This is a genomic window from Janthinobacterium sp. HH104 (assembly GCF_001758715.1).
In the GTDB taxonomy this organism is placed as follows: domain Bacteria; phylum Pseudomonadota; class Gammaproteobacteria; order Burkholderiales; family Burkholderiaceae_D; genus Janthinobacterium; species Janthinobacterium aestuarii.
In genome coordinates this window covers 1-111330 of record NZ_LRIB01000043.1, presented here as the reverse complement: position 1 = coordinate 111330, position 111330 = coordinate 1, and the positions used below count along the sequence as shown (strand labels likewise).

119 protein-coding genes, 1 tRNA gene and 1 pseudogene (1 of these 121 only partly in view) are annotated in these 111330 nt (G+C 62.1%); 43 read left to right on the top strand and 78 right to left on the bottom strand.

The window, feature by feature from the left end:
- The 6 genes from malE to JAB6_RS20295 all read left to right on the top strand — a co-directional run.
- Nucleotides 1-874, top strand: partial view of a maltose/maltodextrin ABC transporter substrate-binding protein MalE gene (gene malE / locus JAB6_RS20320; protein WP_051991836.1) — the 3' portion only. Its footprint begins 347 nt before the window's first position; only the last 874 of its 1221 coding nucleotides appear in the window; its start codon lies beyond the left edge, outside the window; it ends in the stop codon at nt 872-874.
- Nucleotides 875-1036: 162 nt separating this feature from the next.
- A complete protein-coding gene (gene malF, locus JAB6_RS29090) occupies nt 1037-2548 on the top strand; it encodes a maltose ABC transporter permease MalF (RefSeq protein WP_139143462.1) in 1512 nt (503 codons plus the stop codon).
- 9 nt (nt 2549-2557) lie between these two features.
- Nucleotides 2558-3448: a maltose ABC transporter permease MalG gene (gene malG / locus JAB6_RS29085; RefSeq protein WP_034757081.1), complete on the top strand. Its 891-nt coding sequence runs from the start codon at nt 2558-2560 to the stop codon at nt 3446-3448.
- Between the two features lie 2 nt (nt 3449-3450).
- Nucleotides 3451-5085, top strand: a complete 1635-nt coding sequence (locus JAB6_RS20305; RefSeq protein WP_070304283.1) for an alpha-amylase family glycosyl hydrolase — start codon at nt 3451-3453, stop codon at nt 5083-5085.
- Nucleotides 5082-5993, top strand: coding sequence for a carbohydrate kinase family protein (locus tag JAB6_RS20300; RefSeq protein ID WP_070304282.1), 912 nt, complete (start codon nt 5082-5084; stop codon nt 5991-5993). The genes JAB6_RS20305 and JAB6_RS20300 overlap by 4 nt, the downstream gene beginning before the upstream one ends.
- 93 nt (nt 5994-6086) lie before the next feature.
- On the top strand, nt 6087-7373 hold the full coding sequence (locus JAB6_RS20295; RefSeq protein WP_070218279.1) for an O-acetylhomoserine aminocarboxypropyltransferase/cysteine synthase family protein: 1287 nt from the start codon (nt 6087-6089) through the stop codon (nt 7371-7373).
- On the opposite strand, the gene JAB6_RS20290 is transcribed toward JAB6_RS20295, so the two are convergent.
- On the bottom strand, nt 7370-8179 hold the full coding sequence (locus JAB6_RS20290) for an SDR family oxidoreductase (protein WP_070304406.1): 810 nt from the start codon (nt 8177-8179) through the stop codon (nt 7370-7372). The genes JAB6_RS20295 and JAB6_RS20290 overlap by 4 nt on opposite strands.
- Nucleotides 8180-8344: 165 nt before the next feature.
- Here JAB6_RS20290 and JAB6_RS20285 point away from each other — a divergent pair, with 165 nt between their 5' ends.
- On the top strand, nt 8345-8902 hold the full coding sequence (locus JAB6_RS20285) for a TetR/AcrR family transcriptional regulator (protein ID WP_070304405.1): 558 nt from the start codon (nt 8345-8347) through the stop codon (nt 8900-8902).
- A 77-nt stretch (nt 8903-8979) separates the two neighbouring features.
- On the opposite strand, the gene JAB6_RS20280 is transcribed toward JAB6_RS20285, so the two are convergent.
- The 9 genes from JAB6_RS20280 to JAB6_RS20240 all read right to left on the bottom strand — a co-directional run bounded on the left by JAB6_RS20280 (nt 8980) and on the right by JAB6_RS20240 (nt 18395).
- Entirely contained in the window at nt 8980-10020 is a 1041-nt protein-coding gene (locus JAB6_RS20280) for an AAA family ATPase (protein WP_070304281.1), read from the bottom strand.
- The gene (locus tag JAB6_RS20275; protein ID WP_070304280.1) at nt 10017-11396 is read right to left on the bottom strand and encodes an AMP-binding protein; all 1380 of its coding nucleotides are present in this window, start codon (nt 11394-11396) and stop codon (nt 10017-10019) included. Before JAB6_RS20275 ends, JAB6_RS20280 begins: the two co-directional genes overlap by 4 nt.
- Nucleotides 11393-11986, bottom strand: coding sequence for a hypothetical protein (locus tag JAB6_RS20270; RefSeq protein ID WP_070304279.1), 594 nt, complete (start codon nt 11984-11986; stop codon nt 11393-11395). The genes JAB6_RS20275 and JAB6_RS20270 overlap by 4 nt, the downstream gene beginning before the upstream one ends.
- A gap of 83 nt (nt 11987-12069) precedes the next feature.
- The gene (locus JAB6_RS20265; protein ID WP_070304278.1) at nt 12070-13839 is read right to left on the bottom strand and encodes a VWA domain-containing protein; all 1770 of its coding nucleotides are present in this window, start codon (nt 13837-13839) and stop codon (nt 12070-12072) included.
- Nucleotides 13836-14807 carry a hypothetical protein gene (locus tag JAB6_RS20260; protein WP_070304277.1) on the bottom strand — a complete coding sequence of 324 codons (972 nt, stop codon included), beginning with the start codon at nt 14805-14807 and terminating at the stop codon, nt 13836-13838. Before JAB6_RS20260 ends, JAB6_RS20265 begins: the two co-directional genes overlap by 4 nt.
- Nucleotides 14808-14816: 9 nt before the next feature.
- Nucleotides 14817-15284: a hypothetical protein gene (locus tag JAB6_RS20255; RefSeq protein ID WP_070304276.1), complete on the bottom strand. Its 468-nt coding sequence runs from the start codon at nt 15282-15284 to the stop codon at nt 14817-14819.
- Complete coding sequence (locus JAB6_RS20250; RefSeq protein WP_070304275.1) at nt 15281-16861, bottom strand: AAA family ATPase; 1581 nt, start codon at nt 16859-16861, stop codon at nt 15281-15283. Before JAB6_RS20250 ends, JAB6_RS20255 begins: the two co-directional genes overlap by 4 nt.
- Nucleotides 16862-16935: 74 nt before the next feature.
- Nucleotides 16936-17541, bottom strand: coding sequence for a glutathione S-transferase (locus tag JAB6_RS20245; protein ID WP_070304274.1), 606 nt, complete (start codon nt 17539-17541; stop codon nt 16936-16938).
- A complete protein-coding gene (locus tag JAB6_RS20240; protein WP_070304273.1) occupies nt 17538-18395 on the bottom strand; it encodes an alpha/beta fold hydrolase in 858 nt (285 codons plus the stop codon). Before JAB6_RS20240 ends, JAB6_RS20245 begins: the two co-directional genes overlap by 4 nt.
- Nucleotides 18396-18494: 99 nt before the next feature.
- Here JAB6_RS20240 and JAB6_RS20235 point away from each other — a divergent pair, with 99 nt between their 5' ends.
- Complete coding sequence (locus JAB6_RS20235) at nt 18495-19358, top strand: LysR family transcriptional regulator (protein WP_083292853.1); 864 nt, start codon at nt 18495-18497, stop codon at nt 19356-19358.
- Nucleotides 19359-19417: 59 nt separating this feature from the next.
- Here the strand turns inward: JAB6_RS20235 and JAB6_RS20230 are convergent, their stop codons facing one another.
- From JAB6_RS20230 to JAB6_RS20195, 8 genes are all read right to left on the bottom strand, one after another.
- Nucleotides 19418-20566: an ABC transporter permease gene (locus tag JAB6_RS20230; RefSeq protein ID WP_070304271.1), complete on the bottom strand. Its 1149-nt coding sequence runs from the start codon at nt 20564-20566 to the stop codon at nt 19418-19420.
- Nucleotides 20563-21744, bottom strand: a complete 1182-nt coding sequence (locus JAB6_RS20225; protein ID WP_070304270.1) for an ABC transporter permease — start codon at nt 21742-21744, stop codon at nt 20563-20565. Before JAB6_RS20225 ends, JAB6_RS20230 begins: the two co-directional genes overlap by 4 nt.
- Before the next feature lie 6 nt (nt 21745-21750).
- Nucleotides 21751-22725 carry an HlyD family secretion protein gene (locus JAB6_RS20220; RefSeq protein WP_070304269.1) on the bottom strand — a complete coding sequence of 325 codons (975 nt, stop codon included), beginning with the start codon at nt 22723-22725 and terminating at the stop codon, nt 21751-21753.
- Nucleotides 22726-22727: 2 nt separating this feature from the next.
- Nucleotides 22728-24137 carry a TolC family protein gene (locus JAB6_RS20215; protein ID WP_254671714.1) on the bottom strand — a complete coding sequence of 470 codons (1410 nt, stop codon included), beginning with the start codon at nt 24135-24137 and terminating at the stop codon, nt 22728-22730.
- A gap of 177 nt (nt 24138-24314) precedes the next feature.
- Nucleotides 24315-25925, bottom strand: a complete 1611-nt coding sequence (locus tag JAB6_RS20210) for a bifunctional aspartate transaminase/aspartate 4-decarboxylase (RefSeq protein WP_070304267.1) — start codon at nt 25923-25925, stop codon at nt 24315-24317.
- 45 nt (nt 25926-25970) lie between these two features.
- Entirely contained in the window at nt 25971-27659 is a 1689-nt protein-coding gene (gene aspT, locus JAB6_RS20205) for an aspartate-alanine antiporter (protein ID WP_034757016.1), read from the bottom strand.
- Between the two features lie 56 nt (nt 27660-27715).
- Entirely contained in the window at nt 27716-29398 is a 1683-nt protein-coding gene (aspT, locus tag JAB6_RS20200; RefSeq protein ID WP_070304266.1) for an aspartate-alanine antiporter, read from the bottom strand.
- Nucleotides 29399-29671: 273 nt separating this feature from the next.
- Nucleotides 29672-30541 (bottom strand): ABC transporter substrate-binding protein, encoded by an 870-nt coding sequence (locus JAB6_RS20195; protein WP_070304265.1) that lies wholly within the window; start codon nt 30539-30541, stop codon nt 29672-29674.
- A 249-nt stretch (nt 30542-30790) separates the two neighbouring features.
- On the opposite strand from JAB6_RS20195, the gene JAB6_RS20190 reads away from it, so the two are divergent.
- On the top strand, nt 30791-31054 hold the full coding sequence (locus JAB6_RS20190) for a heavy-metal-associated domain-containing protein (RefSeq protein ID WP_070304264.1): 264 nt from the start codon (nt 30791-30793) through the stop codon (nt 31052-31054).
- A 31-nt stretch (nt 31055-31085) separates the two neighbouring features.
- Here the strand turns inward: JAB6_RS20190 and JAB6_RS20185 are convergent, their stop codons facing one another.
- Genes JAB6_RS20185 through JAB6_RS20175 form a run of 3 tightly spaced genes read right to left on the bottom strand, consistent with a single transcriptional unit; the run spans nt 31086 to nt 33580 of the window.
- On the bottom strand, nt 31086-31613 hold the full coding sequence (locus JAB6_RS20185; protein ID WP_083292851.1) for an SCP2 domain-containing protein: 528 nt from the start codon (nt 31611-31613) through the stop codon (nt 31086-31088).
- A 20-nt stretch (nt 31614-31633) separates the two neighbouring features.
- A complete protein-coding gene (locus JAB6_RS20180; protein WP_070304404.1) occupies nt 31634-32536 on the bottom strand; it encodes a U32 family peptidase in 903 nt (300 codons plus the stop codon).
- Nucleotides 32537-32545: 9 nt separating this feature from the next.
- The gene (locus tag JAB6_RS20175; RefSeq protein WP_034757933.1) at nt 32546-33580 is read right to left on the bottom strand and encodes a peptidase U32 family protein; all 1035 of its coding nucleotides are present in this window, start codon (nt 33578-33580) and stop codon (nt 32546-32548) included.
- 165 nt (nt 33581-33745) lie between these two features.
- Here JAB6_RS20175 and JAB6_RS20170 point away from each other — a divergent pair, with 165 nt between their 5' ends.
- The 7 genes from JAB6_RS20170 to JAB6_RS20140 all read left to right on the top strand — a co-directional run bounded on the left by JAB6_RS20170 (nt 33746) and on the right by JAB6_RS20140 (nt 42760).
- Nucleotides 33746-34162, top strand: a complete 417-nt coding sequence (locus JAB6_RS20170; protein ID WP_070304262.1) for a hypothetical protein — start codon at nt 33746-33748, stop codon at nt 34160-34162.
- A 118-nt stretch (nt 34163-34280) separates the two neighbouring features.
- Nucleotides 34281-36029 (top strand): ribonucleoside triphosphate reductase, encoded by a 1749-nt coding sequence (locus JAB6_RS20165; protein WP_070304261.1) that lies wholly within the window; start codon nt 34281-34283, stop codon nt 36027-36029.
- Nucleotides 36026-36226: an anaerobic ribonucleoside-triphosphate reductase gene (nrdD, locus tag JAB6_RS20160; RefSeq protein ID WP_034757000.1), complete on the top strand. Its 201-nt coding sequence runs from the start codon at nt 36026-36028 to the stop codon at nt 36224-36226. Before JAB6_RS20165 ends, nrdD begins: the two co-directional genes overlap by 4 nt.
- Nucleotides 36216-36923 carry an anaerobic ribonucleoside-triphosphate reductase activating protein gene (locus tag JAB6_RS20155; RefSeq protein WP_070304260.1) on the top strand — a complete coding sequence of 236 codons (708 nt, stop codon included), beginning with the start codon at nt 36216-36218 and terminating at the stop codon, nt 36921-36923. Before nrdD ends, JAB6_RS20155 begins: the two co-directional genes overlap by 11 nt.
- Before the next feature lie 149 nt (nt 36924-37072).
- The gene (locus tag JAB6_RS20150; protein WP_070304259.1) at nt 37073-41128 is read left to right on the top strand and encodes a Pls/PosA family non-ribosomal peptide synthetase; all 4056 of its coding nucleotides are present in this window, start codon (nt 37073-37075) and stop codon (nt 41126-41128) included.
- Between the two features lie 42 nt (nt 41129-41170).
- On the top strand, nt 41171-41665 hold the full coding sequence (locus JAB6_RS20145) for a 4'-phosphopantetheinyl transferase superfamily protein (protein ID WP_175444581.1): 495 nt from the start codon (nt 41171-41173) through the stop codon (nt 41663-41665).
- A gap of 198 nt (nt 41666-41863) precedes the next feature.
- Nucleotides 41864-42760, top strand: coding sequence for a LysR family transcriptional regulator (locus JAB6_RS20140; RefSeq protein WP_070304257.1), 897 nt, complete (start codon nt 41864-41866; stop codon nt 42758-42760).
- Here the strand turns inward: JAB6_RS20140 and JAB6_RS20135 are convergent.
- A complete protein-coding gene (locus tag JAB6_RS20135; protein ID WP_072454729.1) occupies nt 42757-43434 on the bottom strand; it encodes a phosphoribosylanthranilate isomerase in 678 nt (225 codons plus the stop codon). The two genes, JAB6_RS20140 and JAB6_RS20135, sit on opposite strands and share 4 nt — an antisense overlap.
- 222 nt (nt 43435-43656) lie before the next feature.
- Here JAB6_RS20135 and JAB6_RS20130 point away from each other — a divergent pair, with 222 nt between their 5' ends.
- Nucleotides 43657-44061, top strand: coding sequence for a hypothetical protein (locus JAB6_RS20130; RefSeq protein ID WP_034756981.1), 405 nt, complete (start codon nt 43657-43659; stop codon nt 44059-44061).
- Between the two features lie 258 nt (nt 44062-44319).
- Here JAB6_RS20130 and JAB6_RS20125 read toward each other — a convergent pair whose 3' ends face one another.
- The 3 genes from JAB6_RS20125 to JAB6_RS20115 form a co-directional block, all read right to left on the bottom strand.
- The gene (locus JAB6_RS20125) at nt 44320-45354 is read right to left on the bottom strand and encodes an RNA methyltransferase (RefSeq protein ID WP_070304256.1); all 1035 of its coding nucleotides are present in this window, start codon (nt 45352-45354) and stop codon (nt 44320-44322) included.
- A gap of 64 nt (nt 45355-45418) precedes the next feature.
- Complete coding sequence (locus JAB6_RS20120; RefSeq protein WP_034756972.1) at nt 45419-45760, bottom strand: zinc ribbon domain-containing protein YjdM; 342 nt, start codon at nt 45758-45760, stop codon at nt 45419-45421.
- A 98-nt stretch (nt 45761-45858) separates the two neighbouring features.
- Nucleotides 45859-46737, bottom strand: coding sequence for an alpha/beta fold hydrolase (locus JAB6_RS20115; RefSeq protein WP_235194331.1), 879 nt, complete (start codon nt 46735-46737; stop codon nt 45859-45861).
- Nucleotides 46738-46906: 169 nt separating this feature from the next.
- Here JAB6_RS20115 and JAB6_RS20110 point away from each other — a divergent pair, with 169 nt between their 5' ends.
- Together JAB6_RS20110 and JAB6_RS20105 are read left to right on the top strand one after the other, a co-directional pair.
- On the top strand, nt 46907-47482 hold the full coding sequence (locus JAB6_RS20110) for an ABATE domain-containing protein (protein ID WP_034756968.1): 576 nt from the start codon (nt 46907-46909) through the stop codon (nt 47480-47482).
- 46 nt (nt 47483-47528) lie between these two features.
- A complete protein-coding gene (locus JAB6_RS20105; protein WP_034756966.1) occupies nt 47529-48974 on the top strand; it encodes an NAD-dependent succinate-semialdehyde dehydrogenase in 1446 nt (481 codons plus the stop codon).
- A 23-nt stretch (nt 48975-48997) separates the two neighbouring features.
- On the opposite strand, the gene dmeF is transcribed toward JAB6_RS20105, so the two are convergent.
- From dmeF to JAB6_RS20090, 3 genes are read right to left on the bottom strand one after another with little or no spacing between them, the layout of a single operon-like run.
- Nucleotides 48998-49969, bottom strand: coding sequence for a CDF family Co(II)/Ni(II) efflux transporter DmeF (gene dmeF / locus JAB6_RS20100; protein WP_034756963.1), 972 nt, complete (start codon nt 49967-49969; stop codon nt 48998-49000).
- Between the two features lie 10 nt (nt 49970-49979).
- Nucleotides 49980-50255, bottom strand: coding sequence for a metal/formaldehyde-sensitive transcriptional repressor (locus JAB6_RS20095; RefSeq protein ID WP_034784058.1), 276 nt, complete (start codon nt 50253-50255; stop codon nt 49980-49982).
- Between the two features lie 58 nt (nt 50256-50313).
- Nucleotides 50314-51138 carry a TlpA disulfide reductase family protein gene (locus tag JAB6_RS20090; RefSeq protein ID WP_070304255.1) on the bottom strand — a complete coding sequence of 275 codons (825 nt, stop codon included), beginning with the start codon at nt 51136-51138 and terminating at the stop codon, nt 50314-50316.
- A 174-nt stretch (nt 51139-51312) separates the two neighbouring features.
- Here JAB6_RS20090 and JAB6_RS20085 point away from each other — a divergent pair, with 174 nt between their 5' ends.
- Nucleotides 51313-52323 (top strand): alpha/beta fold hydrolase, encoded by a 1011-nt coding sequence (locus JAB6_RS20085; protein WP_083292849.1) that lies wholly within the window; start codon nt 51313-51315, stop codon nt 52321-52323.
- On the opposite strand, the gene JAB6_RS20080 is transcribed toward JAB6_RS20085, so the two are convergent.
- Nucleotides 52316-52852 carry a DUF2325 domain-containing protein gene (locus JAB6_RS20080; protein ID WP_254671723.1) on the bottom strand — a complete coding sequence of 179 codons (537 nt, stop codon included), beginning with the start codon at nt 52850-52852 and terminating at the stop codon, nt 52316-52318. The genes JAB6_RS20085 and JAB6_RS20080 overlap by 8 nt on opposite strands.
- A 727-nt stretch (nt 52853-53579) precedes the next feature.
- Between JAB6_RS20080 and JAB6_RS20075 the strand changes: the two genes are divergently transcribed.
- Nucleotides 53580-54815 carry a site-specific integrase gene (locus tag JAB6_RS20075; RefSeq protein WP_070304254.1) on the top strand — a complete coding sequence of 412 codons (1236 nt, stop codon included), beginning with the start codon at nt 53580-53582 and terminating at the stop codon, nt 54813-54815.
- Nucleotides 54816-54904: 89 nt separating this feature from the next.
- On the top strand, nt 54905-55168 hold the full coding sequence (locus JAB6_RS20070; RefSeq protein ID WP_139143461.1) for a hypothetical protein: 264 nt from the start codon (nt 54905-54907) through the stop codon (nt 55166-55168).
- A 12-nt stretch (nt 55169-55180) separates the two neighbouring features.
- On the opposite strand, the gene JAB6_RS20065 is transcribed toward JAB6_RS20070, so the two are convergent.
- From JAB6_RS20065 to JAB6_RS20055, 3 genes are all read right to left on the bottom strand, one after another.
- Nucleotides 55181-55423, bottom strand: a complete 243-nt coding sequence (locus JAB6_RS20065) for a hypothetical protein (RefSeq protein ID WP_070304252.1) — start codon at nt 55421-55423, stop codon at nt 55181-55183.
- 33 nt (nt 55424-55456) lie between these two features.
- Entirely contained in the window at nt 55457-55819 is a 363-nt protein-coding gene (locus JAB6_RS20060; RefSeq protein WP_139143460.1) for a hypothetical protein, read from the bottom strand.
- 75 nt (nt 55820-55894) lie between these two features.
- Nucleotides 55895-56578 carry an SOS response-associated peptidase gene (locus JAB6_RS20055; protein WP_070304250.1) on the bottom strand — a complete coding sequence of 228 codons (684 nt, stop codon included), beginning with the start codon at nt 56576-56578 and terminating at the stop codon, nt 55895-55897.
- Between the two features lie 150 nt (nt 56579-56728).
- Between JAB6_RS20055 and JAB6_RS29075 the strand changes: the two genes are divergently transcribed.
- Together JAB6_RS29075 and JAB6_RS29070 are read left to right on the top strand one after the other, a co-directional pair.
- Nucleotides 56729-57658, top strand: a complete 930-nt coding sequence (locus JAB6_RS29075) for a hypothetical protein (RefSeq protein ID WP_139143459.1) — start codon at nt 56729-56731, stop codon at nt 57656-57658.
- 36 nt (nt 57659-57694) lie between these two features.
- Entirely contained in the window at nt 57695-58354 is a 660-nt protein-coding gene (locus JAB6_RS29070; RefSeq protein WP_139143458.1) for a hypothetical protein, read from the top strand.
- Here JAB6_RS29070 and JAB6_RS20050 read toward each other — a convergent pair.
- From JAB6_RS20050 to JAB6_RS19880, 38 genes are all read right to left on the bottom strand, one after another.
- Nucleotides 58351-58623: a hypothetical protein gene (locus JAB6_RS20050; protein ID WP_070304249.1), complete on the bottom strand. Its 273-nt coding sequence runs from the start codon at nt 58621-58623 to the stop codon at nt 58351-58353. The genes JAB6_RS29070 and JAB6_RS20050 overlap by 4 nt on opposite strands.
- Nucleotides 58620-59015 (bottom strand): hypothetical protein, encoded by a 396-nt coding sequence (locus JAB6_RS20045; RefSeq protein WP_070304248.1) that lies wholly within the window; start codon nt 59013-59015, stop codon nt 58620-58622. The genes JAB6_RS20050 and JAB6_RS20045 overlap by 4 nt, the downstream gene beginning before the upstream one ends.
- Nucleotides 59012-59449, bottom strand: a complete 438-nt coding sequence (locus JAB6_RS20040; protein WP_070304247.1) for a D-Ala-D-Ala carboxypeptidase family metallohydrolase — start codon at nt 59447-59449, stop codon at nt 59012-59014. Before JAB6_RS20040 ends, JAB6_RS20045 begins: the two co-directional genes overlap by 4 nt.
- Nucleotides 59446-59775: a hypothetical protein gene (locus JAB6_RS20035; protein ID WP_254671711.1), complete on the bottom strand. Its 330-nt coding sequence runs from the start codon at nt 59773-59775 to the stop codon at nt 59446-59448. Before JAB6_RS20035 ends, JAB6_RS20040 begins: the two co-directional genes overlap by 4 nt.
- Nucleotides 59776-59942: 167 nt before the next feature.
- Entirely contained in the window at nt 59943-61181 is a 1239-nt protein-coding gene (locus JAB6_RS20030) for a tail fiber domain-containing protein (protein ID WP_070304245.1), read from the bottom strand.
- On the bottom strand, nt 61182-62036 hold the full coding sequence (locus JAB6_RS20025; protein WP_070304244.1) for a hypothetical protein: 855 nt from the start codon (nt 62034-62036) through the stop codon (nt 61182-61184).
- A 6-nt stretch (nt 62037-62042) separates the two neighbouring features.
- Complete coding sequence (locus tag JAB6_RS20020; protein ID WP_070304243.1) at nt 62043-62750, bottom strand: hypothetical protein; 708 nt, start codon at nt 62748-62750, stop codon at nt 62043-62045.
- Entirely contained in the window at nt 62750-63034 is a 285-nt protein-coding gene (locus tag JAB6_RS20015; RefSeq protein WP_070304242.1) for a hypothetical protein, read from the bottom strand. Before JAB6_RS20015 ends, JAB6_RS20020 begins: the two co-directional genes overlap by 1 nt.
- Nucleotides 63031-64611, bottom strand: a complete 1581-nt coding sequence (locus tag JAB6_RS20010; RefSeq protein WP_070304241.1) for a hypothetical protein — start codon at nt 64609-64611, stop codon at nt 63031-63033. The genes JAB6_RS20015 and JAB6_RS20010 overlap by 4 nt, the downstream gene beginning before the upstream one ends.
- Nucleotides 64608-66077 carry a hypothetical protein gene (locus JAB6_RS20005; protein WP_070304240.1) on the bottom strand — a complete coding sequence of 490 codons (1470 nt, stop codon included), beginning with the start codon at nt 66075-66077 and terminating at the stop codon, nt 64608-64610. The genes JAB6_RS20010 and JAB6_RS20005 overlap by 4 nt, the downstream gene beginning before the upstream one ends.
- Nucleotides 66074-71233: a tape measure protein gene (locus JAB6_RS20000; protein WP_070304239.1), complete on the bottom strand. Its 5160-nt coding sequence runs from the start codon at nt 71231-71233 to the stop codon at nt 66074-66076. Before JAB6_RS20000 ends, JAB6_RS20005 begins: the two co-directional genes overlap by 4 nt.
- 100 nt (nt 71234-71333) lie before the next feature.
- On the bottom strand, nt 71334-71639 hold the full coding sequence (locus JAB6_RS28560; RefSeq protein ID WP_254671710.1) for a hypothetical protein: 306 nt from the start codon (nt 71637-71639) through the stop codon (nt 71334-71336).
- Between the two features lie 143 nt (nt 71640-71782).
- The gene (locus JAB6_RS19995; RefSeq protein WP_083292845.1) at nt 71783-72172 is read right to left on the bottom strand and encodes a hypothetical protein; all 390 of its coding nucleotides are present in this window, start codon (nt 72170-72172) and stop codon (nt 71783-71785) included.
- A 35-nt stretch (nt 72173-72207) separates the two neighbouring features.
- Nucleotides 72208-72708, bottom strand: a complete 501-nt coding sequence (locus tag JAB6_RS19990) for a hypothetical protein (RefSeq protein WP_139143457.1) — start codon at nt 72706-72708, stop codon at nt 72208-72210.
- Nucleotides 72709-72749: 41 nt separating this feature from the next.
- On the bottom strand, nt 72750-73202 hold the full coding sequence (locus JAB6_RS19985; RefSeq protein ID WP_070304236.1) for a hypothetical protein: 453 nt from the start codon (nt 73200-73202) through the stop codon (nt 72750-72752).
- Between the two features lie 72 nt (nt 73203-73274).
- On the bottom strand, nt 73275-73682 hold the full coding sequence (locus JAB6_RS19980; protein ID WP_070304235.1) for a DUF3168 domain-containing protein: 408 nt from the start codon (nt 73680-73682) through the stop codon (nt 73275-73277).
- The gene (locus tag JAB6_RS19975) at nt 73679-73900 is read right to left on the bottom strand and encodes a hypothetical protein (RefSeq protein ID WP_139143456.1); all 222 of its coding nucleotides are present in this window, start codon (nt 73898-73900) and stop codon (nt 73679-73681) included. Before JAB6_RS19975 ends, JAB6_RS19980 begins: the two co-directional genes overlap by 4 nt.
- 7 nt (nt 73901-73907) lie before the next feature.
- Nucleotides 73908-74393: an HK97-gp10 family putative phage morphogenesis protein gene (locus JAB6_RS19970; protein ID WP_070304233.1), complete on the bottom strand. Its 486-nt coding sequence runs from the start codon at nt 74391-74393 to the stop codon at nt 73908-73910.
- Complete coding sequence (locus JAB6_RS19965; RefSeq protein ID WP_070304232.1) at nt 74393-74740, bottom strand: head-tail adaptor protein; 348 nt, start codon at nt 74738-74740, stop codon at nt 74393-74395. Before JAB6_RS19965 ends, JAB6_RS19970 begins: the two co-directional genes overlap by 1 nt.
- A complete protein-coding gene (locus JAB6_RS19960) occupies nt 74740-75081 on the bottom strand; it encodes a head-tail connector protein (protein WP_070304231.1) in 342 nt (113 codons plus the stop codon). Before JAB6_RS19960 ends, JAB6_RS19965 begins: the two co-directional genes overlap by 1 nt.
- A 3-nt stretch (nt 75082-75084) precedes the next feature.
- On the bottom strand, nt 75085-75246 hold the full coding sequence (locus JAB6_RS29405; protein ID WP_175444580.1) for a hypothetical protein: 162 nt from the start codon (nt 75244-75246) through the stop codon (nt 75085-75087).
- 52 nt (nt 75247-75298) lie between these two features.
- On the bottom strand, nt 75299-76549 hold the full coding sequence (locus JAB6_RS19955; RefSeq protein WP_254671722.1) for a phage major capsid protein: 1251 nt from the start codon (nt 76547-76549) through the stop codon (nt 75299-75301).
- Between the two features lie 35 nt (nt 76550-76584).
- Complete coding sequence (locus JAB6_RS19950; RefSeq protein ID WP_070304229.1) at nt 76585-77433, bottom strand: head maturation protease, ClpP-related; 849 nt, start codon at nt 77431-77433, stop codon at nt 76585-76587.
- The gene (locus JAB6_RS19945; protein WP_070304228.1) at nt 77411-78724 is read right to left on the bottom strand and encodes a phage portal protein; all 1314 of its coding nucleotides are present in this window, start codon (nt 78722-78724) and stop codon (nt 77411-77413) included. The genes JAB6_RS19950 and JAB6_RS19945 overlap by 23 nt, the downstream gene beginning before the upstream one ends.
- Before the next feature lie 3 nt (nt 78725-78727).
- Nucleotides 78728-80278 (bottom strand): terminase large subunit, encoded by a 1551-nt coding sequence (locus JAB6_RS19940; RefSeq protein ID WP_368072928.1) that lies wholly within the window; start codon nt 80276-80278, stop codon nt 78728-78730.
- A 134-nt stretch (nt 80279-80412) separates the two neighbouring features.
- The gene (locus JAB6_RS19935) at nt 80413-80886 is read right to left on the bottom strand and encodes a terminase small subunit (RefSeq protein ID WP_254671708.1); all 474 of its coding nucleotides are present in this window, start codon (nt 80884-80886) and stop codon (nt 80413-80415) included.
- A 188-nt stretch (nt 80887-81074) separates the two neighbouring features.
- Nucleotides 81075-81488, bottom strand: a complete 414-nt coding sequence (locus JAB6_RS19930; protein WP_217494646.1) for an HNH endonuclease — start codon at nt 81486-81488, stop codon at nt 81075-81077.
- The gene (locus JAB6_RS19925; RefSeq protein WP_139143455.1) at nt 81485-81886 is read right to left on the bottom strand and encodes a hypothetical protein; all 402 of its coding nucleotides are present in this window, start codon (nt 81884-81886) and stop codon (nt 81485-81487) included. Before JAB6_RS19925 ends, JAB6_RS19930 begins: the two co-directional genes overlap by 4 nt.
- A gap of 101 nt (nt 81887-81987) precedes the next feature.
- Nucleotides 81988-82455, bottom strand: a complete 468-nt coding sequence (locus JAB6_RS19920) for a hypothetical protein (protein WP_070304224.1) — start codon at nt 82453-82455, stop codon at nt 81988-81990.
- A gap of 83 nt (nt 82456-82538) precedes the next feature.
- Nucleotides 82539-83030 carry a hypothetical protein gene (locus JAB6_RS29065; RefSeq protein WP_139143454.1) on the bottom strand — a complete coding sequence of 164 codons (492 nt, stop codon included), beginning with the start codon at nt 83028-83030 and terminating at the stop codon, nt 82539-82541.
- 125 nt (nt 83031-83155) lie between these two features.
- Nucleotides 83156-83446 carry a DUF4406 domain-containing protein gene (locus JAB6_RS19915; protein WP_070304223.1) on the bottom strand — a complete coding sequence of 97 codons (291 nt, stop codon included), beginning with the start codon at nt 83444-83446 and terminating at the stop codon, nt 83156-83158.
- Nucleotides 83443-84093, bottom strand: a complete 651-nt coding sequence (locus tag JAB6_RS19910) for a hypothetical protein (protein WP_070304222.1) — start codon at nt 84091-84093, stop codon at nt 83443-83445. The genes JAB6_RS19915 and JAB6_RS19910 overlap by 4 nt, the downstream gene beginning before the upstream one ends.
- Nucleotides 84090-84332: a hypothetical protein gene (locus tag JAB6_RS19905; protein WP_070304221.1), complete on the bottom strand. Its 243-nt coding sequence runs from the start codon at nt 84330-84332 to the stop codon at nt 84090-84092. Before JAB6_RS19905 ends, JAB6_RS19910 begins: the two co-directional genes overlap by 4 nt.
- Complete coding sequence (locus JAB6_RS19900) at nt 84329-84775, bottom strand: hypothetical protein (protein ID WP_217494645.1); 447 nt, start codon at nt 84773-84775, stop codon at nt 84329-84331. The genes JAB6_RS19905 and JAB6_RS19900 overlap by 4 nt, the downstream gene beginning before the upstream one ends.
- On the bottom strand, nt 84759-85934 hold the full coding sequence (locus tag JAB6_RS19895; protein WP_070304220.1) for a site-specific integrase: 1176 nt from the start codon (nt 85932-85934) through the stop codon (nt 84759-84761). Before JAB6_RS19895 ends, JAB6_RS19900 begins: the two co-directional genes overlap by 17 nt.
- Complete coding sequence (locus JAB6_RS19890; protein WP_070304219.1) at nt 85931-86719, bottom strand: ATP-binding protein; 789 nt, start codon at nt 86717-86719, stop codon at nt 85931-85933. The genes JAB6_RS19895 and JAB6_RS19890 overlap by 4 nt, the downstream gene beginning before the upstream one ends.
- A complete protein-coding gene (locus JAB6_RS19885) occupies nt 86703-87473 on the bottom strand; it encodes a hypothetical protein (RefSeq protein WP_139143453.1) in 771 nt (256 codons plus the stop codon). The genes JAB6_RS19890 and JAB6_RS19885 overlap by 17 nt, the downstream gene beginning before the upstream one ends.
- Nucleotides 87474-87645: 172 nt before the next feature.
- Nucleotides 87646-88266 carry a hypothetical protein gene (locus JAB6_RS19880; RefSeq protein ID WP_070304217.1) on the bottom strand — a complete coding sequence of 207 codons (621 nt, stop codon included), beginning with the start codon at nt 88264-88266 and terminating at the stop codon, nt 87646-87648.
- 311 nt (nt 88267-88577) lie between these two features.
- On the opposite strand from JAB6_RS19880, the gene JAB6_RS19875 reads away from it, so the two are divergent.
- From JAB6_RS19875 to JAB6_RS19850, 7 genes are all read left to right on the top strand, one after another.
- Complete coding sequence (locus tag JAB6_RS19875; protein WP_070304398.1) at nt 88578-89282, top strand: XRE family transcriptional regulator; 705 nt, start codon at nt 88578-88580, stop codon at nt 89280-89282.
- Between the two features lie 14 nt (nt 89283-89296).
- Complete coding sequence (locus JAB6_RS29060) at nt 89297-89833, top strand: hypothetical protein (protein WP_139143452.1); 537 nt, start codon at nt 89297-89299, stop codon at nt 89831-89833.
- 139 nt (nt 89834-89972) lie between these two features.
- Nucleotides 89973-90239, top strand: a complete 267-nt coding sequence (locus JAB6_RS19870) for a hypothetical protein (RefSeq protein ID WP_070304216.1) — start codon at nt 89973-89975, stop codon at nt 90237-90239.
- Complete coding sequence (locus tag JAB6_RS19865; protein ID WP_070304215.1) at nt 90236-90532, top strand: hypothetical protein; 297 nt, start codon at nt 90236-90238, stop codon at nt 90530-90532. The genes JAB6_RS19870 and JAB6_RS19865 overlap by 4 nt, the downstream gene beginning before the upstream one ends.
- Nucleotides 90529-91266, top strand: coding sequence for a hypothetical protein (locus tag JAB6_RS19860; protein ID WP_070304214.1), 738 nt, complete (start codon nt 90529-90531; stop codon nt 91264-91266). The genes JAB6_RS19865 and JAB6_RS19860 overlap by 4 nt, the downstream gene beginning before the upstream one ends.
- Nucleotides 91263-91604 (top strand): hypothetical protein, encoded by a 342-nt coding sequence (locus JAB6_RS19855; RefSeq protein ID WP_070304213.1) that lies wholly within the window; start codon nt 91263-91265, stop codon nt 91602-91604. Before JAB6_RS19860 ends, JAB6_RS19855 begins: the two co-directional genes overlap by 4 nt.
- Nucleotides 91601-93610, top strand: coding sequence for a DNA cytosine methyltransferase (locus JAB6_RS19850; RefSeq protein WP_070304212.1), 2010 nt, complete (start codon nt 91601-91603; stop codon nt 93608-93610). The genes JAB6_RS19855 and JAB6_RS19850 overlap by 4 nt, the downstream gene beginning before the upstream one ends.
- Nucleotides 93611-93614: 4 nt before the next feature.
- On the opposite strand, the gene JAB6_RS19845 is transcribed toward JAB6_RS19850, so the two are convergent.
- Nucleotides 93615-93998 carry a hypothetical protein gene (locus JAB6_RS19845; protein WP_070304211.1) on the bottom strand — a complete coding sequence of 128 codons (384 nt, stop codon included), beginning with the start codon at nt 93996-93998 and terminating at the stop codon, nt 93615-93617.
- Nucleotides 93999-94029: 31 nt separating this feature from the next.
- Between JAB6_RS19845 and JAB6_RS29400 the strand changes: the two genes are divergently transcribed.
- From JAB6_RS29400 to JAB6_RS19830, 4 genes are read left to right on the top strand one after another with little or no spacing between them, the layout of a single operon-like run.
- On the top strand, nt 94030-94191 hold the full coding sequence (locus JAB6_RS29400; protein ID WP_175444579.1) for a hypothetical protein: 162 nt from the start codon (nt 94030-94032) through the stop codon (nt 94189-94191).
- Entirely contained in the window at nt 94188-95051 is an 864-nt protein-coding gene (locus JAB6_RS19840) for a DNA adenine methylase (protein WP_070304210.1), read from the top strand. The genes JAB6_RS29400 and JAB6_RS19840 overlap by 4 nt, the downstream gene beginning before the upstream one ends.
- On the top strand, nt 95048-95341 hold the full coding sequence (locus JAB6_RS19835) for a hypothetical protein (protein ID WP_070304209.1): 294 nt from the start codon (nt 95048-95050) through the stop codon (nt 95339-95341). The genes JAB6_RS19840 and JAB6_RS19835 overlap by 4 nt, the downstream gene beginning before the upstream one ends.
- Nucleotides 95338-95556, top strand: a complete 219-nt coding sequence (locus tag JAB6_RS19830) for an AlpA family transcriptional regulator (protein WP_083292841.1) — start codon at nt 95338-95340, stop codon at nt 95554-95556. Before JAB6_RS19835 ends, JAB6_RS19830 begins: the two co-directional genes overlap by 4 nt.
- 64 nt (nt 95557-95620) lie before the next feature.
- Here the strand turns inward: JAB6_RS19830 and JAB6_RS19825 are convergent.
- The 6 genes from JAB6_RS19825 to cysS all read right to left on the bottom strand — a co-directional run bounded on the left by JAB6_RS19825 (nt 95621) and on the right by cysS (nt 101955).
- Nucleotides 95621-95713 (bottom strand) — tRNA-Ser (locus tag JAB6_RS19825).
- 110 nt (nt 95714-95823) lie between these two features.
- Nucleotides 95824-97071: an aspartate kinase gene (locus tag JAB6_RS19820; protein ID WP_035817435.1), complete on the bottom strand. Its 1248-nt coding sequence runs from the start codon at nt 97069-97071 to the stop codon at nt 95824-95826.
- A 196-nt stretch (nt 97072-97267) separates the two neighbouring features.
- On the bottom strand, nt 97268-98686 hold the full coding sequence (gene tilS / locus JAB6_RS19815) for a tRNA lysidine(34) synthetase TilS (protein ID WP_070304207.1): 1419 nt from the start codon (nt 98684-98686) through the stop codon (nt 97268-97270).
- A 129-nt stretch (nt 98687-98815) separates the two neighbouring features.
- Complete coding sequence (locus tag JAB6_RS19810; RefSeq protein ID WP_034756951.1) at nt 98816-99790, bottom strand: acetyl-CoA carboxylase carboxyltransferase subunit alpha; 975 nt, start codon at nt 99788-99790, stop codon at nt 98816-98818.
- A gap of 54 nt (nt 99791-99844) precedes the next feature.
- Entirely contained in the window at nt 99845-100558 is a 714-nt protein-coding gene (locus tag JAB6_RS19805; RefSeq protein ID WP_051991907.1) for a DNA-3-methyladenine glycosylase, read from the bottom strand.
- Complete coding sequence (cysS, locus tag JAB6_RS19800) at nt 100558-101955, bottom strand: cysteine--tRNA ligase (protein ID WP_070304206.1); 1398 nt, start codon at nt 101953-101955, stop codon at nt 100558-100560. Before cysS ends, JAB6_RS19805 begins: the two co-directional genes overlap by 1 nt.
- A 278-nt stretch (nt 101956-102233) precedes the next feature.
- On the opposite strand from cysS, the gene JAB6_RS19795 reads away from it, so the two are divergent.
- From JAB6_RS19795 to JAB6_RS19780, 4 genes are all read left to right on the top strand, one after another.
- Nucleotides 102234-102863 (top strand): peptidylprolyl isomerase, encoded by a 630-nt coding sequence (locus JAB6_RS19795; protein WP_175444578.1) that lies wholly within the window; start codon nt 102234-102236, stop codon nt 102861-102863.
- Nucleotides 102864-102936: 73 nt separating this feature from the next.
- Nucleotides 102937-103428, top strand: coding sequence for a peptidylprolyl isomerase (locus tag JAB6_RS19790; RefSeq protein WP_034756945.1), 492 nt, complete (start codon nt 102937-102939; stop codon nt 103426-103428).
- Nucleotides 103429-103514: 86 nt separating this feature from the next.
- Nucleotides 103515-104261, top strand: a complete 747-nt coding sequence (locus tag JAB6_RS19785; protein WP_083292839.1) for a UDP-2,3-diacylglucosamine diphosphatase — start codon at nt 103515-103517, stop codon at nt 104259-104261.
- A 69-nt stretch (nt 104262-104330) separates the two neighbouring features.
- Nucleotides 104331-105059 carry a DUF72 domain-containing protein gene (locus tag JAB6_RS19780; RefSeq protein WP_070304204.1) on the top strand — a complete coding sequence of 243 codons (729 nt, stop codon included), beginning with the start codon at nt 104331-104333 and terminating at the stop codon, nt 105057-105059.
- On the opposite strand, the gene JAB6_RS19775 is transcribed toward JAB6_RS19780, so the two are convergent.
- Nucleotides 105056-107290, bottom strand: coding sequence for a hypothetical protein (locus JAB6_RS19775; protein ID WP_139143451.1), 2235 nt, complete (start codon nt 107288-107290; stop codon nt 105056-105058). The two genes, JAB6_RS19780 and JAB6_RS19775, sit on opposite strands and share 4 nt — an antisense overlap.
- A 245-nt stretch (nt 107291-107535) precedes the next feature.
- Here JAB6_RS19775 and JAB6_RS19770 point away from each other — a divergent pair, with 245 nt between their 5' ends.
- The 4 genes and pseudogenes from JAB6_RS19770 to JAB6_RS19755 all read left to right on the top strand — a co-directional run.
- Nucleotides 107536-107916 carry a GntR family transcriptional regulator gene (locus JAB6_RS19770; RefSeq protein WP_070304202.1) on the top strand — a complete coding sequence of 127 codons (381 nt, stop codon included), beginning with the start codon at nt 107536-107538 and terminating at the stop codon, nt 107914-107916.
- Entirely contained in the window at nt 107913-108785 is an 873-nt protein-coding gene (locus JAB6_RS19765) for an ABC transporter ATP-binding protein (RefSeq protein ID WP_034756930.1), read from the top strand. Before JAB6_RS19770 ends, JAB6_RS19765 begins: the two co-directional genes overlap by 4 nt.
- Entirely contained in the window at nt 108782-109783 is a 1002-nt protein-coding gene (locus tag JAB6_RS19760) for a hypothetical protein (RefSeq protein ID WP_070304201.1), read from the top strand. Before JAB6_RS19765 ends, JAB6_RS19760 begins: the two co-directional genes overlap by 4 nt.
- Nucleotides 109784-110541: 758 nt before the next feature.
- Nucleotides 110542-111330: pseudogene (locus JAB6_RS19755) on the top strand (hypothetical protein); the annotation flags it as partial.

The following is a 111330-nucleotide window of genomic DNA, read 5'->3' as shown; positions in this document are numbered from 1 at the left end:
AGAAGCGCGCGCCGCCATCCTGCCGCTGGCCTGGAACGCCTTTACGGTGAGCGGCAAGACCTGGGGCTATCCGATCTCCATCGAAGCCGTCGCCCTCGTCTACAACAAGGACCTGGTGCCAACGCCGCCAAAAACCTTCGAGGAAATCGCCGCACTGGACAAGAAATTGTCCGCGCAAGGCAAGAAAGCCATCTTGTGGGATTACACGAATACCTATTTCACGTGGCCATTGCTGGGCGCGGGCGGCGGCTTCCCGTTTGAAGTCAAGTCCGACGGCCGCTACGATGCAGCCAAGACGGGCGTGAACAATGCCGGCTCGCAGGCGGGCGTGAATGCACTGATGACCCTGATCAACAGCGGCGCCATGCCGAAGGGTGCCGGCTACGCCGAGATGGAAGCGGGCTTCAACCAGGGCAAGATCGCCATGATGATCAACGGCCCATGGTCGTGGGACAATGCGCGCAAGTCGAAGATCAATTTCGGCGTGGCAACGATCCCTACCGTCGCAGGCAAGACGGCCACGCCATTCGTGGGCGTGCTGGGCGCGATGATTTCCAAGGCCAGCCCGAACAAAGATTTGGCGACAGAATTCCTGGAAAACCAGATGCTGCAGCTCAATGGCCTGAAAACCATCAACGCCGACGTCCCGCTGGGCACGCCAGCCAACAAGGTGCTGTTCGCGGAACTGAAAGCCAATCCGAACATCCAGGCAACGATGGAAAGCGCGCAAGCTGGCCGCCCGATGCCGAACAACCCGGAAATGGGCCGCTTCTGGTCGTCGATGCAATCGGCGCTGGAAAACATCACGCAAGGCCGCCAGACGACCAAGGATGGCCTGGATGCGGCGGCGAAGCGGATTACGACGGCGAATTAATCAATGTCGCGCTGCATCACGTAACTTCGCGTAGGTCGGATTAGCGCTTGCGCGTAATCCGACATGTGCAGCCAACAATGTTGTCGGATTACGGCCCTTTGGGCCTAATCCGACCTACACCACAACGCCTTCATCCAGCATCCATCTTCACAGGTATCCATCGTGCGCAAGTTTATCGGCCCTACGGTATTGACCATCAGCATGGCGCTGGGTCTGTATCTGCTCTTCATGTTGTACATTTCCGGCCAGACCATGCTGGCCGCCGTTTTCCTCGGCTTGCTGACCCTGACGACGTTTGTCTTCACGTCGCCGCGTGCCTATGCCTACCGTTACCTGTTTCCCGGCATCACGGCGGTCATCGTCTTCGTGCTGCTGCCGATGGTGTACACGGTGTCGATCGGCTTTACCAATTTCAGTTCGCGCAACCTGCTCACCTATGAACGGGCCACGCAATATTTGCTCGACGAAACGCAGCGGGTGGAAAGCGCCGGCTATGCGATGACCGTGCATGCCGACAACAAGGAATACCGCTTGCGCCTGGAAAGCCCGGACACGGGCGAAGTGCTCTTGACGCAGCCGCTGGCCCTGAAGCGCGCCGTGCCCCTGAACGTGGAAGTGGCGCCGATCGATCCCGTGCAGGCGCCCGTGCTGGCCGCGCCTCTGGGCATCAAGGACATCATCGCCCTGCAAAAGGATTTGAAGCTGCTCACCCTCGTGCTGCCGAACAAGATCGAGCTGCGCATGGTGGGCTTGCGCGAATTCGGTCCCGTCGCGCACGTCTACAAGCAACTGCCCGACAAGACCCTGAAGAAGATCGCCACGGGCGAACTGGTGACGTCAAATTTCAAGACGGGCTTTTATGAAATGCCGGACGGCACGAAACTGGAACCGGGCTTCAAGGTGAACGTGGGCTTCGCCAACTTCGTCAAGATTTTCTCCGATGAAGCGTTCCGCGGCCCCTTCCTGCGCATTTTTGTGTGGACCATCGTTTTCGCCCTGATCAGCGTGGCCACGACGACGGGCCTGGGCATGGTGCTGGCAGTGCTCCTGAACTGGGATGCGCTGCGCTTCCGCGGCCTGTACCGCACCCTGCTGTTCCTGCCGTACGCCGTGCCGGGTTTCATTTCCATCCTCGTCTTCAAGGGCTTGTTCAATAACAACTTTGGCGAGATCAACCTCGTGCTCGACGCCCTGTTCGGCATCAAGCCCGCCTGGTTCTCGGACACCACCCTGGCCAAGGCCATGATTTTGATCGTCAACACCTGGCTCGGCTACCCCTACATGATGGTGGTGTGCATGGGCCTGATCAAGGCGATTCCATCGGATCTGTATGAAGCCTCGGCCCTGGCCGGCGCGGGACCGCTGACGAATTTCTTCAAGATCACGTTACCGCTGATCATCAAGCCGCTCACGCCGCTGATGGTGGCCAGCCTCGGTTTCAACTTCAATAATTTCGTGCTGATCAGCTTGCTGACGGGCGGGCGCCCCGATTTCCTCGACACCACCTTGCCAGCCGGCACGACGGACTTGCTCGTGTCCTACACCTACCGCATCGCGTTCGAGGATTCCGGCCAGAACTTTGGCCTGGCTGCCGCCATCTCGACCCTGATCTTCTTCCTCGTGGCCGCGATTTCGCTGGTCAACATGCGCCTGACGCGCATGAACAAAGCATAAAGGACAGCCATGGCTATCGTTGTCGACCGTTCCAACCGCTGGCGCATCCTGGCGGCCCACGTCGCCGTGATCGCGCTGATCGCGCTGGTGATGTTCCCCTTCCTGATGATCTTGTCGATCTCCCTGCGGCCCGGCAATTTCGCCTCGGGCAGCTTGATCCCGCCCGAGATCAGCTTCGAGCACTGGCGTTTGGCGCTGGGCATGTCCTACCAGGCGCCCAACGGTGCCCTCGTCGAACCGGATTTCCCTGTGCTGCTATGGCTGTGGAATTCCATCAAGGTGGCCAGCATGAGCGCCACCGTCACCGTGCTGCTGTCGACCACTTGCGCGTATGCGTTCGCGCGCATGCAGTTCCGCTTCAAGTCGCAGACGCTGTCCGCGCTGATGCTGCTGCAGATGTTCCCCGCCGTGCTGGCCCTGGTGGCCATCTACGCCATCTTCGACGTGCTGGGCAGCTACGTGCCATGGCTGGGCATCGACCACCATGGCAGCCTGGTGCTGGCCTACACGGGCGGCATCGCCCTGCATATCTGGACCATCAAGGGCTACTATCAAACCATCCCCATCGAGATCGAGGAAGCGGCCAAGGTCGACGGCGCCACGCAATGGCAAGCGTTCGTCTACGTGCTGCTGCCGATGACGGTGCCCATCCTGATGGTGGTGTTCCTGCTGTCGTTCATCGGCGCCATCATCGAGTACCCGATCGCTTCCGTGCTGCTGCATGAACAGAACAACCTGACCCTGGCCGTCGGCTCCAAGCTGTTCCTGTACGAGCAAAAATACCTGTGGGGCGACTTCGCCGCGGCAGCCATCTTGTCCGGCCTGCCCATCACGGCCGTGTTCCTGCTGGCGCAAAAATGGATGATCTCCGGCCTCACGGCTGGCGGCGTGAAGGGCTGACCATGCGGCGCACCCTGACTACGCTGGCCGCCCTGCTGTTGTGCGCTTCGGCGCAGGCAGGGAGCTTTGCCGAGAATCCGATTGTCTACTTCGCCGTGACAGACCGTTTCGCCAACGGCAATCCCGGCAACGACCACAGTTATGGCCGCGCCGCCGACCCGCAAGGCGGCGACGTCGGCAGCTTCCACGGCGGCGACATCGCCGGCATCACGCAGCAGCTGAAGGCCGGCTATTTCAGGGAACTGGGCGTCAACGCGCTGTGGATCACGGCGCCGTACGAGCAGATACACGGCTGGGTGGTGGGCGGCAAGCAGCAATTCCAGCATTACGCCTACCACGGCTACTGGGCGCTCGACTACACGACGATGGACGCCAACATGGGCACGCGCGAGGAATTGCGCGAAATGATCAATACGGCCCATGCGCAAGGCATCCGCGTGCTGTTCGACGTGGTGCTGAACCATCCCGGCTATGCGGACCTGCGCACCCTGGCGCAGTACAAGGTGCCCGTGCTGTGGCCCGGTCATGAGAAAGCCGTGCTGCGCGACTATCACAGCTTCATCGACTACAACAACTTCGAATTCAAGCAATGGTGGGGTCCGGACTGGGTGCGCGCGGGCTTGCCCGGCTACCCGGACGGCGGCAAAGATGATTTCACGATGCAGCTGGCCTACCTGCCCGACTTCCGCACGGAAAGCGGCAAGGCCGTGGGCTTGCCTCCCATCCTGCAACGTAAAAGCGACACACGCGCCGTGGCCCTGCCCGACACCACCGTGCGCGGCTACCTTGTCCACTGGCTGGCCGACTGGGTGCGCGAATTCGGCGTCGACGGTTTCAGGGCCGACACCGTCAAGCACGTGGAGCCGGCCAGCTGGCTGGCCCTGCGCGCGGCGGCCACCGATGCCCTGGCCGACTGGAAGGCGCGCCACCCGCAGCAGAAAATCGACGACGCACCATTCTGGATGACGGGCGAAGCGTGGGGCCATGGCCCCGAGCGCAGCAGCTGGCATGACGCGGGATTCGACTCGATGATCAATTTCGATTTCCAGAATCGCGCGGGCGGCGACTGGAAAAGCATCGATGGCGTGTACCGCCAGTACGCGGGCTTGCTGAACAAAGCCTCGGGTCCCCGCTACGACATCCTGTCGTATATCTCGTCGCACGACACCAGCCTGTTCCCACGCGACCGGCTGAAACATGGCTTGTCCGTCCTGCTGCTGGCGCCGGGCGGCGTGCAGCTGTTCTACGGCGATGAAAGCGCGCGCCAGCCTGGCACGGCGCCTGTCGGCGACGAACAGCAGGCGACACGCTCCGACATGAACTGGAAGACGCTCGATGCGGCCACCCTGGCCCATGCACGCAAGCTGGGCCAGTTCCGGCTGCGCCACCCTGCCCTGGCACGCGGCGAACACCGGTTCATCAACGACAAGCCGTATGCGTTCGCCCGCGTGATGCAGGATGACGCCATCATCGCCGTGCCCGAGGCGCAAGGCGCGCTCGAACTCAAAGTACACGGCGTGTTCGCCGATGGCGCCCATCTGCGCGACGCCTACACGAATCAAACCTATTTGGTAAAAAATGGCACCGTCGCCGTGAACGCGGCCGGCACCGTCCTGTTAGAAAAGGCAGCACCATGAGCAGCTATGACATCTTAGTGGTCGGCGGCGCCGGCATCGATACCATCGTGCGCGTCCCCGACCTGCAATTGCCCGTGGCCGACTCGCTGCACGTGCCGCCCATCCGCGACTACGTGGCGCACACGGGCAATGGCGTGGCGCTCGGTTGCCACGCGCTGGGCTTGCGCTGCAAGTTCATCGACTTCATCGGCGACGATGCGCAAGGCGCGGCCATCCTCCGGCGCTACAAGGAAGCCAAACTCGATTTCTCGCACATCGTCGAACCTTCGGGCACGCGGCGCAGCGTCAACCTGGTCGATCCGCAAGGACGCCGGCTGTCGCTGTATGACGGGCGCCATCCGGAAGACGTGCGCATGCCTGCCGCCTTCTATCTGCCCTATCTGGGACCGGCGCGCCACGCGCACTTTTCCATCATGGGCTGGGTGGCCGAGCTGTTTGACGATGCGCAGGTATGCGGCACGACGGTATCGACCGACCTGCACGACTGGGATGGCGTCAACCCGCACCACAAAGTCTTTGCGCTGCGCGCCGACCTGGTCTTTCTCAGCACGGCGGCGCTGGGCGAGCGCCGGGACGACGTCATGCACGCGATTATTTCGGAAGGCCGCGCGCAAGCCGTCATCGCCATGGCGGGCGCGGATGGGGCCTACCTGCTGGAACGGAACGGCGCGTCCGTGCGCCACTATCCGACGGCGGGCTTGACGCTGCCCGTGGTGGACACGAATGGCGCCGGCGACTCGTTTGTCGCCGCCTTTTTGCATGCCTGGCTCGATGGTGCAGGCATCGACGCCGCCATGCGCCGCGGCGCCATCGGCGGCGCGTTTGCCTGCGCCCAGCATGGCACGCATGAACGTTTCATCGGACCGGCGGAGCTGCATGACTTATATCAAGACCGCACTAGCTTATGACTTAATATTCTATCAAGCGTAGCAACGCGCTAATGGTCGCATGGCACAATGGCTGCGGATTTCACCACACAGATTATTGAAACCGGAGACCACATGAGAATCGAAACCCTGGCCGTGCACGCTGGCTACACCCCCGACCCGACCACCAAGGCGGCCGCCGTCCCCATTTACCAGACGGTGGCCTACGCCTTCGACAATGCCCAGCATGGCGCCGACCTGTTCGACCTCAAGGTGGCAGGCAATATCTATACGCGCATCATGAACCCCACGCAGGACGTGCTGGAAAAACGGGTCGCCGCGCTGGAAGGCGGCGTGGCCGCGCTGGCCGTGGCGTCGGGCATGGCGGCCATCACCTATGCGATCCAGACGATTGCCGAAGCGGGCGACAATTTCATCTCCGCCAGCCAGCTGTATGGCGGCACCTACAACCTGTTTGCCCACACCCTGCCGCAGATCGGCATCGAAGTGCGCTTCGCCGACGCGCGCCAGCCGGAGACCTTCGCCGCCCTGATCGATGCGCGCACCAAGGCCATCTTCTGCGAATCGATCGGCAACCCGCTGGGCAATGTCACCGATGTAGCGAAACTGGCCGAAATCGCGCACGCGCACGGCATCCCGCTGATCGTCGATAACACGGTGCCCAGCCCCTATCTGTTCCGCCCCATCGAGCATGGCGCCGACATCGTCGTCCATTCGCTGACAAAATACCTGGGCGGCCACGGCACCACCGTGGGCGGCGCCATCGTCGACAGCGGCAAATTCCCGTGGGCCGAGCACAAGGAACGCTTCAAGCGCCTGAACGAGCCGGACGTGTCGTATCACGGCGTCGTCTACACGGAAGCGTTCGGCCCCGCCGCCTTCATCGGCCGCGCGCGCGTCGTCCCGCTGCGCAACATGGGTGCCGCGATTTCGCCCTTGAGCGCGTTCCAGCTGATCCAGGGCATCGAGACCTTGGCCCTGCGCATGGACCGCATCTGCGACAACACCTTGGCCCTGGCCAAACACCTGAAACAGCATCCGAAGGTCGCGTGGGTCAATTACGCGGGCCTGGAAGACCACCCGGACCACGCGCTGGTGAAAAAATACATGCACGGCCGCGCCTCGGGCATCTTGTCCTTCGGCCTGAAACTGGCGGCTGGCGAGGATCCGCGCGCGGCAGGCGCCCGCGTGCTCGACGCCCTGCAGCTGTTCACGCGCCTGGTCAATATCGGCGACGCCAAGTCGCTGGCCACGCATCCGGCGTCCACCACGCACCGCCAGCTCAACCCCGAGGAACTGGCCAAGGCGGGCGTGTCCGAAGACATGCTGCGCCTGTCCGTGGGCATCGAGCATATCGACGACTTGCGCGAAGACCTGGAGCAGGCGCTCAACGCCGCTTAATCGCTGGCTTTGACGCCATAGCGCGATGCCGGCTTGCCGCGCATCGCGCCCGCGAACAGGGCCAGGCGGGCCGCGTCAAAACGCTCCCACAAGACCTGGTCTTCCACCGAAGGCAAGGTCACCAGCTCGCCCTGGTCCAGCCCCGCCAGCGCCGCATCGACGCAATCTTCCGCGCGCATGATGGTCGCCTGGTCCAGCTGTGCCAGCGGCACGCCGCTCAATTCCCAGATTTCCGTCGCCGTCGACGCGGGCAGCACCAGCTGCACCGTGATGCCCGTGCCGGCCAGTTCCTGCTGCAAGCCCCGCGTGAAATTCATCACATAGCCCTTGGTGGCGCTGTAGATCGTGCTGACGGGCAGGATGTGGAAGGACAGCACGGAGCCGATGTTGATGACGGTGCCCCGGTTGCGCTGCTTGAATTGCGGCAGCACGGCGTACGTCAGTTGCGCCAGCGCCGCCACGTTGACCTGGTCCATCGCTGCAATGCCCTCGCGTGGCGAGTCCACCACGGCGCCCAGGGTCGAGACACCCGCATTATTCACCAGCATGGTGATGGCAGGGTTGCCGGCCAGTTCTTCGGCCACGCGCTGCAGGTCGGCCGGTGCGGCCAGATCGGCCGCCATGGCGCGCACGGCCACGCCATATTTTTCCGCCAGCGAGGCAGCCAGGGTGCCCAGGCGCTCGACCCGGCGCGCCACGAGGATCAAATCGAAGCCGCGCGCGGCCAGACGGTCCGCATACACGGCGCCCAGGCCGGACGAGGCGCCGGTGATGAGGGCCGTGCCTTGGGTAGTAACTGCATTCATGATCATTCCTTCTTCAGTATGGGGTGGGTTGAGGCCATCAAACATGATAGCCATCATGCTTCAACACATTAAATATGACGGTCATCATGTTTAATGTGTTGAAGCATGACGAACATCATGTATGATGTCAACCATTATTTTTTGAATTGCGATCAGGAGCTTGCCATGCGTTATCCCGCCGAAGAAACCGCCGAAAAGCACCAGCGCATCCTGACGCAGGCGGCGCGGCTATTCCGTGAAAAGGGTTACGACGGCGTCAGCGTGGGGCAGATCATGCAGGCGACGGGACTCACGCACGGCCCCTTCTACAACCATTTCGCCTCGAAGGAAGCGCTGATGGCGGAAAGCACCCTGCACGGTTCGGAACACTCGCGCGTGACGCTCGATGCGGCGACCATCAGCCCGGAAACGATGCGCCAGTACGTGCGCGATTACGTGAGCGCGGCCCACCGCGACGCACCGGGCGAAGGCTGTCTGCTGGCGGCGCTGGCCGGCGACGCGCGCAAGCAGCCTGCCGTGCGCCCTGCCTTCACCTTCCACCTGAAAGCCATCATCGGTAAGCTGGCCACGCATTTCCCGTGGCAGAAAAAGCGCAACGCGCGCCAGGACGCCATCGTCATGCTGTCGGCCATGGTGGGCGCCGTGGCGCTGGCGCGCGCCGTCGACGATGAAGCATTTTCCGATGAAATCCTGAAAGCCGTGAACACAGCTTTTACGACGTAGGTCGGATTAGCGCGCGAGCGCGTAATCCGACAACATTGTTGACGCATGTGGTGATGTCGGATTACAGCCCTTCGGGCCTAATCCGACCTACGTGCGAGCAACTGGGCGACTTGTCCGACCCTGTCTGCGACCGTGCCTGACACATTGACATAGACAATGCCCCGCCGCGCCAGCTCGTCCTGGTACCACGCGTGCTGGCGCGCGCGGAAATCCTCGTCGCGGCGCGTGCCGTCCTGGATGAAGGGAAAGTCGGGCGCGCACAGCAGCACCAGGTCGTAGCCGTGTTCGGCCAGCTGCGCCAGTTCCTGTTCGGCCTTGCCGAACATCTCGACGCAGTAGAAATACGTCGTCATGGGCGAGGTATCGCAAAACAGCCAGCGCCGCGCGGCCAACACCGCCTGCGCTTCGCGGCGCAGCTGCTCGCGGCCGATCTTGAGCAAATCATCATACGCCAACACGCCATCCTGGCTTTCCCACAATTCGCGGCCATACTCGGCCACCCAGGCCGTCTCGAAATGCGCCGCCAGCGCTTGCGCCAAGGTCGTCTTGCCGCTCGATTCGCCACCGAGCACGCACACGCGCGTGACAAAATCGGCGCGCACGATGGGCGACAGGAAGGCGCTGTGCGCATGCGGGTCTTGCCGTGCCACGGTGCCGGACACGGGCACCAACGTTCTCGCCTGGTCCACGCTCACGTGCGCCACCGGCCCGCTCGCACAGTGCCGTTCCAGTACCTGTGCAAAACCGGGGCCATAGTCTTCGCTGGTAAACACGGCATCGACGGGCCGCTCCAGCACCGTCCAGCACAGCCAGCCCATGAAGTGGCGATGCGCGTCGCCATCGTCGTCGTTGTGCGGCAATATCCGCGCAGGCACGCCGCGCGCGGCGCACAGGGCAGCCAGGCGCGCATCATCCAGCACAACGATGTGCGCCTGGGGGAACTGCGCCCGCAGCCACCGTTCCCGGCGCGTCGGCTCGCAGCCGGGAAATTCAGGTTTCGTGTAGCTGACCACCAGCAGTTCTTCGCTGGCGTCTTGCGCATGATGAATCAACAGTTCGTGGCCCTGGTGCAGCGGGCAGAATTTGCCGACCACGAGGCCGCGCTTGTAAAGGTTCATGCTGCCGCTTCCTGCAAATCCGAGGTGTATTGAATGATCTTGTCTTCCGCCAGCAAAGTCTCGACCGTGATGGCGCCGAAAAAAGGCGCGAGCAAGGCGCGCGCCCGGTCAGCCTGCGGCATGGCGCCCGGCGCCAGGCGCAGTGCGATGGCGCCGTCGCCATGCTGGTGCACGCCGAACAGGGCGATGGCCAGCGGTTTCAGGGCGTGGGTGATGTCGATATTGTTGATCCATTCGCCGTTGACCGTGCGATAGCGCAAAGGGCTGCGGCCCGCCAGCCCCACCAGCACGGGGCCGTGCGGGCCATGCGCCAGCGAAGCGTAGTCGCCCGTGCGGTAGCGCACGAGGGGCAGGCAGAAATTGAAGCCGCCCGTCACCGTGATTTCGCCGCGCGCGCCCTCCGGCACGGGCTGGCCCGCAGCATCGAGGATTTCCACGTACAGCCGGTGCTGCAGCAGTACGTGGCCGCCCGCCTGTTCGTCGTGGACGGCGACGGGCCCCACTTCATTGAGCGAATAGATATCGAGCACGGGACAACCAAAACGCGCTTCCAGGCGCGCGCGCATGCCGGGCAACAGCATCATCGACACGGACATCAGCGCGGCCGGCTTGTGCGTCATGGACAGGGTCAGCAGTTCGGCAAACGAGATGGGGTCGCCCGCGATCAACTCCGGCGCCATGGCGTCCAGGTAGCGCGCGCGGTCGTCCGGGTCGCGCCAGTCGTCCACGTGCAGGTTGATCTTCGCCAGGCCCGATTCGTTCATCGTGGGCGTGACGGAGACATAGGTGAAGCAGCGGCGCTGGTGCCCCAGCAGCATCACGCCCACCTGTCCCGCCCCATGGCGCAGGGTCACGCCGAAGCGGCGCAGCGCGCGCTTGTGGAAGGCCAGGTAGCGGCCCGCCACCAGCGGGTGCGAAGCGATCAGCAGCGGGTGGCCCGTGGTGCCCGTCGTCTGGAAGTTGATCATGCGCGCCAGGTCCGCATCGTCGGGCACGAAGGCGGCGATGTCGTGCGCCAGTTCGGCGCGGCTGATGGGCGCCACGTCCGCGAGACGCGCGGGTGGCGAGCCGCAGGCGCGGTAATGCGGCACTGTGGCGTAGACCGTCCTGAGAAAATCGGCCAGCCAGGGCGGCGGCGCATCGGCGCCCCAAGCGACTACCGCGTCCATGACTTCCTGCTCGTAGGTGCGCAGTGATTCGACCTCCGCTGCCAGCAGCTTGTTGCCGCTGCGGTTGCGGTAGACAGGGGCGCTAGGATGATTGCGCAAGTGCGCCAGCATGCGCGCGCCCGCGGGCGTCAGGGTGGGACAGTAGTCGCGGTCCGATTCCCAGGCGCCGCCAGGCAGGTTGACGTCAGGTTTGCCAGCGAGCGTCATTCGCGCGACCACTTGTCGGCCGATTCCTCGGCCGCCTTTTTCGCCAGCGCTTCGCGGATTTCGCGCGCGCGCTGCTCGGCCAGCCGGCTCGCTTCGAGCAGACGGCGGCGTTCCGTGCCGCTGATGGCGGACAATCTGTCCGTCGCCTGCGCCACGCTTTCGTCGCGGGGTCGAAAACCGAGGCGCGCCAGCACGATGCGCGCCAGTTCCTCGCGCCGCTCGGGGTCTTGCGTGAACTGGTGGGCCGGCGTGGCGGCGGCCAATTCGCGCGCCGCCTCGCCCAGCACTTGCAGCAAGGCTGGCTGCGGCAACTGCTGGCCGGTGAACCAGTCGTCGGCCAGCAGCCAGCACACGATCATGGCCAGCGCCAGCCGGTTGCGGTCCGCCTTCACCTGCGCGCCGATAAACCCCTGCAAGGACGCGGCCGGCGCACGCGCGCCATGCAGCAGCAAAATGTCGTTGACCAGCGCGGCCACGGCCACGGCTTGCGCATTGGCGACGCCGGCAATGCGGGGCTCGGCGAGGAATTCGACGGGCGTGTCGGCCAAGCGGTGGGTCAGGGTTTCGAGGTGGGGACCAGAGATATTCATGGGCCTTTTCTTAATACAGTGATGCGCAAATTTAGCCCCAAAAGCAAAGGCTGGGGTCAGACCCGGCGGGTCTGACCCCGGATTTAAACATAGTGGCGCCGGCTGAACGCCCGTGCAAAGTCCAGCAAGTCCTCGTAGCGCTCGACGGCGTGGATATCCCAGCCCTGCTCGCGGCGCGCGCGCTTTAAATCGTCATAGGTTTTCTGCAGCCACTTGTTGGCCGCCGCGCCCTCCCAGGCGCGCTCCAGGTTCAGGGCCATGGTGCCGCCCGCGCCGCCCTGCGCCAGCGCTTTCGCCGAGATATCCCAGCCGCTGTTGCCCAGTTCATCGTTGTCGAACATGGTGGTGATGCCATCGTCGGAAATCATCAAAATGTGCACGGGGCGTTCGCGTTTGGCTGCATAGGTCTGGCGCAGGCAGTGGATGGGGAAACAGGTGCCGCCGCCAAAAAACTCCGTCAGCACGCCCAGGATCATGTCTTCATCGCGCACGAAACCCGGCGTTTGCATCACTTCGTTCTTGCCGCTCCACAGGGTCACCTGCACTTTCGCGCCGGCGCGCAAGGCCGATAGCGCGATGACGGCGCCAGCCAGTGTCAAAAACGAGGTGTGTGCCTGCGGGTTCGGCATGGAACCGGAGCTGTCCACGTACATGTCGAGGTCGACGGGCACGGCGTCCATGGCGCGCGCCGGTTCGCGGCCATACACGCGGCGCACGGTGGTCACGCCGGGCACGGGGCGCGGCGACTGCATCACCGATTGCAGCCAGTCGATGTCTTCCAGAGGGTCGCCGATTTCCCACGGCTCCAGCCCTTCCATCTGCGGTTCCTGCGATTCGGGCGCGGGGCGGCTGGGGAATGAGACCAGGTGCGGCAAGGCCCGCTCGCGGTAGTAGCGGATGGCGATTTCATGGTCGCTCAGGTCTACACCCGACGCCTTTAGAATGTCGCCCAGCTCGAACGGTTCGCGCAGCTGGCCACCGCCCTGCCTGGCCGCCGGCTCGGCAGGCGACTCATCCCCATCGAGGCCCGAGATGCGCTTGTCGTGCACGGGATGGATGGCACCGTCCGCCTCGTCATCCTCGATCTGCTGCGCGCCATACGTCTGGCAGCCACGGGCCGCGTCGCGTGTGTCGAGCAGATAGCGGCTCGGACTCAAGGCATCCGTGTCTTCCACCAGGTAAGGCAGCAGTAAGGTGGCGAAGCGGCCCGCCGCCAGCATCCAGTCGTTCGCGTAGACGCGTATCAGGCGCGCGCCGAGCCAGGCGTCCGTGTCCTGCCGTTCGTCAGCCTCGCCGCCACCGAGCTCACCCTTTTCCAGCTGCCACAGGTTTTCATAGATGCGCATGTACAGGGTCCATACGCCGCCGCTGGCCTTGTCCTTGGCGTCAGCTTGCGCCGTGCGTCCCTGCTCCAGCTTGCGGTAGATATCGGCCATGCGCAGGTTCGCCTGGCGTTGCAAACGGTCGTTGATGAACAGGTCCGTGTACAGGTTGGCCACCATGGGCGCGTGCTGCTCCAAGGTGGGCAAGGCGCGGCGCATGCGCGCCAGCAGGCGGAACTGGTCGCTTGCGCTGCCCGGCGCGAGGATATGGTGGCCGATTTCATGGGCAAGCACTTCCAGCGCATAGTCGTCCAGTCCCAGCTCCGTCACCAGCGGCAAGTCCACCACGACGCTCTGATCGAGCAGCCGGATCATGGCGAAACTGCCGGACAAGCCCTGCTTGCTGGCTTCGACGCGGCTGGCGCACAGGTTCGGGTCGCGCAAGCGCGTAAATTTGCTCCACACGGCCAGGGCCTCGGGCCAGGCGGCGCGCCAGCTGTCGATCAGTACCGTGTCGGCGGTCGTCTTCATGCGAGCGGCAGCAGGCGGATCGCGTGCGTCCACGGCGACGAGATGGCCAGCGTATGCGCATTCGCGGCAAGCGCGATGTCGCCGGCAGGCAGGTCAAGCGCGATGCTGCGCGCGCCGATATGCACGGTCGTCCCATCGAGGCGCACGGACGGCGGCATGCCGGTATTGGCCTGCTCATACTCGTGTGCCGTGGCGCTGTGCAGCACGGCGCCATAGGCGTCGGCCACCAGCAGGTAATGGCGCTCGGCGCTGCGCACGATAAAACCGTCGTTTGTTGCGCGCACTTGCGGCGGCGTGCCGAAATCGCCACCGAGGCCGCTGAAGCTGCCGAACTCCCTGCCCTCGGCATTGCCGCGCCAGGGATAGTCCAGCAACTGCGCCCGCACCTGCGGCCATTGCGCACCCGGTTCGCCAAACGCGGCCAGCGCCAGCGCTGGCGGCAAGGTGTCGGCGGCGGCCAGCGCGCCCATACGGAAATGCGCAACGCCGGCGCGCCAGGCCAGCACTTGGCCCACGGCGCGCAGTTGCGCGACGCTGCCGACTTGCGGCGCCACGGCAGCCATCCCGACCTGCCATTGCGCGGGCCGCGCCCCCGCCACAGAGGCTATGTGGATGGCGGCGTTGCTGAGCATGCCCAGCACGTCGACGGGGGCCGTCGCCAGCAGCGGCGCAAACTGCGGCGCCAGTTCGCACCACACGGTATTGAGGAACGGGTTTTTCGCGGCCGGGCCGGCCAGGCCGTGGCCCACCAGTTCCAAGGCCATATCATAGGCGGCCAGGGTGACGCCGCCCACGCGCTCGGGCGCAGCGGCGGCCACAGCCAGCACCAGCGGATCGACGCCATCGTGCAAGAAGGCGCCAAAGGCGGCCATGTCGAGCGAGGGAAAGCGCCGGCGCGCTTCCGCTGCGCGCGCATTGAACTGGGCGCGGCCGCTGGCGAGTATCGAGGCAAAAGCAGGAGAAATCATCGCGGCCCGTCAGTCGCTATGCGAAAAGTGCAGCAGATAGCGTTCGCCATCGCGCTCGAACGCGATCTCGTCCCAGTGGATCGCGTACCACATTGGTGGCGCCATCGTCACGGCGTACAGGAAAAATCCACCGAGCGCGTCGTCGATCGATTCCATGAAGGAGGCCACCAGCTGCGCGCGGAAGCGCCCCGGTGGCGCCGCCTGCATGTGCCGCGACGAGAAAAACCAGCGCTGGCACACCTGCTCCAGCTGCGCGCGCCCGCACGGCACCGTATGGATATGCCACAGGGCGGCCGGCAAGTCGCGCGCGGGGGCGATGACGTGCAAGGCATAATCTTCCACGCGCAAACCCAGCGCCGTGGCGAGATCGGGCGCATCGGGCAGGCGCTGCAACTCGTAGCTGGCGCACAGGTCGCTCGCTTCGCCATTGAGCAGGGCCAGCGCTTCCAGGAAGCCTTGACAACGCAGGACGCTCATTGCGAACGCAGCCAGCTGCGGTAGTTGGTATAGCGCTGGTGCAGGTACTTGAGTTTCAACAGGTCGTCGTACAAAGGACCATACAGTTTTCTCCCCTTCGTGCGTTCGGCGATCAGCTTTTCGATGCGGTTCAAACGCGCCAGGGTTTCGCGTTCGCTGACGCCGTCGAGGCCAAGGTCGAATTCGGCCGACAGCATGCCGACAGGATCGTCGCGGTCCAGGTCCAGGCGGTTGAATTCATCGTTCGACAGATCGAATAAACGGCGCAGCCAGCCCAGCCTGTCGCTGCGGTAGGCGGCGTTTTCCGGCAGCGCGAAGAATGGCGCGTCCGGGTCCGGCTGCAGCTTGTTATGCAGGACGAATGGCAGCACCTGGCGCAAGTCTTCCAGCTCCACTTCGCCATTGCCGCGGAAATAAGCCATGGCCTTGGCGTAGATCATGAGCGCCATCAGGGTGCGCACGGAGATGCCGTTCAGGGTCTGGCAGCCGAGATCCTTCAAACGGTCGCGCCCATTGTCGGCCGCCTGCGCCTGGCCCCGGTCGGCGCCGGCCAGGCGGGCCGTGTCCTTGGTCATGTATTCGAACTGGCCGCCGGCCGTCTCGAACAGCTCGAACTGGCTGGCAAAAAATTCCAGGCGACGGCGCACGGCGTCGGGGATACCCACCTGGCGGATCGCCTCCCCGATCTGGTCCACTTCGCCTTCCGTGAAGATGATATCGGGCGGCACCAGCTCTTCGGGACGCACGTTTTCTTCCACGCGCAGCAGCAGTTCATTTAAAAAGCGGGGATTGAAGGCCAGCGCCTGCACCGTCACGTCGACCCGGTCGCGCAGCGCCTCGATCACCTGGTAGGTGCCGCCGCCCTGGTCGTCGTTGGCCGTCAGGTACCAGGCCGCTTCCGGGCATTCGTAAATGTGGTTCAGCACTTCCGCGTAATTGTCGCCCATGACGGTGAGCAGCGCGCTTTGCGTGCGCGTGGGGATGCGGTTGTATTCATCGACGATTTTCACGCGCATGCCCAGCCAGGCGCGCCAGGCGATGCGAATATCGTCCATGCTTTGCGCGTTGACCAAATCGGCCGGCAGCGGATTGCCGAGCAAATCGGCCACCGTCATCTGCGGGTGGCCATGCTGCATGGCGCGTTTCACTTCCTTGACGGTGGAGCCGGCCAGCACGCCCATCAACAAGGCGCTGGCCGTCTTGCCCCGTCCCGGCCCGCCGACGAACAGGCATTTGCGGCGCGTGGCGAACGTCAGCAGCGGCAGCAGGATAAAACTCGAATAGCTTTGCGCCGACGGCAGATTCAGGGTGCGGCGGCTGTCGCCCACGGAATACGTCTGCGACGGGCCATCGTTGTACTCGATGTCGTAATGGGGACTGATGATGGCGTGGTTGACGATCCAGAAGTAGGCCTGGCGCAGCTTTTCATCGAAAGGCCGCGCCTGCGCCTCGCCTTCCGCTCCCAGCGCGATGGGTCCCTGGTACAGGTCGGCCACGTCGAACTGCCGCGCAACGGGCGCGGACTTGGGTTTGGTGGGGGCCTGGGACAGGCGCTGGAACAGATTAAAAGACGGCATGGCAATACTCTTCCGTTAAGGAAATGAAATTATTGCACAAGCCGCCTGCAAGCACCGGTTCGGATGAAAGCAGATTAGCCCGCCATCGGCGTAGCCAGAAACACCGGCTGCCGCTCGGCCAGCGCCGTCAGCGCGGCCACGGCCGGATAGTCGCCGGCCGCCATCACGTCGGGCACCATCTGCTGAGCAAAACTCCAGGCCACCGCAATGGTGATGCCGGCCATACTCAGGCAGTCCGGCGCCTCTTCGCGCAGTGACGCTTCCAGCTGCCGCCAGGCCCCATGCAACTGCAGCTGGACGCGGTCCAGCCAGGGCTGGTGCTGTTTTTCCTGCGGGCGCAAGCGCCGCTCATAGACGATCTGCACGGCTTTGTCGCAGGCTGCCAAAGCATAGCTGGTCTGGCACAGCGCGCGCAGGCGTGCAGGCTCCGGCTCAGGCCTGATGCGGGGAGCATGCGCGGCCAATTCCTCCAGATATGCGAGGATCAGGGTCGAGTCCATCAGCACCTGGCCGTCGCCGGTGACCAAGGTCGGTACTTTGACGGCAGGATTGATCGCTTGTACCTGGTCGAAATCGGAAAACACCGACAAGGGCCGGTGTTCATGTTCCAGACCCAGCACTTTCATGCCAATGGCAACGCGCCTGACGTAAGGCGAATCGAGCATTCCGATCAATATCATGGCCCCCTCCTCTCCATCTGATGAATAAACGTGATCACTTGTGCCGCGACGGCCGCTGGCGCATCTTCCATCAGGAAGTGCCCGGCCTCGTCAAACAGGTGCAAGGTGGCGCCGGGAATATCGCGCTGCAGGCGATGGCCATACGCGACCGGCTGCCACTCGTCCTGCCGGCCCCATAAGACCTGTACCGGCAAGGTCAATTGCGGCAGTTTTTCGGCAAAGTCCATCGTATGGCAGGCGTTATAGTGCGCCACCTGGTGCTGGTAGAACGAGGGCTGCCCCACCACGCCGCACAGCGGCTCCAGGTAACACCGCAGAAGCTCGCCCTGCATCGTGTCCTTGTGAAAAACGGCCATGCCCAGCTGGCGCGCCATCGTGGCGCGATGCTCGCTGGCCGGCGTCAAAGCATACCGGGCGAAGTCATCGCGCAGATGCTTCCAGGTAGGCGATGGCCAGGAATCGTAGCTGGGCGCGTCGGCGATGCTCAAGCTGCGCAGGCGCGCCGCATGGTCGAACGCCAGGCGCAGCGCAATGGCGCCGCCGATATCGTGGCCGAACAAGTGGGTGGTCGGCAGTTGCCAGTGGTCGAGCAAGGCCGCCAGCACGGTCACCTGCGCCGCTACCGAGGTATCGGCTTCGACGGGGCGCTCGGATCGTCCGAAGCCCAGCAAATCATACAGGTGCACGTGGAAACCGGCATCGACGAACAGCGGCACCAGTGCGCGCCAGATAATGCTGTGCGCCGGCGTGCCATGCACCAGCACCAGCGGCGTGCCTGCGCCATGGATGCCGGTGGCGATACGCTGGCCGTGGATCAGGGCGTGGCCATTCAACAGCGGTTCTTGACTCCTCATCAGATGTCCTTTTGTTTGCAGAACCTGCAGGCTAAGGCTAGACTGGACATGACGCCAGTGACATTCTTTTTATTTTCAATCCAACTTTTGTCATAACCCATGAATTTACGTCTATCCGTCGACGCCCTGCGTGTATTCAGGGCAGTGGTACAAACCGGCAGCATGAGCCAGGCCGCCAGCTTGCTCCATCTGAGCCAGTCTGCCGTCAGCTGGAAAATCAAGCGGCTGGAGCAGCAGCTCGATTGCCAGCTGCTGGCGCGCAGCGGCGGGCTGTTTGGCACGACCGACCAGGGAGCCGTGCTGCTGCGGCATGCGCTCAACATACTCGACGCCCACGATGACGCCGTCGCCCATTTTTCGCCATCGGCGATACAAGGCCGGCTGCGCATTGGCGTGACGGAGCAGATTTCATTGGCCGACGTGTGCGCGGTGCTGTCGCAGTTCTCGCATCACCACCCCAAGGTCGATGTGCAGCTGGTGGTGGAGCAAAGCCAGGTATTGCGCGAACGCTTTGCCGACGGCTTGCTTGATGTGATTTTGCACCAGGATTTTGCCGGCAAGGCGGCGCCGGGCGACACGCTGTTATGGACAGAAACGCTGCATTGGTGCGCTGCCTCGGCAGAGCAGGCTTTGCCGGGAGAAACCGTCAAACTGATCACCTACGGGCCGCACTGCTTTTACCGCCGACTGGCCGAGGAAAAGCTGGGCCAGGCCGGCATGGCCTGGAGCGTGGGCCTGGAATGCCCATCGGTGGCGGGCATGCTGACCGCGATCGCCGCCGGCCTGGGCATGGCGGTGGTCAATGCACGCAACTTGGGCCAGGGCGTGCACCGGCACGCGGCACTGGAACGGCTGGCACCGTTGCCCCGCGTCGACAGCCTGCTGCGGGCCAATGACAGCCTGCCCGACCCGGTGCGTGACGGTTTTTGCCAGCTGCTGCTGGCGGCATTGCAGAAAGCTTGATGGATCCCGTTGCTAACGATGCGGCAGTTGGGGCTCCAGCTCTTTCCCTGGTTTCATGCTCATCCTTGCTGGACGATGGTCGCTGGCGCCTCGGCGCGCCAGCGCCACCAGCCCAGCGCCACGCAGGCCAGCAGCAAGGCCAGCAAGCCCGCCGCTTCATGGCGGATTTCATACACCGAGGCCCCCATCTGGTTCAGCGCGACAAAGCCCTGGATGCCGGCCGTCGATGGCAGCAGCCAGCGCAGCCATTGCAGCACGACGGGCATGGACGACACGGGCCAGGTCAGGCCCGCCAGGAACAGCACGGGCATCGAGGTGGCGATCATCAGCTGCGTGCCCCGTTCGCGCGTGCGGAACAGCATGCCCAGCAGCATGCCGAACGCCGCTTCCGCCAGCGAGAACAGCACCAGCAGCAAGAGCATGCCGCCGAAGTTGCCGCCACGGGGATAATCCTGGAACCAGAAGACAAAGCCGAAGAAATAGCAGCAGTTGAGGAAAGCCACGCAGGCAAACGCCAGCAGCATGCCCATATATCCGCCCGCCGTGCGCTTGCCTGCCACGGGGAAACTCTTGCGCTGGTACCAGGTGCCGAACAGCATGGTCATGCCGATCAGCAAGGTCTGCTGCACGATGAGAGTAGCCACGCCCGGCACGACATACGCGCCATAGCCTTCCTTGACGTTAAACAGGGGCAAGGCGTCGAAGGCGATGGGCGAGCGCTGCTCATTGGCCTGAATGCCCGATGGCGTACCCGCGCCCAGACGTTTCAATTCGATACCGGCCGACACCGTGCCCACCACTTCGGCCAGGCCATTCAAGGCCACCTTGTTGAGCATCAGATACAAGCCGTTGCCCGCCACTTGCGCGTGGGCGGCGCGGCCGGCCAGCACGTCCGTCTGCAAGCCGTCGGGAATGATCAGCACGCCCATGACCTCGTCGCGCCACAATAAATCCTGCGCGACGGGCAGGTCCGGCGTGACGGCGATCACTTGCAGCGAGGGATGGGCCATGGCAAAGCGCGTCAGCTGGCGCGACATGGCGCTGCGGTCCTGGTCGACGACGGCCACGGGCACGCGCTGGACGATTTCCGTCGAGTACGGCAAAGGATAGAAGAAGGAATAGATGATGCCGCCGATGAACAGCAAGGTCAGCGCGCCCTTGTCCGTCAGCATGGCGCGCCAGGTGGCGAGGAAGGATTTCCACATCATGTGCGTCCCCAGGCGGCCGGGGCATTTGCGCGGCGCGCCAGCAGGAACACGCTCACAGCGCCGCAGCCGATGGCGATACCGGCCAGTATCAGCATTTCCTGCACGCCATAACGCCACGGCGCGCCAGCCAGCCAGTACTTCGTTTGCAGCTGCAGATAATGCGTGAGCGGCAAGGCTTCCGCCCAGGCGCGGGCCGGTGCCGGCATGGCCATCAAGGGAAAGGCCTGGCCCGCAAACGCGAACGCCGGCGCCGTGATGAAGGCCGCGCCCGACAGCGCCAGACGCAGCGACAAGGTCGCGGCGATCAGCAAGGTGGCCAGGCCGCAATAGGCCAGTACCAGCAGCAGCATGCTCAACAGCAAAGCCGGCAAGCTGCCCGCCACGGCCCAGCCACGCGCCAGGCTGAAGAACAGCAAGTACAGCAGCGCCAGCGCGCAGTAGGCGATGAGGGGAAACAGCAGCTTGGCGCCGATGGCGCGCAGCCAGCTGCCATGGGCCGAGGCCAGCCATTGCGGCACCGTACCGTCGCGCAACTCGCGTCCGATGCTCGTGACGATGGCGACGACGATGAAAATCTGCAGCATGGCCGGCATCAGGGCCAGGGTCAGAAACGCTTCATAGCTGATGTTTTCATTGTATAAACTGTTCAAGGTCGTGCGTATCGGTTCGAACTGGGCGGCAGCCTGCACGCCCGACATGCCTTTTTTTGCGCGCGCCGTCATCTCGATGCCGGCCGACAAGGTCGTGCTGACCGTGCGCACGTCGCGCAGCAAGGCGCCTGCGTGCGAGGAAAACTGCGCGTTGTACAGCCATTGCACGGTGGCTTGCCGGCCGCCCAGCAGCTTCCGCTCGAAATCGTCGGGGATCAGCAGGTAGCCAAACGCCGTGCGCTCGCGCAAGCGATGCAAGGCTTCGTCGCTGGACGCCACTTTCGCCGCCACCTTGATGCCGGGCGAGGCGTCGAGCCAGCGCGTGAGCTGGCGCGACAAGGTGGAGTTATCGTTGTCGATGACGACGATGGGCAAGTCGCGCGCGATGCCGGCCGAAAACACCAGCCACAGCATGCCGCACAGCACGACCGGAATCCAGCTGAGCATGCCAAAGTCCCAGAAGTCGCCGCGCAAGCGCCGCCACTCGCGTGCCAGCGTCGAAACCGGCTCTTTATCCGCTTCGTTCATCTAGTATCAGAGCGGTGGAAACACGACCGACATGCCAGGACGCAAGCCCTCGACCTTGATGGCGGGACGCAAGCGGATTTCAAACGTGCGCAAATCCGTGCCGCCCGGACGGGCCGCGCGCCACGTGGCGAAGTCCGGCAGCACGGCCACGGAGCTGACCTTGAAACTCAGTTGCTGTTTCAACGCCGGCACATTGGCCGTATGCGTGCTGCCCATGCCAAACGCGGCCATTTCATCTTCGCGCACTTGCAGCACGGCCCAGGCGTCGTCGAGGTTCACCAGGGTAATCACGGGGAAACCTTGCGGCGCCAGCTCGCCTGGCTGTATCTGGATCTTGCTCACCTGCCCGGCGACCGGCGCGGCAATCTTCGTTTCGGCCAGGGCGATCTGCGCTTCCGTCAGCACGGCGCCCACCTGGCGCGCCTGGGCGGCGGCGGCCGTCTTGTCTTCGGGACGGGCGCCCTTTTGCGCCATGTCATATTGCGCCCGGGCAGCCTGCGCCAGCTGGTCGGCGGCGCGCCATTGCGCTTGCGCCTCGTCGCGTTTCTGCTGGGCGATCACGCCTTGCTCATACATATTGTTGACGCGGGTGTAGGTTGTCTTGGCGATGGTCGCCCCCGTCTGGGCCCGCTCCCAGTTGGCTTTCGCGGCCGCGACTTCTTCCGGACGCGCACCGGCTTGCGCCTTTTGCGCCACGGCCTCGGCTGCCTGGGTGGCGGCCGTGGCCTGCGCAATCTTCGCATCCACTTCCGGGCTCGTCAGCTGGAACAGCAGCTGGCCTTTCGGCACCGTCTGGCCCAGTTTGACGTACAGCTCGCCCACCCGGCCCGGCACTTTCGACGAGACAGTGACTTCCTGCGCATCCATCTGCCCCTGCAAAGGCAGGCGCTGCGGCTGGAACGCCTGGTACAAGCCCCAGCCGACGAAGGCCAGCACGATGACGGTGGCGCCGATGGCCAAGGGTTTTTTGGAGGTACTCATTATTATTTGTCCACAGGTAATTGGATATCGGCCGCGGCGGCCAGGCTGCCAAGGCGTTGCGTCTCGCCCGTCGCTTCCAGCAATTGCGCCAGCCCCATCACATAGTTATAAGCCGTCTGCGCGCGCTGGGTTTCGACCTTGGCCAGGTTCAGGCGCGCGTCGACCACTTCCAGCGACGTCACTTGCCCTTGCTGGAAAGCCACCGTTTGCAAGCGGATATTCTCGCGCGCCAGCTCCACCGACGAGGCCGTTGACAAATACTGGATGCGGGCGTTTTCCAGCGCGCGCCAGTTCTTCTCGATCAGGGTGGGAATGTCGCGCTCGGCCTGGCGCGCCACCACTTCCACCCGCTCCTGGTCGAGCTTGGCGGCGGCGATCATCTTGCCCGTATTGATGCGGTGCACGAGCGGCACGGACACGACGAGGCCGATGGCCCAGTTCGAGCGCACGAGCTTTTCGTTACCGCGATTGAGATTGTAGTTACCGATGGCAAACACGGTGGGCGCGTATTCCTTGCCATGCAGCTTCAAGGCTTGCTCTGCCTGCACGCGCTTGCTGTCGATCTTTTTCCAGTTCGCGTTTTCGCGCATGCCCTTGCTGATAAACGATTGCAAGGTGCCGACGGGCAAGCTGTTGACGAACAGCGGCGTGCTGGGCAGCACTTGTGTATTGACGGCAAGCAAGCGGTCAAGCGCCACCTGGGCGATTTCCTCGTCGCTGCGGGCCTGCGCCTCGTCGCTGCGGGCGCTGTCCAGGGCCACGTCGGCGCGCAGGCGTTCCGCGCGCGAAATCAGGCCGCCCTTTTCCAGCCTGGCCGCGTCGCGCTGGTGCTGCGTCACGCCAGCCGTCACTTCGGCCCGCACGGCCACCACTCTTTTGGCCAGCAGCAACTGGAAATAGCGCTGCGCCACCAGGGTGGCCAGCTGCTCTTCCGCTTCCGTGCGCTCGGCCTGCGCGGCCAGGGTCAGGCTCGATGCGAGGCCCTTGACGGCGTCCAGGCGCCCGCCCGTGTAGATGGGCCACATGCCCAGCAAGCCGAACGACGTCAAATCCGTCACCACTTCGCGGTTCAGGGAATTGGGAATATGCGGCGTGGGCAAGCCGGGAATCGGCGGCAGCACGGATTCGATGCCGCCCACCACGCCGGCCAGGCCGCTCGTATCGATATTCAGGTCCGTCGACAAACGGCCGCGAAACGCCGTCAAGTCCACGGATGGACCATCGATATTCGATAGCGCCTCGGCTTTGAGTGTTTTTGCGCGCACGTCGAGCGCGGCGCCCTGCACGGCGCCCGAAGCCTTGGCCGCTTGCTGCAGCGCTTCGTTAAAGGTCAGCGGTTCCGCCTGGGCGGGCATGGCCGCGCCCAGCGCGCCGGCCAGCAATAATGATAAGTGTCCTTGCAATCTGCCCATGTAGCGTCCAGTCAATGAATGAGGGGAAAGCACGGGGTTGCCATGTTTATACTTTCACAATAGCAATTATATCTACGGATGTCCATTCCAGCCTGCACTATTGGTTACCTGGACTGGCACATGAAAACGGGCGCCTCTTGCGGGGCGCCCGTTGCGGTCAAGCCTTTACCAAACTAATTATTTCTTCGCCTTCTTGCCGCCCTTCTCTTTTTCCTTTTCAAACACGGCAAAGAACTCGGACGCCATGTTGCGGATGGCGCGGCCGATGTTGGCGTAGTCGTATTCGTTCAGGTTGGCCAGCGATACGCGGCCGGACGGGTGCGTGGTGCCGAAGCCGCGGCCCGGCAGCAGGATGACGCCCGTTTCCTCGGCCAGGCGGAACAGCGCTTCGTTGGGTTTCAGTTTTTTCAGCAGCCACTGCGAAAACTCCACGCCATGCATCTGCGCGGCCAGCGATTCCATGTCCAGCAAGTGGTAATAGCGCACGGAATTGGCGTCGTGCACCATCGGCAAGCCCAGTTCGCGGTACAGCGCTTCCTTGCGGCGCAGCACGATGCGCTTCATCGACTGCTTGTACTTTTGCTCTTCATCCATCAGCGAGAACAGCGAGAACAGGGTCATCTGCGCCTGCACGGGCGTGGACAGGCCGGCTGTGTGGTTCAGCGCCACGGTGCGGCTGTCGGCCACCAGGCGGTCGATGAATTTCAGCGCGCGCGGCTCCGTCGTGATCGAGTGGTAGCGCGCATCGAGCTGCTTCTTGATGGTTTCCGGCAACTTGGCAATCTTGGCGTCGAGCACATTGTCTTCATGCGTGGCCACCACGCCCATGCGCCAGCCCGTCGCGCCGAAGTATTTCGAGAACGAATACACGAGGATGGTGTTGAACGGGCAGATGGCGAACAGCGAGACGAAATTGTCGGCAAAGGTGCCGTACACGTCATCGGTCAGAATGATCAGGTCCGGGCGCTTCTTGATGATCTTGGCGATGTATTCCAGGGTGTCGTCATCGATCTTGACGGATGGTGGATTGCTGGGGTTGACGAGGAAGAAAGCTTTTACTTTCGGATCGAGCAGCTTGTCCAGTTCCTTCTTCGTGAATTGCCAGTTGTTCGATTGCGGCGCATCGATGTGCACGGTGTTCAGCTTGTAATCGTTCAGCTGGGGAATCTCGATGTACGGCGTGAAGATCGGCATACCCAGGGCGATCGTGTCGCCTTCCTGGATGATGTGGTTCGATTTCAGGCTGGCGAACAGATACGTCATGGCGGCCGTGCCGCCTTCGACGGCGTACATGTCGAAGTTGCCAACGAAGGGATGGTCGCCCACCATTTCGCGGTGGATATACTGGCCGACGATTTTCTCGGACAGGCGCAGCATGCGGTCCGGCACGGGATAGTTGCAGCCGAGGATGGCTTCGCACATCTCGTAGAGGAAGTCGCCCGCGCTCAAGCCCAGCTGGTCGCGCACATACGACACGGCCGCTTCGATGAAATGCACGCCCGGGTTGCCTTCATGCTTGCGCACGAAGATTTCAAAGCGCGCCTCGATGCCGTCGCGCGTGGGGAAACCGCCCACGTCGTCCATGTACACATAGGAACGTTCCGCTTCCGTCATGGCGAACTGGCCGAACTGGAAGAAACCGTGGCGTGGCGTGGTGGCCAGGAAATTCGGGTTGCCGCGGCCCGCATTGAGCATCAAACGGTTGCTTTGCTTGGCCGTCTGGATCAGCGCATCCTTCAATTCGAATGGGCTCAACAGGGCGAGTTTGCTTGGGTTACTGAAATCCATGTGTGCTACTCCTTTAGACAGACAATGTGCAGGGTTCTTGCAGACTCAGACGAAGGCCACGATGAGCGGCCCCAGCAAAGTCAGGAAAACGTTGGCCAAGGCATACGTGATGGCAAACGGTACGGTGGGAATCGAGTTTTGCGCCGCGTTCAGCACTTCGCCGAACGCGGGATTGGCGCTGCGCGAGCCGGACAAGGCGCCCGCAAACACGGCCACGTTGTCATAGCGCAAGATGTAGCGGCCGATCAGCATGGTCAAGATCATCGGCAGGATGGTCACCACCACGCCGACGCCGAACAGGGTCAGGCCGTGTTCGCGCACGGTTTGCACGGCTTGCAGTCCGGACGTGAGGCCGACGACGGCAACGAAGCCGGCCAGACCCAAGTCTTTCAAGATTTGCACGGCGCCGCTGGGCATGTAGCCGAACGTCTGGCGCTTGGCGCGGAACCAGCCGAACACCAGGCCCGACAGCAGAACTCCGCCGCCGCTGCCCAGGGTCAGCGGAATCGAGCCGATGCGCGCCACCAGCAAGCCCACGAGCAGGCCGACGACGAGGCCGGCGCCCATGTAGACGAAGTCCGTCTTGGCGCTCGGCACGATCATATAGCCCACTTCGGCCGCCACGCGCTTGACGTCCTGCTCGGCGCCATAGATGGTCACCACGTCGCCCGTCTGCACGACGGTTTCCGCCTGCATCGGCAAAATCTTGCCCATACGGCTCAGTTGCACGACAAAGATGCCGTGACGCACACCCGGCGCCGTCGCGCTGCGGATCTCGCCCACCGTCTTGTTGTGGTAAGCCTTGTTGGTCAGCACCATGTCGCGGCGCTGCATCACCAGTTCCATGCCTTCGACGGCAAGCAATTCCTTGCCCAGCTGGGAAGAGACGCTGAGCATGGCTTCGCGCCGGCCCACCAGCAGCACGATATCGTCGGCCGCCAGCACCAGGTCCGGGCTGACATCGATGATCTGGCCATTGCGTTTCACGCGCTCGATGGTAATGGCCGTGTTCGGATGGGCGCTTTCGATCTCCTCGACGGAACGCCCGGCACCGGGGCCCACGTCGTAGATGCGGCCGATCAAGTCGGGTGCGGCCGGCGTCTGGCCCGGTCCCAGCACCTGCACGCCCGCCTGCAGCGCCGTTTCCGCCTTGATCGCATCTTCGCGAATGGTACGGCCCATGAGCTTTGGCAAGATGTTGACGCAAACGATGATGGCGCCAAACGAGCCGAACACATAGGTGACGGCATAGCCGACGGCCACATTGCCCTGCAAGCGCGCCACCTCGTCGGCCGCCAGGCCCAGCTTGGTGATCGCGTCGCCTGCCGTGCCGATGATGGCCGACTGCGTCAAGCCGCCCGCCGCCACGCCGGCCGCCAGGCCCTTGTCCAGGTCGAACATCTTGGCCAGGATGACCACCGTCAGCAGCGCCGTCACGGCCAGCACGACGGCCAGGATGATTTCGCGCACGGACTGGCGCCCCAGCGAATTGAAGAACTGCGGGCCGCTTTCATAGCCGACCGCGTAAATGAACAGCGCGAACAGCACCGACTTGACGCCAGGATCGATGGCGACGCCTACCTGGCTGACGAGTACCGCCACCAGCAATGAACCGGCCACCCCGCCCAGCTGGAACGAGCCGAACTTGATCTTGCCGATGTAGTAACCCACTGCCAGGGAGAGAAACAAGGCAATTTCAGGCGACTTCTTGAATAACTCATGCAACCATTCCATGCGGACCGCCTTTCATGTTGAAGGAATTCTTTACTGCTTATGCTCTTGCAGGCCGCTCATGCGTGCACCGACCCGGCCAGGGCCACGATCAGCGGCCCCAAGAGGGGCAGCACCACGTTCGAGATGGCATAGGTAATCGTGTAGCCGAGCAAGGGCGTGGAATTGCCGGCCGCGTTCTGCACGGCGGACAGGGCCGGCGTGCTGCACTGCTGGCCGGCGATGGCGCCCAGCAGCACGGGCGCTTCCAGCTTGAGGAAAAAGTGACCGACCAGCAGCGACAGCGAAGCGGGGATGACGGCGATCAGCACGCCCATCAGCGGCAGCGACAGGCCGTACTGGCGGATCAGGTCGATCGCCTGCGGACCCGACGCCAGGCCCACGCAGGCGATGAAGGTGGCCAGGCCGATATCCTTCATCATGTCGAGCGCGCTGGGGTGGATGCCGGGCATGCCCGGTTTGCGCGCCTGGTACCAGCCGAACACGAGGCCTGTGAGCAAGGCGCCGCCGCCCGTGCCCAGCGAAAACGGGATGCCGCCCAGCTTGGCACTGAAGCCGCCGATATACACACCGAGCACGATGCCGATGCTGGCGTAGACGATATTGCTGCGGTCGCCCGTCGGCACGCGCTTGCCGATGGCGGCCAGCGCCGTGTTCAGTTCGCGCCCTTCCGTCGTGCCGTACAGGCGCAGCACGTCGTCGCGCTGCAATGCCAGGTCGGGCAGCGGCGGCATGCTGTGCTCGCCACGGACGACGGCCGCCACGTGCACGCCCGAAGGCAAGGCCAGCTGGCGCAAGGGCTGGCCGACGAGCGCGGCTTGCTGCAGCACCACTTCGACGGCGGAAACCGCCATGTTCAACCCCGTCGTGTCGGCAAATTCCTCGCCCAGGATGGCCTCGGCCGCCACCAGCGCGGGACGGTGGCCGATCACCAGCACTTCGTCGTTGTTGCGCAGGCGCAGTGCGGGTTCCAAGGGCAATACCTTGCCATGCCGGCGCACGCGCGTGATGCTGGCGCGGCCCGCGAAAATATGCTGCAAGGCGTCGAGACGGCGTCCCGCGCCGCGGCTGATGCGATAGGCGCGCCCCACCATTTCCGGCGTCGCCTGCACGCCGTCGCCGTCGGTCTGCGCACCGCCCATCTTTTCCCACAATTTATCGGCTTCCTCGCGCAGGTTGACGCGCAGCAGCAGCGGAAAAATCTGGCTGGTGGCGATGACAATGGCGATCAGGCCGAAAATGTACGTGATGGAATACGCGGTGACCACGTTGGCCTGCAGTTCGGCGATGCGGGCGGCCGGCAGCGCCAGTTTCGAGATGGCGTCCGTGGCCGTGCCGACGACGGCCGATTCCGTCGCCGCGCCCGCCATCATGCCGGCCGCCGTGCCCTGATCCAGGCCCAGGAAACGCGTGGCCAGCAGCACCAGCGCCAGCACCACCACCACTTCGATCAGGCACAGCAAGCCCAGGCGCAAGCCCTTGGCGTTGAGGTTGGCAAAGAACTGGGGACCGCCCGCATAGCCGAGGGCAAAGATGAACAGCATGAAGAAGACGTTCTTGACGCTGGCGTCCAGGGTGATGCCCAGCTGGCCGATCAGCAGCGCGGCGATCAGGGTGCCGCACACGCCGCCCAGCTGGATGGGACCGAAGCGTATCTGCCCTACCGCATAACCGAGCGCCAGCGCCAGGAACAGGGCCAGTTCCGGCACCTGGTGCAATACCGACGTGATCGACTCGAGCATGGGCAAACCTTCGAAAAGATAACGGATGGTTACAAGGGAACAGAGCGTTCGGCGGCTGGCGGCAGCTGGCTGTTGAACGGGCGCACGGGTCCCGCACGACACCTGCGTATCACCGCTTGTGCTGGGAACGTATTGCAAAAGTGTTGCAACGTGGAATTATGTTCGGCGAAGATTCTATTTATGTCAACAGGTGTTCTGTTGAACTCGCTTTGCGTTTCATCAAACATCGTGCGCACGATTGAAGCGCTTGTTTGACACTGATCAATAAAACTATTAGTAATGTTTTGGACGATACCAAAGTGCCTTGCGCACCAAAGGCGTCTCTTCGGGCAGGTCGGGATTGGCCAGCTCCAGCACGTGGCGCCGGGACAATTTCAAGCCATCGGCGAAGCGGCCGAAATGGCGCTGGAACAGCTGCGCGAAACTGCCATCGGCCAGCATCTTCTCCAGCCCGATTTCAATATGGCGCGCCAGTTCCGGCCGGTGCTTGCCGACAAAAAAGTACAGCGCGGCCGGGTAGCGGATGACCAGGTGAGTATCGAGCGCCAGCGGCAATTGCGCATGGCTGGCCAGCTCGCTTTGTGCCTCGATCACGGAACGGGGAAAGTAGTCGATGCGCCCGGCAGCCAGTTGCTGGAACAGGCCTTCATAGGTGCTTGAGGTATCGAGGCGCAAGCCGTTCGCCTGCAGGATGGTCGAGTCGGGCCAGTCGCGCATCTGGCCGGCAGACAGCCGCGCCAGGGCGGCGATGCTGCGCACGTCGCGCAGCAGCTGCCGCTGGCGCGCGTGGATCAGGGCCACTCGCCAGCCGATCAGGCCGCGGTCGATGGGGATGCGCACCGGCAGCAATTGCGTCTCGCGCGCGCGGCTCGTCATCGTCCAGACGACATCGACGCTGCCCGACGCCGTGGCGATTTCCTGCATCGCTCGCGTCTGCACCATGCGCAGCGCGGAACGGCGCAAGGCATAGGCCGGGCCCGAACGGGCCAGCGCCTGTTGCAGCAAGGCCGTCACATAGCCTTGCTGCGGATCATCGATCGCCTGGTGGCGCGGATACACGAGCGGCAGCGGCGACGACTTGCCGGCGGCGGCAGCGCCCAACGGCCACAGGGCGGCAAGCTTGAGCAGGGGGCGGCGCTGCATGGGCCCTCCTTTCCAGCGCTTTCATCAGCGTACTTATCAGAATGACAGTATCACGCAGCAGAGCACGCTTGTCGACTGGAATACGGCGACCGTGTATAAAACAACAGCACTTTCAGGCTGGCCAGCAGCGGTTGGAATTAATCCAGATCAATAAAACCGCAAATAGAAAATAAATATTGCGTGCGGCTCTGGACGGCATGCGCGCCCCTCGCCTACGCTGTTTTTTTATCTGAAAAACAAGAGGAACACATGCAGACAGCGCGCTTGAATATTATTGGAATGGATCACGAAGGCTGCGCCGACAGGCTGACGGGCGCGCTCGAAGCCGTCACGGGCGTGGCCACCGTCTGCGTCTCGCTGGCGCGCCACGGCGCCACGGTGCAATTCGACGAACGCCTGGCCACGCAGGAACGCCTGCTGGCCGCCGTCAACGACGCCGGCTTCATGGGCGAAGCAACGGATGAAGTACAGCTGGCCTCGTGCAGCGGCGCCTGCGGCCACTGCCGCCATTGAGTGCCGCCACTGCGCGCAGCCAGTTCTCCGCCTACCCTCCCCGCGCGCCCCGGTCGCGCAGATGCGCCAGCACCCGGCGCGGTCCCAGCGCCTGCAGGTCGAACGGCGGCAGCTCGATGGCATCGAGCGTATTCTTGAACAGCAAGCCCAGTTCCGTATCACCTTCCAGGCTCAAACGGCGGCTGAAGAACAGCGTGTCCGGATCTTCCTGGCGCCGCGCCAGCAGCATCAAGTCATGCACGCTGGCGGCGATGCACAGGTCCGGCACGTCCACATAGCGCTCGGCCACAAACACCGTTCCCTGCCACTCGAAATCGAAGGCGATGCCCGCGTCCAGCAGCCGCAAGCGCAGGCTGCGCCCTTCCAGGCTGCGCCGCACGTCGTCGGGCAATTGCGGCGCCAGCAGGCGGTTCAAGCCTTGCACGAACAGCCACGAGGCGGGATACGGCGGCAGCTTGGACAGCAATTCGGCCAGCGGTTCGGGCAGCCGGTATGACGCGGCGGGCTTGCTCATGGGAGGCTTGGCCGGGACGGGCAATCTTTCCAGTTGATCTTGCATGGTGCTTCCTTTCGATGCGTTCAATGGGCGGCGTGCTGGTGCTGTTCCATGCCAGGCTGGCCGTGCCAGTAGCCGTCGCAGGCGCCGGCCGGCTGGCAAGCCGCCAGCTGGGCCTGGGCGCCGATGCCGCTGACCTGGCCGCGGCGGGCGCGGTCGAAGATGGCGATGACTTGTTCCGTATGCATGGCTTGCGGGCTGATGCGCGCCACGGACACGCCCATGTCGCGCATGGCGTCGAGTTCGCGCACCAGGTTGTAGACGAGCGCCGACTGCGTCTGCGTGCCATTCAACACGAGGAACGGCACTTCGTCGCGCGTGCGCAGCAGCAGACCGTCCGGCTCTTCCAAGCAGCTGTAGCCGCAATCGTCCTTCGGCAGGTTGCGGTTGCGCGCCGTGAAGCAGCGCGCGGAAAACGCCAGCGGCATGCGGCCGTAGGCGAAGACCTCCGTCTCCAGCCCTTCCGGTTTCTGGCGCTGCATCTCGGCCAGCGCCGTCTGCCCCATTTCCAGCGGCATCACCCAGCGCCGCGCCCCCAGGCGCGCCAGCAGTTGCAAACTGGGGCCGTTGAACAGGTTCAGATGGGGGCCGGCGACGAAGGACGCGCCCTTTTCCATGCAGTGCACGGCGCCCATGTCGTTGGCCTCGACGCCGTAGCGGCCATTGCCCGTGATGCGGCGCAGGGTCGCCAGTTCAGCACCCGCCTCGATCAGCGCCTGCGTCGACAGCACCACTTCCTTGCCGGCGGCGGCCAGCATGTCGGCGATATCGAGCCAGTCGGCCAGGCGCACCTCGTGCCGGCGCGAACAGACGGTTTCGCCCAGGTACACGATATCGACGGCCGTGGTGGCGATCTGCTGGTAAAACTCGAAAACGGTGGCGCGCGGCCAGTAGTAGAGCAAGGGCCCCAAAGAAAGCTTCAGCATGTTCATCCTTTATTTCCAAGATCTATGGTAGGCACCCAAGGTGTGCTGCTGGCCTTCGGCCAGCTTGTCCATGGACGCCATCCAGGCCGGCTTGACGGCGTAGCGCGCATTGCCTTCGCGGCAGGCGTCGATCGCTTCGCGCCACACGCGCGTCACCTGCGCCACGTAGGCGGGGCTGCGCTGGCGTCCTTCGATCTTCACGGCGCGCACGCCCATGGCGATCAACTGCGGCAGCAGCGCCAGCGTGTTCAGGCTGGCCGGCTCCTCGATCGCGTAATACTCTTCGTCGTTGACTTCGAAACGTCCCTTGCACAGGGTCGGATAGCTGGCGTTTTCGCCTGGCGCATAGCGGTCGATCAGCACGCCGTTCAGGCGCGATTCGAGGCCGTTCGGTGTTTCCAGCCAGCGCACGGATTTCGCCGGCGAGCACACGCCGTGAGTGTTCGGCGCCTCGCCCGTCGCGTACGACGACAGCGCGCAGCGCCCTTCGACCATCACGCACAGGCTGCCGAAGCCGAAGACCTCGATCTCGACTTCCGTCTTGGCGATCAGTTGCTCGACCTGCGCCATCGACAGCACGCGCGGCAGCACGGCGCGGGCGATGCCGAAGTGTTCATGGTAAAAATTGATCGCTTCGTAGTTGGTGGCCGAGCCCTGCACGGACAGGTGCAAACGCAGTTGCGGGTGGTGCTCGCTTGCATACGCCATCAGGCCCGGATCGGCCACGATCATGGCGTCGATGCCGGCCTGCGCGGCGCGGTCGATGGCGCTGCGCCACACGGCCCAGTTGTGCGGCTGCGGATAGGTATTCAGCGCCAGCAGCACCTTGCGTCCATATTGGTGGGCGTAGCGCACACCCTCGGCGATGGCCTTCTCGTCGAAATTGAGGCCCGCGAAATTGCGCGCATTGGTGGCGTCGCGAAAACCCAGGTAGACGGTATCGGCGCCATTGTCGATGGCCGCTTTCAGGGCAGGCAGGCTGCCGGCGGGGCAGACCAGTTCCAGCGGTCCGGCCACGCGGGTGGCGGTGGTTGATTCAAGCATCATGGTGTTCACAGTCCTGTATCGGCTCAGGGTGCAGACTATAGCCCCGCCCATACCGCCCAGTCCTTGACGCAGGTGAAGGAATGCATGCATGGCTGGCGCGCGTTCAACTTGCTTGACCTGGCTGTAAAATGCCCCACTTTTCTCCCTCACCGATTGCCCGCCATGCCCCGCAAACCGCTGCTGCTATTCTTGCTCACCCTATTCCTCACCGTGCTGCAAATACAGTGGGCTTCGCCCGCCGACGGCTATGTCGAAGAAACGCTCTCCGTGCTGTCGCCCGAGGCGCTGGGCGTCTGGGCCGGAATGCTGCTGCTGTTCCTGCAAGCCGTCTTCGCCCGCCGCGCCATGCCCGTGCTGCGCCAGGCCGCCATCTGCACGGGCCTGCTGGCCGTGTACTGGCTGCTGGCGAACTACGTCACGTTCGACGCGCGCGTGGCCAGCTGGAGCACGTTCTCGGCGCGGGAAATCTGGGCGCACGTGCTGCCCGCCTCCGTCGTCAGCATCGCCGTCTGCGGTGCCGCTTACTTTGGCCTGAGCTGCTTCATCCCGCGCCTGGGCCGCGCGAAAAAAAGCCGCTGACGCGCTTTCTTCACCTGCATCAAGGATTCGTCACGCAACTGCACGCGCCCTTTGACGCCACTATATTTAGTGATTAATCTCCATAAAAACACCGCATGTTGTGTTTATTGGAGGTTTCATGACGACAAATGCAGTTTCCCCCACACGCGGCCAGGTCGACGTCGCCGCGTCCATCAATGAATACCTGGACCGGCGCGACTGGCGTGTCAACGCCAACGCCAACCAGGGCTACTCGCTGGGCGGCCTGATACTCAACGTGTCGGGCAAGGTCATCGCCAACTACTGGCTGGACCAGGTGTATCCGCCGGAAGTGGGCGCGGCGCACCGCGAAGCGGCGCTGCACATCCACGACCTCGACATGCTGGCCGGCTATTGCGCCGGCTGGTCGCTGCGCACCCTGCTGCACGAAGGCTTGAATGGCGTGCCGGGCAAGATCGAATCGGGCCCGCCGAAACACATGTCGAGCGCCATTGGCCAGATCGTCAACTTCCTCGGCACCCTGCAAAACGAGTGGGCCGGCGCGCAGGCGTTCAGCTCCTTCGACACCTATATGGCGCCCTACATCCGCAAGGACAGCCTGCGCTACGAAGACGTGCGCCAGTACATGCAGGAGCTGATCTTCAACCTCAACGTGCCATCGCGCTGGGGCACGCAGACGCCGTTCACCAACCTCACGTTTGACTGGGTCTGCCCGGACGATTTGCGCGAGCAGATTCCCGTCATCGCCGGCCAGGAAATGGACTTCAGCTATGGCGAGCTGCAGGCGGAAATGGACATGATCAACCGCGCCTATATCGAAATCATGATGGCGGGCGACGCCAAGGGCCGGGTCTTCACCTTCCCCATCCCTACCTATAACATCACCGAGGATTTCGACTGGCACAGCGACAACGCGGAACGCCTGTTCGAGATGACGGCCCGCTACGGCTTGCCCTACTTCCAGAATTTCATCAATTCGGAACTCAAGCCGAACATGATACGTTCCATGTGCTGCCGCTTGCAGCTGGACTTGCGCGAGCTGCTCAAACGGGGTAATGGCCTGTTCGGTTCCGCCGAGCAGACGGGTTCCCTGGGCGTGGTGACGATCAACTGCGCGCGCCTGGGCCACTTGTGGCGCGGCGACGAGCCAGCCTTGATGGCCGACCTGGACCGCCTGCTGGAGCTGGGCAAGACCAGCCTGGAAATCAAGCGCCGCACCATCGAAGAACTGATGCAGCAAGGCCTGTTCCCGTACACGAAACGCTATCTGGGCACCCTGCGCAATCACTTTTCCACCCTGGGCGTGAACGGCATCAACGAGATGATCCGCAATTTCAGCGGCGACGCTTACGACATCACGGCGCCGGAAGGCCATGCGCTGGCGATACGTCTGCTCGACCACGTGCGCGCCCGCATGGTGCGGTTCCAGGAAGAGACGGGCCATATGTACAACCTGGAGGCGACGCCGGCCGAAGGCACGACCTACCGCTTCGCGCGCGAAGACCGCAAGCGCTATCCGGCCATCCTGCAGGCGGGCACGGTCGACAATCCGTACTACACGAATTCGTCGCAACTGCCCGTCGGCCATACGGACGACCCGTTCGAAGCGCTGGAATTGCAGGACGCGCTGCAGCGCAAGTACACGGGCGGCACGGTGCTGCACCTGTACATGACGGAAGCGCTGTCGGATGCGAATGCCTGCCGCGAGCTGGTAAAACGCGCGCTGAGCCGCTTCTCGCTGCCCTACATCACCGTCACGCCCACGTTTTCCATCTGCCCGCGCCACGGCTACCTGGCCGGCAAACATGAATTCTGCCCCACCTGCGACGCGGAACTGATCGCCCGCAAGCAATCCGATTTCGCTCACCCACTCAAGGAAACGCCATGAACGCACGTCCCGACTTCACTCCCGCCATCACCCTGCTCGATACGGAACGCCAGCGCTGCGAAATCTGGACGCGCGTAATGGGCTACCACCGCCCCGTTGCCTCGTTCAACATCGGCAAGCAGGGCGAATTCCACGAGCGCCAGTATTTTACGGAAGCGAGCGCCCGCGTGGGCCAGCCCGCCTGCCATGGCGTTTGAGCTGAAAGTGGGCGGCCTGACGCCCTTTTCCGCCACCGACTACCCGGGCAAGCTGGCGGCCGTGGTGTTCGTGCAGGGCTGCCCCTGGCGCTGCGGCTATTGCCACAATCCGCACTTGCAGGCGCGCACGCCGGAAGGCGCCATGCCCTGGCAGGACGTCCTGACCTGGCTGCGCCGCAGAACGGGCCTGGTCGACGCCGTCGTCTTCAGCGGCGGCGAGGCATGCATGGACCCGGCGCTGGCGCACGCCATGCAGGACGTCAGGGCGCTGGGTTTCGGCATCGGCCTGCACACGGCCTGCATCTATCCGCAGCGCCTGCGGGAAGTGCTGCCCCTGGTCGACTGGGTGGGCTTCGACATCAAGGCGCCATTCGCCGACTATCGTCATGTGACCCGCGTGGCCGGCAGCGGCGACCCGGCACGCGCCTGCCTGGACGCCATCCTTGCCAGCGGCGTGGCCTACGAATGCCGCACCACCACCCACCCCGACCTGCTGCCGGACGAGCAGTTGCTGGCCCTGGCCAGCACCCTGGCCGCGAAAGGCGTCGACAACTACGTGCTGCAGCAGTTCCGCGCCGAAGGCTGCGCGGACGCGGCGCTGTCCGGCCGCCCCTTGCACGGCTATCCGGCGGCGACGACTTTGGCGCAAATCGCCGCCATGTTTCCGCGATTTACATTCCGTAATCATGGCAGTTGAGCCTGCAGCCACATTACTTGCTGAAAATCCCACAAAATTCCCCGTTCTGCAACGCTGAAATGTCTTGCGTACTGTAATGTATCAACTGTGCCGCGCGCCATGCGCAGCCCATCAGATTCCTCACTCCGCATTACAGATAAGCGTCATCCATGAACGATTTCACCGCAGTCAGTCCAGGCATCCCTTCCACCCACGCCGACATCCTGTACGGCCCGCCGCGACCGGATCTGCTGCGCGAGGAAGTACTGGCCGACCTGCTGGAAGCGACGGCCCGCCGCTGTCCCGAGCAAATTGCCCTGATCGATGGCGAACGCCGCATTACGTATGCGCAGCTCGATGCGCAAGCCAGCCTGGCCGCAGCGCGCCTGGTGGCGGCCGGCGTCAAGCCCGGCGACATCGTGGGCCTGTGGCTGCCGCGCGGTGCCCATCTGCTGCTGATGCAGGCGGCCATCGCCAAGGCGGGCGCCGCCTGGCTGCCCGTCGATGAAGACACGCCCGTCGAGCGCCTGCAGGTGTGCCTCGATGACGCGAATGGCTTTGGTGTCGTCAGCTGCGCCCAATTCGCGCCGCGCCTGGCCGGGGCAGGCATTGGCCGCCCCGTGTGGGCGGCGGAAAGCCTGCTGGCCCCTGCCGCGCCGGGCGAACTGCTGCCCGCGCGCGCAACCGTACTGCCCGAACACCCGGCCTATGTGATCTACACGTCCGGCTCCACGGGCAAGCCCAAAGGCATATTGATCAACCAACGCAGCATCTGCCACTTCCTGCGCAGCGAAAACGCCGTGCTGGAAGTGGCGCAGTCCGACACCGTCTACCAGGGCTTTTCCGTCGCCTTCGACATGTCGTTCGAGGAAATCTGGATCGCCTACCTGGTGGGCGCCACCCTGTGGCTGGGGCCCAAGGAGATTTCGGGCGACCCGGAAGCCTTGCCGCGCGCGCTGGCCACCAATCAAGTCACGGTGCTGCACGCCGTGCCGACCTTGCTGGCCCTGTTCGCCGAGGAAGTACCGAGCCTGCGCCTGATCAACCTGGGCGGCGAGATGTGCCCGGAGTCGCTTGTCGAGCGCTGGTCGCGCCCGGGCCGCGCCATGTTCAACACCTATGGCCCCACGGAAGCGACCGTCTCGTGCAGCCTGGCGCGCCTGCGCCCCGGCGAACCGGTGACCATCGGCACGCCGCTGCCCAACTACGGCTTGCTGGTGCTGCAGGTGGCCGAGCCGGGAGAAAATCGTCCCTTGACTTTGCTGGCGCGCGGCGAGACGGGTGAGTTGTGCATCATCGGCCCCGGCCTGGCCGAGGGCTACCTGGGCCGGCCCGACCTGACGGTGGAAAAATTCCTGCCCAATCCCTGGAGCACGGGCCCCGACGATGCGCGCCTGTACCGCACGGGCGACCTGGCGCGCATCGATCTTGATGGCCAGGTGCTGTGCCTGGGCCGCGCCGACGACCAGGTGAAAATCCGCGGCTTCCGCGTGGAACTGGGCGAGATCGAAGCCGTGCTGGCGCAGCAACCGGGCGTGGGCACGGTGGCCGTCCTGCTGCGCAAGGATGACGGCATCGACCAGCTGGTGGCCTACATCGTCGGCAGCGACGAGGCGCCGGCCGACGCGCTGGCCGCGAAAACCCTGCGCGCGGCATTGAACCTGCACCTGCCGCCGTACATGGTGCCCGGCCGTTTTGAATTGCTGCCGCTGATGCCGCGCCTGACCTCGGGCAAGATCGACCGGAAGGCGTTGAAGGCCATGCCGCTGTCCGCCCCGCCGGCCGGCGAGGCGGGTGTATCGGACGTGCCGGAAACGCCGGCCGAAGCGGCCCTGTTCACGGCGCTGGCCAAGCTGTTCCCGGGCCAGGCGATCTTGCGCCAGCTGGACTTTTTTAGCGACCTCGGTGGCCACTCCTTCCTGGCCGCCCGCCTGGCATCCGCCCTGCGCGCCGATCCGGCCTACGCCCACATGACGGTGCGCGACATTTACCAGAACCGGCAGATCGGCAAGATCGCCGCCGTATTGAACGAAGCGCCGGCGCTGGCCACTCCGGAAGCGGAGTGGACGCCGCCATCCACGGTGAAACGCTGGCTGTGCGGCGCGGCGCAGGCGGCGGCCGTGCCGGGTCTCGTCACCCTGCGCATGGCGCAGTGGATGGCGCCGTTCTTTACGTACCACTTCTTCACGGGCGACACGGGCGACACCGTGCCGCGCGCCATCGCCGCCTCGATCGCCGTGTTCCTGCTGGCCACCCTGGCCGAATTTGCCATCGCGATTGCCGGCAAGTGGCTGATCGCCGGGCGCTTGAAGCCTGGCAGCTATCCGCTGTGGGGCGTCACCTACTACCGCTGGTGGCTGGCCGACCGCCTGGTCGAATCGGCGCCCGCCTACCTGCTCAGCGGCTCGTCCCTGAACAGCTGGTGGCTGCGCGCGCTGGGCGCCAAAGTGGGCAAGGAAGTCGTCATCGGTTCGATGACCCTGCGCGCGCCCGACCTGCTGTCCATCGGCGACAACGTCAGCGTGGGCAACGCCGTCAACTTTGAAAACGCCCGAGTCGAGCGGGGCCGTTTGCTGCTGGGCCAGATCGACATCGGCGACGATGCCTGCATCAGCTCTTACGCGATTTTGGAGGGCAATACCACGGTGGGCGCGTTTGGCCACCTGGAAGGCCAGTCCGCGCTGGCCGATGGCGCCGCGGTACCGGCCGGACGCGTGTACACGGGGTCGCCCGCGCGCGACATTGGCGCGTTCGACCCTGCCAGCCACCCGCCGCGCCCCGCCGTCTCGCGCCTGCGCCTGACAGGAGAAACCGTGTTCTTCTGCTTCGGCATGGTCTTGATCGCCGTACTGTTCTTCATGCCCGTCTTCCCCAGCTTCGTGCTGATCGACTGGTTCGACGAGCGCGAAATGATGCCGTGGCTGCAGGGCCGCGACGTGACGACCCAGTTGGCCCGCTACTTCCTGCTGGCCTTCCCCGCCAGCGCCGTGCTGATCGTGCTCACCGCCCTGCTGTCGGCCGCCATCCGCTGGGGCGCGCTGCCCCGCTTGAAACCGGGCAGCTCGCCCGTGCACAGCAATATCTATTGCGCCAAGTGGCTGGTCAGCCATATCCAGGAATCGAGCCTGAACGTCCTGCACGGCATCTACGCCACCGTGTACGCGCCGTACTGGTACCGCCTGCTGGGCGCCAAGGTCGGCAAGGGCGCCGAGATTTCCACGGCCCTGGGCGTCGTGCCCGACATGCTGACCCTGGGCGACGACACCTTCATCGCCGACGCCGTCATGCTGGGCGACGAGCAGATCGACGGCGGCTGGATGACCATGCGCCCCACCGTCATCTCGCACCGCAGCTTCGTCGGCAACGGCAGCTACATCCCGGATGGCACGGTACTGCCCGAGCACGTGCTGATCGGCGTGCACACGCATGCACCGCGCAATGAGCAGATGCACAGCGGCGATACGTGGCTAGGTTCCCCGCCCATGCATTTGCCGGCGCGCGAACAGGTCAGCGGCTTTGCCGAGCACCTGACGTTCAAGCCATCGCTGTTGCGCCGCCTGGGCCGCAGCCTGATCGAAGCGTTCCGCATCGTCGCGCCGCACGCCGTGGTGATCGCCGTCGGCTATACCCTCGTGCTGGACGTGATGCCGATCGCGGGTGCCGGGCGCTGGGGCGAAGTAGTGGGCGACCTGGCCATTGCCGGCCTGGCCTACGGCATCGGCAATTTCCTCGTGGTCGTGCTGTTCAAGTGGCTGCTGCTGGGTCGCTACCGCAAGCATGCGGCGCCCATGTGGACGCCGTTCGTGTGGATTTCCGAAGGCGTGACCAATCTGTATGAAGGCATCGCCGTGCCCAATTTCATGCGCTACCTGCGCGGCACGCCGTGGCTGCCGCTGGCCTTCCGCCTGTTCGGCTGCAAGATCGGCCGCGGCGTCTACATGGACACGACGGACATCACGGAATTCGACTGTGTGCACATCGGCGACTACAGCGAACTGAATGCGCTGACCTGCCCACAGACGCATCTGTTCGAAGACCGCGTGATGAAGATCGACCACGTGGAGATCGGCCAGCGCGTCTACATGGGCCCGCGCAGCTCCGTGCTGTACAGCGCCAAGGTGGGCGACAACGCGCGCCTGGGACCATTGACCCTGGTGATGAAGGGCGAGCACATCCCCGCCGGCAGCAACTGGGCGGGCTGCCCGGCCGCGCCTTTGCGCAACTGATCGTAGCTAATGGATGCTACGGTGCTCTTGTCAGGAGACGGCGTGCTGGTGATCGGCATCGCCGCCGTGCCGCCACGCTTGGAGGCCCGGTTGCGCCTCCGCGATGCCGCGCGCGAGGCGGCAGCGCACTGGCTGAAGCTGGATATCGAAACGATCTCGGTGGAGTCGACGCCGGGCGCCCCTCCCCGCTTGCTGCTGGCCGGCCGCGCGGCCAGCCTGTCGTTCAGCCATGACGAGGGACTGTCGCTGGCCGCCATCGGCCTGCATGGCGCCGTTGGCATCGACGTGATGCGCGTGCAGTACATTGGCGACTGGTTCCATCTGGCGCGCGATTATCTGGGGCCGCAGGTGGCCGAAGCACTGGCCGCCTGCACCGATGCGCAGCGCCCATTGGCGCTGGCGCAGGCGTGGACGGCGCGCGAGGCGGCGCTCAAGTGCATAGGCAGACAGTTGGCGGAGTGGGATGCACGGCCCATAGACTGCCATTTACAGCCCCTATCCCTGCCTGCGCCTTACGTCGCGACCCTCGCCTCTTAGTCTTCCTTTCCTTTTCCAGCGCCTCCGATCTGGACGAAAATCAGTTTTACGATAATACTGACGAGCAGTCCCAGCACCCCGATCAATTCCAGCATGGCCTTTCCTTTGCAGTGACAGCAGACCAGGCCACTGTAGCGCGAACGGCAGTGCCAGGCCAATATCAAATCAGGCAGTCTCCGATCTCGAAAAGGCATACGATTGATTTCCATCAGACAGTTCCGCTACTTTGTCGAAGTCGTCGATGCGGGCAGCTACTCGCGCGCGGCGGAAAAGCTGTACATCGCGCAGTCGGCCCTGAGCCGGCAAATCAAGGAACTCGAGGGCGAGATACAGGCACTGCTGCTCACGCGCGACGCGCGCCATATCGAGCTCACGCCCGCGGGACAAGTCTTTTATGAGCGGGCAAAACGCATCCTCGACGACATCGAGGAAACCGTGCGCCAGACACGCCACGTGGGACAAGGCGCGCAAGGCATCATCCGCCTGCTGCATTCAAGCTCCGTCACCCTCACGCCCGCCATCGGCGCCGTGCTGAACCGCCTGCTGGCGCAGTTCCCCGGCGTTTCGCTCGATGTGTCGAAGGGATCGTCGGAAAACCAGGCTGCCGACATCGAGGAAGGCCGCGCCGACCTGGGTCTCGTGCGCCTGCCCACCCTGCGCAAGCATGCCAACATCATCGTGCGCGAACTGTTTGCGGAAAAGCTGGTGGTGGCCGTGTCGGCGGCGTCGCCGCTGGCCGCGCTGGAACGCACGACGATTGCCGCCCTGCGCGACGAGGCGTTCGTCTCGATCCCGCACAAGGACCGCGGAGGCCTCAGCTACCTGGTGGCGGGCCTGTGCCTGGCGCAGGGTTTCTTTCCGAAGGCGGCGCGCGCCCTGTCGCGCAAGACGTCGCAGCTGAACCTGATCGAGGCCAACATGGGCATCGCCATCGTCCCCGACAGCATGCGCCTGGTGGCGCCGCCGGGCGTGCGTTTCATCGCCCTGCCGGACGAGGAATCGCACTCCGTCGTCGGCCTGATCTCGCCGCGCGCGGCCAGCGGCATGGTAGCCGCGTTTACGGAAGCGTTCGTGCGCGAGATGAATACACTCTAGCCTTCCGCATACAGCGCCGCATCGACGTCGCGCACGGCCGCCATCAGCAAGGCCAGCTTCATGACATCGAGCTGGCCATCCGTGCGCACGCGCGAGCACAGATCGATGCCGTAGGGGCGCACCTGGCGCAGCGCTTCCATCACATTGGTGTCGTCCAGCCCACCGGCCAGGAAAACGGGACGGGGGCTGGCGCGCACGAAGCGCGCGCTGACGGACCAGTCGTGCGTGCGGCCCGTGCCGCCCAGTTCCGGCACCGCCGCGCCGGGACGCCCCGAGTCGAGCAGGAAGGCATGGACGTGGGGCGCGTAGGCGGGAATCAGGTCCAGCGCCTCCGGCCCTTCCACGTGGATCACCTGCACGCGCCGCACGTGCGGCAGCAAGCGCGCCAGTTTCTCGACCTCACCCGGGTCGATATGGCCGACGATCTGCACGGTCGATGGCTGCGTGGCGCGCACGTGTTCGGCGATGGCTTGCGCCGTCGTCTCGGACGTCAGCAGGAACGTGGCCACGGGCGGCGGCGTCCAGGCGGCGATCTGTGCGATGCGCGCGTCGGGAATCGGGCCGGGGCCGGACGGCATGGCCGCCACCAGGCCCAGCGCGTCGGCGCCGGCGGCAATGGCCAGTTGCGCTTCGTCGATGGAAGCGATACAGCAGATCTTGATGCGGGTTCTCATGGCCTTGCGTGTGCAGTCTGGATGATCAACATTACAACACAGGGCGGCGCGCGCGCCAAGACACGCGGTCAAGGCCGCGCACGATTGAGTACCAGAATAGGGAGCGCCCACTTCGTCCCGACGGAAGGCCATTCATGCCGCCTGCTCGCCAGCCCGCGCTGATTGACACGCGCCAGGTGGCGGACGATACTTGACATCCGGGGTTGCTATTGGAAGCCGTACATGCGTATCGTCGACTTTGAAGTCCGCAAGGAGTGTCCGCCGCAGTTATGCGACTGCGAGCGCGAGCGCCTGCTAGGCGATGCGCAGGCGGACCTGTCTATCCTGCGCCTGAACCTGACGGAAGAAAAGCGCCTGCTCGCGCACATCGAGGGCATCGCCACGCTTGCCCAGCTGCGGAAACTGCAACTGCTGTTGCAGAAAAACCTGGGCGTGGAATTGCAGATTGCAGCGGGCAGCGGCGAAGTGCGCACCGTGCGCGGCTTCCAGATCCGCCTGCTGGAGCGGCCCGGCCTGTGCCGCAAGACGCGCGCCGCCATTCCGGCCGCCGTGCGCCGCTGCTTGGCAGCGCATCCCGAGATCGCGTTTGCGATATTGAATGAAAACGATTTGCTGGGCGGGGTGTGAGCCGACACCATTGTTGGCGTATGCTCGAATGTCGGATTACGCTCCGCTAATCCGACCTACGCCGTCACGCTGGCACGGATGGGAATGACCTTGCCCTTCGCTTCGCGCGCCCGCAACTGCCCGCAGCCGCCTTCCACGTCCTGCCCCGCCGAGTCGGGCAATTTGCTCAGTCACGTAGGTCGGATTAGCGGGCACCGCGTAATCCGACACCATTGTTAGCGTATGCTCGAATGTCGGATTACGCTCCGCTAATCCGACCTACGCCGTCACGCTGGCACGGATGGGAATGACCTTGCCCTTCGCTTCGCGCGCCCGCAGCTGCCCGCAGCCGCCTTCCACGTCCTGCCCGGCCGAATCGCGCAATTTGGTCAGCACGCCGCGTTCGTGCAGGGCGGCGGCAATGGCGCGCGCCTTTTCCCAGCTGGGGCGCTTGAACGGCAAGTCGGCTATGGTGTTATACGGGATTATGTTCAGCACCGCATATTTTCCCTGCAGGAGTTCGACGATGCCGTCCATCTCGTCCTCGCCATCGTTGATGCCCTCCATCAGGGTCCACTGGTACTGCACCGGGTAGCCGGTCAGGCGCGCATACGACTCGCCAAAGTCCACCAGTTCGCGCGGAGTGAGCTTGGGGGCGCGCGGCAGCAGCTGTTCGCGCAACTCCGGCTTGGTCGTGTGCAAGGAGAGGGCAAGCGCCGGCTTGACACGACCTTGCGGCAGGCGCTCGAAGGCGCGCGGGTCGCCCACCGTGGAAAACACGAGGTTCTTGTGGCCGATATTGCCTTCGGTACCCAGCAGCTCGATCGCTTCCATCACATTGTTCAGGTTGTGCGCCGGCTCGCCCATGCCCATGAAGACGACTTTTTTTACGGGGCGCATGGTGCGCGCCAGTACCACCTGGGCGACAATTTCTCCGCTGGTCACCTGGCGGATCAGGCCGTCGCGGCCCGTCATGCAGAACTGGCATCCCACGGCGCAGCCGACCTGGCTCGAGACGCACAAGCCCTCGCGCGGCAGCAGCACGCTTTCCACCGTCTGGCCGTCGTGTAGTCCCACCAGCAGGCGCGCGGAACCGTCGGCGCCCGGATGGGTGCTGAGCAGTTTCAGCATGCCCTGCAATTCCAGGTCGAGCGCGGGCAAGGCCACGCGCACGGGCAGCGGCAAAAAATCCTCGGCGCGGCGCCGGCCCAGGTCGTGCGGCTGCCCCTGTATCCAGTCGCGCAGCACGCGCTGTTCGTGCAGGGGCTTGGCGCCCAAGGCGCGCAGGCGCTGGCGGATGGTATCGATTTGCATGGCGTCCGAATAAAAAAACGGCGCGCAGGAATGAAACCGGCGCGCCGTGTTACGGGTAAAAGCTTTAGACCTTCTTGACGAATTCCGTCTTCAGGCTCATGGAACCGAAACCGTCGATCTTGCAGTCGATATCGTGGTCGCTGTCGACCAGGCGGATGTTCTTGACCTTGGTACCCATCTTGACGACACCGCCGCCGCCCTTCAATTTCAAGTCCTTGATGACGCTGACGGTGTCGCCGTCCTGCAGGATATTGCCGGCCGAATCGCGGTACACCTTGGCGCCCTCTTCCACCGCTTCGCCGGCCGTGGCCGACCATTCATGCGCGCATTCAGGGCAGATCAACTGGCTGCCGTCTTCGTACGTGAATTCGGATTTGCATTGCGGGCATGGTGGTAATGTGCTCATTTTCTTCTCTGTCTGGTGAACAGCGTGTGCTGTAAAAGCCGACATTATAAGTGCTACGCCCGCCATCGGCGGGCTTTTTCGCATATGACGTCGCAGCCTTATTTGATATTTTTATCCAGGAAGGCGCGGATCACCGGCCCGATCTCGCGGGCATGCGTTTCAAGGGCGAAGTGGCCGGTGTCGTAGAACCGGATATCGGCGTTGGGCAAATCGCGTTTCCATGCCTGCGCACCGGCTGGCAGGAAAAACGGATCGTTCTTGCCCCAGACGGCCAGCAGCGGCAGTTGCTGCTGGCGGAAATAGGCCTGGAATTGCGGGTACATGCGCACATTGGACGCGTAATCGAGGAGCAGGTCGAGCTGGATGTCGGCGTTGCCAGGACGCGCCACCCGCATACCTTCCAGAGTATAGCCGTCGGGAGAAACGCTGCTCGGATCGGGCACGCCTTCCAGATATTGCCATTTTATCCCGGCCGGCGTCGGAAAGTCGGCCAGCGCCGCGCGGTTTTGCGCCGTCGGCGCCTGCCAGTATTGCCTGATGCCGTCCCAGCCCTTCGACAGTCCCTCTTCATAGGCGTTGCCGTTCTGCGAGATGATGGCCGTGATGCGCGCAGGATGGGCCAGCGCCAGGCGCCAGCCCACTGGCGCGCCGTAGTCGTGCACCATGATGGCGTAGCGGTCCAGCTTCAACTGCTCGGTAAAACGGTCCATGGTTCGGGTGATGTTGTCGAAGGTGTAGGCGTAGTGTTCGCGCGCCGGCGCTTCGGTGTAACCGAAGGAAGGCAGGTCCGGCGCCACCACGTGATAGCGGTCGCTCAGCGCCGGGATCACGTCGCGGTACATGAACGAGGACCCGGCAAAGCCATGCAGCAGCACGATGGTCGGCGCGGCAGGGTCGCCCGCTTCGCGATAAAAAACATTCACGTCGCCGACTTTTTCAAACCGGTGGTGTACTTGCGCCTTGTCGGCTGCCGACATCGGGGCGGCGCCGGCGCTGGCCGCCATGGCCAGGGTGGTGGCGGCGGCGAGAGTGGTGGTCTTGATATTCATGGCAATGTCCTTGTAACCTTTAAAGTGATTATTTGAAGGTTACAAGCATTTCTGGTAACCTGTCAATATTATTTTCAGAGGTTACAAAGGATTTCAAATGGCGCCGCATCCCGAGCACGCTCCGCACTTCATCGGCAACCACCTGGCGCTCGATTTCATCAACAGCGCCTTTGGCATGGGGGATGATAGCTGGGATTGCCTGGCCGACAACGCCGGCGCGCTGGCCTGGCTCAAGGCGGCGGGCCTGCTGGCGCCCGACTTCAATACACCGCCTACCGGACTGGCAACGCTGGCACAGTCGCTGCGGACGGCGGCGGGACGGCTGATCGATTTGAACATGCCGCGTGAGCCAACCGACTTCGCGGTGGTGAACCGGATACTGGAGGCTGGACGCCCTGTGCGCACGCTGGCGCAGGGCGATGGCGATAACGTCGTATTATGGAAACGGCGCCGCGACGACAGCGCGGCCAGCTTGCTCGAACCGGTGGCAGCGGCGCTGGTCCAGCTGCTGACGCAGGGCGAGCTGGCGCAAGTGCGTCAGTGCGAAGCGCATGATTGCACGCTGCGTTTCCTCGATGTCACCAAATCGGGCCGCCGGCGCTGGTGCAGCATGGCCGTTTGCGGCAACCGGATGAAGGTCGCCGCTTTCCGGGCGCGCAAGGAAGCCAGATAGCGCCGGCAGGCAACACCCTAATTTCCACTGACAGGAGTGACCAGTAATGACGACATCAAGCTATCCCGACACCCGCCTTCTGATCTCCAATGAGTGGGTGGATGCCACCGGCGGCAAATCGATCCCCGTGCTCAACCCTGCCACCGGACAGGCGATCGGCACGGTGGCCCATGCCAGCATCGCCGACCTGGACCGCGCGCTGGCCGCCGCCCAGCAGGGTTTCGAAACGTGGCGCGCCGTGCCGGCGGCGGAACGGGCCGCAATCATGCGCCGCGCCGCCTCGTTGCTGCGCGAACGCGCCGTCGATATCGCACGCCAGATGACGCAGGAGCAGGGCAAGCCGCTGGGCGAAGCGAAAGTTGAAATACTGGCCGGCGCCGACATCATCGACTGGTTTGCCGCCGAAGGCATGCGCGTCTATGGCCGCATCGTGCCGTCGCGCAACCCGGCCGCGCAGCAGCTGGTGCTCAAGGAACCAGTCGGCCCGGTTGCCGCCTTCACGCCGTGGAATTTCCCGATCAACCAGATCGTGCGCAAATTGTCGGCCGCGCTGACCACCGGTTGCTCCTTCCTGTGCAAGGCGCCGGAAGAAACGCCGGCCTCGCCGGCGGCGCTGATGCAATGCTTCGTTGACGCCGGCCTGCCACCGGGCGTGGTGGGCCTGGTGTTCGGCGACCCGGCCGAAATCTCCGGCTATCTGATCCCGCATCCGGTGATCCGCAAGGTGACGTTCACTGGCTCGACGCCGGTAGGCAAGCAGCTGGCCGCGCTGGCCGGCGCCCACATGAAGCGCGTGACGATGGAACTGGGCGGCCATGCGCCGGTGATCATTGCCGAAGACGCCGATGTGGCACTGGCTGTCAAGGCCGCCGGCGGCGCCAAGTTCCGCAATGCGGGCCAGGTGTGCATTTCGCCGACCCGCTTCCTCGTGCACAACGCCGTCAAGGCCGAATTCACCAGCGCGCTGGTCAAGCACGCCGAAAGCCTGAAGCTGGGCGATGGCCTGCAACAGGGCACCACGCTGGGGCCGCTGGCCAATGCGCGCCGCCTCAGCGCCATGGCGAAGGTAGTCGAAGACGCGCAGGCCAGAGGCGCCACCCTGGCCACCGGGGGCAGCCGCATTGGCGACACCGGCAACTTTTTCGCGCCGACCGTGTTTGCCGACGTGCCGCTCGACGCGAGCATATTCAACGATGAACCGTTCGGCCCGATCGCCGGCATCCGCGGTTTCGACAGTCTGGAGGAAGCCATCCTTGAAGCGAACCGCCTGCCGTTCGGCCTAGCCGGCTACGCTTTCACGCGCTCGATCAAGAACGCCCACCTGCTGATGAACCGCATGGAGGTGGGCATGTTATGGATCAACCAACCCGCCACCCCGAGCGCCGAAATGCCCTTCGGCGGCATCAAGGATTCGGGACATGGCACGGAAGGCGGGCCGGAGGCGCTGGAGTCCTACCTCAATACCAAGGCCGTATCGCTCGTTGGCGTGTAAGCGGGTATCGGCGACGCCGTCGTTCAGCTACGCAGCACTATCTCGATGGTGCTGTGGACGATTTCCTCGTGGATGCTTATCCGTGCGCGCAGCCGCGCAGCCGTCAGGGTGGGGTCGCGGCTGACCACCGACAGCGCGCACGAATACAGCTGCTTGCCAACGCGCCAGACATGCAGGTCCACGATAAGCGGCGTGTCGCCGGCGCTTTCCACTTCCACGGCCTCGCGGATTTCATCCACCACGGGGTGGTCCATCTCGCGGTCCAGCAAGACCTTGCCCGTCTCCTGCATCAGCTTTTTCGCCCACAGGGCCACCAGCACGGCGCCCGCGATACCCATCACGGGATCGAGCCACTGCCAGCCGTAAGCCCAAGCGCCGCCCAGCGCGACGATGGCCAGCACGGACGTGGCGGCATCCGCCAGTACGTGGATGTATGCGGCCTTCATGTTCAGGTCTTCGCCATGGCCATGGTGATCGTGGTGGCCAAGATGATCGTGATGATCGTGTCCGTGGCCATGGTGGTGGTCATGGTGCCCGCCGAGGATCAGCGCGCACACGAGGTTGACCGCCAGGCCGATGGCCGCCACCGCCATCGCCTGCGGATAGTGAATGGGCTGCGGCGAGAACAGGCGCTCGAGCGAGGCGACGACCATCAGCACGGCCACGCCCAGCAGCAGGATGGCGCTCGTGTAGCCGGCCAGCACTTCGATCTTCCACGTGCCGAAGGCAAAGCGGGGATCGCGCGCATAGCGGCGCGCGGCCGCATACGCAAACGCGGCCAGGCCGATGGCCAGCGCGTGCGAACTCATATGCCAGCCATCGGCCAGCAGCGCCATCGAGTTGTACCACCAGCCGGCGACGATTTCCAGCACCATGGTGGCCAGCGTGATCCACATGACGATGCGCGCGCGGCGTTCGGCCTTTCCATTGCTGCTGTCAAAAACGTGTTCGTGCTGCCAGGCGGAGAGGTCTTCGCCGAGGGATTGCGTTTTCATGACGTTCTCCTTATTTGAGGTAGGTGCGCAGGATGCCCGCGATGTCGTCGGCGCCCCTGGCCCGCTCGTCGCCAGAGATATCGGGACTGGCCACGTGCTCGCGCAAGTGTTCTTCGATGACTTCGGCCATCAAACCATTGACGGCGCCGCGCACGGCGGCGATCAGCTGCAGCACTTCGCCGCAGTCGCGGCCCTCTTCCAGGCCCCGCTCCAGGCCTTCCACCTGCCCCCGGATACGCTTCACGCGATTGAGCAGCTTGGTCTTGTTGTGCGCCGTGTGTCCCATGATTTCACCTCGATTAATACTATAGGGGGGTATACTATCAGAAACGGCTACGGCCACCTCAAGGCGCCGGCGCGATCTTTTGCAGCTTGCTGGCCAGCGAGGCATCGGACAGTTCGCCCAAGTGCGTGTCGACCAGGCTCCCCTGCGCGTCGTAGAACAGGGTGGTGGGCAGGGCCGAGGAACCGGCCGCCTTGCCCAGCGCCGCCCCGCTGTCAAGCACCACATTGCGCAGGGTCGCCCCGCTCCTGCCCAGGAAATTGCTGGCCGCCGCCGCATCCTCGCGCTGGTTCGCATACACGAAGACGATATCGGCGCGCGCCTGCTGCGCGGCGGCCAGCACGGGCATCTCGCGCCGGCATGGCGGACACCAGCTGGCCCACAGGTTCACCACCAGCGGCTTGCCGCCAGCCAGCGCGGCCAAGGTCGTTGGCGCGCCGTCGAGCGCATGCAGGGCCACGGCTGGCAAGGCCGCCGGCTTGTCGTAGGCCAGCGAGATCCCCGCGCTCAACATGCCCCAGACCAACGCGCCGGCCGCCACGCTGATGGCCAGCGGTCGGCGCATGGACGCCATGGCGGTACGCCGGCAGCGCCACGCGGCAATGGCCAGGGCCGCCGCGATACCGGCCGGCGCAAGGAAGCCGCCATCGCGGATATTGATGATGGACCAGGGAGCGGCCAGGTACTGTTCGTGCCAGCGCAAGACGAATGCCAGCCGCGCCGCCAGCAGGCCGGCGATCAGCATGTCGGAAACGAGGGGGCCGGCGTCCGGCAACTGGCGGGATCTGCGCAGCCACCACGCCACGCCGTAAGCGACGCACAGGGAAACGAACAGCAGGACGAGGCCCGTGGGCAGGGCCAGGGGACCGATTTGCAGGGACAGCATGGGCGCTTTCATCAATAGTCAAGGCGCCCATTGTGCCTCAAGCTCCGCCGGGCAGCGCCACACGGCAAAGACGAGCGGGCCTTTTTCCTACGCCAGGCACCGCAGCGCGCCTACCGCGCCAGCGGGCTGCCATGGGCATCATGGATGCCTGGCACACTCGCACGGGAGCAAGAGATGAACAAAGACATCAACAACGCTGTGGCGAAGGGCGCGCCGGTGTCGGCACATACGGGCTGGGCCCTGGGCGCGCTGGCTCTGGGCGCGGCGTGGCTGTTTGTCCGCAGCCGCAGCCGGCAGGCGGAGCGCGCGCATCCGCCGGCCGGCCAATTTCTCGATGTGCACGGCACGCGCCTGCATTACCTGAGCCAGGGTGAAGGCCCCGTCATCGTGCTATTGCATGGAAACGGCGTGATCGCCGAGGATTTTCGCCATGCGGGCCTGTTCGATCAGCTGGCGCGCACGCACCGCGTGATCGCCTTCGACCGGCCCGGCTTCGGCTACAGCAGCCGGCCGCGCGGCACGCTGTGGACGCCGGCCGCTCAGGCTGCGCTGCTGGCGGCCGCGCTCGATCAGCTGGGCGTACACCGCGCCGTGGTGCTGGCGCACTCGTGGGGCACCCTGGTGGCGATCTCGATGGCCGTGCAGCAGCCGCAGCTGGTGCAAGCCCTGGTGCTCGCTTCCGGCTACTACTATCCCAGCGTGCGCTTCGATGTACTCACGGCAACGCCGGCCATCCCCGTGATCGGAGATGTGCTCAGCAATACCGTGTCGCCCCTGCTGGGGCGCCTGATGTGGCCCCTGCTGGTCAAACGCGCGTTCGCGCCCTCACCAGTGCCGGACAGCTTCAAGCGCCTGTCGCCGTGGATGATGCTGCGGCCCCGCCAGTTGCGCGCCGAGGCGGAAGAAACAGCCATGATGATCCCGAGCGCGGCGGTGCTGCGCAAACACTACCCGGAACTGCGCATGCCCGTGTCCATCGTGGCAGGGCGCGAGGATGCGATCGTCAGCGCCAGCTACCATTCCGCGCGCCTGCACGATGTGCTGGACAACAGCGCACTGACCTTGCTGCCCGGCGCCGGCCACATGATCCAGCACCTGTCGCAGCCCACCCTGCTGCGCGAAACGGCGCGCGTCGGATACGACGCCGGCATCGGACTCGGCCAGGAAGAAGCAGGCGTCAGGTAAGCAGCGCTTCCTTGCGCACGAAATGCATGGCTTGCGGCTGGTCCACCAGCACGCACTGCTTGCCCGTGCGCTTGCAGTGGTCGTGCACGCGCCAGTAGGCGTCGTGGCTGACGCAGCCCGTCTGGCAAATCACCAGATCGGCCGCCACCAGGCCCGCTTCCAGGGCGGCCACGTCATCGGCGCCGGCGTCGCCGCCCGCATGGTGCAGGAAGCGCCCGCCAGCCTGCTCGATGGCCTGCTGCGCCACGTTGGCGCCGGCGGCCTGCTGGCCCGCATTCGTGTCCAGATAGCTGCCCACATACAGCACGGCTTTTTCGCGCACGTCGGCCTGCATGGCTGGCACGGGCAGCCACTGCAGGCGCAGCAACTCGCGCATCAGGTCCTGCACGCGCTCACCGAGCCATTCGACCTTGCGCGCCAGCCTGGCACGCGTCGGCAAGCCGGGCACGCTGGCCGCCAGTTCAGCCAGTTCGTCGCGCGCCAGCGCCAGTTTGGTATCGCGGATCACGACCTGCGCCCGCGCGCACATCAATTCCGATTCCAGCTGCGCGATACGGGCCGCCTGCGCGGCCAGCTGCGCACTGCAGCGCGCCTGCGCGCGGCCATACTCTCCCATCAGCACGCGATGCTCGTGCGCGATCACATCCTCGTTGCCATACACACTGCCCATCATGCCTCCTTCACCGCCCGTGGCGCCATGGCGCCAGCCCATGCTACCCCATTGACCCGAATTATAAATGAGAATCATTATTATTTGTGTATGCGCGCGTGCGCCGTAGGGGTATGTGGGGCCGCCGGCCAGCGATTGTGCGCATTCTTTCTGGCAAACGATTCATTGAGCCACTGTACGTTCACCACTCCATGTCGGCATGGATGCTGGCTTGGCGTGGGGCGTGGCGCCGGTGGGAGAGCTGGCTGCTAGTGCCTGAGATGAGGGGACGGCGCTGGCCACTGCGCGGTCAGCGGGGCCGCGCGGGGCGCGGCAGAATGGCGATTCGAATAGCCTCGCACCCCTTAGGGCGATCCGTCTTCGAATCCCACCGTTCCGTCCAGACAAATAAAAAAGCCTCCCGCAGGGGAGGCTTTTTTATTTGATTCTGGCGGAGACGGTGTCCGCCTAATTGTCGTCCGCAAACCATCGCTGAATGCCTCTACGCCCTTGAATTCATGCGTTATTTTTACCAATTAGTCCGCTTGGCGTCGCTTGAGTACGGTAAAATCCGCTCTCTGTATGTGGGTAGGAATGGGGGTAGGAGGTGGCGCGGACGGTTGAAAAATTGACGGCATTGGCAGTGAGTCGTGCAAAAACACCTGGGTATTTTGGCGACGGTGCAGGCCTATATTTGCAGGTATCGAAGACGGGAACCAAGAGCTGGATATTCCGCTACACGCGCGAGCGCAAGCAACGCGAGATGGGCTTGGGCGCCTTGCACACTGTAACTCTGGCCGAGGCGCGTGGCAAGGCGCGGGATTGCCGTGCGCTGCTACTGGAAGGCAAAGATCCACTGGAAACTCGTGCAGCGGACAAGCTCAGCGATGCGCTGGATCGCGCGCGGGCCATCACGTTCAACCAATGCGCCGGCGCCTACATCGCCGCGCACCGCGGCAGCTGGAAAAACGTCAAGCACGCGGAGCAGTGGGAAAACACGCTGGCGACCTACGCCGCGCCCTTTATCGGAGACTTGCCTGTGGCCGCCGTCGACACCAGCCTAGTGGTCAAGGTGCTCAGCCCTATCTGGCAGGAAAAGACGGAGACAGCCACCAGGTTGCGGGGGCGCATCGAGAGCATTCTGGACTGGGCGACCGTCAGCAAGTACCGCGTGGGCGAAAATCCGGCCCGGTGGCGCGGCCACCTGGATAATCTGCTGGCGGATCCCGGCAAGCTTGGGAAAGTGAAGCACCACCCTGCCCTGCCGTGGCAGGATGTTGGTGCATTTGTGAAAGAATTGCGCAGGCGCGAGGGCATATCAGCGCGCGCAGTGGAATTTGCGATCTTGACCGCCGCACGATCAGGTGAGGTCCGTGGAGCGGTGTGGGCGGAAATCGACCTGGACTGTGCGCTATGGACAATTCCGGCCGTCCGAATGAAGGCCGGACGGGAGCACCGTATCCCCCTGTCGGCTGAAGCGATTGCGCTGCTCAAGCAGCTACCGCGCGTCGAGAAGCATGTCTTCCCAGGGAGTAAAAAAGCGACACCGCTATCCGATATGAGTCTCACGGCCGTGCTGCGCAGGATGGACCGGCACGATATCACTGTGCACGGCTTCCGATCGACGTTTCGGGACTGGTGCTCGGAATCGGTCGCGAACTCGTTCCCGCGCGAGGTTTGCGAGCACGCGCTGGCCCACAGCCTGCCGGACAAGGTCGAGGCAGCGTACCGCAGGGGCGACCTGCTGGAAAAGCGAATTTTGCTCATGCAGGTTTGGGCAAACTACTGCGGCACCGTTCAAGTTGCGGCGAGCGTTACAGCCATACATGGGGCCGCAATGTAAATCTAGCTCATCTTCATAGCTATGCGTAGGCGCAAAAATACCTTGCTTGCGAAGGATATTATCTCCTCAATCATCTTGAGGAAGTGAAAATGAAACGTTATTGGTGGATCGCGTTAGCAAGCATTGTCGGATGCGCCGGAAGCGGAGATCGTGGGCGATACAGTTTGATTGGCCAAAATAGCTTCGCGCTCGCCGCCCGCTACGGCACGCCCGCCAGTTATCAGCACTTCGGAGAATATCTGCAGCTGAACTATGGCAGTACGGCGGCCGGCTGCCAAGTCATCGTGCTGGTCGACCAGGCGCAGCGCGTAGCAGGATGGGCGTCAACGGGGCGATCCTGCCCGCCCCAATGAGCGGTAGCTGGCTCATTGAGGTGGTTGCATTCCAACAAAGCAAGGTTGGTCATCCAGCTGCACGCGCAGCGTCGCGCGGATCAGCCCAGACATACCTACGCGCGGGCCCAGGCTTCGATCTAATTCGTCGGCCGTAGCGGCGATCTCGCGCAGGCGCCGTACTTCCCACAGGACCACTCGCATATCGGGCGAGTCGCTGCGCATCTGGATTTCTTTCAGCTGCTCGATACTGAGGGGCTTTCGAATCTTGGTCATGACTTTTTACCTGCGTATCGCCCATGACGGCACCTACCGCATCGGCCGGACATTTCTCGTGTCATCTTCTTGCTCGGGCCGCTCAAAATCCAGCGCGCATAGCCAAGACTGCGCGAACTCCACTGCCTGGCCTTCGCCGTTGGTCACACGCTCAAAGCCGGCGAGCGTGAATTTCCCGTCGTTCGCCCACACAATGTGCGGATCGAGCAATTCCAGACCTGGTCCAGGTCGGCCAGGGCGAGTGAGGCGCGCGACCTTCACAGGCCGCCGCAACCCTTGATCCGTCACGTCCATGATGACCAAGGAGCCGTAATGCTTGACGGTGTAACGATCAGACAGCATGCGCCTGTCGACGGCCACACCAGCCTTTCGCATCATAACGACTTTTACTTTCATAGCAACAAAGCCAAATAACTGTATATAAACACAGTATATTCGTAGGCTTTGAAAACCAGAAGGCGAAATTTGTAACTAGAAGAGCCCGCCCTGCTCCGCCGGTGCGGCCGGCACAGGTGCTTTCGCACGGGCTCGCGGCTGCATCGGATCGGGCTGCGCAACGAGCAGCTCTGCAGGATACTGCCGATAAACGTCCTCCTCCGACACCAGCGAGCCGTCCAGCCAGCCTTGGTACTGGTCCGGGTCGAGGATCATCACCATGCGCTTTTCATCGTCGGGTTTGTGGAAGCGCTGCATCAGCGGGTGCCCGTTAGCATTGATTGTCAGCATCGAGAACGACAAGAGCTGATCCGCTGGGCGATATTCCCAGATCCCGGCAATGGCCACCGGCCCGCCGTCGGAGCGCTCGATACGCCAGCGCACAGGCTTGCCGGTTTCGTAGTTGGGTTCGAAGAAGTTGGCCGCCGGGATAATACAGAACTGCTTGCGCTTCCAGGCACTGCGGAAAGATGGCTTGCTGGCCACCGTCTCGGTGCGAGCGTTGTAGGTCTGGCGAGCCAGCTTGTGGTCGGCCCAGTGGGGAACCATGCCGAACAAGGCAGGAGCTACTTCCAGCTCGCCCGGAACCTCATACGAGCCGCGCAGGATGGGTGCCATGTAGCCGGGCCACGCCTCGGGCGGGAGGTCGAGCAGCAGGTATCCGGCCCGAAAGCTCTCTTCGATCTGCTCTTTACGGCTTGGGGTGTAGTCGGCACACATAGAAAATATTGTACCTCCAAATTCCCCTCAAACACTTGTAAATATGTATATTATGAAAATATTCATGAGAACTTGAAAAATCATAAAATTATTAACGCATCAAGCAGCAAAACCGATTTTAATTTTAATTAAAAATAAAATAAGATACATATGAAAAATACTTTGATTATAGTTGGCAATGGATTGAGCGTAGATTTGTGCAGAAAGATATTCAGCACACTAAACCCATCGACGCCTTTATCCTGGAATTTTATAATTAATCAACCGCCCAATGGAATAAAATGGCAAGATGCATTTCCAAGATTATCATCTTACGCAAAAGAAAATTTATTAAAAATAAAAAATGATTTCGAATTATTTAAAACAATAAGAGAAACACAACCAGCAGAATATCGAACAGAAGCACGACATTTCTTAGCATTGGCATACACCCATTTCGACAACGAAATTTTCATTCCACGAATTTGGAAATGGAATAAATTCATTAAAAATAATTTAGATAAAATTTTTCAGGTAATATCATTTAATTACGATACCGTAGTGGAAAGAACCATAATTGACAATCTTCGATACCATAACCAGAAAGTAAAAGGATTTTTACTCAATAGCTATGGAGAAGATGATCGATACCTAAGCGTCTTCAAACCTCACGGATGTAGAATGATGGAAATGCACCCAAATGCAATTCATACTGACTTTGAAATCACCTACCCAATAAAAATACTCCTGCAAGAAAATAATGTTCCATTATATATCCTCCCAAGAACTCAGCAACTACAACCACGAAAAGAAAGCTTTTGCATCTTGCCATTTGAAGAAAACATATTTCAAGAGTACCAGTGGCAAAATGATATCTGGAAAACAATGATTAATAAATATCAAAATATCGAACACTGCGTTATAATCGGGCATTCTTATGCCGAAGTTGATCGCCCGGAAATCGACACCATCATAAATTCACTCCCAATTAATGCAAAAATACACATTTGCAATCCTTATCCGCCATTAGAATTGGAATTAAACCTAAAGAAAATTGGAAAAAACTATGCAATATACAAAGATACACTTCCACTAATTTAGAAAAATCAATAGCTTATCCATAAAAAAGAGGCCAATATGAGTGACGAGTTCTATTCCCCTTCCGAGCATACTTTAAAAATGAGACGAAACCTACTATTTAACGGAGCGTTATGCTTCATACACACCGCAGTAACTCCGCTATCTGATGTAAGTATATTAAACGTAAAGCTCCCAGCGATTTTTCTCAGCTGGGCCTTACCAATTAGCCTAATTTGGTTCACATTTAACTATTTTTATTACCTGTACGCAGAATACACTCAATGGCGGGCCAATAAAATTAATAGTGTTTTAGTAGACTCCAACGATAGAAACGCCGGATTGGAAAACATGACTCTTATCACTCAAATTCAACAATTCTCAAAGGAGAAGTTTAAAATAAAATTATGTTTTGAGGCAGATGGAGACTATAGGGGTAATCCCATAAATCCCCCGCCAGAGCCTACAGATGAAATAATGAGTGAGGCAATAAAAAATATTATTAATTATGAATCCGAAAAAATAAGAAATTTAATTAAAATTGATTTGCAACGCATCACCGAATTTCAAAATTCAATAAACAAATTCAATATGGCAAATAGATTAAGATTCATCATACTTGACTTATCTATCCCAACTATTGTTGTGATTTTATGTCTTGCTTTAGCAGTAATGGGGCACTACGGCTACAACCATATTTTTATAGAATTTTTTTCCTAAAGGCAACCAGATAATAACGCCTCCAGTTGGCCTGAATATTTTGTTTGCCGTGGCCAGTCTCGCGCCAGCGCCAAGACGATCTCACCGTCCGTCGCCGTCGACGGCAACTTGTCGAATTCGTAGGCCGGGCGCGGCGGCACTTCACCGAGGCACGGCACCATCACCGGCACCTCGATAAGAACAGGCGCCGGCGGCGCGCTGGCGCAGCCGACCAGCAGCACGCTCAGAATAATTTTTGGAATAATTTGTCGTGCCATATGGTGTTTCATTGCAGGCCCTCCAACATCTGCCTGACGGCCGGCATGGCCTCGTCACAGGTCGCGGCGCGCGCACCAGCGATCTGTACCAGGGCGACGTCATACTTTTTTCCCTTGGCAGCGGCGGCCGCCTGCGCCGCCGCGCCGCGCTCCTGCGCTGCCAAGGTTGCCTTGCCCATGCTATCGATGGCGGCGTTCTGTTCGGCAATCGAGGTGCGCAGCGCACCGCTGGCGCCCAACTCCTTTACCAGCTCCGCGCGCGCGGCATCCCGGTCGCTGGTGGCCAGCCACCAGCCGGTACAGGTGGAGCTGGTCACCACGAGCAGCGCGGCCGCCAGCACGATGGCCGCCGCCTTCCAGGCCCCACTGACGGCGGTACCCGCCAGCGCGCCCAGGGCGCTCATAAGATACCTGCCATGTAATTGACACGGCCACCGGTAAACTTGGCCGTCAGCACCTGGCGCCGCGGCGCGCCCACCGACAAACCGATATGCACCCACGTGCCCTCGTAGATCAGCTGGTCGAAGACGATGCCGCTTTGCAGGATCAGGAGGGCCAGCGCTTTGGGCGGCAGCTTGGGCGTGCTGATATCGGCGGCCAGGCCAAGCACGTGAGCGCTGTTGCCGGCGCCGCCCACGGCCTTGTTCAGCGCCGGCGAGCGGTAGCCGCTGGAGATCGCGATGGGCATGCCCACCAGCGCGCGCACCTGCTCGAGCATCGCGGCCAGACGCTTGAGGTTGGCGACGACGGCCGCCGCCGGCGTATTGTCGATGTCTTTGCGGGTGGCCACCTGCGAGGTGACCAGTTCTGCTAGGCTGAAATGCGGGCTCAGGTTCACAGGCCACCCCGCACATCCTTGACGATGGCGGCCGCGTCGCGCGCCAGATCGCCGATGTCCTTGTCGCGGCGCTTGTCGAGCCAGCGCACAGTGGCGCCCAGCACCCACCAGGCAGGCAAGCCGGCGGCCACCATCAGCGGCGCGGCAATGAACAGGAAGCCCAGCGCCGGGTCGCTGCCGTACAGCACGGCCACGGCGCGCGCGCTGTCGAACAGGCCCGGCATCCAGTTGCGCACGACCACGACCAAGGCCGGGCCCATCAGCGCAGAAAAGAGAATGGTGACGAAGAAGCGCACGCCCGCTTCCTTGGCTGTTTTTGGCCACATGAACATGAATCCTAGTGAGGTTGCGGCAGCGCCGGCCAGAACCGGGATGCCAAAAATTTTAATCAGTGCGCCGCCGGCGGCGGTTGTTTCGATGGCCATGTAGGGCCTTTCAGGTGGTGGAAATGAAAAAACCCGCCGAAGCGGGTTTGTGGTGGTGCAGTGATTTTTTATGCCGCTTCGAGTGCCGCCAGCCGCGCCTCCTGACCTGCAGCAATGAACATGGCCAGTTCGTCGTACCGGAAGGCGTAGCGGTCGCCGGCCTCCTGCGTGACCTCCGTGTACGCTGCGTGCGCTTCGACTGCCGGAGAGCCTGCGCTTCCCAACACGGCAGGTGTGATGACACCGCCCAACGAATTCAGCACCTCCGCCACTGCCTCGGTGGCGGGCATGGCTGGCCGGGCCTCGATGGCCGGATGCTCGACGGTTTGTTGCTCCCAACTGTCGTGGCAGATAAATCCATAGTTGAACGGCTCCAGGCCGTGCATTTGCATGATCTCGATGGCGCGCTGAACGGTCGGGCCGACGTGCTCGCGCGCATCGGCGCCTTTGCAGTCGACGGCATCACGCCAGCGGTAAATGCCGATGGCGCGGGCAAGATCCTTGGCTGCGGCAATCTCGGCCGCCGTCAGGTCGCGGAAATCCCGCTTCAGGCGCGCGTCGGATGTGTTGATGGTGCCCGTACGTGCATAGATTGTCCGGTAGGCCACCGCCGCCTGGCCCATGTCATAGGCATTGTCCACAGCCGGGTATACATGCCGGCCGACATAGTTGCAGACGGTTTCCAGCGTTGTCGGCGTCACCGTGAAAGTATTGCCGGCGCCCAATTTCAAGCCCCAAATTCGGACGGCGGCAATGGCGGTATCCGGTGGCAGGATGCCGGCGCCGAGAAATTCAACCGGCTGCGACAGCCACATATTGGTATCGGCATAGACGGACAGCTGAAAAAAAGCCCCGGTGCTGACATAGACCACGCCGTCGAGTCCGATTTTCACATCCCGGATGGTGTCATTCGATACCGCCCCGACAGTATAAAAAGAGCCGCGGCATTTGCCGTCGTTGTCTGCACGCAAGAGGATGGTGGTCAATGCGCCGTTGGAGCCGCCATCGATGGCGGAGTAGCCTGTCGTGCCCGAAATGCGCAGTACAGCCTCGCTACCAGGCGGAAGACTGAATTTCGCTACCCTCCACCAGCCAGGGGTTCCCCCGGCAGCGGCGGCAAACCTGGGCGCGCGCGCGGCGGTGGTCAGTTGCTTGTCGATGCTGAGAGCGCCCCGCGACGATACGTCTCCAGTCAAGATGCCGCCGGTCAACGGCAACGCGTTGTACGGTCCTGCTGCGAAGGCGGTGTACAGCAGATTCAACCGCTCATTGGCATTCGGCATGCCATCGTAAAAATACTCAGCCATTTAAATTCCTTCGATCTGTAGTGGTGCGGAATACGTTTCAAAATACGGCGTTGCCACGGCATCGATGTTGCTGGCTTTGCCATACAGCATGTGGTCCTGCTCGAGCAGTGGATCGGGGTTTTCCGGGAACAGGCTGAACAGCATGGGCCGGTCCTTGCCGCTTTCGCGCAGGATGCGCATGAAGCGCGCGCGGTCGGTGGACGTCAGGTTCGCCAGGTTGATGCTCAGCTTGTCGCTGGTCGGGCGAATCTGCGTCTTGAGGTCACCGGCGCCCGTACGGTAATCCTCGCTGCCGTCCTGCAACAGAAGCTGGGCACCATACTCGGCATTGTGTTCCGGCGACCAGTAATTGCCCGCCACCAGGCGCGATATCTCCAGGTAGCCAGCTACACTTTGCGGCGCCGATACCTCGATCACCAGCTGGCGCACGCGAACGGGCGCGAACCAGGCCACGGCATCGGCGCCGCCGCCACGCGCCCAAGTGTTCACGCCACCCCATTTGTAAGCGTTCCAGCCCAGCGGCAGCACGCCCCAGGGATAGGAGCCATGCACGGCGGCCGGGCACGGGTAGATGCTGCCTGTGTCGAGTACTGGCACGGTGTCGCCCGGCTGGGCGTAGCCGCGCACGCGCATGCGCGCGCTGCTGGTCATGTTCGTGAAGATTAGCGCCACGCAGGCGATGGACTCCTGTGTCGGCCAGGTGGCCGTGATGATCTGTGCCGTGCCGGCGGCGCGCAGCACCGACGACTTGGTATCGCGCTGCAGGTTAGCCGGGCCCAGTTCTCCGGTTTGGCTCGCTGCGGTCAGCACGGCACGGTCGGCGGCGTTGTCGTGAATGATGCGTAAATTATTCATGGGCTCTCAATTCAAATTCCAGGCATCGATCAAAATGGCGTCAATCGGCCTGATCAGGTCGACCGGCGAGGCGCCGCCATCTTCGCGCACCCAGCGGTCCTGATAAATGTTGCGCACCAAGTTGCCGCCATTGAGTTGCCAGCCGCGCGCCTGATAGCGGTTGATGTAAAACGGCACCTCGCGCACGGACGTCACGTTGCGATCCATGGGCCAGCCCACGAGCGCCGGCACGCCTACGCCCCCAGGTAGCGGCCAGCTGAGAACATTCGCGCCCATTGACGCGCGCGCGCGCCAGGTCAGCGGGATGCGCGACAGGTCCGCCACACAGGTGCGGCTGGCGTCATACAGCCATCCACCCCAGCCATGTTCGGCGCCGGGGGTGCCGAACACATACACCTCGGTCGCTTCCTCGATATCGAAGCCGTTGGCGTCAATGGCGCCCGTGCCCTTATGCACGAGGATGGTCCAGGTATTGCCCGACTTGCTGGTGTTGATCAGGCTGGTCGTGCCGTTTGCCTTGACGGGCAACGCCACCAGGATGTCGCCTGGCCAGTCGATATTGTAGGTGCTCACCCCACGCCCTTTGGTGACCTGGCCGCCGGAGGCCTGCGCCACGCTCACCAGGCCGGCCCGGCCAATGTAGCTGTAGGTGATGCCGCTATCGGCGAAAACGAGTTCCAGCCCCGGATTGGTGACTTTCATGACAAACGGCATCAGAACACCTCCACTGCAAAGCGCCGTTCCGTCGAGCCAGCCGCAATGGTCACGCGGGGATAGCCCAGCGCCGTATCAGCGGTCACGCCCAACGTTCCAGCCTCGGCCCACACCCGCACGGGGATAATCCGCACCGAGCGCCCAGGAAACGCCGGGTAGGTGAGCACGGCCGTGACCGCCGAGGCAAAGGTGCGCACATCAGCCAGGACGCCCCCGGCCACGTTGCGCGAATCCCAGGTCACCTGATTGGCCGCGTTGCGCAAGATCATGGCGGCGCTGCTCATGGCTTGAGCCCGATGAAGATGCGTTCGACACCGTTCTCGTCGACCATGCTAATAGCGGAATTGTTCATATTCAGCCCGACACCATTCGTACTGCCGCGCAAGCGAAACGTGCCATCCGCATTAATTTGCACATTGCCGTTCACCGACTGGAGCGCACCAGAAAAGATAGCCCGCCCATTTTCTATTTTCAGTCCTGGCATATCCACATAGCCATCGCTGCGCATCTCAATATATTTCCCAAGGGAATAGTTCCCGAGTAACAAGCCTGCGGAACTCAGGTGGAATCCGACTCCTGCGTTAGAGGGCCACGCATACGCATTGGTGGGATACCCTGCGCCCCCATGCAGCGTAGTGCCGTACAGGTCGCCAGCGACCACATTCCCCAGATTCGCGTTGATCGCCGACAGCTTGTCGACCGACAGGGCCTCGGCTGCCACCGAGCCGCTTACCAGCAAATTGCCGTTCAGCACCGTGCCAAGCACCAGCCAAGCGCCGTTGTCAAAGTACTTCGTCACCGCATGCGTGGCGTCGTACAAGGTGACCACGTCGCGGTTGATCGGGGCGCCATAGCCCGCGCGGCCCAGCTCATACACGGCCGACGCATCCGACCAGGTCGAATAGCCTGGCGCCGTCACCGTCACGGTACCCCGCTGGCCAGTGGCGCCGTCGGCGGCGAGGCGCGCGGCGGCGGCCCATTCGCCGGGGGCAATGTCGTCGGTCGCCGTGCGCGACGAGGCCGTGGCGCCCGAGGTGAACAGGTACGCTCCGCCCGCCGTCGGCACCTGCGTCGACCAGCCGTTGTTCAGGCCCGTCAGCACGCCCGTGGCAAACGTGAACGTACATGTCGCGCTCGGCAGCGCCGGGGCGATGTTGGTCGCGCCGCGCTGGTAGATGCGCACGGGCGCCACATTCAGGCCATCCACGCCGTTCGGGCCGGTGGCGCCGTCCTTGGCCAGCTGCACTGCCCCCGCCCACTCATTGGAGGCGATACTGTCCGTGGCGTTGCGCGAACTGGCGGCTGCCGCGCGCACGTACAACGGCGCCGTGCCGGCCGGGATATTCTTCGACCAGCCGTTGGCCAGGTCATTGCCGGCCGGCGTGGTGATGGCGGCCGTGGCAAAGGTGAAGATCACGTCGCCCGGCGAATCGACAGGCGCAGCAGCCGCGCGCTTGTAGGCGAAGGCCTGGCCCGTGTTCAAGCCGGCCAGGCCCGGCTCGCCGGTGCCGCCATCGAAGACCTTGCTGATCATGTAATTGCCGACGTAGTCAACGCCAAACTCACGAACGCGCGCCTGCACCAGGGCCGTATCCGTGGTCATGTTGGCAAAATTGACGGTGGCCACATTGCCGTTGACGGACATCTGCGTGCCGGCAGACACTGAAAACACGATATCGCCCACCACGTTCACCGGTTTGGCGGTAATGGCAATCGAGCCTGGCGCACCGGCGCCGGCACTGTTCACGCGAAACACGGGCGTGCTGCCGGCCAGCAGGATCGCCTTGCCGTCGGCCGTCGTGCTGAAGCGCTCTGCCGTCGCCTGCAGCAACTTGTCGCGGGCACCGCCGATGGCCGTCATACCAGCACTCCCACCGTCACGCGCGCGGCCAGCCATTGATGCGACAGCAGCACCACCACACCGGGCACGCCGCCCTGCAGGCCGAAACGATCATCGCGCAGCACCACGGGCTGCCCCAGTTCCAGCATCATCATTTCCGGCTCTCCATCAAATTCGTAAATCGTGCGCTGCACCTTGTTCAGGGCCAGGCGCCGTGCCGCTTCCGCTTTGGCGTCTTCGTTGGTCTTGAGGCAGGTATCGATCTGGGGCGGGTCGTCCGTCAGGCGGTAGCGCGTGCGCACCGCCTCATCGACCGCCGTTTCGGTCAGCCACTCCGTGGCATACAGGTCGGCATGCGCCGGCGGAATGCTCGTGGTCAGGTTCGATTGCACCGTCCAGTTCCTGTCAAAACCAATCTTGACGGCCGCCATCACCGGCAGGCGACGTACCGGGTGCAGGGAATCGAGCCGCATGTGCTCGGGGCCAATCTCTACCGGCACGCCGGCGGCAGGCAGCGCGATCTGCACCAGCCGCAGTTGGCCAGTGCGCGACATGATTGCCTGGGCGCCCACGCTGGCCGCCAGTTGCTGGATGGCCTGCGCCTGGTTCGTCCGGTCCGCAACGTACAGGCCCACCAGCTGCGGGTGGGCGGCATCGAAGGCGGCCAGGTTCTCCAGGTCAAGGTCGGCCACGGTGAAGCGGTCCGATGCCTTGCCGTAGGCGGTGGCGATACGCTGCACCAGCGGCGCAATGCGCGGAGCGTACCCGCCGCCCTTGTCGCCCTGCACGCTGACCGAAATCACGGTGGAAAACGGGTCGGTGGTCAGGTTAAAGCGCCCCGCCTGGTCATTCAAGGCCACGGCAATCGGCTTGCCGTTGGTGCGCACCTCGAAACTCGACTCCACGGCGCCCAGGAATCCATACTCCAGCGTGGCCGGATTGGTCAGCAATGGTGTCACGTTGTGGCACTCACCGAACGGGATCGGCAAGGTGGCATCCTTGTTTGGCGAGGTGCCGCCCAGCTTCGCCTCAGCAATCGGCGTGTCCAGGCGCTGCAGCTTGTCGCGCAGCGACAGGTTGATCGATTCGCGCACCGAGCTAGCGATATCGGCGACGATGCCATCGAAGACCAGGCGAAAATCGCTGCGCGGCCAGGCAGGATCGCCGGCCCAGGCCTTGATGGGGCGGTTACGCCAGACGTCGGCAAGCCAGCCATCGAGCGCGCCATCGGCGTTATCGAACTCGATATCGCCGCCCGACAGGCCTGCTTCGCCTGTCAGGCTGACCTGTTCGGCGAAGGCCAGGCCGCCAGTTGCCAGCGGCAGGTACGTAGTGTTGGCCGGAAGGTCGGCCGGGCCGGTGACATACGGCCAGGAGGAGATGAACCGCGTCACTTCCACACCGGCCACATTCACCTGCACCTCGATCAGCACCATACGGGCGGCCGACGGTCTTTGCAGCCATGCCAGAAATTGCGCATCTGTCATTGGGAGTACTCCACTTGTTTCGCCCAGGCGGATGCCTTGGCGGATTTATCGACGCCGGCGACGACCGTTTTGGCGGCTTGATCGTTCGATTCGACGGTGGCCTGGATGGTGGCGCCGGTTTGCGCTGCCTGATCGGCCCGCAGCCCTTTGACCTCTTCCCGCAAGCTCTTGATCTCGGCCACCAGAGCATCTGTGTTGCCGCCGCCCTGGCTCGGCGCGCCGCCGAAGTAACGGCGCATGGCCGCTGCAGCTGGCGCGTCGACCACCACTTCGCCGCGGTGTAGCTCGGCCGCGTAGCCATCGAATGGCACGTTGGCCAAGCCGCCGGCATGCGAGCCGTCGAACTTCACGCCCAAGCCCGTAGCCGTGCCCATCGCAGCCTGCAGGTTGGCAATGGCTTGCGCCACCGTCAGCACACTGTCGTTGATGGTGATTAAGCCCGACACCTGAGCCTTGAGCGCATCCAGGCTGGCCTGCTGCACGTCGACCTGCGCCGAGGCCCATTTCAATGCCTCGTCGTTGGCCGCCAGCACGCGGGCGTAATCTGCCGCGTAGCGGGCATCCGAGGCGTTGACCACCTGGGACGCTGTCAGGAACGCCTGCTCGGCAGCCGACAGGCCAGACTGCGCCGTCGTGTCGCCAGCATTGGCTGCCGCCAGGGTTTTCTCGAACTGCGCGCGCGCCTCGGCGTATTTCTGCTCCGGCGTCAGGGTGGATTGATTGCCCAGGGCCATGCTGGCGTTCAGGCCGTTGAGCGTGGCGACCCACGATTTCGATTTATCCAGCGCCGTCTGGGCCGCTGCCGATTCCTTTTCGTAGGCCTTGCCCAGTGCGTCCTTGACGGTAATGACTGCCTTGGCGGCCTGCACCTGGTCGAACAGTGTGCGGTTGACGGCTGCGATGCTGGAGCGCTGGATGGCCAGCAGCTCCGTTTCGCTTTTCGTCAGCTCGTTCAGCTGCTTTTGAAGGTCAAGGTGCTCGCTGGCGATCTCGCTGGCGGTCTTGACCACGGCGACATAGTTGCCTGTCGCGGCGGCCAGCTGGTTGCTATAGTCGGACGCAGCCTTGAATGCCGGCGCAAGGGCCATGAGCTTGATGTACAACGCCTGATCCGCCGTGTCGGCCAGATTCAGACCCAGCACCTTTTTCTTGTAATCGTCCATGGTCGTGGCGCCGGCCATGCCCAGCTTGCCCAGCGTATCGGCCACAGTCGATAGCACTGGCGCCATCTGTTCGGCTTCTGTCAGAAAGTTTTCGGCGAAGAAGCCCGTCCCGCTGGTAAACGCGTCCAGGCTGCCCGCCAACTTAATCAGATTCTCGCGCGCACCGATGGTGGCGACGCCCACCGCGCCGAATGCATCCTGCGACGTACGGCCGATCAACTGCAGGGCAGCGTCTACTGCAGCGTAGTCGGTGCCGACGCGCTGCAGTGTGTCGCTGAGTTCCTCCGTGCCCACCTTGAATTTCGCCAGATTGGGTACGACTTCCAAAGCAATCGAATTGGCCACATCGCCAAAGAATTTTTTGACCGCTTCCTCATTTTTTGCGGCATCGTTTGTCAATGCGATGTTGAGAGACTGTGCGCGTGTCTTGATGCCTGCGGCATCGACGCCAAGGGTTGCCGCCATGGCTGCAGATACATCACGGATCGCCGCGTACGTGCTTGAAAACGCGCTCGCCGTAGCCGCGTCGACCGTGCCGATATCCGTGTCCGACCTGTTTTTACGGAACAGACCACCTTTTTGCGTCCAATCCGCAAAGGTCTCGCCTTTAAACGAACTGTCAGCCCCCAAGGTTCCGCGAATACCGGACGAAGTAACCTTTTTCTCCGACATGCCAAAAGCGCGATTAATCAGGCCACCAACGATGCCACCGAGAATCGGCACGGAATTTGTCAACGTGGAGAAATTAATAAAACCACCACCATTCCCACCGTTGACGGAATAGCCATTCGAGATTTTGTTCCCCAGCGCCCGGCCAATTCCCGCGGCCGCGAGCCAGGCTGTCGCCACAGTAAGGGCAGAACCCGCTGCCGAGCCACTCGTCAATGAACTGGCCGTGCCCGAATCGCCGGCCTTCAGGTAGGCCTGCGCTGCCGTACTGGCTTGGTCACCGGACAGAGTCATACCCTTTCCAAAACTTGAAATCGAACCTGAATTGAAGAAATTCCCTGCAGAACTCAGGGCGTCACCAAGCGACGACGTCATACTGGCAAAGCCGTCCGTGGCAATGTTATATGCCGTCTTCGCGCTCTGAGCCAGGCCGGCAATACCGCCCAGGCCTCCACCAGCAGCGCCGCCAGTCGGGCCTAGCCCATTGGATGATGCCAGGCCAGCGACACCGCCACCGGACACCGAGGCGCCAATGTTCAGTATCCACTTCTTGATCGTCATCTGGTACAGCAGATCCAGAAGGCCATTTTTCAAGGTGTCCCGAAGGCGGTCGAACGCCGACTTGCCCGAATCGAAGATCGACACGAACGTATCGTGCGCTGTCGTATCGATCGACTCCCACAATTTGCGATTGGCCTCGATCTCAGGCTTGGCCAGCTGGTTGCTGTACCAAATCGAGTATTCCTCCTGCAGGCGCTTCTGCGCGTCCGTGCCGGCGCCGGCCAGGGCAATGCGCTCCTGCCATATGGTGGCGTCAATTTTCAGCAGTGCAGCAGCGCGCGCTTTTTCATCGAACAGCGATTCAGCGGCGAAGCGGCGGTTCTCGTCGGCCAGCTGAGCTGCATAACCGAGCGCCTTGGTCTGCGCCAGCGTGGCCTGCTCAACGCGCACGCGCGCGGCCGCCTCTTCCGTCAGGCGCTTGATCTGGTCCTCGGTGACCGCCTTGCCGGCTAGTTTCTCCTGAAGCAGGAATTTCTCCAGCGCCGTCTGCTCGCGCACCGCCACCATGGCCAATTCACGTGCGTCGCTGGACTTGCCCATCATTTGGTATTCCACCGCCAGCGCCGCCGCGGAGTCCTGGCGCGCCAGCGTGCTTTCCTGAATGCGCGCGGACACGTCCTTTTCCGTGGCACGGGCCTTGGCGATCTTTTCCTCCGCCGCCAGCTCGTCCAGCGCCGCGCGCGCCACAACCAGGTGCGCGTCAGCCAATTTCAGCTTGCCCGTCTTGATTTCCTCTTCCAGCTTGATGCGCAGCTTCTGGCTCTCGGTCGCATCGACGTCAGTGGCGTTTTCCAGGCGCCCCGCCTCGATCTTCTCGCGGATGCTGGCGATCAGCGTGGCATAGGATTGCTCTTCTTTCTTCAGTCCAGCCACTGCGCCCTTGTCGGCGTACTTCAAATTGATACGGCCCAAGATGTCGGCATACTGCTCCGCATTCAAATTGCGCGATTTCAGGTCGGCGATCTCGGCTACGCGCTGCTCTTCACGGGTGGCGTAGGTCTTTTTCCACTCGTTGTAGGCTTCGGCCCCTGTAACTTTTGCAACATCGGCCGCGCCCTTGGTGGCTTTTGCTTGCTTTTCAAGCAATTCATTAATCTGCTTGTTCAGCTCTATGCGTTTGAAAATCGCATCGTCATTGCTGATTCCTGCAAAATCACCAGTACGCGCGTTGAGTTCGCCCATCCTTTTGGTTGCCGCCTCAAGCTGCTTGATAATAGGCAGTTCTTTTTCCGCCTGCTGATTGGTCAGGCCGAGATTTTTAAGCTGCAGCAGGTTTTGCTGCTTATCGATCTGGGTATCAAGGGCCTTGATGATCCTGGCATGGGCCTCTTCAAAAGATTCTGCCGCTTGTTCATTGGCCTCTTTGGCTTTTTTACCAAAATGCTGCCAAGCCAACGTCAGCGCCCCGATCAGCAGGATTGCCGCACCAAGTGGCCCGCCGAGAAATGCTGTGGCCGCACTGAGACCTCGCATGGCCCCCGCCAGTACGCCGGTGACACCGGCGAGGCGTGCTTTTGCTGCCGCCTGCGTGGAATCAGCCACTGCAATCTGTTCGCTGATCCTTTTTTGCTGCACGCCAAGGATGGCCAACTCTTTCAACATGGCCGAACGTGCCGCTTCTGCTACAGCCAGTTCCGCTGTAGAAGTGCGCAGCACCATCAAAGCATAGCTCTGCGCGCCAGCGGCCTCTGCCGCGACGATAGCGGCCTGGGCTGCACGGATATTTGCCTGAGCTTGGGACAGGCGTGCAATCGCTTCCGCGCGCGCTTCAACTATCGCCGCCTGCGTGACTGCCAGCAATGCCACCTGTGCCTCGGCGGCGACAACATCGGCCTGCATCTGCGCCACCGTGGCGGCGCGCAGCGCCATCGACGCGGTGACTTTAGCGTATGTATTCGCGGTCCAGGTCGCCAGCCAAGTGCCGATCTGATAGGCCATCAACGTTTTAAGAATAATGACAAGCGATGTGAGATTTTCAGAAAGCAGTCGAATGGCGCCAGTAATAAGCGCCACAGTGCCGTTGGCCTGAGCCTGCATCCCAAAAAACTCCAGCATTTCGTTCTTGAGCACAGTGAAAGCACCAGAGATCGTCTGGATATTCTTGCTTTCCTCGCGCAACGACTCCAGCGCCTTCGGCAGCACCGTGGCCATGATGTTGGAAGTAATCTGCCCCTCGCCCGCCATCGCCTTGAGCGCGCCCACCGGCAAGCCCATGCCGTCGGCCAGCGCCTTCATCAGGCGCGGCGCGGCCTCGTTGACGGCGTTGAATTCCTCGCCGCGCAGCGTGCCCGATGCGAATGCCTGCGACAGCTGCAGTTGGGCCGATGCCGACTCGGTTGCCGTGGCGCCACTCACGCGCAGCGCCAGGTTAACGGTCTCGGTGATGGCAGCCACCTGCTTTTGCGTGGTGCCGAGTTCGCGCGTGCCGTTGGCAATTCGCGCATACAGCACCCCCGTGCTGGCCAGATCCTGTTGCGAGGTCTTCGCAATGCGTTTGACAGCTTCGTAAGACGCGGCATAGTCGGCGACCGACGTCGACGCCAGGCGCAGCTGCGCCGTGAATTTGGCGTATTCATCAGCCATCTTGATGATTTCGGCCAGGCCGGCGCCGATGCCGATGCCGGCCAGCGCCGTCTTCATGGCATTGGCGGCCGCGTTGATCCTGTCCTGCGTTTCCGTGACGACGCGGCGCGCCTGCGTCATATCGGCCTGCAGCCGGGCAATATCTGCCCTCAGGCGAATTTCAAGATCACCGACGATCATCGCGTATCCAATAAAAAAACCGCCTCATGGGCGGTTATTGTCTGAAATAAAAAAGCCAGCAGTTAAGCTGGCTGACTTACTTACTTTTAATGCATGAGCTCTATTTGCAAATCTGCGCCCACGATAATTCAAATTCACCAGGTGGCATATCCGGCTCCATAACGGTTAGATCTTTCCCCACTGAAATATACCGTTTAAACCCGGTGTATCCACCGAAGCTATTCTTCGAATTCACTTCGCCACATGGGGCGCCTTTGATGCCAATAAATTGATTCTGAAATTGAGCTGATTCAGGGTCCTTTAATTTTAGCTTCACGTACTTTTCGCCAAGTATTTTAAGGTTGGCATTAATTCTTGCCTCTTTTTGTTCAGCAGATTCACCACATGCAAACAGGGCTGTGGACATCGCAACAACTCCAAAAATTAAAATAATCCTGCGCATACAATTCCTCAATACATTTCAAAGAGGCAATATTACACTAATGGGCTTACTGTGCAAAAGGCACCTCATGGGTGACAAACGGAAAAAAAGACCGCCACGTGGACGGTCTATGCAAGAAACAACTCAAGGGCACGTGCTGCTGCGCGGCCATGGCTGACTCGCACGGCAACCGATCCACCCCAAGGCGGCCGGCAATCGCGCTGCGTGGCGCGGTGCGATTCGGCCAGGTAGTCGACAGATAGGCGCCGTAGCAAGCGTGCCTCCCATGGCGCTAGCTCAAACCCGCGCGCGGCCTGCCAGGCGGTCATCTCGACAAACGTCACCGGTCCGGCGCCCATGCCGGCCGCCACCGTCGGTCCCAGCTCGTACAGATAAGCAATCAGGTACTCGCCCTCGTCGAACGGCGGCATTTCAATCTCGCCGCCATCGCGCTCGATGCGCTCGCGGCGCGACAGCTTGACGGCATCGGCGGGCGCGCCGTCCTTTGGCTCTGGCACAGCACCGAGCCAGGCACTGTGCCGCACGAACAGACTTAGTTCGTCGCCGAGGCCTTCGTAAAATTTGCCCAGTCATTCAGGTAGGCGTTGACCTGGGTGGCGATGAAGCCGATGGTGGTGTCCAGGTAGACGGCCTTGTACAGCGCTTCACCGGCCAGCGTGTCATAGCCGATGTTCTCGAACGAGTGTGTGAGTTGGGTCAGCGTCTCGGCGCTTTCCTGAGCCTTGTCTTCGGCAGACTGGTCTTCCTTGCCTTTTTTCTTGAGGCGGGTGAACAGCTTGTTGTTGTTGGCAGCCTGGACCTTGGCGAATTTCTTCGAGCCTGGGCCGTAAAGCGCAATGCGTATCGGCTTGTTCGTATCGGGTTTGCCGTCGGCGCCGTCGGCGTACATCAATTCGTCATTGGCGTCTTTCAGGTGCAGGATGGAGGTTTCTTCTACTGCGAATTTGCGGATATCGGTCATGATGAAGTCTTTCTTCGAGGGAGTGAATGCCCGTGCCAGGCCCGCCCGCCCCTCGAAGGGCGGAGCGGACAAGGTCGGTGCTGGGGTGGCCTGTGGCCTTGAAGGGTTGCCGCTTACGCGGTAATGGTGTCGCTCTGGCGCAACAGGGTGAAGGCGCCCTTGACGGTGTCGTTGCTGCCGCCCATGTTTTCGATGAACTTGGATACCTGCGCCGTGAAGTAGCGGACGCCACCGCCCTGCTTTTCCAGCTTGAATGCTGGAATGGTGTAGTTGTTGGCTGCCGCTTCCACGATCATCTGACCTGCGTCGTCTTCGACCCACGCGCATTCCATTTCGGCGTTTGGCAACTTGTAGCTGCCCTTTTTCTCGCGGTCGTGCGCATTGCCGACGGTCGACAGCGTGGAAGTGCTGTATTCACGGCCTTTCACACCGCCGACGTTGGTTATGTCGCCCACCTCGACCCAGGTGAGCGCCGTGAAGGCGGCGACCGTGTCGGTTGCCGGACGGGTCGCGCAGACAAACAGCTTGGTGCCGGCGACTGTCTCGAAATCATTTTCGAATGCCATGTTGATACCTTTCAATAAAAAGCCCGCACGCAGATTGCGGTACGGGCGGGCTGGGAAAACCTGTGGAGACGGCTAATTCGCTTCGACGAAGACCACCTTAAAGTCTCTGGACTGCTGGTATATGTCAGCGTCATCGTCTTTCATGTCTGGCCCGACCACGTCGCGCATCACGCTGCGCACGGCAATGTCTGCCACCGTGCCGGTATGCGCGCCAGCGTCAAGCTTGGCCGCCTGCAGGACGGCCTTCTGGTCCGGATAGGTGCTGGCGTACACGGTGACCTGGACACGCGCGGTAACCTGGACGGCGCGCTGGCCCAGCGACACGGTGGGCAGCTCGACCCTGCTGATCTCGGTCAGGCCGATGGCAGGCAGCGGCGTACCCAGCGGCACAGTACCGGCCACGATGCGCGCCGCCGGCACCAGGGCCAGCATCGGCGAGTGCGCGATCAGCAGCGCGCGGATCACTTTGATGGCGCTCATTTCTTGGCGCTCGCCTTGGATGTCGGCGATGCTGCCACCTGGTCGTCCCCCGTGGCGACTTCGATGACTTCGACGGCCTCGCTGCGGCGGATGTAGGCAGCAGCACGGCGCACGCCGCGGGCGGCGTCGGTCATGGTGTATTCGGTACCGGCCTGCAGGTCGATCACGGTCACGCCGTCGATCGAGCCAGGGATAGTTTTCAGCATCTTGATTCTCATGATCGTCCTAATCGGTTTCAGCCGCTGGCACGTTAATGCCCTCGACGGTCAGGCGCTTGCGGATCTGCGCGCCCACGGCAGCGATGGCGGCGTCGGGCTTGGTGTCGAACGCCGGCCGCATGTATGGGCGCGGCTTGGCGCCCGGGTGTTCCACTACCATGGAGCGGGTCTGGCCAATGACCAAGGCGCCCTTCTTCTTCGGCACGATCTTGTGCGGCTTGGTGCCGAACTCGACCATGTGGCCGTACCAGGCGCGCTTGTTGCCAACGCGTACGGATGCTGTCACCTTGCCACCCGTGGCCTTGGTCACCACGCGTACGCTGCGGCGTAGGTCGCCGCTGGCGACAGGGATATTTTCCTGTACCTCGGCCTTGAACACGTTGGCGCCCTGGCGCAGCGCCGAGCGCATGATGTTGCGCTCGATCTTGACCGGCAAGGATTTAAGGAAGTCGTCCAACGCCTTGCCGCCGGTGATGTTGCGGTCGTCTGCCATTATTGCCCTTGGGTTGAATACTGCTCGATGGTCATTTCCAGCCATTCCCGGCGGCCAATCTCGGCCGGTCCTCCAACGATCTGGAAAACCTCGTCGGTATCGCCATGCAGCGTGATGCGCATGGCGGAGGTGATGCCGCGCAGATAACGTATCCGCAGGCGCGCCGGGTGCGTGGCCACGGACAGGCCCTCTTGTACCGTTTCCGACTTGCTGGGCAAGGCATCCTTTACCTGGGCCGGCACGCGCGCGGCGAACGGCACCCAGCCGCCAGGTTGCGGTCCATACTCGCCCTCCACCATGCCCGGGCGCTCGATGGTGACGCGACGATCCAGCTGGCCGGCGCGCATCAGACGCCATTCCCGATGCGATGCGGGCGCAGCAGCTCGCGCGAGCCCAGTGGTAGCCGCGCCACCGACACGGCCAGCACGCTGTCCTCGCGGTTCTCGTACAGGTCGCCGAAGATCTTCAGCATGCCGAGCTTGATATCGTCCTCGATTACCATCGGAAACTCGCCGGCGGTACCGGCCATAATGGCCGCATCCATGGAGGCAACGTCGGCGAACACCTGACGGTTCAGGTAGACCAGCGCGGCGCGCTCAGCGGCCCACAGGATCAGATTGATCACGGCGTCCTCATCGTTGCCGACGATGCGCTGGTAGCCCTTGGCCAGTTCAGGTGTTAGGAACATGGATTATTTGCCCTTTTTCTTCGACTCGAGCGCTTCAGGCACTTCGAGCACTTCCAGGCTCTGCGCCGCATCGACCAGTTCTGGCGGGCACTCGTCACCCGGCTGGAACGTTTCGGGATAGATTTCGCCGTCGCGCACGCCGCGGAATTCTTTACTGAAAACCATGATGATTCCTTTCAATGGCTGCGCCGGACCAAGTTGGCCCGGCGCATGGGTTTTAGGCTGCGACCGTCAAGGCCTTGAGTACATCCGGATTCAGCAGGCCGCCGCCGACGCGCTTCGTGGTGTAGAAGTGCACGTACGGCTTGTTGGTGAAGGGATCGCGGAGCACGCGCACGCCGGTGCGGTCGATGATCATGTAGCCGCGCTTGAAGTCGCCAAACACGATTGGCTTGGAGTTGGCCGCGACGTCTGGCATGCCCGCCATCTCGGCGATGCCGTAGCCCAGCACGGTGGCAGGGGCGCCGGCTTCAAAGGACGGCTGCCACAGGTAATTGCCCTGACCATCCTTCAGCTTGCGGATGGCAGCCTGCGTATTACGGTTCATCGCAGCGCGGGCGTTTGCCGTGTACTCGCCGGGCAAGGCATACACCAGGTCGATGAGGCCGTCGGCGGTCAGCGCCGCCGCTGCACCGCTCTTGACGGTCTTGATATCGCCCCATGGGTGGGCCGCCGCGTTGGCGCCGCCGGTGATGTAGGTCAGCAGGCCGGCCGGCTTGTTGGTGCCATTGCCCGTCAGGAAGGCGACGCCTTCCTGGATGGAGAACTCGGTTTCGACCTCCGAAGCCAGCCAGGTTTCAATATTCACAGCCGAATCGTCCAGCATTTGCTGCGTGGCAGCAGGGTTCGCGTACAGCTCGCCGGTGTTGTAGGCCAGGCTGCCCAACGTCGGGCCGTTGGTTTCAGGACGTGGGGCCGTCTCACCCACCCAGCCCGAGTTGGTGCCACGATTGTTGAACAGCTTGCTGAAGCCGTTGGTGCTGATCGGCTGGATGTAGCACAGAGCACGCATCGGCGACACGACCAGCAGGCGGTCGGTGATGGTGCGGTCCCACTCGACCGGCGCCAAAAAGCCGCCTTCGCTGGCCGTGCCCTTGTTCAGCGAGGCCTGCACTTCGCCTTTTTTGAAGTGCGCATTGAAGGCTTCCGTATATTCCTTATCTTTCAGCTGGTTACCGCCGCCATTCATGGCGGCCGCCACCATGCGCTCATTGGCCGCGTCGACCGACGCCTGCAGCTTGGCAATTTCCGCATTGATGTTTTCAACTTTCAGCGCCTGCAGGGCGTCAGCGCTGCCCTTCCTGACGTCTTCCAGTTGCTTGGTGTGCTCTTCCTTGAAAGCGTGAAATGCCTTGTTCAGATCGGTGATCAGTGCATTCACATCGCCGTCGGCGCGCACCGCCACGATGCCGCGCGGAACGGGTTGGCTGGCCTGGGTAGCTTGCGCCGCCAGGGCGCTGGCGATCATCGCCGTGGCGATGCTGGTCATCATTACTTTTTTCATTATTTGCCTTTCAGATTGTTGATCAGGGTTTGCAGTGACGCTGCTACTTCTTTGGTGCCAGCGCTCGGCGTGGCGATTTTTCCAGCAGCGCCCGGCGTGCCAGAAAACAGGGACTTGATGGCTTCGCGGCGCACGGAGCGGGAATGCCCCGCCCGGGCCATGGCCGCTTCCACCATCGCAAGATATTTCGTGTCGGCGCTGGCCTCGGGATCGTGACCCATCTGCTCGCGCGCCAGGATGCCGCTCGCGAAGCCTTGCTCGACGGCCTGGATCGCGCCCAGCCAGCTTTCCTTGTCCATCATGGCGGCAGCTTCCGCTGCGCTCAGCCCGGACCGGGCGGCGTAGACGGAGGCCATGGCCGCATCGAAGGGCGCCAGCTGCTCGGATGCCTTGATCATGTCGTGGCGGTTGCCGATCGCCATGGCCCAGGCGTTGTGGATCATCAGGAAGGCGCCGTCACCCATCAGGATCTCGTCACCGGCCATGGCGATGACGGACGCGGCCGACGCGGCGATGCCCATCACCTTGACGGTGACCTTGGCCTTGTGCTCTCGCAGCAGGTTGTAGATGGCCACGCCCTGGAAGAAGTCGCCACCGGGCGAGTTGACGTTCACCGTCACGTCGCGCGCGCCGATGTTGCGCAGGGCGGCGGAAATGCGCTTGGTGGTCACACCCTCGCCGTCGTACGACTCGCCGATGCGGTCGTAGATGGAAATGGTGGGGCCGTCGTCGTCGGCCGCCGCGCGGATGCCCGGCTCCCAGCGCTCGAGCGCGTCAGGGCGCATGTCGAACTGGATATTGCCCAGGCCCTGGGCGGCGTTGATTTCAGGCAGTTTTAACAGGGTCATTGGTTGTCTTCGCTTGGTTGGCGGGCGCGCGCAGCTCGTCTGCGCCCTTGTCATTGGAACGGGCCAGGTCTTGCAGCTCGCGCACTTCGTTTTGTGTCATCCACGGCGCGTGGCCGCCGCTGCCCAGCGCCTTGGTAAAGAATTCGGCCTGGTCCTTCAAGGTGCCCCGCAGCAGCGCGCGTTCGTTGAATTTGGCGCGCAGCTTCTTGCCGTCCTCTTTCGACAGCAGGGTGCGCTCGATGCCCTGCTCCCAGATCGTGAACCAGTGTTGCAGCGAGAACTGGATGAAGAGGATGGCCAGTTGCTCGATGCCGCTGCCCCAGGACGTGTCGTCCATCATCAGCAGCGGGCGCGGCACGCCCATGGCACGGGCGATTTCCTCGATCTGGTGATTGCGGTTTTCGATGTGCTGGGCATCGGCGGCGGTGTTGGCCCATTGTTCAGCCTTGAGGCCCTCTTCGAGGATCATCCACTTGCCAGCGTTTTCGGCGCCGGTCTTGTCGGTGATCGAATCCTGCAAGCGGCCGAAGGCCTTGTCAGTGAGCGCGTTGGGCGCCGACAGTGCGCCCCCGGCCATCACGCCGTTCTTGAACAGACGCGCGGCGGCCTTTTCTGCCTGCTGCGCGATGCCGATTGCTTCATGCGCTAGGCGCACGCGGGACAGTCCCGTCACACCATCTTCGGACAGGTCGCGCAGGTGGAATACCTCCTCGGCCGGCAGCGGGATCTGACGACCATCCTTGCGGGTGTACGTGTAGACCATGTTCCAGCTATCGTCCAGCTCGGCCTTCACGCGTTTCGGACACATCGGGATCAGGCGCAGCACCTGGCCACGCGACCAGATCACGCGGGCGTAGGCATTGCCATGCGTCATGACGCGCAGTTGCATCAGCGCCTTGAACTCGTACGCCGTCTGCCAGTTGTTCGGCTTGGCCTTCAAGATGTCGTATAGCGGGTGCTCGGTGGCATAGCGCTTCTCGTCGCCGCGCTCGACCAGATTAAGCGGCAGCATGCCGATCGATTCCGAGATCAGTGTGACGCAGCGCAGCAGGGCCATGTTCTGCAGCGCCTTCGACGCATTGACGTAGGCGCCCGAGGCGGTCTCACTGCCGGTGCGCATGAAGGCAAGCAGGTCGGGGTCGTCCAGGCCGGCGAACAGGGTGCCTGTCGATGCCTGGATGGTCGGTGCCGACGGCGCGGCGGCGGCCGGCACCGGGGTATCGCACGTCTCGTCCGGGCGTGACTGCGCCTCCGGCGCTGCAGATGGCCGGAAGAAATCAAATAAACTCATGGGTTAAACAGTCCTTATGCCGCGCGATTCGTACACCGAGCCACATTGCGCCGGCGGATTTAGTTCCATCAGGGATACAGCGTCGAAGGTCGCCATCAGCGGATCGATCTTGGCGGACCCGGAAGCCTGCTTGGTAATTAAAATGGCATTGCCCCGCGGTTCGACCTTGGCATTGCCTACGCACCAGGCCATCATCGGCTGGCCGCCGTGCTCGATCACGCCCTCGGCCAGCTTGCGCTCGGTGGTCTTGATCGCACCACCCAACCGCCAGCCCTGCGAAATGGCGACGATCTTTTCTTGCGGCACGCCAGCCTCGACCATGGCATCGAGAATGGCGCCAATGCCTGCCGAGTCGGCGCCCACCTTGTCGAGCAGCCCGGATTGCTCCACTTGCAGCACGGCCGCCGCCACCTGCTCCACGTCCTCGCCGATGCGCTCGACCAGCACCAGGTCGCCCTGCTTGGCGAAGTCTTCGAAGCGGGCGGCTTCGAGTTTTCGCCGTTCCATCACGGAAGGGTGCGCCCAAGCCTTGGTCCACAGCAGCCAGCGGCGCGTTTCGCGCTCGCGGCCGATCACCGCCAGGCCCAGCAAGTCGTCCAGGCCGCCGCCATCGATGCCGACGGTGGCCACTTCGCTGCGGGCCAGCAGGTCTTCCAGAGTCAGCGCCGGGCGCAGGCCCTGCTGCTCCCAAAAATCGGCGCCAGGCCAGCGGTTCGACATCAACGCCAGGCCGATTTGCACATTCAGGTGCTTGGCCAGGAAGCCGCGGAACTCAACTTCGCCTTTTTCCTGCGCCTGCCGGAAGCCGCGCTCGATGAATTCCTCGTCGACCGACGTGCCCATGTTCGGGTTCGTCACATAGGCGTTACTCACATCGCGGTGTGCGCCGGCCTTGAGCATGTGCTCGGGAAATTCGTACAAGATCTGGTAATGCTGCGGGTCATGGATCCGCCCGTCGCGCACGCCGCGCGCATACAGCAGCCGCGACAGGAACGCGCCTGCCGGCGGATCGTCCGACTGCGTGGTCGCGAAGATCACAAATCCCTCGGGCCGCGAGGCCAGTCCACCAGTTGCCTCCAGCAGCATGGCATCGGCACGCGGGTTTTTACCGAACAGCCACAGCTCGTCGATAAACACGCCTATCGCTTTCTTGCCCGACACCGTCTCGCCGTCGGCCGCCACCACTTTGAGCGTGGCGTTGGTCGTCAGGTGGGTGATGGTGCGTATGTGGTCCTGGACCTTCAGCATCGCGGCCAGTTCGTCGTCCGCCTTGATCATGGCCGCCATCGGCTTGTAGCTGTTGTCCGCAATCTCCTTCGTTGGCGCCAGGACGATGTATTCGCCTTCCAGCCGCCAGTTCAGCAGCAGCGCCGTCAGCATGATCCCGGCGGCGATGGTCGACTTGCCGTTCTTTTTGCTGATCAGGAGCATGAACTCTTTGATCAACCGGCGGCCAGTCTCCGGGTTGTATGCGCCGAAGATGGCTTCTACAAAGTCGCGCACCCAAGGCTTGACCACCTCGCCCATCTTCGGGCTGCCGGCGGCGTCCACCATGCGCAGTTCGGAGAAAATTTCCCACGCAGCCGCAGCTTGGTCAGGATAAAGCGGTGGGCATGGCGTGAGCGGCTGACCAGCAACAATGCGAGCTTCCCAGTCGGGGCACGCCGTGCTCCACTCTGGATACGGCGTCATTTACCACCACTGGCCACCAGGCGAGGCGGCGCTGGCGGCACACCGAAGCGGCCCTCGGCAGCTTTCTGCGCATCAACCAACTTCTCTTCCTTCTTGCCCGCATCGCCTTTCTTTTTGTGCGTGTACTGCACCGCCGCGATCGCAGCCCTGACCTGAGTCGTGGTCGCATCGACGCGCCCCAAGGCAATTTCCTGCAGCAAGTACAACATATCCGTGTCCGGCTGCTCGACAGGCGCTGCTTTGGACCGCTTGAGCGCTCCGCCGTGCGGCTGCGCCTCAAGCCTGACGTCGACCGCCGCCCTGCCTGATTCCAGGCATTTTTTAACATCCGCGTCTTTAACAAGGCGCGACCCTGCCGCCGACGCGGTGGCGGCGCTGTAACCCGCCGCGATAGCCGCGTCTCTATTGGAGAGGCCAGCTAAAACGGCATCGGCGAATCGCCGTTTTTTGCCTGTTAAAGCCATTAACATTTACTCCAAAGGGAAATAAAATCTGCGCGTGGGAGAGGACGCGGTCTAGGTCGGCGAGGGGTCGGGAACTTCTCGCCCCCCTCCCCTAATCGCCTCTTTAAAATATTTCTTTTGATGCATGTTGCTACTTTACAACGATTGAAATGTTTCTTTTTTGAAACATTCCTAGAATGTGGCTTCGATGCTATCTATTCGCCTCGACGATGGGCCGCCTCTTCGCGCTGCTTGTCTGCGCTGTGGTGGGTGCCACATAGCGACTGCCAGTTGGCCTTATTCCAGAACAGAACTTGGTCGCCGCGGTGCGGCTCGATGTGGTCAACCACAGAGGCCATGGGTATGGCCAGGCCCAACTCAGCACAGCGCAAAATGGCCGTGCTGGGCAACAAGCCACGGATGGCCGCATAAGCAGGGGCACGCAGGCAGTACACGCACAGCGGGTGGCTGCGCAAATAGCCGGCACGAGCCCTTTGCCAAGCGTAGCCATAGCCGCGCTTTGTGCTGCTCGATTGATCGGTGCGCCATGAGCCTGGCTGCATGACTGGCGCGCGGCTCATGGCTTGCTGCTGTAAGCGCGGCTTGAGTGCCTGCAGACGTGGCATCAACGATTTTGCAGCAGGGAAAGTGGTACCGCTTGGGCCTCACTCAATGCATCAAACCAGCGCGCCGCTAGGACAAATGCACCGTCGGGCCCTGCAAATTGGGGCACTCCTGCGGCTTCAGACGAGAAGCCAACGTGCTGGACCATCACACGCGTTCGTGGCGACACATCCGGCACCAAGGCGGCCGTCGCACTGGCAGGCAAGCCGGTCATGCCGTAGCCCTTGGCGCGCAGGATTTGCTTGGCACGCTCGGCATCGATGACTTGGTCAACGATTAGATCAAGCGTCTTACCATCGGCGGCGCCCACAGCACGAACGATCAGGTCTCGATAATGACAAGGCTTCATATTAGGTCTCGCAATAAAAAAAAGCCCGCGTCCTGACGGATGCGAGCTTTTCATTAGGCGAAAGAAGTCCGCCTATGTCCGCACTATAACCAAACAATCCTAAAAAGTAAAGGAAGGTTCACCACTTGGCATTTACTTGCGGACCATCTGCATGCTTAGCGGGCATGTGGCACTAGCGAAGTGTATACAGCCTGCAAAATACCATAGCCGAATTGATCTCGGCTTTTGTTTTCCAGGTGGGGCTCGCAGTACAAACGCAATTTAAAACCCGCAAATTCCGCTAGACCATCCTCGTCAAATGTAATAAAGAACAATGCCTCATCCTCCCACTCCCGCTTTTCGCCAAATGAAAGCTTAGCTTTGTGGAATTGAAAGCGGGTCTTGACAGATACCTCTCCGTCTTCATTAACTACGATTGGAAGATAATGCACATAAAAAGGAAATCCATGCACATCCATGATGCTATCGTGCTCGCTGCCCTGAACCGGCCTTATAAAAATCTTGCCATAGAACATACCTTCGAGATGATTGCCTAAAAATACCCAAAAACGAGAGGCATACTCTCTGGACCTTTCGATTGCATTTTTATAAGTCTCTAGTTGCAATATCTCTTCTTGGTTCATACATTCCTCGCTAAGTTGAATTATAATTAACACCCCTTCAGGAGCTCCTCCCACGACATGGCAAGGGGACAAAGAAATCGATTCTATATAAAGAGAAGCTTTGTGCACATATTTTTTCTTAATTTATCCGACAGTTCACTCTTTGCGGCCACAAGCACTTGGGGATAAGCGGCATTAGGAAAATTCCAAGCAGTAGCTATTCCCGTGGATCGATGAATTGCCCATATGTGCAGCCGCCCCATACTTTCGATCATTGCGTCAGTTGCTTTAGCAATCCTCATATCATTTGCTTGTTGAGCCTCATATAAATCTTTTCCTTGTCCACCGCCGTCCGCACACATCCCACGCATCGTTTTGTAACCAAGGTCACGATCATCATCCCCTTCCATCCATAATTTCCACAGCTCCAAGCAAAGCTCCAGAGGCTCTGGATCGGTCCACGGGTCGACGCGCGTCGCCTCCCCCACGTCTTCCAACAATCCGGTGCTAGCTAATTCAACAACCTCGATGTAAGCAATATCCGCCACTGGCGCGCTCTTGCCGGCCCATCCCAGCGTAATTTTTTCTCGTTGCATTTCAATCCCTGTTTGGTAGTGCTGGAGGTGTCTAACCGATGATTCACAATAATCATGAAAGTGAGGAAATATGCGGCGTTGCGGGGTGCTCTTCGCCACTTTCCCGCCAACGTTTTTGCCGCGTCCTATGCTGGGTGCAGCGTTACCATCAGGCCCAACGACGTGGCGATGTGGTGTTCAAGCCTGGCGCCACGCGACACCCTCCAGCCGGGCAGCAGGTGGATACGGTCGCACGTCACCAACTCGGCAATATCGCGGCGCATGCAAGCCTCCCACGACGTCGTCTGATCTGGGTTCACCTCAGCCGGGTTGATCACCGTATGGCCCTGCTCGCGCAGCTCAGCGGTGGCTGCATGGAAGGCGGGGAAGTTAAGGCCGGGCATGCCGGTCATCGGCCCTGCGATGTAGATTTTCATGCGCCCTCCTTTTCGATTACAGGCAACTCGCCCGCGGAAATGGCCGCATCAATCCTGCTATCGACAACATCAGCCGGAACTCGGCTATGCCCGGCCATAAAGGCAAGCAGAATGCCGTCCTTATCGCCGTCGCGCAACCAGCGATATCGTTCGGCGTCCTTGGCATCGCCCTTCAACGCTTCCAGTTCATCCTTGACGGTCTTCAAATTCACCATCAGCGTCAGGCCTGAGCGTACAAGCTCGGCTTTTTCGTCCTTGACATCGCCCTGCGCTGCCGGGGCGGCGGGAGCGGCGGCGAGCATGGCCCGAAATACCGCATTTCCCGTCCATATCTTATTGGTGACGGTGGTGTCGATCCGTACCGCCTGCGCGCCAGCAGCCTGCATTGCGTCATTCGGCTCTGCCGGCACCAGCTTCCAACCATCCGGGACGGCCAAGGTTGACACTTTCGCTTCCGGCGGCTGCGCGAGTAGCCAGTCGCCAAACTCGGTTGTCTCATGCCGCCCGAAGCCCAGTGTGCGCACCACACCCACTGCCGCCAGGCGCTGCATCATTTCCTTTGGCACATCATGCCCGCCGGAGGCCGAATCCTCGCAGCATTCGCGAAAGCGGCTGAGGGCCTTGAGTTGAATCGGGGTGATTTTCATTCTGCATGCTCCAAAAAAGTGATTTCGCCGGGCTGACGCGGTGTCGCGTCGCCCATCAGGTAAATAATTGTCGATACTCCGCCACCCAGCACCTGGGGAGACATGCTGTGAAGGAAGTGCTGCTTGCCGTCGAATAGCACGGGCTGGCAGGTGTAGAGCGCGCGCAACAAAGCGCGGTCGCGCTTGTACGCTGCCTCGGCCGGGGTTTCTGGCGCCGGCGTTGGGCTGCGGCTTCTCATGGAGCTGGCGCCGCCGGCGGCGCGCGACGAACCCAGCAGCAGGCCGGCCCATCCTCGGTATCACTGATCGCCAGCATGAACCAGCCGGCGCCCGCTGGCGGCTCAGGTTCCCACGCGCTGAAGTCGCAATTCGCTTCCTCGAAGATCGCCTTGTAGGCCGGATGATCCTCCGGCTCGTCGCCGAGTTCCGCCCGGCTCAACTCCAGCCCTTGCGCCTTCAGCCATGCTTTGAATTTTTCGCCGTCGCCTTCGTCAAAAGGCGGCATGTCAGGGTGCCACCAGTTGCCGGTTGCGTCGCGCAAGACGGGCGCAGCCTGGATCGGCACCACATCGCGGCCCAGCCATCGCGGGGTCGCGCCTACACAATGCCCGAGCCTCTGCCACTCGCCATCGACAAGTACTGACACTTGCGCGTCGGCAAGCACATTAATTTTCGATGCCATTTTCATCTCCTGTTTGCTGAGTGTGTGAGCCCAAATCAAGGCCCGAATTGCCATCAACTGATGACTGATGATAATCATGAAGATGTGTATCCATGCGGCTTTGCGGGGTGGCTCCCGCCACTTTCTCGCCACGTCCAAAACCGATTTTCTCGGCGATATCGTTCTGTGCCTGCGCTGCCGTCTCCCGGTTTTTCTCCAGGTAGGCCATGGTGGTCATCGGCGACTTGTGGCGCATCACAGCCTGGATAGTCTGGATCGGCACGCCCTGCTCCGACAGCATCGTGGCGAACGTGCCACGCAGCCTGTGCGGGGTGATGCCCTTGATCTTGCAGCTCAGGTTGGCGGACTTCATGGCCTTGCGGGCGAAGCCTGGCGGGTGCTGCTGGGCGCCGCCGCGCTTGCCCGCGATCAGGCCTTCCACTTGGCGGTGTGGCGCCAGTTGCTCGACCAGCCAGGCCGGAACAGGTACGGGCTCGGCCTCCCGGCCCTTGGTGATGCCGGGCGTGTAGGTGGCGCGCTGCCAGTCGAGCCATTCCCAGCGCGCGCCGGCCGCCTCGGACTCGCGCAGGCCCAGGCCGAACATCAGGCGAATGGCTGTGGCCACCGATGGGTCGGCGCGCGTCACCTTATCGACGGCGGCAAACCACTCGGCCACGGCGGCGATAGGCAGGATCGAGCGTGGGCGCTTCTGCACCTTCAGCATGCGCACCTGCCAGGGGATGGACCTGATCAACTCGCGCTTCACTGCCCAGTTGGCGATCAGCTTGAGCACGCGCAGCCAGTGGTTCGCGCTGGCCGGCTTGTGGTCGACCAGGTGCAGGTTGCGCGTCAGCTCGATGTGGCTGGTGGTAATCTGGTTCAGCGGCAGGTCGCCCAGGTCGTAAAAATGCAGGCGGGCCGTCGTTTCCACGCTGCGCTGGTGCGCGGCGCTGCTGATCGGACCGTTCACTTCCAGCCATTCCTGCGCCATGGCCGCCAACGTGGGCACAACCTTGCCGCCATTGGCCAGTGTCAGCGCCTCGTCGTAGGCGCGCTGCGCCACCGCGCAGGCCTTCACCTTGTTGTTTTCGCGGGTGCTGCGCTGCACGCGCGCGCCAGCGATCTGGAAGCGGTAGTGATAATTCTTGGCCTTGCCGGTCCGGAACAGGTGGAAGCTCATGCAGCAGCCCGCCCGCGATACGATTCCCAGTCGAACACCACCCACTGGCCACCTTCGCGCAGCCGGTCGAAGCTGCGGTCGCCCAGGAATGACTTAAGCCCAGCCTTGCCCTGGTTCGTCAGCAGGATGGTCGGCATCAGCGCCCGGTACCGCTTATCGATGATGTCGAACAGGTTCACCTGCTCGGCCTCGGTGCCGTACTGCACGCCGACCTCGTCGAGCACCAGCAAATCCACGCCGGCCAGCATGTCGAGTACCTGCGTCTCGGTGCGCTCGGAATCGCGGCGCCAAGTGTTGCGGATCATGCGCACGGCATCGATGGCGCTGGTGTAGAGCGCCGTGTGGCCCGCCATCACGGCCTGCGCAATGGCGATCGCCAGATGACTCTTGCCGGTGCCCGGCACGCCCGAGAATACGATCACCGTGCCGCTGCGGCGGTGCGTGTCGAAGTTGCCAGCAAACTCCATGGCCACGCACAGTGCCCGCTCTTGCGCATCGTTTTCGACGACAAACGATTCAAACGTCTTGCGGCGGTATCGCACGGGGATGCCGGCCTGGTTCAGGCTGGACTCCAGGCGGCGCTGCGCCTCCGCCACAGCACGGGCCGCTTCTGCCTGGCCCTTCTCTGCCTGGGCCAGCTTCGAGCACTCCGGACAACCCATCCAGTGTGTTACGCGGCCGACAGCGAAGCCCTTGGCCGTGTAGGCCCCATGCGATTCGCACGCTGCTTCGCGCTCGCTCTGCGCCACCGTCAGGGCGGCAAGGCGGTTAGGTAATTCGGCCATTCTGGATCCCTTCGTGATAGTTGATCTGCTCAAAATTGCTATGGCGCGACGGCCGGGCTTGCTGCGCCGCTGGCGGTCGCTGCTGGGTGCCCAGCTTCGCCCAGTCATCACGGATCGCGTTCTGCAGCGCCTGGTCCCAGTCCGCGTAGGTGTAGCCACTGGCACGCGCCTTGCCGACAAACGAATCGAAGTGGGCCTGCAGGTTCGCGTGGCCTTTCGCCTCAGCCCATGCCTTGACCTCGGCCGAGATCGCGAAATCGGATGGCAAAGGCGTCTTGGATGGCTTGCGGGAACTTTTCGGCGCAACAGCGGCGGCGGCCGGCACGGTCGCGTGCTCTTTGTTCTTTTCTGTATCTGTATCTGTATCTGTATCTGTATCTAGGGCGTTACTTTTCTGTTGCGGTAACGTTACATCGCCGTTTCGGGTTGCTTCCTCGGCCGCTTTCTTGGCTGCCCGGTGCTTCGCCACCCTCTGTGCGCTGGTATCCGAACTGAACTGGCGCTTTTCCCAGTTCAGCAGTTCCCAGGCATCGTTGATGAAACCTTTCGCGAGGAAAAGCGCCTTTGTTTCTTCGAGTTGCGCGGCATCGATTCGGAGGTGAAACGCAATCTCATCTGCCTGTAACGTTACAAGCGCGTTACTGCAACGCATGCACATCAACATGACGTAACGACGCTGCATTACCTCGGGCAGCATCTGCACCTTCGGATCGTGCGCGAACTCGGAATACATGCGGAACCAGGGGTTGGACATTATTGCCACCCACCCCATCCGGCATCGACGGCGCGTATCGCATGCGCCTGGTCGTTGTTCAAAATCATGTCCAGCCTTCCATCCAGCCGTGAATGGGGACGGGGCGTGACCGGCGGGCTGGATTCGCCAGGTCGCAGCTGCGCAGCTGCTGCCCCGTTTGAAACCTGTTCGGTTACGCCTTCTCGCGTGGCCCACGTGATGGATGCAGCACGCGGTGCAGCACGTCCTTGGTGCGGGACATGGCCTTGCGTGCGCCGGTGAGGATGCGCACGATGCGCGCCTTCTTCTCGGCTGCCCGTGCGGCCTTGCGCAGCGCGATTTCGTAATTGGCTTGCGTGGGTGCGGCCACAACGGCCGCAAGCGACGCCATAGCGTCAGCGTCGGCGCTGGCCAGGTCGCAGATATCGCCCAAGCCCAAGCCGCCCTCGTCCTGCGACTCGATGGCTCGCACGCACAGGCCGAAGCGGCGCAGCATGTCGTTCAGGCAGTGCGCGCGCGCGTCGTCGGGCATGCCGGCAAGGATGGAAAAAACGAAGTTCGCCGGCAGGAAATTGGTGTCCTTGGTTTCGTCGTCGAGCCAACGCAGCACGCGGTCACTGTTGTTTTTCATGCGCTGGAACTCGTCCGTGTGCGCATCGAAGCGGATACCGGTCACGGCCGGGCCGCCGATGTGCGCATGCGCCGCGACGATCATGTCGATGGCGCTCGCGCTCGACAGCCCAGCGGCCCGGCGCCAGTCGGCCACATGCTCGCGCAGGATGCCGATCAGTGTTTTGTGCGACTCGTTACGCATGCTTTATTTCTCCTTCGTGGGTATAGTCAAAAGCACGTCACCGCAAACCTCGTGATGAAGGGCCTGGATCGAGCGGAGCGTCTTGCCTTTGCAATCAGCCTGGCCGTTCAAAATTCGATTCACAGTAGGCTGAGAAATGCCCAGTTTTTGAGCGATAACAGGTTCACTCAAGCGTGTTCGTGTTTTGATTTCGCTAAGAAGGGTCGAGATATTTTTATCCATACGCGCAATATATACGCGAATGGATAGATGTGCAATACCTGAATGAATAGGTACTTGTGCCTAAACTATACATAGACGTATATTGGATTATGGATATAGCAAGCCGATTAGATGAAGCGATGAAGGCAGCGGGTTACGACTCGCAAAGTGCGCTCGCGCGCGCGTCAGGTGTTCCTCAACCGACAATAAATCGAATTCTCAAAGGGGTGGGTAAGCGCGGTCCTGAAACTCAGACGCTTTCCAAGCTCGCGCAAGCCTGCAACGTCGCGTTCGAGTGGCTTCTCGACGGCACTGGAAACATGAGTCGCACCGCCAGTGTGCAAGAAGCTCCAACGGTCTACCATGAGGTAGTTACGGCCGGCCCAAATGACCCAGATTTTTACGAAATACCCAAGGTGAAACTTAGCCTATCAGCTGGCCTTACTGGCTTCCAGACCGTCCCAGAAATCTATGACGGAAGCAAGCTGAGCGTGCCGCGCAACTGGGCGGACCGCAACGGATACATCCCGAGCAAACTACTTGCCTTGACCGTCAAAGGGGAAAGCATGGAACCAGGGCTCGGCGAAGGCGATCTAGTTGTCATAAATACGGCAGACACGAAACTCGTAGATGGCATGGTGTATGCGATCAACTACGAAGGCGAAGCAGTTATTAAAAGATTAGTGCGCGATTCGGGCGAATGGTGGCTTGCATCAGACAACACCGATCAAAGACGGTTCCATCGAAAATCCTGCCGCAGTGGTGAGTGCATCGTTGTAGGCCGCGTTATTCGTAAGGAAAGTGACCGCATATAATTATCGGAGAAAAAATGGCAGGAGTAAAATGCGCCAACTGTAAAGCGCACATCACGGTCCGAGGTCTTAGCAAATGCCCAATTTGCCAAGGGCCAGTAGAGCCTGTTGCCGACAGCCGCCTCGGCCATTTGCACGCAGGAAAAGCATCTAAAAGCAAAACTACCTCGCCCGCCGCACCGACAACAAATCTGTCGATCGGACAGTGGATCGGGCTAATTTGCATATTCGGAATTGTCGGTTCAGTTGCCGTCATTATCTGGAGCATTGCCAATCCTTCACCAGACAAGCTTCGCAAACGAGCTCTCGCAGAGGCGCTTGTTAAATGCCAATATGCAATAAAGAGTACGGCCGCACATGGCGGGGCAGAACTGCCGCCGTATGCGAAAAATTATGGGACGGCAACAGATGAATTCTATTTTGCCTGGCCGCGCGGGGCATTCGAATTTCAGAATGGCTTCGGTGGCAAAGAGCAGATGTCTGCTAGTTGTATAGGTGTTTTATCGACGGGAACGATCACTCAACTCACGGTCAACGGCAAAGATATCATCTAGCATCACCCGAATCAAAAACAAAAAAGCCATTCACGAATGGCTTTTTTTTCACACAAACTATCCATTCACGTATTGACATGCCTATTCGTTCGCGTATAGTTCAATCCATCGACGCACCACCTCAACCGATGGAGAGAAAATGTCACACGCCCCCAGCACTGCAGACCTGCACAAAACGCACGTCCCCATCCCCTTCCTGGCCAGCACCACGTCAGCTTTGGCAATCGATGCCATCGCCGACAACCTGCTCGACGCCGAACTGTGGCCCGAGGACAGCGAGCTCGTCGCCGAGATCCGCGCCATGTTCATGCACAACTGGGGCATGGATCAGGCCCAGGCCGACGCGCGCATGTCCCGATTCAACTTCAAGACCGCCCTCGCAGCGCTGGAAGGCGGTGCAGCATGAAATTCAAGATCAACATCTACCTGCTGATCGCTGTGACCATCATCGGCGCCATCACCGGCAGCCTGGCCATGACCTTGGGCGAAATCGAGCCAGCGGCCAGCGCGGCCATCATCCTGGTGTCCGTGCTGATTCTGGGCTGGGGCGCCGGCAGCGTGTCTTCGCAGGCCGAGATCGACCGCCTCACCAGCATCGAGACGGCACGCCGCATCCAGGCCAACTGCGCCATCATCACGCGCACTCACCTTGAGCGCGATCTCCAGCAGTTACTGGATGTGAAAGGCGGTGCCCTGTGAGCGCGTCGACCAAGACCCCTGACCAGCTGCCGGTGGGCACGCCGGCGACCAGCTCGCCGGGCGCCGAGCACGACAGCCTGGTGCTGACCGCTAAATTCCTTCCGATCGTGGCCCATTTTGTGGCGCAAGGCGACATTCGTTATTACCTTAACGGTATCAATGTTCGTCCGTTGGCAGGCGGCGGCGTGACCATCTGCGCCACCAACGGCCACATATTGGGCGTGTACCGCGACCCAGCCGGCGTGTGCTCGCAAGAGGTCACGCTGTCCTTCGGTAGCAAAGTTATGGCGGCGTGCACCGAACAGATCGATGCTGAGCGGGTGGTGGTGCTGCGCCACGGGCGCCTCACCGTACTCGACCAGTGCGGCAATGAGGTGTGCATCCAGGCGGGCAACCCTGTAATCGATTCGCAAACTGCCTTTCCCCGCTTTGAAACGGTCGTACCGGCCGCTGAAGACCTGCGCCCAGGCCTCGTGTCGTGCATCAGCGGCAGGCTATTGAAGAAACTGGCACGCGCCGCCAACAGCGCTCGCAAGGCACTGACCACAAATTCCAGCCGCGTCGGCCTCGACGGGCTGCACTTCTTCAACGTCAACGGCGATGTCAACAAATGCACGGTAGCCCACATTGACGTCGCGCCTGACTTCCTTGCAATCGTCATGCCGATGCGGCCAGTGCGGGATATCACGCAGCCGCTGCCATCCTGGCTGCAAGCCGAGCGAGGCGCAGCATGAAGCGCCTACCCCTGCCAAAACCTGAAAGCCGCTCCTATGCCCTGCTGCAGGCGCTGATCGCCGGCCCCGGCACCTTCTACCAGATCGCCGAGCGCGCTGGCTTCGATATCGAGGAAGCTGGCATCGAGCACCGCCTGCGCATGATCTTCGCGCGCGGCATTCAAGGTCACGTGCGCGTGTCCGGCATCCTGTACGAGCTCAAGGACGCGTCACGCGACGCCATGCTGGGCATAAAGCCGTCGCTGCAGGGCCAAGTAGCCGCGCCGCACTTCCGCGGCGTGGCGGGCGCCATGCCGGTGCTGGTGGTGCGCCGCCATGCGGCAGAGGCGCGTCCATGAAGCGAGATCTCTTCTCCATGGCGCTCGACCTGGGCAATGAACTAATCATCGACAACTTCGCCGGCGGCGGTGGGACCAGCACCGGCCTGGAGCAAGCATTCGGCCGCCCGGTCGACATCGCCATCAATCACGATCCCGAGGCGCTGGCCATGCACGCAGCGAACCACCCGCACACCACGCACCTGTGTGAGAGCGTATGGGACGTCGACCCGATCAAGGTCACGAACAATCGCCCTGTCGGCCTGGTCTGGCTGTCGCCAGATTGCAAGCACTTTAGCAAGGCCAAGGGCGGCAAGCCTGTAGAAAAGCGCATCCGTGGCCTGGCCTGGGTGACCCTGCGCTGGGCGGCCAAGTGCAAGCCGCGCGTCATCATGCTGGAAAACGTCGAGGAATTCAAAACGTGGGGCCCGCTGCTGGTCGAGGCCGACGGCAGCGCCAAGCCGGACCCGGCCAAGAAGGGCAAGACCTTCGACAGCTTCATCCGCCAGCTGCGCGCGCACGGCTACACCGTCGACTACCGCGAAATGCGCGGCTGCGACCACGATACTCCCACCATCCGCAAGCGCTTCTTCCTGGTAGCGCGCCGCGACGGCATCGCAATTAAGTGGCCAGAGCCTACCCATGGCGCGCCCGACAGTATTGGCGTGCGCGCGGGCAAGCTGCTGCCGTACCGCACGGCGGCCGAGTGCATCGACTTCAGCCTGCCGTGCCCGAGCATTTTTGAACGCGACCGGCCGCTGGCACCGGCCACGCTACGCCGCATCGCCAAGGGCATCATGCGTTACGTGGTCGACGCGGCGGATCCGTTCATCGTCGGCGCCGGCGGGCCGGCGCGCGCTGGCGAGCCGCGGCCGACTGCGCGCCCATTCGGCACGCTGCTGGCGCGCAACGATAGCTATTTCTGCGCGCCGACCATCGTCCCGGTAACGCACCAGGGCGGCGACCGCACCGAATCCATCGGGGAACCGCTCCGCACCATCACTGGCGCGCACCGCGGCGAGAAGGCCCTGGGCGTGGCCACGCTGGTGCAGGTGGGCTACGGGGAGCGCGAGGGCCAGGCGCCGCGCGCGCTGGACATCGAGAAGCCACTGGACACGGTGGTAGGCGCGGCCGCGAAGCATGCGCTGGTCGAGGCTGAGCTTGCGCCATTCGTCATGACCAACACTACCGGCCACTCTGGCGCGGGCGCCAACATGCCGGTACCGACTATCACCGCCGCGGGCAATCAAGCGGTGGCCACGGCATTCCTGGCCAAGCATTACACAGGCGTCGTCGGCTCCGACCTGAGCGCCCCTATCGGTACGGTGACCGCATGCGACCACCACAGCCTGGTGACAGCGTTCTTAACGGAGCACTCCAACGCGAGCAACCAGCGCGTAATGCCTGCCGACGAGCCGTTGCGCACCATCTGCGCCCAGGTCAAGGGCGGCCATTTCAGCATGGTGTCGGCGCACATCACGAAGTTCCGCACCGGCGCCACCGGCAGCGCGATGACGGAGCCGCTGCCGACGATCACGGCCGGGCCGAAGGAAAAGCCCGCCGGCGCGCCGCATGCGCTGAGCATCGTCACCAGCAACCTGGTCAAGCTGCGCGGAACAAGCACGGCGGCGGGTACCGACGAGCCGCTGGGCACGGTCAGCGCCGGCGGCCAGCACCATGCCGAGGTGCGTGCGTTCCTGCTGAGTTATTACGGTACCGACCAGGCGCCGGAGATCAACGGGCCGCTGGCCACCGTCACGAGCCGCGACCGTTTCGGCCTGGTGACGATCCACGGCCAGGACTATCAGATCGTGGACATCGGCTTGCGCATGCTGCAGCCGCGCGAACTGTTCCGAGCCCAGGGCTTCCCCGACAACTACATCATCGGTGACGACCCGGCGCAGGGCCTGAAACTGACGAAGAGCGCCCAGGTGCGCATGTGTGGCAATTCGGTCTGCCCGCCCATGGCCAAGGCGTTGATCCTCGCCAACTTCGCGCATGAGCGTGAGATTGTGAGGATGGCGTGAGTTATCAGAATTTATTTATATGCGGCCATGCAGCGACTGCCAATGTATTTATATGCGGCCAAGCAGCGACTGCCAATGCGGCAATTGAAATGAAAATGGCTATAGCGGCAGACTTTGCCGATCTTACCGCCGCGTTTGCTGCTCTTTCAGTCGCCTCAGTGTTGCGGCGAGCAAGGCCCTCGGGGGAATTCGCAAATTTAAGAGCGTCTTGGGCTGACTCTCGCTCAAGCCATTTCTCAACAAGTATCCGCTCAGACGGGGCGGCGAAGTCGCCACGCTTTAGCTTTTCTCGAAGCATGTTTGCGGCTGTTTTTCGCCATGTCGGGTGGAACCCCGCGTCCAACTCCTTTACCAGCTGTTCGACGTCTTCAAGAGTGAGTAAGGACATGCGTCTCCTTTGTTTGATTGGAAATAATATCATGATCACCAACCCAGCTCAAATTACCCGCCACCACCTGGCGAATCAGTCAGCGCCCGCCTTCTCGCTGATCCGCAAGCGCTGCGCCTGCGGAAAAGCAAGTACGGCGCGCCAGCTGCGCCAGTACGGCCGCTGCGTCACCTGTGTACGGAGTGCACCATGAGCGCCCCAACGCGCCCGGTGCTGCGCTATCACGGCGGCAAGTTCCGCCTGGCCCCCTGGATCTTGACTTTCTTCCCGAGCCACGTCGTGTACGTGGAGCCGTTCGGCGGCGCCGCCTCGGTGCTGCTGCAGAAGCCTCGCGTGGGTGCCGAATGCTATAACGACTTGGACGGTACCGTGGTCAACCTATTCCGGCTGCTGCGCGATCCCCTGCAAGCGCTCGAGCTGCAACGTCTGGTGGAACTCACGCCGTTTGCACGGCAAGAATTCGACTGGGCTTACGAGCCGGCCATCAGTGATATGGACGCGGCCCACAAAACGATAGTGAAGTCCTTCATGGGCCACGGTTCCGATTCAGCGACGCGCTCCTGCCGCACCGGCTTTCGCTCAAAGCTGAGCGACGGCCGCGTGCTGCCTTCGGTGGAGTACTCCACCTGGTCGAATGCGATCCCTTCATTCACCAATCGTTTGCAGGGTGTAGTTATAGAAAACCGCAGCGCAATCGAGGTCATTGAACGCATGGACTCACCGAACACGCTTATCTACGCGGATCCGCCCTACTGCCATAGCACCAGGTCATCGCTGGTAGGCCGATCGAACAAAACGCATGGCTACCGTCATGAAATGACCGACGACGATCATCGTGCATTGGCTGGCACGCTGCGCCAGGCGCGCGGCATGGTGGTGCTATCGGGATATCCGAGCCAGCTGTATGACGAGGATCTGTATCCGGACTGGATCCGACTTGAGCGGCGCCATGTCCCCGATGGTGGCAAAGCCAGAACAGAGGTGGTGTGGATTAATCCTGCATGCGCAGCAGCGCTGGAGGCGGAAAGAACGCAAGGGAGGATGTTTGCATGACCAAGTGCATCTCCAGCGACAAATGGCGCGGTGACCGTGATGAACCGGTCATCCCGTCGACCGTGCGCTTCAAAGCGCAGGAAGCGAACGCGCCCAGCTGCGAAGGCTGCCTGTTCGAGCGCTCCGTGGGCGTGTGCTCGACGGCCGCGGCGCTGGCCGTAGCCAACGACCAGCCGGACTGCGACGACCGCTCGCCGGCCGGCATGACCTATATCTACATACTGGATAAAAGCGACCCGCGCCAGCTCGACCCAATCAACCCCCTGAAACAACTGGAACGAACATCATGAGCACCACGACCGAAGTACGAAAATTTCTGCGCCTGCCCTCGGTGATCGATATCGTCGGCATCCAGCGAACGGCCATCTACGACCGCATCAAGAAAGGCACCTTCCCGGCGCCGATCAGCCTGGGGCCGCGCGCGGTGGTGTGGGATTCGACCGCGATCGCCGACTGGCAAGACAAAATCATCGCTGAAGCGCAGGGGCCAGCGGCAAAATCGTAATGGGGGTAGAGATGTGGGTAGGGGAAAAAGAAAAAGCCCCTCTAGAGGGGCTTTTTCAAAATACTGGCGGAGACGGTGGGATTCGAACCCACGATACAGGTATAAGCCGTATGCATCCTTAGCAGGGATGTGCCTTCGGCCACTCGGCCACGTCTCCTAGCTGATTACTCAACTATGTCTCTGTAGCTAACTGCGCTGCAGCGACGAACGTCATAATATCGATTGCCCCCCCTTTGGTCAAGGGCGTGGGGCAATATTTTTGGATATTTAAGCTTTTTCCAGCTCGAACGCTTTATGCAGCGCGCGCACGGCCAGTTCCATGTACTTTTCGTCGATCAGCACGGAGATCTTGATCTCGGAAGTGGAGATCATCATGATGTTGATGCCCTCTTCCGACAGGGTGCGGAACATTTGCGATGCGACGCCAACGTGGCTGCGCATGCCCACGCCGACGACGGACAGTTTCGACACTTTCGCGTCGCCCGTGATGCTGGCCGCGCCCAGCGATTCGCGGTTCGCTTCCAGCACGGCCAGCGCGCGCGTGTATTCGCCGCGCGAGACGGTGAAGGTGAAGTCCGTTTTACCGTCGACCGACTGATTCTGTATGATCATGTCGACTTCGATGTTCGCGTCCGCCACCGGTCCCAGGATGTGGTACGCCACGCCTGGACGGTCGGGTACGCCGAGCACGGTGATTTTGGCTTCATCGCGGTTGAAGGCGATGCCGGAGATGACTGCTTGTTCCATGTTTGTATCTTCCTCAAACGAAATCAGGGTGCCTGAATTGGCTTCTATTTCCAGCGGCAACATCGGGTCGGTCAGCGACGACAGCACGCGCGTGGGCACGCGGTAGTTGCCGGCGAATTCCACCGAACGCGTTTGCAGCACTTTGGAGCCCAGCGAAGCCAGTTCCAGCATTTCTTCAAAGGTGATGGTCTTCAGGCGGCGCGCCTCGGAGACCACGCGCGGGTCGGTCGTGTAGACGCCGTCGACGTCCGTGAAGATCAGGCATTCGGCCGCCTTCATGGCGGCGGCGATCGCCACGGCCGAGGTGTCCGAACCGCCGCGGCCCAGAGTCGCTATGTTGTCGTGTTCGTCGACGCCCTGGAAACCGGTAATGATGACAATCTTGCCCGCATCGAGGTCGCGTTTGACTTTTTCGTCATCGATCGACTGGATGCGTGCCTTGGTAAAGGCGGAATCGGTCTTGATCGCGACTTGCCAGCCAGCATAGGATACGGCTTGTTTGCCGATCGCCAGCAGTGCCATCGACAATAGGCCGACGGACACTTGTTCGCCTGTCGAGGCGATCATGTCAAGTTCACGGGGATCGGGTTGATCCATGATTTCCTTGGCCAGTCCAATCAGGCGGTTGGTTTCGCCCGACATGGCGGATGGCACCACCACGATTTGATGCCCAGCGTCGTGCCACTTGGCAACGCGCTTGGCGACATTCTTGATACGGTCAGTCGAGCCCATCGACGTACCGCCATATTTGTGGACGATTAAAGCCATAAGAGTGAAGTTTCCGCTCAAGAAGAATAAAAAAGGAGGGCTTTACTCTACATGCCGCAATGCAAAATAACAAGCTAAAAAGCGCATTAGCTCATACCGATTGCGCATATGGAAATAACCAATCCATGCAGTCCAGCCGGCTTGGGCAGCCGCTTGGCGGCCACCCCGGGAATGGCCGTGGCGGCTGCCCCTGCGCTCAGCAGGAGACCCAGCGCAAGGCAACGCGGGGACGGTCCAGCAGACTCAGGCAATGGCAATCGAGGCCAATACCAGCCGCGAACAGCAATTGTTGCGCCGCACAGACAAGCGGCAGGCGTTCGCGCTCCCAGGCGGGCACGTCAAACGCCTGGTAATGGTATTTCAAGCTCTTCGTGGGCCGGTTCAAGGCCAGTTTCAGGCGCTCGCCGCCCTGGCGGAAATCGATGGTCAAGGTTTGAGACTGCAGCCAGGCAATATCGATACCCTGGCCGCCCTCTTCCACCGCATCGAAATGCAGCACGCCGCCATACGCGGGAAAGGCCAGGCTGGCCTCGCCTTTCCACACAAATTCCTGGCTGGCTTTTTCCAGGCCGGGAATGCCCGCGTCGCTCTTGTCGCGCATGCCGGCCAGGTCATCGAGCTTCGGCGTCAGGTACAACCGGTCGCGGTGGCGCCGCACGTGGCATTCGGGATGTGTGACCAGCAATTGCGCATCGGGCCGCGCTTCCAGCAATTGCGCCAGCATTTCCGCCAGCCACGCCGTCGACGGCATGCGCAAGCCGCGCGTGCCGAACCAGTGGCGCAGCAGGTTGTAGCAGCGGTCCGCGCTCAGCTCGCGCAATTTCGCCAGTTCGATGCAATCGCCATCGAGGCACGCCGCCAGATCCTGCGTCGCCAGTTCCGTCAGCAAGCGCTGCGCCGATTGCGCGTGCTGGGCGCTGCGGGCGAAGCGTTCCTGGAAGCCGGGAAAGGCCTGCGCCAGCACGGGCATCACCTGGTGCCGCAAGGCATTGCGGGCAAAGCGGGGATCGTCGTTCGATTCGTCGTGGATGTGCGCGATCGCATGTTTTTCCACGTAGCTTTCCAGCTGTTTGCGCGACACGGGCAGCAGTGGGCGCGCCATCACGAGGTCCGGGTTGCCCAGCAGCTCGGGCGCGCTGTTGGCGCCATCCATGCCGGACAAGCCCGCCGTGCCTGAGCCGCGCAGCAATTGCAGCAGCACCGTCTCGGCCTGGTCATCCTGGTGGTGGGCAGTGAGCAGCAGGCGCACGCCGTGCGCGGCGCACAGCTCGCCCAGGGCCGCGTAACGGCGCTTGCGGGCCGCCTCTTCCGTGCCCGTCTTCGCATTTTTTTCCAGAGTGACCTTGCGCGCCTCGAAAGCGATGCCCATGCCGGCGCACAATTGTTCGCAGTGGACCAGCCACGCATCCGCATTCGGGCTCAGGCCGTGGTGTACATGAAACGCGTAAAGAAACACGCCGTGCTCTTGCGCCCAGGCATGCGCCAGGTGCAGCAGGGCCGAGGAATCGAGGCCGCCGCTGAGGGCGATGGCGACCGTCTCGCCGGCTTGGGGTCCGCAGGCGTCCAGCGCATGGGCAAAGATATCGGCGACGGTGGCGGTTTGTTGCTTTTTCAATCAGGACTCCGGGAATGCAAAGAGGGACAGGCTGCTAAACGGATGGTGTCGTTTAGCTGGCTGTCCCTGGTGTTTGAATGCTATGTTGGCTTACATTTGGGGTCAGACCCGACGGGTCTGACCCCAGCCTTACTCGCTCGGCGTCGTTTCCTTGAACTTGCCGTAGCTCAGCAATTTTTCATGGCGCGCGGCCAGCAGGTCCTTGGTTTTCATGCCGTGGAACTGGCGCAGGGTGTCGGCCAGTGCGCGCTTGAGCAAGGTGGCCATCTGTTTCGGATCGCGGTGGGCGCCGCCCAGCGGTTCGTTGATGATCTTGTCGATCAGGCCCATGGCTTTCAGGCGGTGGGCGGTCAGGCCCAGCGCTTCGGCCGCGTCGGAGGCGCGCTCGGCGCTCTTCCACAGGATCGAGGCGCAGCCTTCCGGCGAGATCACGGCATAGGTCGAGTATTGCAGCATCAGCACGGCGTCGCCCACGGCAATGGCCAGCGCGCCGCCGGAACCGCCTTCACCGATGATGGTGGCGATCAGCGGCACTTTCAGTTCGGCCATCACGTACAGGTTGTGGCCGATGGCTTCCGACTGGCCGCGCTCTTCCGCGTCGATGCCGGGGAAGGCGCCTGGCGTGTCGACGAAGGTGAAGATGGGCAAGTTGAACTTTTCAGCCACTTTCATCAGGCGCATGGCCTTGCGGTAGCCTTCCGGTTTCGGCATGCCGAAATTGCGCATGGCGCGCTCTTTCGTGTCGCGGCCCTTCTGGTGACCGATGACCATGCACGGCTGGCCGTTGAAGCGGGCCAGGCCGCCCACGACGGACAGATCGTCCGCGTAGCTGCGGTCGCCATGCAATTCGTGGAAATCGGTAAAGATCTCATTCACGTAATCCATGGTGTAGGGGCGCTGCGGGTGGCGCGCGATCTGCGCCACTTGCCAAGGGGTCAGCTTGGCGTAGATATCTTTGGTCAGCTGCTGGCTCTTCTTGGCCAGGCGGTCGATCTCTTCCGAGATATCGACGGCCGAATCGTCTTGCACGAAGCGCAACTCTTCGATCTTGGAATCGAGTTCCGCGATCGGCTGTTCAAAATTGAGGAAAGTCGTTTTAGTCATTGTACCTCCAGGTTTTACCGGCCACGGCGCCAAGGCGCGCGGCGTCATCTATGTTTATTTTACCGTACCGGCTGGTGCGCCGGGGGCTGCATCGGGTGCGGCAGGGGCGGCTGCAGGGTCGAGACTGCGCCACAAATACCACGTCGCCACGGTGCGCCACGGTTCCCAATTGGCGGAAACTTCGCGCGCATCGCTGCGGGAAACTGGTTCGCCGGAGAAATAATTGACGCTGATGCCCTGGATCAAACCGGGGTCGTCGAGCGGCAAGACATTCGGCCGGAGCAGATTAAATATCAGAAACATCTCGGCTGTCCAGCGGCCGATGCCGCGGATCTGCACCAGTTCGGCGATGACGGCTTCGTCATCCATCTGGTCCCACTGGCTCGCGTGCACGCGCTTGGCCTTGAAATGGTCGGCCAGGTCGAGGATGTATTCGGTCTTGCGTTTGGACAAGCCGCAGGCGGACAGCTGCTCGGCGCCTGCTTTCAATACTTGCGACGGCGTGCATTTCGGGCAAGCGAGCAGCAGCTTTTTCCAGGCAGCATCGGCCGCCTTGGGCGTGATCTGCTGTCCCACCAGCGAACGGGCCAGGGTCGTAAACGGGTCGCTGTGGCCGACCAGGTGCAGGTCGCCAAATTGCGGGATGAGCTTTTTCATGATGCGGTCGCGCTTCATCAGCTCGATCTTCGCCTCTTCCCAGTAGTGCGGCACCTGGATCACTTGCGCGGCGATTGCCGGCGCTTCCCCGTTTTCCCTGGACGTTGGCATCATGCGCGGCGCCAGTTGGTCGAGCCGTCAGGCTTGTCTTCGAGAATGATGCCTGCGGCCAACAATTCGGCGCGGATCTTGTCCGATGCGGCAAAGTCGCGCGCCTTTTTCGCTGCGCTGCGCGCCGCGATGGCCGCTTCGATGCCGGCCGCTTCGTCCTGGCCGCCAGCGGCGGCGCCGACGGTCGCTTGCAGGAATTGCTGCGGCGTGCGCTCAAGCAAGCCGAACACGCCCGCCAGGCCCTTCAATTGACGCGCCAGGGCTGGCGACTTGCTCTTGTTGACTTCCGTTGCCAGATCGAACAGGGCGGCCACGGCCAGCGGCGTGTTGAAATCGTCATCCATCGCTTCGCGCACGCGCACGGCATGCGCCTCGCTCCAGTCGATGGCGCCCTCTTCCACCACCACGTCGGCCAGCGCCGTGTACAAGCGGGTCAGCGACAGGCGCGCATCGTCGAGGTGCACATCCGAGTAATTGAGGGGGCTGCGGTAGTGCGCGCGCAGGATGAAGAAGCGGATCACTTCGGCATCGAACTTTTGCAGCACTTCGCGGATGGTGAAGAAGTTGCCGAGCGACTTGGACATCTTTTCATTGTCCAGGCGCACGAAACCGTTATGTATCCAGTAATTGACGCTGGTATGGCCGAACGCGCCTTCGGATTGGGCGATCTCGTTTTCGTGGTGCGGGAATTGCAAGTCCGCGCCGCCACCATGGATGTCGAACTGTTCGCCAAGCAAGGCGCAGGACATGGCCGAGCACTCGATATGCCAGCCCGGGCGGCCCTTGCCCCACTTCGTATCCCATTTGACTTCTTCCGGCTCGGACTCTTTCGACGACTTCCACAGCACGAAATCGAGCGGATCGCGCTTGCCCGTGTTCACGTCGACACGTTCGCCCGCGCGCAGGTCGTCGAGCGACTTGCCCGACAGCTTGCCGTAATGGGGGAAATTGCGCACGGCATAATTCACATCGCCGTCCGCGCCCTGGTAAGCGAGGTCCTTCGCTTCCAGCTGCTCGATCAGGCGCAGCATCTGCGGCACGTATTCAGTGGCGCGCGGCGTGTGGTCGGGCGTCAGGATGCCCAGCGCGGCCGTGTCTTCATCCATGTAGCGGGTGAAACGCGTCGTCAGCTGGGAAATCGTCTCGCCGTTTTCCACGGCGCGGCGGATGATCTTGTCGTCGATGTCCGTAATGTTGCGCACATAGGTGACGTCGAAACCGGACGCTTTCAGCCAGCGGTAGATGACGTCGAACGCCATCATCATGCGCGCATGGCCGATATGGCAATAATCGTAGATGGTCATGCCGCACACGTACATGCGTACCTTGCCCGCTTCCATCGGGACGAATACCTGCTTCTCGCGCGCCAGGGTGTTGTAAATCTTTAGATTGCTCATCGTACTTTGCAAGTGGAGCGGCCGCCAGCCTGGCAAAACGACAGACAGGCGCGGACACCGGGGGTGCCGCGCCACAGAACTGCCGTGTGCGCCGAGACGGGACGACCCGCTGTATTGTTGTTCTTGTTTGTTAGAATTAGGGCGTTAGCGGTCAAGTATAACATTGATAAAAACCATACTGGCCCGATATGAATCAGGTTTTTACGATGTTCAACCGAATTTTCATTTCTTTACAATTAAAGCAAGTTTAGAGAAAAATAACGATCAAGGACACCTTCATGCAAGAAACCAAATCGAAACGCCTGTCTTTCCTGGCCCGTTTTTGCACCCTGTTTGCCGGCCTGACCCTGGGCAGCGCCGTCGTGGCAGCCGCTCCGGCGACGGCCCTCGACCCCACGCCCCATGTGGCCCTGAAAACCAGCATGGGCGAGATCGTGCTGGAACTGAACCAGGAAAAAGCGCCGCACAGCGTGGCCAATTTCTTGCAGTATGTCAAAAGCGGTTACTACAAGGGCACGGTGTTTCACCGCGTCATCGACGGCTTCATGATACAGGGCGGCGGCTTCGACAAGAACATGAAGCAGAAAGCCACCAAGGCGCCAATCAAGAATGAAGCGCAGAACGGCTTGCAAAACGTCACTTACAGCATCGCCATGGCACGCACGGGCGACCCGCATTCGGCCACCGCGCAATTCTTTATCAACGTCAACGACAATGGCGCGCTCGACTACCCTGGCCGCGACGGTTTCGGCTACACGGTATTCGGCAAAGTCGTCAGCGGCATGGACGTGGTCGACAAGATCAAGGCCGTGCCCGTTGCCGACAAGGGCCCGCACCAGAACGTGCCGGTCACCCCCGTGGTGATCGAATCGGCGACTTTACTCAAATCCGCGCCAGCAAAACTGTAAAATAGCGTTTTTGCGGCGCCGGCCTGCCTGGTGCCGCTGAATCAATTATTCATCCAATTTATTAAGGATCATCATGACCTCCGTCATCATCACCACCAATCTGGGCAAGATCACCGCTGAACTGGACGCCGAAAAAGCGCCGAAAACGGTTGCCAACTTCCTGGCCTACATGAAAGCCGGTCACTACGACAACACGATTTTCCACCGCGTCATCGACGGTTTCATGATCCAGGGCGGCGGTTTCGAGCCAGGCATGAAACAAAAGCCAGCCGACACCACCGTGGAAAACGAAGCCAAGAACGGCCTGAAAAACGATACCTACACGCTGGCCATGGCCCGCACGTCGGATCCGCATTCGGCATCGGCCCAGTTCTTCATCAACATCAAGAACAACAGCTTCCTCGACTATCCAGGCCAAGACGGCTGGGGCTACGCCGTGTTCGGTAAAGTCACCGAAGGCAAGGAAGTCGTCGACGCCATCCGCGCCGTGAAAACCTCGCGCGCCGGCATGTTCGCCGACGTGCCAGTGACGGACGTGATCATCGAGAAGGTAGAAGCCGCTTAATCAGGCTTCAGCATCATGAATAACAGGCATTGCAACGTTTTCGCCTCTCCATGCACATCACTTTTTGGGAGCGTTGAACGATGACAATGCCTGCCGCACTCTTTATTTCCGACCTGCATCTGCAGAGCTCGCACCCGCGCACCAGCGCGGCGTTTCTTTCTTTCCTGGAACACCATGCGCAATATGCGCAAGCGCTGTATCTATTAGGCGACCTGTTTGAATACTGGGCCGGCGACGATGACCTGGAAGACCCGTTCAATGCGCGCATGACGGCCGCCATCCGCGCCGTCAGCGATGCTGGCGTGCACGTCTACTGGATCGCCGGCAACCGCGACTTTCTCGTCGGCTCCGGCTTTGCCGCTGCCGCCGGCGCCACCCTGCTCAGCGAACCGCACGTGGCCACGATAGCCGGCCAGCGCATCGTCCTGCTGCACGGCGACGCCGAATGCACGAAAGACGTGCAATACATGGAGTTTCGCGCCATGGTGCGCCAGCCCGCCTGGCAAAAACAGTTCCTGTCCATGCCGCTGGCGCAGCGCAAGGCCATCATCGACGGTTTGCGCAAGAGCAGCCGCGAGCACAATGGCGAAAAATCCATGGACATCATGGATGTCACGCCCGATGCTGTCGCGCAAGTGTTTGCCGAACATGCGAGCACCGTCATGATCCACGGCCATACGCACCGCCCTGCACTGCACCAGGTCGGCCATACCCTGCGCTATGTCTTGCCCGACTGGGAATGCGATGTCACGCCGCCGCGCGGCGGCTGGATCGCCATCGATGCGCGCGGCAACATCACGCGCCACGACCTGAACGGCAACATCATCGACTAGCTCTGCGCCGACGGCGGCACGGGCGTTTGTCCGATAGCCGCGCCCGCCTGGCCTTGCTGTAATGGCGCCATGCATACTGTTTACATCGGCACGGCCGGCTGGAGCATTTCCAGCGCCGCCGCCAGCCACTTTCCCCTCGATGGCAGCCACCTGCAGCGCTATGCCCAAGTGCTCGACTGCGTGGAAATCAACAGCTCGTTCTACCGCCCGCACCAGCCCGCCACCTACGCGCGCTGGGCAGACAGCGTGCCCGACCACTTCCGCTTCAGCGTGAAATTGCCGCGCAGCATCACGCACGAACGGCGCTTGCGCGATGGTGAGGCCGAACTCGATCGCTTTGCATCGGAAGTGGGGGAATTGGGAAACAAGCTGGGCTGCGTACTGGTGCAGCTGCCGCCCAGCCTGCGATTCGAAGCGGACGTGGCCTTTGACTTCCTGACTGCGCTACGGCAACGCTTCGACGGCATGCTCGCGTGCGAAGCGCGCCACCCCAGCTGGTTCGAGGCAGGCGCGACCGAGCTGTTAACAATGCAGCGCATCACGCGCATCACGCGCGTCCGCGCCGATCCGCCCGCAGGCCAGCCGGGCCCGCACGTGCCGACGACAGATATCGCCTACTTGCGCCTGCATGGCAGTCCGAAAATATATTATTCGGACTATCCGGCCGAGTACCTGGCAGCACTGGCGACCGAATTGCGCGCACCAGCGCACGCAGGCAACTGGTGCATCTTCGACAACACGGCGGCAGGCGCCGCCCTGTTCAATGCGCTGGATCTGCAGGCGCGGATGACGACCTAGGGCAACGGCGTCTGCAGCACCGCCTGGGTCGTGAAACCGTACAGGGTGCCGTTGCCGAAGGCAAGGATACTGATGGCAGGATGGCCCCAGGCCAATGCTGGCGTGGAAATGACGCCAGCCGTATCGATCTTGCGCACCCAGCCCTGGCCGCTCAGGTACAGATTGTCGCTCGCATCGATGGCCAGGCTGGGCGCCCCCGAAAACGGCAAGCCGCCCACGCCTGGCGGGCCATCGCCACCGCTGCCCTTGTTGAGGGTGCCGGCAAACACGCTGGCCTTGCCTGCGCGATCGGCCTTGAAGACGACTTGATGCCCGCTATCGTCAAAATACAGATTGCCCTTGCTGTCAAAAACCAGACTGTTCGGATCCATGTATTCCCAGTTGTAAACAGTTCCGCCCAGCGGGCCCATCATGGCTTCAAATGACAGGAAGGCCGAGAACGTTCCACCGGGAGGGCGGCGGAAGATACCGTCGCGGCCCCAGCCCAGCCAAGCCATATAGCCATCCTTGTCGATGGCCAGCCGGTACTGCAAGGGCTTGCCGGTACCGGCAGGCAAAGCTTCCTGTGTCGTTACCTGGCCATCCTTGCTGATCTTGCGCAAATTAAACGCGGCGCCTGCCGCTGCCTTGTCGGCAAAATATACGGCGCCATCCTGGTCGCAGGCGATCGCGACAGGACCAAGCATGGTCGCGCTTGCGCGCGGCCCGTCATTGCTGCCGGCGACGCCAGCCGTGCCAGCGTAGACGCTCAATGCGCCATCCGGCGTGACGCGGCGCAGCACCTTGTTTGTCATGTCGAGCAAATAGACGTTGCCCGCAGGATCGCTGCACATGCCCGAGCCACCCACGTATCCCACACGGGCCGCCCCGCCAACAGCTTCGGTCACGCCCATATTGCCCGGCATGTAAGGCATGTCGGACAAGACCTTGCTCGTGTCAAGCCGGCTCAAGCGATGCTTGCTGAAATCATGGACCAGGATAGCGCCTGATGTATCGACCAGAATGGAGCCCAGAACCGTCCAGTTGGCTGATGTGCCGGCGGCGTCCGTCACCGTCTTCCCTACCAGTGTCGTCACGTCGCCGTCAGGCGTCATGCGGCGGATGACATTGAAGTCGGCCAGCAGCACATTACCGTCACGGTCTGCCGTCATGCTTCGGATGTTGCTGAAACTGGCGGCGACGCCTTTACCGTCCGCGCTCACGCGCTTGTTGTTTCCAGCAACTACGGCGGCCACTCCCTGCCGCCAACGAAATATACGGCTGCCTACCCCTTCGCTGAAGTAAATCGTGCCGCTGGCATCGACGGCAATTTGCGATGGAGATATCCCGTACCCCTTGGCATCAACCAGCTTTTCGGAGCTGACGAGGCCTGCGGGCGTCACCCGGCGAATCATTTGCTGCGTCGCATTCGCAAGCAGGATATCGCCATTGCCATCCATGGCCATGCCCGTCGTCCAGGCAAATTGCGCCTGTGCCCCCTGTCCATCGGCGACCACCGCTTCCGGGGCAGACCAGCCGCAGGCTGCGCCGCGCTGCCCCGCCACCGTGCTGACGACGCCGGCTGGCGTAATCTTGCGCAAGAGGGTATTGCAATTCTCGAAGAGATACAGATTCTCTGCACGGTCGATGGCCAGGAGGGACACACCGCTGCTCATGTGGAAAGTGGCTGCCGCAGCGGCGCCATCGTCGGCGCCGGGCTTGCCCGGGATACCCGCGTACACGCTCACCGCACCGGCAGGCGTGACTTTATGGATAACCTGCAGGACAGCATCGGCGATGTAATAGTTACCGGCCGCATCTTGCGCCATGCCGGATACATTCTGGATTTTTTCCTGCACGCCGGCCAGCACGACAGGCAGGCAACGCACGGCCAGGGTGTTGACGTCCGCATTGCCCACCGTCGCCGCCCCTTTGGCGATGCTGCAACCGAGACCCTCGGACGAGCTCTCTATCTTGCCATCGTAACTGGCACCTGGCGCCAGCTTGCCCGCAAAGTGAAAGGCGCCGTTGGCGGTGACAGTGACCTTGTCGCTGCCGTTGGCCAGCACCACCTGGGCGCCGGGAACCAAGCCGCTCACCGTGCCGCCCACCAGATAGCTCGGTGCTTCGGCCACCGGCGCCACCGGCGCGGCTGGCGCTCCGGCATCGCTGGAACCGCCGCCGCAGGCGCTCAGTCCGATTAGCAAGGCGACGCCGCAGGCCGCGCGCCCGAACAGATTCTGTTTCTCCATGCACTTCATTCTCATCGTTGCTTTCATTGCTGTTGAGGAAGATTTTTATCGATAGTTGCCAATAGGCATTATTCGAGAGCCAGCATATTACCCGTTTAATAATGTCGAAAATACACAGATTGTGTTGACATCCGATTTTTTACTGTTATAGTTAACTACAACACCAACTCAATACATCACGGAGCTTCGATGCCTACCGCATTTTTCACGCGCCGCGCCGCACCACCCTTATGGGAGCGCATCCCATGAGCGCCGAATGGAACGACAATAGCCCCATCTACCGCCAGCTCAAGGCCAGGGTGGTGGGCATGATGCTCGATGGCGTGCTGCAGTCCGGCGACGCCCTGCCTTCGGTGCGCCAGGTGGCGGCCGACTATCAATTGAATCCCATCACGGTGTCGCGCGCCTACCAGGAACTGGTCGACGATGCCCTGGTGGAAAAACGCAGAGGACTCGGTATGTATGTCTTGGAAGGCGCCCGCGACAAATTGCTGGCCAGTGAACGCGAGCGCTTCATGCGCGAAGAATGGCCGGCGATGCTTGACCGCATCACGCAACTGGGCCTGAACCTCGAGCAACTGCTGCAAGCGAGCCGCGACAGCGGCGCACACGGAGAGAGCGCATGAATGCATTGAACAAGGATAGCGTCATCAGCGCGCGCGGCTTGCGCAAGCAATATGGCAAGCAGGTGGCCATCGATGGCATCAGCTTCGATATCGCGCCGGGACGCATCGTCGGCTTGATCGGGCCGAACGGTTCCGGCAAGACCACCACCCTGAAAGCCATCCTGGGCCTGACGGGCTTCGAAGGCGACTTGTCGGTGCTGGGGCGCGATCCCCGTGTGCAGCGCGATGCGCTGATGGACGACGTGTGCTTCATCGCCGACGTGGCCATCCTGCCGGGCTGGCTGCGCGTGGCCGACGCCATCGATTTCGTTGCTGGCGTGCATCCACGTTTCGACCGCAGCAAGGCCGAGCGCTACCTGGCCCACACCAAGCTGTCGCCGAAGATGAAGGTCAAGGCCATGTCGAAGGGGATGGTGGTGCAGCTGCACCTGGCGCTGGTGATGGCCATCGACGCCAAGCTGCTGGTGCTCGACGAGCCGACCCTGGGCCTGGACATTCTGTACCGCAAGCAGTTCTACCAGAACTTGCTGGAAGACTATTTCGATGAAAACAAGACCATCGTCATCACCACACACCAGATCGAGGAAGTGGAACACATCCTCAGCGACCTGATGTTCATTCGCGACGGCAAGATCGTGCTGGCCTCGAGCATGGAAGAAGTGGGCGAGCGCTATATCGAAGTGATGGTGGGCCCGCAGCACGTCAATCCGGCGCGCGCGCTGCAGCCGATCAGCGAACGCAGCGTATTCGGCAAGTCGGTGATGCTGTTCGACGGCGTCGCCCGCACCCAGCTGGCCGCCCTGGGCGAAGTACGTACGCCCAGCCTGGCTGACCTGTTTGTCGCGACCATGAAAGGATCGTACCAATGAGTATTTCCCCTGCCAACAAGCTGCAATGGCTGATCCGGCGTGAACTGTGGGAACACAAGGGCATGCTGGTATGGACACCCGCCCTGATCGGCATCGTCATGACCGTGCTGGGCGCCTTGATGACGATAGGCACCATCGCCAAGACCAAGATGCGCACGGCGCTCATCGTCAATGGCGAGGAAGTGTCCTGGAGCACTGTCTTCAATACCCGCACTTTCGGCCCGCGCCGCACGGAAATCATCGACGCCGTCGCCAACAACTACACGTACGCGGCCGCGCCGCTGTTTCTGGCGCTGGGTTTCCTCGTGTTTTTCTATTGCCTGAGCGCCCTACATGACGACCGCCGCGACCGCAGCGTGCTGTTCTGGAAATCGCTGCCCATCTCGGATGCGCAGACAGTGCTGTCGAAAGCGGCCATCGCCCTGCTGGTCGCGCCGCTGATCGTGGCCGCCGCCGCCAGCCTGACTTCGCTGGCCCTGATCCTGATACTCAGCGGCGTGCTGGCGGCCAACGGCATCCATGTGTTTACCGAACTGCTCGCCACCCCGGGCCTGTACCTGGGACCGCTGCGCGTGTTCGGCTTGCTGCCCGTGTATTGCCTGTGGGCCTTGCCGACGGTCGGCTGGCTGCTGATGGTATCGAGCTGGGCCAAGTCGAAAGTCTTCCTGTGGGCCGTCGGCGTGCCGCTGCTGCTGCTCATCCTGACAGTGTGGGCCGGCAAGCTGACGCAGACGGAAAGCAATGTCAGCTGGATACAGATGAATGTCATCGGACGCGCCCTGCTGGGCACCCTTCCCGGTAGCTGGTATCTGTTCGAACCGGGCCTGCTGCCGCAAATGCACGCCCTGGCAGAGGGGGGATCGCACATGACACGCATCGACGTGTTCAGCAATTCCTGGTCCAGCCTGGCCTTGCCAGCCGTCTGGCTGGGGGCGGCGGAAGGCGCGGCGCTGATTTACGCCGCCATCCGCCTGCGCCGCTGGCGCGAGGAAGGCTGACAGCGCCATATCACCTCCCCCACAAAACGCCCCGCCCGCCGGGGCGTTTTTCATTTCTACTCCATTCAGCCCCAAAAAATAATAACTACCTTAGCGATAGTTATTATGAAAACTCCCCATCGCCACATCAAGACTATTCATTCGATAGCATTAATCCGATATAAAAATTACAAATAATTATTTCTATCGTATTTTATTACCAATCACATTTGATAATCGGCATTCAAAAAACAACAACTAGCAATTCGATAGCAAGGCGGTTTTTTGGATAAAAAGCACAGAAATACGCGGGCACGACAGCAGACTCAGCCGAAAACACCTGTTTCGTGACAATTCGTGAGTATTTACCCGCATGACGCCAGAGAAAATAAGACCGTGGTGAGTGATCAAAATGAAATTGGAAGTTTCAAAATTGAAACTATCCTCATAGTGGCAGCCAGCACATACCTCGTGCAAACGCTGCATCCTGCCGTTACGTCTCGCCGGACCAGCCAGTTGCCGGCGCCACAAAATACAGGAAAGCGGCAACGCATAAAACGAATATGGAAATAACATTTTAAATATCGCCGAAATCGCGTTCTTTTGCCCCAACGTTTTTTTCCCAATTATGTTTTACTTGCCACTATCAACATCGGAAACACCAGAGTTCAACCACGGCCCAAGCCTCGCCGGAGCAAGCAAGGAATCGAAGCAGATTATTGATTTTTTATTATTTTAGAAAATTGTACGAATACTTAACCTTTTCCGGAGACTTTCAAATGGCCACCACCCAAAACCCAGCACAAGTTCCCGTCAATGCCGAAGGCGCTGGCGCCAAGATCGCGACGCCCGCAAAAAAAGCCGTCGACCCAAAAAACGGTGACCGCAAGCAGTATGACGAAGATGAACTGATCAAAGGGGACGATGCCAGCGCGACCATGCCGCCTGAAAATGTCGTGGAAGTCACGGGAAGCGCCGCCAACGGCAATGCCGGCACCGTGGGCGCGGCGGCCGCTGTGGCGGCAGCCGCCCTGGCAGCCGGTGGCAGTGGCGCGGCCGCAGGCCAGGCCGGCAATGGCAGTGCCGACCTCGGCACGCCGCAAAGCGATAACAATGGTGGCGCCGCAGGTGCCGCGGGCACAGGCGCCGGTGCTGCCGGCATCCCCAGCGGCAGTGTCGTGGATGTGGCCGGCGCATCGGCTGGCGCCGGTAGCGGCGCGGGCGCTGGCGCTGCGGGTGGCCTGGGCGGACTTGGCGTGCTGGGCGCGCTCGGCGGCCTTGGCTTGGTCGCCGCCGCAGCCGGCGGTGGCGGAGGCGGTGGCGCCGCGGCTGGCGGTTCCGGCACCGGAGGCGGCACCGGTGGCGGCACGGGGACAGGCGGCACGGGTGGTACCGGAGGCGGCACGGGGACGGGCGGTACCGGCGGCACAGGTGGCACGGGCGGCACGGGCGGCTCGACCGGCGGTAGCACGGGCAATCAATCCACCACCACCGTCGTGAGCAACGCAGCCGTGCTGGCCGCCGCTGCCGCCGCGGCGGCCGCCGCCAATGCCCTGGCCGATGACGCC

Excerpts from the sequence above, each read along its gene's own strand:
- malG (WP_034757081.1), top strand. The coding sequence starts at position 2,558 with ATGGCTATCGTTGTCGACCGTTCCAACCGCTGGCGCATCCTGGCGGCC.
- JAB6_RS20305 (WP_070304283.1), top strand. The coding sequence starts at position 3,451 with ATGCGGCGCACCCTGACTACGCTGGCCGCCCTGCTGTTGTGCGCTTCG.
- JAB6_RS20300 (WP_070304282.1), top strand. The coding sequence starts at position 5,082 with ATGAGCAGCTATGACATCTTAGTGGTCGGCGGCGCCGGCATCGATACC.
- JAB6_RS20295 (WP_070218279.1), top strand. The coding sequence starts at position 6,087 with ATGAGAATCGAAACCCTGGCCGTGCACGCTGGCTACACCCCCGACCCG.
- JAB6_RS20290 (WP_070304406.1), bottom strand. The coding sequence starts at position 8,179 with ATGAATGCAGTTACTACCCAAGGCACGGCCCTCATCACCGGCGCCTCG.
- JAB6_RS20285 (WP_070304405.1), top strand. The coding sequence starts at position 8,345 with ATGCGTTATCCCGCCGAAGAAACCGCCGAAAAGCACCAGCGCATCCTG.
- JAB6_RS20280 (WP_070304281.1), bottom strand. The coding sequence starts at position 10,020 with ATGAACCTTTACAAGCGCGGCCTCGTGGTCGGCAAATTCTGCCCGCTG.
- JAB6_RS20275 (WP_070304280.1), bottom strand. The coding sequence starts at position 11,396 with ATGACGCTCGCTGGCAAACCTGACGTCAACCTGCCTGGCGGCGCCTGG.
- JAB6_RS20270 (WP_070304279.1), bottom strand. The coding sequence starts at position 11,986 with ATGAATATCTCTGGTCCCCACCTCGAAACCCTGACCCACCGCTTGGCC.
- JAB6_RS20265 (WP_070304278.1), bottom strand. The coding sequence starts at position 13,839 with ATGAAGACGACCGCCGACACGGTACTGATCGACAGCTGGCGCGCCGCC.
- JAB6_RS20260 (WP_070304277.1), bottom strand. The coding sequence starts at position 14,807 with ATGATTTCTCCTGCTTTTGCCTCGATACTCGCCAGCGGCCGCGCCCAG.
- JAB6_RS20255 (WP_070304276.1), bottom strand. The coding sequence starts at position 15,284 with ATGAGCGTCCTGCGTTGTCAAGGCTTCCTGGAAGCGCTGGCCCTGCTC.
- JAB6_RS20250 (WP_070304275.1), bottom strand. The coding sequence starts at position 16,861 with ATGCCGTCTTTTAATCTGTTCCAGCGCCTGTCCCAGGCCCCCACCAAA.
- JAB6_RS20245 (WP_070304274.1), bottom strand. The coding sequence starts at position 17,541 with ATGATATTGATCGGAATGCTCGATTCGCCTTACGTCAGGCGCGTTGCC.
- JAB6_RS20240 (WP_070304273.1), bottom strand. The coding sequence starts at position 18,395 with ATGAGGAGTCAAGAACCGCTGTTGAATGGCCACGCCCTGATCCACGGC.
- JAB6_RS20235 (WP_083292853.1), top strand. The coding sequence starts at position 18,495 with ATGAATTTACGTCTATCCGTCGACGCCCTGCGTGTATTCAGGGCAGTG.
- JAB6_RS20230 (WP_070304271.1), bottom strand. The coding sequence starts at position 20,566 with ATGATGTGGAAATCCTTCCTCGCCACCTGGCGCGCCATGCTGACGGAC.
- JAB6_RS20225 (WP_070304270.1), bottom strand. The coding sequence starts at position 21,744 with ATGAACGAAGCGGATAAAGAGCCGGTTTCGACGCTGGCACGCGAGTGG.
- JAB6_RS20220 (WP_070304269.1), bottom strand. The coding sequence starts at position 22,725 with ATGAGTACCTCCAAAAAACCCTTGGCCATCGGCGCCACCGTCATCGTG.
- JAB6_RS20215 (WP_254671714.1), bottom strand. The coding sequence starts at position 24,137 with ATGGGCAGATTGCAAGGACACTTATCATTATTGCTGGCCGGCGCGCTG.
- JAB6_RS20210 (WP_070304267.1), bottom strand. The coding sequence starts at position 25,925 with ATGGATTTCAGTAACCCAAGCAAACTCGCCCTGTTGAGCCCATTCGAA.
- aspT (WP_034757016.1), bottom strand. The coding sequence starts at position 27,659 with ATGGAATGGTTGCATGAGTTATTCAAGAAGTCGCCTGAAATTGCCTTG.
- aspT (WP_070304266.1), bottom strand. The coding sequence starts at position 29,398 with ATGCTCGAGTCGATCACGTCGGTATTGCACCAGGTGCCGGAACTGGCC.
- JAB6_RS20195 (WP_070304265.1), bottom strand. The coding sequence starts at position 30,541 with ATGCAGCGCCGCCCCCTGCTCAAGCTTGCCGCCCTGTGGCCGTTGGGC.
- JAB6_RS20190 (WP_070304264.1), top strand. The coding sequence starts at position 30,791 with ATGCAGACAGCGCGCTTGAATATTATTGGAATGGATCACGAAGGCTGC.
- JAB6_RS20185 (WP_083292851.1), bottom strand. The coding sequence starts at position 31,613 with ATGCAAGATCAACTGGAAAGATTGCCCGTCCCGGCCAAGCCTCCCATG.
- JAB6_RS20180 (WP_070304404.1), bottom strand. The coding sequence starts at position 32,536 with ATGCTGAAGCTTTCTTTGGGGCCCTTGCTCTACTACTGGCCGCGCGCC.
- JAB6_RS20175 (WP_034757933.1), bottom strand. The coding sequence starts at position 33,580 with ATGCTTGAATCAACCACCGCCACCCGCGTGGCCGGACCGCTGGAACTG.
- JAB6_RS20170 (WP_070304262.1), top strand. The coding sequence starts at position 33,746 with ATGCCCCGCAAACCGCTGCTGCTATTCTTGCTCACCCTATTCCTCACC.
- JAB6_RS20165 (WP_070304261.1), top strand. The coding sequence starts at position 34,281 with ATGACGACAAATGCAGTTTCCCCCACACGCGGCCAGGTCGACGTCGCC.
- nrdD (WP_034757000.1), top strand. The coding sequence starts at position 36,026 with ATGAACGCACGTCCCGACTTCACTCCCGCCATCACCCTGCTCGATACG.
- JAB6_RS20155 (WP_070304260.1), top strand. The coding sequence starts at position 36,216 with ATGGCGTTTGAGCTGAAAGTGGGCGGCCTGACGCCCTTTTCCGCCACC.
- JAB6_RS20150 (WP_070304259.1), top strand. The coding sequence starts at position 37,073 with ATGAACGATTTCACCGCAGTCAGTCCAGGCATCCCTTCCACCCACGCC.
- JAB6_RS20135 (WP_072454729.1), bottom strand. The coding sequence starts at position 43,434 with ATGAGAACCCGCATCAAGATCTGCTGTATCGCTTCCATCGACGAAGCG.
- JAB6_RS20130 (WP_034756981.1), top strand. The coding sequence starts at position 43,657 with ATGCGTATCGTCGACTTTGAAGTCCGCAAGGAGTGTCCGCCGCAGTTA.
- JAB6_RS20125 (WP_070304256.1), bottom strand. The coding sequence starts at position 45,354 with ATGCAAATCGATACCATCCGCCAGCGCCTGCGCGCCTTGGGCGCCAAG.
- JAB6_RS20120 (WP_034756972.1), bottom strand. The coding sequence starts at position 45,760 with ATGAGCACATTACCACCATGCCCGCAATGCAAATCCGAATTCACGTAC.
- JAB6_RS20115 (WP_235194331.1), bottom strand. The coding sequence starts at position 46,737 with ATGTCGGCAGCCGACAAGGCGCAAGTACACCACCGGTTTGAAAAAGTC.
- JAB6_RS20110 (WP_034756968.1), top strand. The coding sequence starts at position 46,907 with ATGGCGCCGCATCCCGAGCACGCTCCGCACTTCATCGGCAACCACCTG.
- JAB6_RS20105 (WP_034756966.1), top strand. The coding sequence starts at position 47,529 with ATGACGACATCAAGCTATCCCGACACCCGCCTTCTGATCTCCAATGAG.
- dmeF (WP_034756963.1), bottom strand. The coding sequence starts at position 49,969 with ATGAAAACGCAATCCCTCGGCGAAGACCTCTCCGCCTGGCAGCACGAA.
- JAB6_RS20095 (WP_034784058.1), bottom strand. The coding sequence starts at position 50,255 with ATGGGACACACGGCGCACAACAAGACCAAGCTGCTCAATCGCGTGAAG.
- JAB6_RS20090 (WP_070304255.1), bottom strand. The coding sequence starts at position 51,138 with ATGCTGTCCCTGCAAATCGGTCCCCTGGCCCTGCCCACGGGCCTCGTC.
- JAB6_RS20085 (WP_083292849.1), top strand. The coding sequence starts at position 51,313 with ATGAACAAAGACATCAACAACGCTGTGGCGAAGGGCGCGCCGGTGTCG.
- JAB6_RS20080 (WP_254671723.1), bottom strand. The coding sequence starts at position 52,852 with ATGTGCGCGCGGGCGCAGGTCGTGATCCGCGATACCAAACTGGCGCTG.
- JAB6_RS20070 (WP_139143461.1), top strand. The coding sequence starts at position 54,905 with ATGAAACGTTATTGGTGGATCGCGTTAGCAAGCATTGTCGGATGCGCC.
- JAB6_RS20065 (WP_070304252.1), bottom strand. The coding sequence starts at position 55,423 with ATGACCAAGATTCGAAAGCCCCTCAGTATCGAGCAGCTGAAAGAAATC.
- JAB6_RS20060 (WP_139143460.1), bottom strand. The coding sequence starts at position 55,819 with ATGAAAGTAAAAGTCGTTATGATGCGAAAGGCTGGTGTGGCCGTCGAC.
- JAB6_RS20055 (WP_070304250.1), bottom strand. The coding sequence starts at position 56,578 with ATGTGTGCCGACTACACCCCAAGCCGTAAAGAGCAGATCGAAGAGAGC.
- JAB6_RS29075 (WP_139143459.1), top strand. The coding sequence starts at position 56,729 with ATGAAAAATACTTTGATTATAGTTGGCAATGGATTGAGCGTAGATTTG.
- JAB6_RS29070 (WP_139143458.1), top strand. The coding sequence starts at position 57,695 with ATGAGTGACGAGTTCTATTCCCCTTCCGAGCATACTTTAAAAATGAGA.
- JAB6_RS20050 (WP_070304249.1), bottom strand. The coding sequence starts at position 58,623 with ATGAAACACCATATGGCACGACAAATTATTCCAAAAATTATTCTGAGC.
- JAB6_RS20045 (WP_070304248.1), bottom strand. The coding sequence starts at position 59,015 with ATGAGCGCCCTGGGCGCGCTGGCGGGTACCGCCGTCAGTGGGGCCTGG.
- JAB6_RS20035 (WP_254671711.1), bottom strand. The coding sequence starts at position 59,775 with ATGTGGCCAAAAACAGCCAAGGAAGCGGGCGTGCGCTTCTTCGTCACC.
- JAB6_RS20030 (WP_070304245.1), bottom strand. The coding sequence starts at position 61,181 with ATGGCTGAGTATTTTTACGATGGCATGCCGAATGCCAATGAGCGGTTG.
- JAB6_RS20025 (WP_070304244.1), bottom strand. The coding sequence starts at position 62,036 with ATGAATAATTTACGCATCATTCACGACAACGCCGCCGACCGTGCCGTG.
- JAB6_RS20020 (WP_070304243.1), bottom strand. The coding sequence starts at position 62,750 with ATGCCGTTTGTCATGAAAGTCACCAATCCGGGGCTGGAACTCGTTTTC.
- JAB6_RS20015 (WP_070304242.1), bottom strand. The coding sequence starts at position 63,034 with ATGAGCAGCGCCGCCATGATCTTGCGCAACGCGGCCAATCAGGTGACC.
- JAB6_RS20010 (WP_070304241.1), bottom strand. The coding sequence starts at position 64,611 with ATGACGGCCATCGGCGGTGCCCGCGACAAGTTGCTGCAGGCGACGGCA.
- JAB6_RS20005 (WP_070304240.1), bottom strand. The coding sequence starts at position 66,077 with ATGACAGATGCGCAATTTCTGGCATGGCTGCAAAGACCGTCGGCCGCC.
- JAB6_RS20000 (WP_070304239.1), bottom strand. The coding sequence starts at position 71,233 with ATGATCGTCGGTGATCTTGAAATTCGCCTGAGGGCAGATATTGCCCGG.
- JAB6_RS28560 (WP_254671710.1), bottom strand. The coding sequence starts at position 71,639 with ATGTCCACAGCCCTGTTTGCATGTGGTGAATCTGCTGAACAAAAAGAG.
- JAB6_RS19985 (WP_070304236.1), bottom strand. The coding sequence starts at position 73,202 with ATGGCATTCGAAAATGATTTCGAGACAGTCGCCGGCACCAAGCTGTTT.
- JAB6_RS19980 (WP_070304235.1), bottom strand. The coding sequence starts at position 73,682 with ATGAGCGCCATCAAAGTGATCCGCGCGCTGCTGATCGCGCACTCGCCG.
- JAB6_RS19975 (WP_139143456.1), bottom strand. The coding sequence starts at position 73,900 with ATGAGAATCAAGATGCTGAAAACTATCCCTGGCTCGATCGACGGCGTG.
- JAB6_RS19970 (WP_070304233.1), bottom strand. The coding sequence starts at position 74,393 with ATGGCAGACGACCGCAACATCACCGGCGGCAAGGCGTTGGACGACTTC.
- JAB6_RS19965 (WP_070304232.1), bottom strand. The coding sequence starts at position 74,740 with ATGCGCGCCGGCCAGCTGGATCGTCGCGTCACCATCGAGCGCCCGGGC.
- JAB6_RS19960 (WP_070304231.1), bottom strand. The coding sequence starts at position 75,081 with ATGTTCCTAACACCTGAACTGGCCAAGGGCTACCAGCGCATCGTCGGC.
- JAB6_RS29405 (WP_175444580.1), bottom strand. The coding sequence starts at position 75,246 with ATGGTTTTCAGTAAAGAATTCCGCGGCGTGCGCGACGGCGAAATCTAT.
- JAB6_RS19955 (WP_254671722.1), bottom strand. The coding sequence starts at position 76,549 with ATGATCGCCAGCGCCCTGGCGGCGCAAGCTACCCAGGCCAGCCAACCC.
- JAB6_RS19950 (WP_070304229.1), bottom strand. The coding sequence starts at position 77,433 with ATGACCCTGTTAAAACTGCCTGAAATCAACGCCGCCCAGGGCCTGGGC.
- JAB6_RS19945 (WP_070304228.1), bottom strand. The coding sequence starts at position 78,724 with ATGAGTTTATTTGATTTCTTCCGGCCATCTGCAGCGCCGGAGGCGCAG.
- JAB6_RS19940 (WP_368072928.1), bottom strand. The coding sequence starts at position 80,278 with ATGGTGGACGCCGCCGGCAGCCCGAAGATGGGCGAGGTGGTCAAGCCT.
- JAB6_RS19935 (WP_254671708.1), bottom strand. The coding sequence starts at position 80,886 with ATGTTAATGGCTTTAACAGGCAAAAAACGGCGATTCGCCGATGCCGTT.
- JAB6_RS19925 (WP_139143455.1), bottom strand. The coding sequence starts at position 81,886 with ATGAAAAGCTCGCATCCGTCAGGACGCGGGCTTTTTTTTATTGCGAGA.
- JAB6_RS19920 (WP_070304224.1), bottom strand. The coding sequence starts at position 82,455 with ATGAACCAAGAAGAGATATTGCAACTAGAGACTTATAAAAATGCAATC.
- JAB6_RS29065 (WP_139143454.1), bottom strand. The coding sequence starts at position 83,030 with ATGCAACGAGAAAAAATTACGCTGGGATGGGCCGGCAAGAGCGCGCCA.
- JAB6_RS19915 (WP_070304223.1), bottom strand. The coding sequence starts at position 83,446 with ATGAAAATCTACATCGCAGGGCCGATGACCGGCATGCCCGGCCTTAAC.
- JAB6_RS19910 (WP_070304222.1), bottom strand. The coding sequence starts at position 84,093 with ATGAAAATCACCCCGATTCAACTCAAGGCCCTCAGCCGCTTTCGCGAA.
- JAB6_RS19905 (WP_070304221.1), bottom strand. The coding sequence starts at position 84,332 with ATGAGAAGCCGCAGCCCAACGCCGGCGCCAGAAACCCCGGCCGAGGCA.
- JAB6_RS19900 (WP_217494645.1), bottom strand. The coding sequence starts at position 84,775 with ATGGCATCGAAAATTAATGTGCTTGCCGACGCGCAAGTGTCAGTACTT.
- JAB6_RS19895 (WP_070304220.1), bottom strand. The coding sequence starts at position 85,934 with ATGAGCTTCCACCTGTTCCGGACCGGCAAGGCCAAGAATTATCACTAC.
- JAB6_RS19890 (WP_070304219.1), bottom strand. The coding sequence starts at position 86,719 with ATGGCCGAATTACCTAACCGCCTTGCCGCCCTGACGGTGGCGCAGAGC.
- JAB6_RS19885 (WP_139143453.1), bottom strand. The coding sequence starts at position 87,473 with ATGTCCAACCCCTGGTTCCGCATGTATTCCGAGTTCGCGCACGATCCG.
- JAB6_RS19880 (WP_070304217.1), bottom strand. The coding sequence starts at position 88,266 with ATGCGTAACGAGTCGCACAAAACACTGATCGGCATCCTGCGCGAGCAT.
- JAB6_RS19875 (WP_070304398.1), top strand. The coding sequence starts at position 88,578 with ATGGATATAGCAAGCCGATTAGATGAAGCGATGAAGGCAGCGGGTTAC.
- JAB6_RS29060 (WP_139143452.1), top strand. The coding sequence starts at position 89,297 with ATGGCAGGAGTAAAATGCGCCAACTGTAAAGCGCACATCACGGTCCGA.
- JAB6_RS19870 (WP_070304216.1), top strand. The coding sequence starts at position 89,973 with ATGTCACACGCCCCCAGCACTGCAGACCTGCACAAAACGCACGTCCCC.
- JAB6_RS19865 (WP_070304215.1), top strand. The coding sequence starts at position 90,236 with ATGAAATTCAAGATCAACATCTACCTGCTGATCGCTGTGACCATCATC.
- JAB6_RS19855 (WP_070304213.1), top strand. The coding sequence starts at position 91,263 with ATGAAGCGCCTACCCCTGCCAAAACCTGAAAGCCGCTCCTATGCCCTG.
- JAB6_RS19850 (WP_070304212.1), top strand. The coding sequence starts at position 91,601 with ATGAAGCGAGATCTCTTCTCCATGGCGCTCGACCTGGGCAATGAACTA.
- JAB6_RS19845 (WP_070304211.1), bottom strand. The coding sequence starts at position 93,998 with ATGTCCTTACTCACTCTTGAAGACGTCGAACAGCTGGTAAAGGAGTTG.
- JAB6_RS29400 (WP_175444579.1), top strand. The coding sequence starts at position 94,030 with ATGATCACCAACCCAGCTCAAATTACCCGCCACCACCTGGCGAATCAG.
- JAB6_RS19840 (WP_070304210.1), top strand. The coding sequence starts at position 94,188 with ATGAGCGCCCCAACGCGCCCGGTGCTGCGCTATCACGGCGGCAAGTTC.
- JAB6_RS19835 (WP_070304209.1), top strand. The coding sequence starts at position 95,048 with ATGACCAAGTGCATCTCCAGCGACAAATGGCGCGGTGACCGTGATGAA.
- JAB6_RS19830 (WP_083292841.1), top strand. The coding sequence starts at position 95,338 with ATGAGCACCACGACCGAAGTACGAAAATTTCTGCGCCTGCCCTCGGTG.
- JAB6_RS19820 (WP_035817435.1), bottom strand. The coding sequence starts at position 97,071 with ATGGCTTTAATCGTCCACAAATATGGCGGTACGTCGATGGGCTCGACT.
- JAB6_RS19810 (WP_034756951.1), bottom strand. The coding sequence starts at position 99,790 with ATGACTAAAACGACTTTCCTCAATTTTGAACAGCCGATCGCGGAACTC.
- JAB6_RS19805 (WP_051991907.1), bottom strand. The coding sequence starts at position 100,558 with ATGCCAACGTCCAGGGAAAACGGGGAAGCGCCGGCAATCGCCGCGCAA.
- cysS (WP_070304206.1), bottom strand. The coding sequence starts at position 101,955 with ATGAGCAATCTAAAGATTTACAACACCCTGGCGCGCGAGAAGCAGGTA.
- JAB6_RS19795 (WP_175444578.1), top strand. The coding sequence starts at position 102,234 with ATGCAAGAAACCAAATCGAAACGCCTGTCTTTCCTGGCCCGTTTTTGC.
- JAB6_RS19790 (WP_034756945.1), top strand. The coding sequence starts at position 102,937 with ATGACCTCCGTCATCATCACCACCAATCTGGGCAAGATCACCGCTGAA.
- JAB6_RS19785 (WP_083292839.1), top strand. The coding sequence starts at position 103,515 with ATGCCTGCCGCACTCTTTATTTCCGACCTGCATCTGCAGAGCTCGCAC.
- JAB6_RS19780 (WP_070304204.1), top strand. The coding sequence starts at position 104,331 with ATGCATACTGTTTACATCGGCACGGCCGGCTGGAGCATTTCCAGCGCC.
- JAB6_RS19775 (WP_139143451.1), bottom strand. The coding sequence starts at position 107,290 with ATGGAGAAACAGAATCTGTTCGGGCGCGCGGCCTGCGGCGTCGCCTTG.
- JAB6_RS19770 (WP_070304202.1), top strand. The coding sequence starts at position 107,536 with ATGAGCGCCGAATGGAACGACAATAGCCCCATCTACCGCCAGCTCAAG.
- JAB6_RS19765 (WP_034756930.1), top strand. The coding sequence starts at position 107,913 with ATGAATGCATTGAACAAGGATAGCGTCATCAGCGCGCGCGGCTTGCGC.
- JAB6_RS19760 (WP_070304201.1), top strand. The coding sequence starts at position 108,782 with ATGAGTATTTCCCCTGCCAACAAGCTGCAATGGCTGATCCGGCGTGAA.